At 62.9% G+C, this 109,868-nt stretch carries 115 protein-coding genes and 4 pseudogenes (2 of these 119 cut by a window edge); 66 read left to right on the top strand and 53 right to left on the bottom strand.

The features are described 5' to 3' along the window. Together NKI22_RS15415 and NKI22_RS15410 are read right to left on the bottom strand one after the other, a co-directional pair. Positions 1-691 carry the 5' portion of an arginase family protein gene (locus NKI22_RS15415; RefSeq protein ID WP_352715555.1) on the bottom strand. 392 nt of this gene lie to the left of the window's left edge, so the window shows 691 of its 1,083 coding nt (coding positions 1-691); it begins with the start codon at positions 689-691; the stop codon falls past the left edge of the window. Positions 692-788: 97 nt separating this feature from the next. Then, on the bottom strand, positions 789-1,238 hold the full coding sequence (locus NKI22_RS15410; protein ID WP_023719346.1) for a GatB/YqeY domain-containing protein: 450 nt from the start codon (positions 1,236-1,238) through the stop codon (positions 789-791). Positions 1,239-1,545: 307 nt separating this feature from the next. Between NKI22_RS15410 and carA the strand changes: the two genes are divergently transcribed. Together carA and NKI22_RS15400 are read left to right on the top strand one after the other, a co-directional pair. Continuing rightward, positions 1,546-2,760: a glutamine-hydrolyzing carbamoyl-phosphate synthase small subunit gene (gene carA / locus NKI22_RS15405; protein WP_352815504.1), complete on the top strand. Its 1,215-nt coding sequence runs from the start codon at positions 1,546-1,548 to the stop codon at positions 2,758-2,760. A gap of 346 nt (positions 2,761-3,106) precedes the next feature. Further along, entirely contained in the window at positions 3,107-3,538 is a 432-nt protein-coding gene (locus tag NKI22_RS15400) for a helix-turn-helix domain-containing protein (protein ID WP_352639942.1), read from the top strand. Here the strand turns inward: NKI22_RS15400 and NKI22_RS15395 are convergent. The 3 genes from NKI22_RS15395 to ypfJ form a co-directional block, all read right to left on the bottom strand. Beyond that, positions 3,466-4,413 (bottom strand): alpha/beta fold hydrolase, encoded by a 948-nt coding sequence (locus tag NKI22_RS15395; protein WP_352592395.1) that lies wholly within the window; start codon positions 4,411-4,413, stop codon positions 3,466-3,468. The genes NKI22_RS15400 and NKI22_RS15395 overlap by 73 nt on opposite strands. 305 nt (positions 4,414-4,718) lie before the next feature. Beyond that, on the bottom strand, positions 4,719-5,984 hold the full coding sequence (locus NKI22_RS15390; protein WP_023719350.1) for a TCR/Tet family MFS transporter: 1,266 nt from the start codon (positions 5,982-5,984) through the stop codon (positions 4,719-4,721). 152 nt (positions 5,985-6,136) lie between these two features. Further along, positions 6,137-7,057, bottom strand: coding sequence for a KPN_02809 family neutral zinc metallopeptidase (ypfJ, locus tag NKI22_RS15385; RefSeq protein WP_023719351.1), 921 nt, complete (start codon positions 7,055-7,057; stop codon positions 6,137-6,139). A gap of 205 nt (positions 7,058-7,262) precedes the next feature. On the opposite strand from ypfJ, the gene NKI22_RS15380 reads away from it, so the two are divergent. Next, positions 7,263-9,311 (top strand): hypothetical protein, encoded by a 2,049-nt coding sequence (locus NKI22_RS15380; protein WP_352639943.1) that lies wholly within the window; start codon positions 7,263-7,265, stop codon positions 9,309-9,311. 34 nt (positions 9,312-9,345) lie between these two features. Here NKI22_RS15380 and mntR read toward each other — a convergent pair whose 3' ends face one another. Further along, positions 9,346-9,801 (bottom strand): manganese-binding transcriptional regulator MntR, encoded by a 456-nt coding sequence (mntR, locus tag NKI22_RS15375; RefSeq protein WP_023678308.1) that lies wholly within the window; start codon positions 9,799-9,801, stop codon positions 9,346-9,348. A 236-nt stretch (positions 9,802-10,037) separates the two neighbouring features. Here mntR and NKI22_RS15370 point away from each other — a divergent pair, with 236 nt between their 5' ends. Together NKI22_RS15370 and NKI22_RS15365 are read left to right on the top strand one after the other, a co-directional pair. Further along, a complete protein-coding gene (locus NKI22_RS15370; RefSeq protein ID WP_352639944.1) occupies positions 10,038-11,405 on the top strand; it encodes an Nramp family divalent metal transporter in 1,368 nt (455 codons plus the stop codon). A 148-nt stretch (positions 11,406-11,553) separates the two neighbouring features. Beyond that, on the top strand, positions 11,554-12,207 hold the full coding sequence (locus NKI22_RS15365; protein ID WP_352815502.1) for a dihydrofolate reductase family protein: 654 nt from the start codon (positions 11,554-11,556) through the stop codon (positions 12,205-12,207). Between the two features lie 55 nt (positions 12,208-12,262). Here NKI22_RS15365 and NKI22_RS15360 read toward each other — a convergent pair whose 3' ends face one another. Further along, positions 12,263-13,132, bottom strand: a complete 870-nt coding sequence (locus NKI22_RS15360; RefSeq protein WP_352639945.1) for a LysR family transcriptional regulator — start codon at positions 13,130-13,132, stop codon at positions 12,263-12,265. Positions 13,133-13,224: 92 nt separating this feature from the next. Between NKI22_RS15360 and NKI22_RS15355 the strand changes: the two genes are divergently transcribed. Then, positions 13,225-13,824, top strand: a complete 600-nt coding sequence (locus NKI22_RS15355) for a LysE family translocator (RefSeq protein WP_352639946.1) — start codon at positions 13,225-13,227, stop codon at positions 13,822-13,824. 11 nt (positions 13,825-13,835) lie between these two features. Here the strand turns inward: NKI22_RS15355 and NKI22_RS15350 are convergent, their stop codons facing one another. Beyond that, complete coding sequence (locus tag NKI22_RS15350) at positions 13,836-14,627, bottom strand: SDR family NAD(P)-dependent oxidoreductase (RefSeq protein ID WP_352815501.1); 792 nt, start codon at positions 14,625-14,627, stop codon at positions 13,836-13,838. Positions 14,628-14,823: 196 nt separating this feature from the next. Between NKI22_RS15350 and NKI22_RS15345 the strand changes: the two genes are divergently transcribed. Beyond that, complete coding sequence (locus NKI22_RS15345) at positions 14,824-15,282, top strand: MarR family winged helix-turn-helix transcriptional regulator (protein ID WP_352639948.1); 459 nt, start codon at positions 14,824-14,826, stop codon at positions 15,280-15,282. A 38-nt stretch (positions 15,283-15,320) separates the two neighbouring features. On the opposite strand, the gene NKI22_RS15340 is transcribed toward NKI22_RS15345, so the two are convergent. Beyond that, a complete protein-coding gene (locus NKI22_RS15340; protein WP_352791391.1) occupies positions 15,321-16,499 on the bottom strand; it encodes an MFS transporter in 1,179 nt (392 codons plus the stop codon). A 182-nt stretch (positions 16,500-16,681) separates the two neighbouring features. Here NKI22_RS15340 and NKI22_RS15335 point away from each other — a divergent pair, with 182 nt between their 5' ends. Together NKI22_RS15335 and NKI22_RS15330 are read left to right on the top strand one after the other, a co-directional pair. Continuing rightward, positions 16,682-17,038 (top strand): ArsR/SmtB family transcription factor, encoded by a 357-nt coding sequence (locus tag NKI22_RS15335; protein ID WP_023719360.1) that lies wholly within the window; start codon positions 16,682-16,684, stop codon positions 17,036-17,038. An 88-nt stretch (positions 17,039-17,126) separates the two neighbouring features. Next, the gene (locus NKI22_RS15330; protein WP_352815499.1) at positions 17,127-17,873 is read left to right on the top strand and encodes a metallophosphoesterase family protein; all 747 of its coding nucleotides are present in this window, start codon (positions 17,127-17,129) and stop codon (positions 17,871-17,873) included. Positions 17,874-17,953: 80 nt separating this feature from the next. Here NKI22_RS15330 and NKI22_RS15325 read toward each other — a convergent pair whose 3' ends face one another. Next, a complete protein-coding gene (locus NKI22_RS15325; RefSeq protein ID WP_352850672.1) occupies positions 17,954-20,362 on the bottom strand; it encodes a DNA/RNA non-specific endonuclease in 2,409 nt (802 codons plus the stop codon). Between the two features lie 85 nt (positions 20,363-20,447). Here NKI22_RS15325 and NKI22_RS15320 point away from each other — a divergent pair, with 85 nt between their 5' ends. Together NKI22_RS15320 and carB are read left to right on the top strand one after the other, a co-directional pair. Continuing rightward, a complete protein-coding gene (locus NKI22_RS15320) occupies positions 20,448-21,515 on the top strand; it encodes an SH3 domain-containing protein (RefSeq protein WP_352815495.1) in 1,068 nt (355 codons plus the stop codon). 199 nt (positions 21,516-21,714) lie between these two features. Continuing rightward, the gene (gene carB, locus NKI22_RS15315; protein ID WP_352815493.1) at positions 21,715-25,218 is read left to right on the top strand and encodes a carbamoyl-phosphate synthase large subunit; all 3,504 of its coding nucleotides are present in this window, start codon (positions 21,715-21,717) and stop codon (positions 25,216-25,218) included. 1 nt (position 25,219) lies between these two features. Here the strand turns inward: carB and NKI22_RS15310 are convergent, their stop codons facing one another. The 7 genes and pseudogenes from NKI22_RS15310 to NKI22_RS15285 form a co-directional block, all read right to left on the bottom strand. Beyond that, the gene (locus tag NKI22_RS15310) at positions 25,220-26,176 is read right to left on the bottom strand and encodes a branched-chain amino acid ABC transporter substrate-binding protein (RefSeq protein WP_352937868.1); all 957 of its coding nucleotides are present in this window, start codon (positions 26,174-26,176) and stop codon (positions 25,220-25,222) included. Between the two features lie 194 nt (positions 26,177-26,370). Next, on the bottom strand, positions 26,371-26,502 hold the full coding sequence (locus tag NKI22_RS15305; RefSeq protein ID WP_302897169.1) for a hypothetical protein: 132 nt from the start codon (positions 26,500-26,502) through the stop codon (positions 26,371-26,373). A gap of 139 nt (positions 26,503-26,641) precedes the next feature. Next, positions 26,642-26,881, bottom strand: a pseudogene (locus tag NKI22_RS31455) (Rid family hydrolase); the annotation flags it as partial. Positions 26,882-26,926: 45 nt separating this feature from the next. Continuing rightward, positions 26,927-27,397: a DUF6644 family protein gene (locus NKI22_RS15300; RefSeq protein ID WP_352815491.1), complete on the bottom strand. Its 471-nt coding sequence runs from the start codon at positions 27,395-27,397 to the stop codon at positions 26,927-26,929. Next, the gene (locus NKI22_RS15295) at positions 27,398-27,781 is read right to left on the bottom strand and encodes a DUF6152 family protein (RefSeq protein WP_352815489.1); all 384 of its coding nucleotides are present in this window, start codon (positions 27,779-27,781) and stop codon (positions 27,398-27,400) included. It abuts the gene before it with no gap. A 315-nt stretch (positions 27,782-28,096) separates the two neighbouring features. Then, positions 28,097-28,610: pseudogene (locus tag NKI22_RS15290) on the bottom strand (GNAT family N-acetyltransferase). Next, a complete protein-coding gene (locus tag NKI22_RS15285) occupies positions 28,603-29,379 on the bottom strand; it encodes a transglycosylase SLT domain-containing protein (RefSeq protein WP_352715530.1) in 777 nt (258 codons plus the stop codon). Before NKI22_RS15285 ends, NKI22_RS15290 begins: the two are co-directional and overlap by 8 nt. Positions 29,380-29,587: 208 nt before the next feature. Between NKI22_RS15285 and NKI22_RS15280 the strand changes: the two genes are divergently transcribed. Beyond that, positions 29,588-30,157, top strand: coding sequence for a methylated-DNA--[protein]-cysteine S-methyltransferase (locus NKI22_RS15280; RefSeq protein WP_352639957.1), 570 nt, complete (start codon positions 29,588-29,590; stop codon positions 30,155-30,157). 48 nt (positions 30,158-30,205) lie between these two features. Here the strand turns inward: NKI22_RS15280 and NKI22_RS15275 are convergent, their stop codons facing one another. Then, on the bottom strand, positions 30,206-30,532 hold the full coding sequence (locus NKI22_RS15275) for a hypothetical protein (protein WP_023719370.1): 327 nt from the start codon (positions 30,530-30,532) through the stop codon (positions 30,206-30,208). A 298-nt stretch (positions 30,533-30,830) separates the two neighbouring features. Between NKI22_RS15275 and NKI22_RS15270 the strand changes: the two genes are divergently transcribed. From NKI22_RS15270 to NKI22_RS15260, 3 genes are all read left to right on the top strand, one after another. Then, positions 30,831-31,043 (top strand): cold-shock protein, encoded by a 213-nt coding sequence (locus NKI22_RS15270; protein ID WP_023678332.1) that lies wholly within the window; start codon positions 30,831-30,833, stop codon positions 31,041-31,043. Between the two features lie 277 nt (positions 31,044-31,320). Beyond that, positions 31,321-31,521, top strand: a complete 201-nt coding sequence (locus tag NKI22_RS15265; protein ID WP_352815487.1) for a hypothetical protein — start codon at positions 31,321-31,323, stop codon at positions 31,519-31,521. Continuing rightward, the gene (locus tag NKI22_RS15260; protein ID WP_023719372.1) at positions 31,518-31,772 is read left to right on the top strand and encodes a type II toxin-antitoxin system RelE family toxin; all 255 of its coding nucleotides are present in this window, start codon (positions 31,518-31,520) and stop codon (positions 31,770-31,772) included. The genes NKI22_RS15265 and NKI22_RS15260 overlap by 4 nt, the downstream gene beginning before the upstream one ends. 86 nt (positions 31,773-31,858) lie before the next feature. Here the strand turns inward: NKI22_RS15260 and NKI22_RS15255 are convergent, their stop codons facing one another. From NKI22_RS15255 to NKI22_RS15245, 3 genes are all read right to left on the bottom strand, one after another. Next, positions 31,859-32,467 carry a glutathione S-transferase family protein gene (locus NKI22_RS15255; RefSeq protein WP_023719373.1) on the bottom strand — a complete coding sequence of 203 codons (609 nt, stop codon included), beginning with the start codon at positions 32,465-32,467 and terminating at the stop codon, positions 31,859-31,861. Between the two features lie 288 nt (positions 32,468-32,755). Continuing rightward, positions 32,756-33,610 carry an EAL domain-containing protein gene (locus NKI22_RS15250; RefSeq protein ID WP_023719374.1) on the bottom strand — a complete coding sequence of 285 codons (855 nt, stop codon included), beginning with the start codon at positions 33,608-33,610 and terminating at the stop codon, positions 32,756-32,758. After that, the gene (locus NKI22_RS15245; RefSeq protein ID WP_023719375.1) at positions 33,607-34,500 is read right to left on the bottom strand and encodes an EAL domain-containing protein; all 894 of its coding nucleotides are present in this window, start codon (positions 34,498-34,500) and stop codon (positions 33,607-33,609) included. The genes NKI22_RS15250 and NKI22_RS15245 overlap by 4 nt, the downstream gene beginning before the upstream one ends. Positions 34,501-34,715: 215 nt before the next feature. On the opposite strand from NKI22_RS15245, the gene NKI22_RS15240 reads away from it, so the two are divergent. Further along, positions 34,716-35,918 carry a pyridoxal phosphate-dependent aminotransferase gene (locus NKI22_RS15240; RefSeq protein WP_023719377.1) on the top strand — a complete coding sequence of 401 codons (1,203 nt, stop codon included), beginning with the start codon at positions 34,716-34,718 and terminating at the stop codon, positions 35,916-35,918. Positions 35,919-35,924: 6 nt separating this feature from the next. Here NKI22_RS15240 and NKI22_RS15235 read toward each other — a convergent pair whose 3' ends face one another. Both NKI22_RS15235 and NKI22_RS15230 read right to left on the bottom strand, forming a co-directional pair. Further along, complete coding sequence (locus NKI22_RS15235) at positions 35,925-36,320, bottom strand: (R)-mandelonitrile lyase (protein ID WP_023719378.1); 396 nt, start codon at positions 36,318-36,320, stop codon at positions 35,925-35,927. Positions 36,321-36,364: 44 nt separating this feature from the next. Further along, complete coding sequence (locus NKI22_RS15230; RefSeq protein ID WP_245278596.1) at positions 36,365-36,958, bottom strand: methyltransferase family protein; 594 nt, start codon at positions 36,956-36,958, stop codon at positions 36,365-36,367. A gap of 144 nt (positions 36,959-37,102) precedes the next feature. Here NKI22_RS15230 and NKI22_RS15225 point away from each other — a divergent pair, with 144 nt between their 5' ends. The 3 genes from NKI22_RS15225 to NKI22_RS15215 all read left to right on the top strand — a co-directional run bounded on the left by NKI22_RS15225 (position 37,103) and on the right by NKI22_RS15215 (position 41,583). Next, entirely contained in the window at positions 37,103-37,969 is an 867-nt protein-coding gene (locus NKI22_RS15225; RefSeq protein WP_023719380.1) for an alpha/beta fold hydrolase, read from the top strand. A 165-nt stretch (positions 37,970-38,134) separates the two neighbouring features. Continuing rightward, positions 38,135-40,186, top strand: coding sequence for an elongation factor G (locus NKI22_RS15220; protein ID WP_352639958.1), 2,052 nt, complete (start codon positions 38,135-38,137; stop codon positions 40,184-40,186). A gap of 899 nt (positions 40,187-41,085) precedes the next feature. Then, a complete protein-coding gene (locus NKI22_RS15215; RefSeq protein ID WP_352815484.1) occupies positions 41,086-41,583 on the top strand; it encodes a methyltransferase family protein in 498 nt (165 codons plus the stop codon). A 139-nt stretch (positions 41,584-41,722) separates the two neighbouring features. Here the strand turns inward: NKI22_RS15215 and NKI22_RS15210 are convergent, their stop codons facing one another. Then, positions 41,723-42,619 carry a LysR family transcriptional regulator gene (locus tag NKI22_RS15210; RefSeq protein ID WP_023719100.1) on the bottom strand — a complete coding sequence of 299 codons (897 nt, stop codon included), beginning with the start codon at positions 42,617-42,619 and terminating at the stop codon, positions 41,723-41,725. Between the two features lie 97 nt (positions 42,620-42,716). Then, on the bottom strand, positions 42,717-43,691 hold the full coding sequence (gene trxB, locus NKI22_RS15205; protein WP_023719101.1) for a thioredoxin-disulfide reductase: 975 nt from the start codon (positions 43,689-43,691) through the stop codon (positions 42,717-42,719). 268 nt (positions 43,692-43,959) lie between these two features. On the opposite strand from trxB, the gene NKI22_RS15200 reads away from it, so the two are divergent. Both NKI22_RS15200 and NKI22_RS15195 read left to right on the top strand, forming a co-directional pair. After that, positions 43,960-44,436 carry an Lrp/AsnC family transcriptional regulator gene (locus NKI22_RS15200; protein ID WP_352815480.1) on the top strand — a complete coding sequence of 159 codons (477 nt, stop codon included), beginning with the start codon at positions 43,960-43,962 and terminating at the stop codon, positions 44,434-44,436. Between the two features lie 210 nt (positions 44,437-44,646). Beyond that, positions 44,647-45,543: a DMT family transporter gene (locus NKI22_RS15195; RefSeq protein ID WP_352815537.1), complete on the top strand. Its 897-nt coding sequence runs from the start codon at positions 44,647-44,649 to the stop codon at positions 45,541-45,543. A gap of 517 nt (positions 45,544-46,060) precedes the next feature. On the opposite strand, the gene NKI22_RS15190 is transcribed toward NKI22_RS15195, so the two are convergent. The 3 genes from NKI22_RS15190 to NKI22_RS15180 form a co-directional block, all read right to left on the bottom strand. Then, on the bottom strand, positions 46,061-46,636 hold the full coding sequence (locus NKI22_RS15190) for a D-sedoheptulose-7-phosphate isomerase (RefSeq protein ID WP_352791417.1): 576 nt from the start codon (positions 46,634-46,636) through the stop codon (positions 46,061-46,063). 7 nt (positions 46,637-46,643) lie between these two features. Continuing rightward, a complete protein-coding gene (gene rfaE1, locus NKI22_RS15185; protein WP_352815477.1) occupies positions 46,644-48,122 on the bottom strand; it encodes a D-glycero-beta-D-manno-heptose-7-phosphate kinase in 1,479 nt (492 codons plus the stop codon). Between the two features lie 139 nt (positions 48,123-48,261). Next, positions 48,262-48,894, bottom strand: a complete 633-nt coding sequence (locus tag NKI22_RS15180; RefSeq protein WP_023719109.1) for a LysE family translocator — start codon at positions 48,892-48,894, stop codon at positions 48,262-48,264. 175 nt (positions 48,895-49,069) lie between these two features. On the opposite strand from NKI22_RS15180, the gene rfaD reads away from it, so the two are divergent. The 3 genes from rfaD to waaC are packed head-to-tail and all read left to right on the top strand — an operon-like array spanning position 49,070 to position 51,971. Then, positions 49,070-50,020, top strand: a complete 951-nt coding sequence (gene rfaD / locus NKI22_RS15175) for an ADP-glyceromanno-heptose 6-epimerase (RefSeq protein ID WP_352815476.1) — start codon at positions 49,070-49,072, stop codon at positions 50,018-50,020. Further along, a complete protein-coding gene (waaF, locus tag NKI22_RS15170; RefSeq protein WP_352815474.1) occupies positions 49,993-51,000 on the top strand; it encodes a lipopolysaccharide heptosyltransferase II in 1,008 nt (335 codons plus the stop codon). Before rfaD ends, waaF begins: the two co-directional genes overlap by 28 nt. Beyond that, positions 50,997-51,971, top strand: coding sequence for a lipopolysaccharide heptosyltransferase I (waaC, locus tag NKI22_RS15165; RefSeq protein ID WP_352815473.1), 975 nt, complete (start codon positions 50,997-50,999; stop codon positions 51,969-51,971). Before waaF ends, waaC begins: the two co-directional genes overlap by 4 nt. 138 nt (positions 51,972-52,109) lie before the next feature. On the opposite strand, the gene greA is transcribed toward waaC, so the two are convergent. Both greA and NKI22_RS15155 read right to left on the bottom strand, forming a co-directional pair. Beyond that, the gene (gene greA / locus NKI22_RS15160) at positions 52,110-52,583 is read right to left on the bottom strand and encodes a transcription elongation factor GreA (RefSeq protein WP_023719113.1); all 474 of its coding nucleotides are present in this window, start codon (positions 52,581-52,583) and stop codon (positions 52,110-52,112) included. Between the two features lie 327 nt (positions 52,584-52,910). Beyond that, a complete protein-coding gene (locus NKI22_RS15155; RefSeq protein WP_352958553.1) occupies positions 52,911-53,468 on the bottom strand; it encodes a tetratricopeptide repeat protein in 558 nt (185 codons plus the stop codon). Positions 53,469-53,705: 237 nt separating this feature from the next. Between NKI22_RS15155 and NKI22_RS15150 the strand changes: the two genes are divergently transcribed. The 3 genes from NKI22_RS15150 to NKI22_RS15140 all read left to right on the top strand — a co-directional run bounded on the left by NKI22_RS15150 (position 53,706) and on the right by NKI22_RS15140 (position 56,151). Then, positions 53,706-54,131 (top strand): DUF3775 domain-containing protein, encoded by a 426-nt coding sequence (locus NKI22_RS15150; RefSeq protein ID WP_023719115.1) that lies wholly within the window; start codon positions 53,706-53,708, stop codon positions 54,129-54,131. Between the two features lie 76 nt (positions 54,132-54,207). Continuing rightward, complete coding sequence (locus NKI22_RS15145; protein ID WP_352483137.1) at positions 54,208-55,179, top strand: extensin-like domain-containing protein; 972 nt, start codon at positions 54,208-54,210, stop codon at positions 55,177-55,179. Positions 55,180-55,296: 117 nt separating this feature from the next. Beyond that, entirely contained in the window at positions 55,297-56,151 is an 855-nt protein-coding gene (locus NKI22_RS15140; RefSeq protein WP_352787701.1) for an extensin-like domain-containing protein, read from the top strand. 53 nt (positions 56,152-56,204) lie between these two features. On the opposite strand, the gene NKI22_RS15135 is transcribed toward NKI22_RS15140, so the two are convergent. Further along, the gene (locus NKI22_RS15135) at positions 56,205-56,924 is read right to left on the bottom strand and encodes a gamma-glutamylcyclotransferase (RefSeq protein WP_352815469.1); all 720 of its coding nucleotides are present in this window, start codon (positions 56,922-56,924) and stop codon (positions 56,205-56,207) included. 117 nt (positions 56,925-57,041) lie between these two features. On the opposite strand from NKI22_RS15135, the gene NKI22_RS15130 reads away from it, so the two are divergent. Continuing rightward, positions 57,042-57,749 carry an LssY C-terminal domain-containing protein gene (locus NKI22_RS15130; protein WP_352483134.1) on the top strand — a complete coding sequence of 236 codons (708 nt, stop codon included), beginning with the start codon at positions 57,042-57,044 and terminating at the stop codon, positions 57,747-57,749. A 47-nt stretch (positions 57,750-57,796) separates the two neighbouring features. Here NKI22_RS15130 and NKI22_RS15125 read toward each other — a convergent pair whose 3' ends face one another. Further along, positions 57,797-58,816: a zinc-dependent alcohol dehydrogenase family protein gene (locus NKI22_RS15125; protein ID WP_352850662.1), complete on the bottom strand. Its 1,020-nt coding sequence runs from the start codon at positions 58,814-58,816 to the stop codon at positions 57,797-57,799. 126 nt (positions 58,817-58,942) lie between these two features. Between NKI22_RS15125 and NKI22_RS15120 the strand changes: the two genes are divergently transcribed. Further along, positions 58,943-59,857 carry a LysR family transcriptional regulator gene (locus tag NKI22_RS15120; protein ID WP_352592479.1) on the top strand — a complete coding sequence of 305 codons (915 nt, stop codon included), beginning with the start codon at positions 58,943-58,945 and terminating at the stop codon, positions 59,855-59,857. Positions 59,858-60,047: 190 nt separating this feature from the next. Continuing rightward, complete coding sequence (locus NKI22_RS15115; protein WP_023719122.1) at positions 60,048-61,358, top strand: hemolysin family protein; 1,311 nt, start codon at positions 60,048-60,050, stop codon at positions 61,356-61,358. A gap of 103 nt (positions 61,359-61,461) precedes the next feature. Here the strand turns inward: NKI22_RS15115 and arr are convergent, their stop codons facing one another. Then, entirely contained in the window at positions 61,462-61,869 is a 408-nt protein-coding gene (gene arr / locus NKI22_RS15110) for an NAD(+)--rifampin ADP-ribosyltransferase (protein ID WP_352715516.1), read from the bottom strand. Positions 61,870-62,068: 199 nt separating this feature from the next. Between arr and NKI22_RS15105 the strand changes: the two genes are divergently transcribed. Beyond that, positions 62,069-62,362: a hypothetical protein gene (locus tag NKI22_RS15105; RefSeq protein ID WP_352639965.1), complete on the top strand. Its 294-nt coding sequence runs from the start codon at positions 62,069-62,071 to the stop codon at positions 62,360-62,362. Positions 62,363-62,415: 53 nt separating this feature from the next. On the opposite strand, the gene NKI22_RS15100 is transcribed toward NKI22_RS15105, so the two are convergent. Further along, complete coding sequence (locus NKI22_RS15100) at positions 62,416-62,706, bottom strand: hypothetical protein (protein WP_352639966.1); 291 nt, start codon at positions 62,704-62,706, stop codon at positions 62,416-62,418. Positions 62,707-62,894: 188 nt separating this feature from the next. Between NKI22_RS15100 and NKI22_RS15095 the strand changes: the two genes are divergently transcribed. The 4 genes from NKI22_RS15095 to NKI22_RS15080 are packed head-to-tail and all read left to right on the top strand — an operon-like array spanning position 62,895 to position 64,624. Beyond that, the gene (locus NKI22_RS15095) at positions 62,895-63,737 is read left to right on the top strand and encodes an N-acyl homoserine lactonase family protein (protein WP_352639967.1); all 843 of its coding nucleotides are present in this window, start codon (positions 62,895-62,897) and stop codon (positions 63,735-63,737) included. After that, positions 63,734-64,207, top strand: a complete 474-nt coding sequence (locus NKI22_RS15090) for a MarR family winged helix-turn-helix transcriptional regulator (RefSeq protein WP_023719127.1) — start codon at positions 63,734-63,736, stop codon at positions 64,205-64,207. The genes NKI22_RS15095 and NKI22_RS15090 overlap by 4 nt, the downstream gene beginning before the upstream one ends. Then, a complete protein-coding gene (locus NKI22_RS15085; protein WP_352958550.1) occupies positions 64,176-64,400 on the top strand; it encodes an SRPBCC family protein in 225 nt (74 codons plus the stop codon). Before NKI22_RS15090 ends, NKI22_RS15085 begins: the two co-directional genes overlap by 32 nt. Next, positions 64,364-64,624 carry an SRPBCC family protein gene (locus tag NKI22_RS15080; protein WP_352958547.1) on the top strand — a complete coding sequence of 87 codons (261 nt, stop codon included), beginning with the start codon at positions 64,364-64,366 and terminating at the stop codon, positions 64,622-64,624. The genes NKI22_RS15085 and NKI22_RS15080 overlap by 37 nt, the downstream gene beginning before the upstream one ends. Positions 64,625-64,682: 58 nt before the next feature. On the opposite strand, the gene NKI22_RS15075 is transcribed toward NKI22_RS15080, so the two are convergent. Next, complete coding sequence (locus tag NKI22_RS15075; RefSeq protein ID WP_352715512.1) at positions 64,683-65,093, bottom strand: GFA family protein; 411 nt, start codon at positions 65,091-65,093, stop codon at positions 64,683-64,685. Beyond that, entirely contained in the window at positions 65,086-66,000 is a 915-nt protein-coding gene (locus NKI22_RS15070; protein ID WP_352639969.1) for an NAD(P)-dependent oxidoreductase, read from the bottom strand. Before NKI22_RS15070 ends, NKI22_RS15075 begins: the two co-directional genes overlap by 8 nt. A gap of 142 nt (positions 66,001-66,142) precedes the next feature. On the opposite strand from NKI22_RS15070, the gene NKI22_RS15065 reads away from it, so the two are divergent. The 4 genes and pseudogenes from NKI22_RS15065 (at position 66,143) to NKI22_RS15050 (ending at position 70,394) form a co-directional block, all read left to right on the top strand. Beyond that, on the top strand, positions 66,143-66,481 hold the full coding sequence (locus tag NKI22_RS15065; RefSeq protein ID WP_352958545.1) for a winged helix-turn-helix transcriptional regulator: 339 nt from the start codon (positions 66,143-66,145) through the stop codon (positions 66,479-66,481). 231 nt (positions 66,482-66,712) lie between these two features. Next, positions 66,713-68,758 carry an ABC transporter ATP-binding protein/permease gene (locus NKI22_RS15060; protein WP_352639971.1) on the top strand — a complete coding sequence of 682 codons (2,046 nt, stop codon included), beginning with the start codon at positions 66,713-66,715 and terminating at the stop codon, positions 68,756-68,758. A gap of 266 nt (positions 68,759-69,024) precedes the next feature. Then, a complete protein-coding gene (locus NKI22_RS15055) occupies positions 69,025-69,498 on the top strand; it encodes a VOC family protein (protein ID WP_352639992.1) in 474 nt (157 codons plus the stop codon). A 120-nt stretch (positions 69,499-69,618) separates the two neighbouring features. Next, positions 69,619-70,394 (top strand): annotated as a pseudogene (locus tag NKI22_RS15050) (class I SAM-dependent methyltransferase). A gap of 70 nt (positions 70,395-70,464) precedes the next feature. On the opposite strand, the gene NKI22_RS15045 reads toward NKI22_RS15050, so the two are convergent. Next, positions 70,465-71,349, bottom strand: coding sequence for a transcriptional regulator GcvA (locus NKI22_RS15045; RefSeq protein WP_352639973.1), 885 nt, complete (start codon positions 71,347-71,349; stop codon positions 70,465-70,467). A gap of 192 nt (positions 71,350-71,541) precedes the next feature. Between NKI22_RS15045 and NKI22_RS15040 the strand changes: the two genes are divergently transcribed. From NKI22_RS15040 to NKI22_RS15015, 6 genes and pseudogenes are all read left to right on the top strand, one after another. Continuing rightward, positions 71,542-71,727, top strand: a complete 186-nt coding sequence (locus tag NKI22_RS15040) for a DUF1127 domain-containing protein (protein WP_352483125.1) — start codon at positions 71,542-71,544, stop codon at positions 71,725-71,727. 72 nt (positions 71,728-71,799) lie between these two features. Then, positions 71,800-72,282, top strand: a complete 483-nt coding sequence (locus NKI22_RS15035) for a VOC family protein (protein ID WP_352639974.1) — start codon at positions 71,800-71,802, stop codon at positions 72,280-72,282. A gap of 35 nt (positions 72,283-72,317) precedes the next feature. After that, on the top strand, positions 72,318-73,046 hold the full coding sequence (locus NKI22_RS15030) for an SDR family oxidoreductase (protein ID WP_352639975.1): 729 nt from the start codon (positions 72,318-72,320) through the stop codon (positions 73,044-73,046). 237 nt (positions 73,047-73,283) lie between these two features. Next, positions 73,284-73,718: an FKBP-type peptidyl-prolyl cis-trans isomerase gene (locus tag NKI22_RS15025; protein WP_023719136.1), complete on the top strand. Its 435-nt coding sequence runs from the start codon at positions 73,284-73,286 to the stop codon at positions 73,716-73,718. A 90-nt stretch (positions 73,719-73,808) separates the two neighbouring features. Next, a pseudogene (locus NKI22_RS31450) lies at positions 73,809-73,892 on the top strand (helix-turn-helix domain-containing protein); the annotation flags it as partial. An 83-nt stretch (positions 73,893-73,975) separates the two neighbouring features. Continuing rightward, positions 73,976-74,653, top strand: coding sequence for an HAD family acid phosphatase (locus NKI22_RS15015; protein WP_352815465.1), 678 nt, complete (start codon positions 73,976-73,978; stop codon positions 74,651-74,653). Between the two features lie 48 nt (positions 74,654-74,701). On the opposite strand, the gene NKI22_RS15010 is transcribed toward NKI22_RS15015, so the two are convergent. Further along, the gene (locus NKI22_RS15010) at positions 74,702-75,682 is read right to left on the bottom strand and encodes a quinone oxidoreductase family protein (RefSeq protein ID WP_352815463.1); all 981 of its coding nucleotides are present in this window, start codon (positions 75,680-75,682) and stop codon (positions 74,702-74,704) included. Positions 75,683-75,780: 98 nt separating this feature from the next. Between NKI22_RS15010 and NKI22_RS15005 the strand changes: the two genes are divergently transcribed. Next, positions 75,781-76,173, top strand: a complete 393-nt coding sequence (locus tag NKI22_RS15005) for a winged helix-turn-helix transcriptional regulator (RefSeq protein ID WP_352483120.1) — start codon at positions 75,781-75,783, stop codon at positions 76,171-76,173. 75 nt (positions 76,174-76,248) lie between these two features. Here the strand turns inward: NKI22_RS15005 and NKI22_RS15000 are convergent, their stop codons facing one another. Further along, a complete protein-coding gene (locus NKI22_RS15000) occupies positions 76,249-76,854 on the bottom strand; it encodes an NADPH-dependent FMN reductase (RefSeq protein WP_023719141.1) in 606 nt (201 codons plus the stop codon). 90 nt (positions 76,855-76,944) lie between these two features. On the opposite strand from NKI22_RS15000, the gene NKI22_RS14995 reads away from it, so the two are divergent. Continuing rightward, positions 76,945-77,313, top strand: coding sequence for a winged helix-turn-helix transcriptional regulator (locus NKI22_RS14995; RefSeq protein ID WP_023719142.1), 369 nt, complete (start codon positions 76,945-76,947; stop codon positions 77,311-77,313). Positions 77,314-77,363: 50 nt separating this feature from the next. Here the strand turns inward: NKI22_RS14995 and NKI22_RS14990 are convergent, their stop codons facing one another. The 6 genes from NKI22_RS14990 to NKI22_RS14965 all read right to left on the bottom strand — a co-directional run bounded on the left by NKI22_RS14990 (position 77,364) and on the right by NKI22_RS14965 (position 82,525). Then, positions 77,364-77,729, bottom strand: a complete 366-nt coding sequence (locus NKI22_RS14990; protein WP_352850651.1) for a hypothetical protein — start codon at positions 77,727-77,729, stop codon at positions 77,364-77,366. Between the two features lie 97 nt (positions 77,730-77,826). Beyond that, entirely contained in the window at positions 77,827-78,222 is a 396-nt protein-coding gene (locus tag NKI22_RS14985) for an acyl-CoA thioesterase (RefSeq protein ID WP_023678380.1), read from the bottom strand. 215 nt (positions 78,223-78,437) lie between these two features. Next, positions 78,438-79,406 carry an MBL fold metallo-hydrolase gene (locus NKI22_RS14980; RefSeq protein WP_352815460.1) on the bottom strand — a complete coding sequence of 323 codons (969 nt, stop codon included), beginning with the start codon at positions 79,404-79,406 and terminating at the stop codon, positions 78,438-78,440. Between the two features lie 568 nt (positions 79,407-79,974). Next, positions 79,975-80,427, bottom strand: coding sequence for a nuclear transport factor 2 family protein (locus NKI22_RS14975; protein ID WP_352483117.1), 453 nt, complete (start codon positions 80,425-80,427; stop codon positions 79,975-79,977). A gap of 39 nt (positions 80,428-80,466) precedes the next feature. After that, positions 80,467-81,129, bottom strand: coding sequence for a hypothetical protein (locus tag NKI22_RS14970; protein WP_352815458.1), 663 nt, complete (start codon positions 81,127-81,129; stop codon positions 80,467-80,469). A gap of 109 nt (positions 81,130-81,238) precedes the next feature. Further along, positions 81,239-82,525 (bottom strand): LuxR C-terminal-related transcriptional regulator, encoded by a 1,287-nt coding sequence (locus NKI22_RS14965; protein WP_352815456.1) that lies wholly within the window; start codon positions 82,523-82,525, stop codon positions 81,239-81,241. Here NKI22_RS14965 and NKI22_RS14960 point away from each other — a divergent pair. Then, positions 82,514-82,816: a hypothetical protein gene (locus NKI22_RS14960; protein ID WP_352483115.1), complete on the top strand. Its 303-nt coding sequence runs from the start codon at positions 82,514-82,516 to the stop codon at positions 82,814-82,816. The genes NKI22_RS14965 and NKI22_RS14960 overlap by 12 nt on opposite strands. A gap of 317 nt (positions 82,817-83,133) precedes the next feature. Here the strand turns inward: NKI22_RS14960 and NKI22_RS14955 are convergent, their stop codons facing one another. Further along, entirely contained in the window at positions 83,134-84,069 is a 936-nt protein-coding gene (locus NKI22_RS14955; protein ID WP_352815454.1) for a LysR family transcriptional regulator, read from the bottom strand. Between the two features lie 106 nt (positions 84,070-84,175). Here NKI22_RS14955 and pcaD point away from each other — a divergent pair, with 106 nt between their 5' ends. From pcaD to NKI22_RS14930, 5 genes are all read left to right on the top strand, one after another. After that, complete coding sequence (pcaD, locus tag NKI22_RS14950; protein WP_352815453.1) at positions 84,176-84,967, top strand: 3-oxoadipate enol-lactonase; 792 nt, start codon at positions 84,176-84,178, stop codon at positions 84,965-84,967. Between the two features lie 451 nt (positions 84,968-85,418). After that, the gene (locus NKI22_RS14945) at positions 85,419-85,667 is read left to right on the top strand and encodes a hypothetical protein (RefSeq protein ID WP_352815451.1); all 249 of its coding nucleotides are present in this window, start codon (positions 85,419-85,421) and stop codon (positions 85,665-85,667) included. A 166-nt stretch (positions 85,668-85,833) separates the two neighbouring features. Further along, the gene (locus NKI22_RS14940; protein WP_352815450.1) at positions 85,834-86,391 is read left to right on the top strand and encodes a hypothetical protein; all 558 of its coding nucleotides are present in this window, start codon (positions 85,834-85,836) and stop codon (positions 86,389-86,391) included. A gap of 148 nt (positions 86,392-86,539) precedes the next feature. Then, on the top strand, positions 86,540-88,156 hold the full coding sequence (locus tag NKI22_RS14935) for a GMC family oxidoreductase (RefSeq protein ID WP_352516009.1): 1,617 nt from the start codon (positions 86,540-86,542) through the stop codon (positions 88,154-88,156). Then, positions 88,153-89,364, top strand: coding sequence for a mandelate racemase/muconate lactonizing enzyme family protein (locus NKI22_RS14930; RefSeq protein ID WP_352815449.1), 1,212 nt, complete (start codon positions 88,153-88,155; stop codon positions 89,362-89,364). The genes NKI22_RS14935 and NKI22_RS14930 overlap by 4 nt, the downstream gene beginning before the upstream one ends. Before the next feature lie 105 nt (positions 89,365-89,469). Here NKI22_RS14930 and NKI22_RS14925 read toward each other — a convergent pair whose 3' ends face one another. Next, the gene (locus tag NKI22_RS14925; protein WP_352815448.1) at positions 89,470-90,408 is read right to left on the bottom strand and encodes a diacylglycerol/lipid kinase family protein; all 939 of its coding nucleotides are present in this window, start codon (positions 90,406-90,408) and stop codon (positions 89,470-89,472) included. Between the two features lie 212 nt (positions 90,409-90,620). Here NKI22_RS14925 and NKI22_RS14920 point away from each other — a divergent pair, with 212 nt between their 5' ends. The 5 genes from NKI22_RS14920 to NKI22_RS14900 all read left to right on the top strand — a co-directional run bounded on the left by NKI22_RS14920 (position 90,621) and on the right by NKI22_RS14900 (position 94,830). Beyond that, positions 90,621-91,079, top strand: a complete 459-nt coding sequence (locus NKI22_RS14920; RefSeq protein ID WP_352815446.1) for a carboxymuconolactone decarboxylase family protein — start codon at positions 90,621-90,623, stop codon at positions 91,077-91,079. After that, positions 91,079-91,954 carry a sigma-70 family RNA polymerase sigma factor gene (locus tag NKI22_RS14915; RefSeq protein WP_352815444.1) on the top strand — a complete coding sequence of 292 codons (876 nt, stop codon included), beginning with the start codon at positions 91,079-91,081 and terminating at the stop codon, positions 91,952-91,954. Before NKI22_RS14920 ends, NKI22_RS14915 begins: the two co-directional genes overlap by 1 nt. 628 nt (positions 91,955-92,582) lie before the next feature. Further along, positions 92,583-93,017, top strand: coding sequence for a DUF4383 domain-containing protein (locus tag NKI22_RS14910; RefSeq protein WP_023719157.1), 435 nt, complete (start codon positions 92,583-92,585; stop codon positions 93,015-93,017). A 6-nt stretch (positions 93,018-93,023) separates the two neighbouring features. Continuing rightward, positions 93,024-94,154, top strand: coding sequence for a hypothetical protein (locus NKI22_RS14905; protein WP_352815443.1), 1,131 nt, complete (start codon positions 93,024-93,026; stop codon positions 94,152-94,154). Positions 94,155-94,314: 160 nt separating this feature from the next. Then, positions 94,315-94,830 carry a hypothetical protein gene (locus tag NKI22_RS14900; RefSeq protein ID WP_023719159.1) on the top strand — a complete coding sequence of 172 codons (516 nt, stop codon included), beginning with the start codon at positions 94,315-94,317 and terminating at the stop codon, positions 94,828-94,830. Between the two features lie 8 nt (positions 94,831-94,838). Here the strand turns inward: NKI22_RS14900 and NKI22_RS14895 are convergent, their stop codons facing one another. Further along, positions 94,839-96,461 (bottom strand): FAD-binding oxidoreductase, encoded by a 1,623-nt coding sequence (locus tag NKI22_RS14895; protein WP_352815441.1) that lies wholly within the window; start codon positions 96,459-96,461, stop codon positions 94,839-94,841. 118 nt (positions 96,462-96,579) lie between these two features. Between NKI22_RS14895 and NKI22_RS14890 the strand changes: the two genes are divergently transcribed. Next, entirely contained in the window at positions 96,580-97,074 is a 495-nt protein-coding gene (locus NKI22_RS14890) for a YegJ family protein (RefSeq protein WP_352815439.1), read from the top strand. A gap of 15 nt (positions 97,075-97,089) precedes the next feature. On the opposite strand, the gene NKI22_RS14885 is transcribed toward NKI22_RS14890, so the two are convergent. Then, complete coding sequence (locus tag NKI22_RS14885; RefSeq protein ID WP_352958541.1) at positions 97,090-98,061, bottom strand: hypothetical protein; 972 nt, start codon at positions 98,059-98,061, stop codon at positions 97,090-97,092. A gap of 73 nt (positions 98,062-98,134) precedes the next feature. Then, positions 98,135-99,172 carry a CapA family protein gene (locus NKI22_RS14880; protein WP_352640799.1) on the bottom strand — a complete coding sequence of 346 codons (1,038 nt, stop codon included), beginning with the start codon at positions 99,170-99,172 and terminating at the stop codon, positions 98,135-98,137. 142 nt (positions 99,173-99,314) lie between these two features. On the opposite strand from NKI22_RS14880, the gene NKI22_RS14875 reads away from it, so the two are divergent. From NKI22_RS14875 to NKI22_RS14845, 7 genes are all read left to right on the top strand, one after another. Continuing rightward, positions 99,315-100,568, top strand: coding sequence for a hypothetical protein (locus NKI22_RS14875; RefSeq protein ID WP_352815435.1), 1,254 nt, complete (start codon positions 99,315-99,317; stop codon positions 100,566-100,568). A gap of 113 nt (positions 100,569-100,681) precedes the next feature. Beyond that, positions 100,682-103,852, top strand: coding sequence for an excinuclease ABC subunit UvrB (gene uvrB / locus NKI22_RS14870; protein ID WP_352815433.1), 3,171 nt, complete (start codon positions 100,682-100,684; stop codon positions 103,850-103,852). A 49-nt stretch (positions 103,853-103,901) separates the two neighbouring features. Further along, positions 103,902-104,360 carry a hypothetical protein gene (locus tag NKI22_RS14865; RefSeq protein ID WP_352850639.1) on the top strand — a complete coding sequence of 153 codons (459 nt, stop codon included), beginning with the start codon at positions 103,902-103,904 and terminating at the stop codon, positions 104,358-104,360. Between the two features lie 344 nt (positions 104,361-104,704). Then, complete coding sequence (locus NKI22_RS14860) at positions 104,705-106,234, top strand: ABC-F family ATP-binding cassette domain-containing protein (protein ID WP_352815430.1); 1,530 nt, start codon at positions 104,705-104,707, stop codon at positions 106,232-106,234. A 219-nt stretch (positions 106,235-106,453) separates the two neighbouring features. Continuing rightward, positions 106,454-106,627 carry a hypothetical protein gene (locus NKI22_RS14855; protein ID WP_352815428.1) on the top strand — a complete coding sequence of 58 codons (174 nt, stop codon included), beginning with the start codon at positions 106,454-106,456 and terminating at the stop codon, positions 106,625-106,627. 130 nt (positions 106,628-106,757) lie between these two features. Beyond that, positions 106,758-107,186: a VOC family protein gene (locus NKI22_RS14850; RefSeq protein ID WP_352815427.1), complete on the top strand. Its 429-nt coding sequence runs from the start codon at positions 106,758-106,760 to the stop codon at positions 107,184-107,186. 71 nt (positions 107,187-107,257) lie between these two features. Beyond that, the gene (locus NKI22_RS14845; protein ID WP_023719169.1) at positions 107,258-107,611 is read left to right on the top strand and encodes a DUF1428 domain-containing protein; all 354 of its coding nucleotides are present in this window, start codon (positions 107,258-107,260) and stop codon (positions 107,609-107,611) included. 109 nt (positions 107,612-107,720) lie between these two features. Here NKI22_RS14845 and NKI22_RS14840 read toward each other — a convergent pair whose 3' ends face one another. The 3 genes from NKI22_RS14840 to NKI22_RS14830 all read right to left on the bottom strand — a co-directional run. Beyond that, positions 107,721-109,355, bottom strand: a complete 1,635-nt coding sequence (locus NKI22_RS14840) for a tetratricopeptide repeat-containing sulfotransferase family protein (RefSeq protein ID WP_352815426.1) — start codon at positions 109,353-109,355, stop codon at positions 107,721-107,723. Positions 109,356-109,527: 172 nt separating this feature from the next. Then, a complete protein-coding gene (locus tag NKI22_RS14835; protein ID WP_023719171.1) occupies positions 109,528-109,794 on the bottom strand; it encodes a DUF1488 family protein in 267 nt (88 codons plus the stop codon). 9 nt (positions 109,795-109,803) lie between these two features. Next, positions 109,804-109,868, bottom strand: partial view of a hypothetical protein gene (locus NKI22_RS14830; RefSeq protein WP_023719172.1) — the end only. It continues 118 nt past the right edge of the window; 65 of the gene's 183 nt are visible here — the last part of the coding sequence; its start codon lies off the right edge, out of view; the stop codon is at positions 109,804-109,806.

Below are 109,868 nucleotides of genomic sequence, written 5' to 3'. Positions count from 1 at the left end.
GCACGAGCATCGGGCGGGTCGGGCCGAGCCTCGCGAGCGAAGGCTCGCATCCATGGATATCGAGCAGATGGGCGACGCCGGTCCAGTCCAAGGCGCCGTCGCTCGTGTCAGGTGTGTTGAGATCGGCGTCGAAGTCAATGTAAACGAGTCCGATCCGCGCGCCGGCCGCATTCGCCCCGGCGACCGTCCCCAGTTCCACAGTACAATCGCCACCTAAAACAAGCACGTCTTCCTGCGCTGCGATCGCCGTCGCTACGTGGCTTGCGACTAACTCACAGGCGTCGCGCACGGCTTCCAGGTTCATAGCCTGCGACCGCGAAGGGTCCGGTCGCCATCGGAACGATGCAACATCGCCATGATCCCTGATGGATCTGCCTCGGTTCGTGATCGCTTCCGCGAGCCCATTTCGCCGAAAGGCCGCGGGCGCCTGTTCCTGACCCGGCGAATAGGCGCCGGCACTCGTGGCCGCACCGATAATATTCAACAAACGCGCCGCCAAATCGAAGCTCCATTTTCGCATGATCGTCTCGCAAACGTGTCCGCAGGGAGGAAGGTTCCTCCTCGACTTGAGACGTTGCCGCCCGGCATCGGCACGAGGCCTAACAAGCAAACGGCTCGCCGCATCGATGCCGTCGTGAGACGCCAGACGTCGAACATACAGGTTCATTCGCGCGGCCGTGGCGATGAACATGTCGGTGCGAACTGCCGTCCGCTCCGCCCGCTCCTGGCCTGGCTCCTCGCGATGGTCTCTTCGAGTCTCATGAGCACCGCTAAGGCGGGAAAAATCCCTACTGAAGCAGGCTCTTGACGATGCCGCTCGCCTTGGAGAAATCCATCTGGCCAGCATATTTCTCCTTGAGCGCCGCCATCACCTTGCCCATCTCCTTGACGCCGCTGGCACCTGTCTCGGCGATAGCGGAACGGACGGCGCTTTCCGTCTCGGCCTGGCCCAGTTGCGTCGGCAGGAAGTCGCGGATGATCGCCATCTCGTCGCGCTCCTGCGCGGCAAGTTCCGGCCGCTTGCCGTCATCGAACGCCTTGGCCGATTCCTCGCGCTGCTTCACCATCTTGGCCAGGATCTGCAGGATCTCGTCGTCGCTGGCCGGCTCCTTGCCGGCGCCGCGATTGGCGATGTCGCGATCATGAATGGCCGCCTGGATCAGCCGCAATGTCGGCAGCCGGCGCTTGTCCTGTGCCTTCATCGCGCTCTTCAGGGATTCGGCGATTTTGCCTCGCATGGTGCTTTCTCCTTCGAATGCGGCGGACAATAGCCGTGCCGAAAGCCCAAGGCAAATTCAAGTCTGTCCGGCAAATCCCTGATATTGTTCGACGAAATAAATCCAGGCACGTACGGCGCGGCATCATTGACCGCCTTGGCGCCTTCCCCTATGTACTGTGCCTTGCATGAATTGAATTCTAGTGCACGTCGCCCAAAAGTGCGTAGCGGTTTTGGGGCAACGACATGCAGCGCGCCGAGGCTGTGAGATTGCCGCTTCGCGCTTTTTGTTGCGCCGATTGAGGAGCGCAGCCTTTAGGAGTGCCGCCATGGCAACGATGACCGCCGCATCGACCCCCCCTTGGGCCACCGAGAAGCCGACCGCTCTGCTGGTGCTGGCCGACGGCACCGTCATCGAGGGCCGTGGTCTGGGCGCTTCCGGCTCCGCCGTTGCCGAGGTCTGCTTCAACACCGCGCTGACCGGCTATCAGGAGATCCTCACGGACCCCTCCTATGCCGGCCAGATCGTCACTTTCACCTTTCCGCATATCGGCAATATCGGCACCAATGACGAAGACATCGAGGATCTCAATCCGCTGGCCCGCGCCGGCGCCGTCGGCGCCGTGTTCAAGGCCGATGTCACCAACCCGTCGAATTACCGCGCCGGAACCGGTCTCGACCAGTGGCTGAAGAAGCGCGGCATCGTTGCACTTTCGGGCATCGACACGCGCGCGCTGACCGCGCTGATCCGCGAAAAGGGCATGCCCAATGCCGTTATCGCGCACGCCTCAGACGGTATCTTCGACATCGATGACCTCAAGCGCCGCGCCGCCGCATGGTCGGGGCTTATCGGGCTTGATCTGGCCAAGGGGGTCACCTCCGGCCAATCCTCGGTCTGGCGCGAGACACCCTGGGCCTGGAACGAGGGCTTTGGCGAACAGGCCGACCCGTCGATGCACGTCGTTGCCATCGATTATGGCGTCAAGCGCAACATATTGCGCCTGCTTGCCGGCCTCGGCGCCAGGGTCACCGTGGTGCCGGCCAAGACCGGCGCCGAGGAGATCCTGGCGATGCGGCCCGACGGCATCTTTCTATCCAACGGCCCCGGTGATCCGGAAGCCACCGGCGACTACGCCGTTCCGGTCATCCAGGATCTGTTGAAGACCGATATCCCGCTGTTCGGCATCTGCCTCGGCCACCAGATGCTGGCGCTGGCGCTGGGCGGCAAGACCGCAAAAATGCATCAGGGCCACCACGGCGCTAATCATCCGGTCAAGGACCACACCACCGGCAAGGTCGAGATCGTCTCGATGAACCACGGCTTTGCCGTCGACGCCGACTCATTGCCGAGCGGCGTCGAGGAAACCCATGTCTCGCTATTCGACGGTTCGAATTGCGGCATCGCGCTCACCGGCAAGCCGGTCTTCTCGGTCCAGCATCATCCCGAAGCCTCGCCCGGCCCGCAGGATTCGCACTATCTGTTCCGCCGTTTCGTCAACCTGATCCGCGAAAAGCGTGGCGAGCCGGCACTGGCCGAGCGCTGACCAAGCGGATGCATCAGCTATAATATTTCGGCGGCGCGTGATCTGGACAACTTGCCGCCGGACGTCCGCGAGCAGGTCTCGGAAGGTCCGATTTCTTACGCAGTCGGCGGTCGCGGAGATACCAAGCGTCTTGTCGGCAGGAAAGGTTACAGACTTCGGATCGGTCGCTACCGAGTCATATTTGACGAAGACCGCGCCACGATCCTTGCGGTCTATGTCGGCACACGCGAAACGACAACCTACCGTCGGCCATAGTAGGACAGAACACCATGAACGCCCCGCAAATTATCAAGACCCCAACCGGCGAGGAACTGGTCGTTATCCCAAGGCGGACTACGAGATCCTTTTGCGTGCCGCCGAAGAAGCTCTGGAAGACGCTGCCGATGCGGCGATCTACGACGAGCGTAAGGCTGATCTCCGAGCGGAAAGGGCACTGCCCGCGGACGTGACCATGGACATCTTGCGGGGCTCCAGCCGGCTCAAGGCACTGCGCAACTGGCGGCGGCTGACGCAAGCCGATTTGGCGGCCATGATCGGCGTCAGCCAGGGTTTTCTGTCGGACCTGGGGTCCAATCACCGCAAACTATCGGCGCAGAGAGGTGCAATGCTGGTCAAGGCGCTCGACATTCCAAGTGAATGGATTGAGCACCAGGTGATGCTACACTGGTTTGCGGCTTCTTCTCCCTTGGTTTTAGCTGATCCCGGTCATGGCGCGCCGGCGCCGGCGCGCTTCTCGATCAGCTCGGCAACCGCATCAGGATTGTCGGCCAGTACATAGTGGCTCGCATCGGGGATCTCGGCGCGCTCGACATGGCTCATGCCCTTGGCGCGGTAGCCGGCGAGGAAGGTCGGCAGCAGCGCAACAAAGGGGGACTTCTGGCCGAAGGCGATGACGAGCGGAACGGTGCTCGGCGCCGTCTGGGCGGCGTTCCATTCGGCATCGCTGGGGAAGGCGCGGTAGATCTCGAACGCGGCATGCAGTTGAGGCGCTCGATAGATGCGAAAATAGTATTTGCGTTCCTGCCTGGTGAACTTGCCGAAGTCGAGGAACCAGCCAAGCACGGCGGCCTGCCGACCGGGAACCACCTTTTCGGCGAGGCCGCCGGGCGCCTGGATGAAACCGATATGCCACGTGCCTGATATCGCCTTGTCCCAGCCGTCGATGCCGGGCATCGGAACATCGAGGATCATCGCACCGCGCAGCGTGTCGGGAAAGCGCCTGAGATAGGCATAGGTGACGATGCCGCCAAGGTCGTGACCCACCACATAGGGTTTTTCCAGATGCAGAGCGTCGGCAAGCCCATGGATCTGCGCCGCAAGATTGGCGGCTTCATAGCCGCCCCTGGCAGGCTCCGAGCGGCCTATGCCGGGCAGGTCGACGGCAACGACGGTGAAGCGTTGCGCCAGTCTCGGCATGACGGCCTGGTATTCGTTCCAATCTTCCGGAAATCCATGCACCAGGATAAGGGCTGGTCCGTGCCCGCCACGCAGGTAGTGCATGCTGCTGCCGTTCACCGCGGCTTTGGCCGAGGTGAACCCGGGCGGCACCTGACCTGCCCGTCCAGCAGGCGCCGCATGAGCCGCCACTACAACGAGCACCGCGCAGACAGCCACAGCCATGAGCGCCGCGCGATGAAGTATCCGGTTCAACATGTTGCTCTCCTCTCGTCTTCGATCCAGGCCCCGCGTTTGTTGCTTCTGACGTAAACTAGGGCGGGAGTTCGAATGGTCAGAGTTACAAAATGCGGCGCGAATGCCTCGAGGCCGGACTGCGCGATTACCGGAGTTGCGTTGTTGCCCTCATTCCTATCGCCTTTTTTCAATGAAAACCGGTCAACCGGTCTGTTTAAGTCGCGCAAAGAGAAGAAGGCTCCCGAAGAACCAGTGTGACGGGCATTTCGTTGGCCGGATCTGTCTCCACAGCCCGTCCTTGGTCAGGGCGATGCGGCCGTCATGGCTCATATCTGTGCTCCGTCTTCAGCAACGCCGGACGTGACGTTTCTGAGCGCCGCCGGCTTGGCTACTTTCGTGACGAAGACGATGAGCGCCAGCGTCAGGAAAATCGCGCCGAGCAGGTAGGGTGCGCCGCCGAAGGTCACGGGCGCGTTCGGCCCCGTGAACCAGGAAAAGATCGCCGTATAAAGCAGCGGCGTGATGATCGAGGTGATCGAGAAGATCGACGTCATCGCGCCCTGGAGTTCGCCTTGTGCCGAAGGCGGCACCTTGGCGGCGGCAAGGCTTCTGAGCGGCGGATCGGCCAACGCCTCGAGGCAGCCGACGACGATCACTGCATAGATCATCCAGCCTTGCGACGCGAATGCGTAGCCGAAGGCGCTGAGTGCCGTAAATGCCAGACCGATTACCGCCGTCTTCCACTCACCGAGCTTGGGGATCACGCGCGGCAGGACCGTCGCCATGACGATAGCCCCGCACAGGCCGAAGGCACCGAGCGAGAAGCCGATCTGTTGTTCGCTCCAGCCATAGCGATAACTGGAGACGAACGACCAGACCGCAGGATACATCATGTGCCCCAGCGTCATCAGAAAGAAGACAAGCCCGATCCAGCCGATGCCTTCGTAGTTGCGCATCTGGACGAGCGTGCCGACCGGGTTCGCGCGTTTCCACTCGAAGCGGCGACGATGCTTGCTATCAAGCGTTTCCGGCAACAGAAACAGCGCGATCAAAAAGTTTACGAAGGCAAGCCCGGCAGCGAAATAGAACGGCACGCGCGGCCCGAACGTGCCGAGCAACCCGCCCAGGACCGGCCCGATGACGAAGCCGACGCCGAAAGCAATGCCGAGCAGCCCGAAATTCTTCGCACGATTTTCGTCGGTCGAGATATCGGCAATGAATGCTGATGTCGTGGAATAGCTGGCGCCGGAAATGCCGGCCAGCACCCGGCCGATGAACAGCATCGGATAGGACCAGGCGATAGCGCAGATCAGATTGTCGATGGAAAACGTCAGCACCGAGGCGAGCAGAATCGGCCGCCGTCCGAACCGGTCGCTCAACCCGCCCATCACTGGTGCGAAAATGAACTGCATCGCCGCATAGGCGAAGAACAGCCAGCCGCCCTCGATAGCCGCCTCACTGATGCCGACGCCGGTCAATTCTCTGAGATAGGCCGGCAGCACCGGCATGATGATGCCGAAGCCGATGATGTCGAGCAGCAGGGTGGTGAAAACAAGCGCAAGGCCCCGCCTGGCGGTTTTGGGGTCTATCATGATGGTATCTCCTCGGGCCGCCTGGGGCGAAGGCGAACGCACCTTATAGGCGAACACATCGCTGGGAACAATGAGGGAACGGGCAGGGTGTTTTCATCCTGACATCCCCTGACTGCTATCCAGTCTCTCGGATTCGCGAGAAAACCGTCGGCTCAGATCGGATTGTTGAACGTGTCGCAGTCCGAAAGCTTGCCGTTCTGGAAGCCTCGCGCCAGCCAGGCCTGCCGCTGCTGCGACGTGCCGTGGTTGAAGCTTTCCGGCACGACGTAGCCCTGCATCTTCTTCTGCAGCGTGTCGTCGCCGATCTGCTTTGCGGCGTTCAATGCCTCCGCCATGTCGCCCTGTTCCAAAATGCCCTTCTGGCCGGTGAAATGTGCCCAGATGCCGGCAAAGCAGTCGGCCTGCAGCTCGACCTGCACCGACATGTGGTTGGCGTCGGCCTCGCTCATATTCTGCCGCATCTGGTTGAATTTGGGCAGGATGCCGACGAGGTTCTGCACGTGATGGCCGACCTCATGCGCAATAACATAGGCCTGTGCGAAATCGCCCGAGGCACCGAACTGCTGATCGAGTTGCTGGAAGAAGGTGGTATCGAGATAGACCTTGCGATCGTTGGGACAGTAGAATGGTCCGGCCGCTGACGAGGCCGAACCGCAGGCGGAGCGAATCTGGCCGCTGAACAGGACCAGTTTTGGATCTTGATAGGTCAGGCCCTCGGACTGGAAAATACCAGTCCAGGTATCCTCGGTCTCGGCCAGCACGGTCGACACGAACTGCTTCATCTCGTCGGAGGCCGGCGCACCGGTACCGCCGCCTTGCTCGCCGCTATTGTCGGTGATCTGGCCGCCGCCGCCGGGCTGCAAGCCGCTGTTATCGAGGATCTGACTCGGGTCGAAGCCGAAATACCACCCTGCCAGGAAAATCAATCCTACGATGATGATGCCCGACATGCCGCCGCCGCCGGCGCGACCTCCGATCGGGATGCGAAACTGCCCCGGCCCGCCGCCAAGCCCGCCGCTCTGGCCGCGCTCGTCCTCGACATTGTCACTCTGACGACGGCCCTTCCAGAGCATGGCAACCCCGTGATGCATGTTTGCAATCAACCCGCCGATGTCCTGGCCGGTTCCAACCCAGCAAACAATTATCCCAATGGTTACGCCAAGTCACAGTATTTTTCGCGCTAACAAGCAATGCCGGCTGACGCGGGTCTGCTCTGGCTTAGACGTCGCAAGGTCTGTAGCATCCACCGTGGCTGTGGAAGCGAGGGGGCGCTTGCGGATGATCGGGCGGGTTCTGTTGCTGTTTGCGGCATTGTCTTGCCTAGGCCCCGCGCCGGCCAGCGCCGTCACTCTCGATTCCAGTGTCGCAATCACCGATCCCGAGACCTTGCAGGCGCTCGAGCGCGGCGGGCTATCGATCAGCCGTCTGCTTGGGCCAGCGCTCGGACTGACACGCGACGTCGACAATCGCGGGCTGTTTTCGGTGCGCGCGCTGAGCCCGGTCCGCAACGCCGTCAAACAGCAGATCGTAGACGAACCAAGGAACAGCCCCGACTCCTATGTAGCCGCTCTGGCAAACTCGAAAGACATCACCCAGAAGTTCAATCCGAAATACATCGACGACGACGGTTCGACGCTGGACCTGACCGGCATCGTCAATCGCATGGATCGCGGCTATCTCGGCCACACCGAATGCGGCGAGATCAGGCTGATCTACCGCTTCCACTATTCGGTCGAGGAGAAGCCTGGGCAACGCATCTCGTCGCGCCTGCCGCTGACCCTGAGCCTGGTCTTCAACGCCATACCGGCTTCGGCACAGACTCGCGCCTCGAAGGACCGTCCGCGCTCGGCTAACGGTTCCTGCGCGGACGTGGCGAAGCGCTGGCTTGTCGCCGGGCAGAAGAATCTGGAGCCGGATCAACTGGCGGTCTGGCTGCGCTCGGAAGAAGGCCCGCTTTCCAGCGCGATGTTGAATTCTTCGCAGATCATGCGGCTCGAGCTCAACATGCAGGTCGTGCGCCTATCGGCTTCGAGCCGGCGCGATTTCGGCGGCCACGCCGAGTATCTGTTGAAGGTATTCAAGTGGGACCCAGCCAAAGCCATTTTCCAGGAAGCGAAAATGGAGAACCAGATCGACCGCAAGCTGGTGCTGGCCGACAGGCAAACCTTCGAAAGATGGCTGCTCACCGACCGCAACATCTATGATCTCGACCGTGGCCGCCTGGTGATCGACGAAAAATTCCTCGCGACCACCGCGGTTTCGGTGGCACCCGGCGGTATGAGCCGGTCGCAAAACAATTTGGCTTTTGGGCTGCTCGACGACGATGCTATCGACAAAGCGCTCAAGGACTATGTCGCAAAGGGCAATACGCTTCGCACCGTCAAATCGGTGGCCGGCTTCAATCTGCGCCTCAACGAGATGACCTGCACCGGCTGTCACCAGACGCACGGCATCGCCGGGTTCCATTACACCGGCGCCGACCCGGCCAGCGAACCGCGCCGCAACGCGGTGTTCGTGCCGGGCTCGGCTGTGTTTTTTGCCGACCTGCCGCGCCGCCGCGCCATTGTCGAGTCGTTCGCCGCTGGCAGACACCCGGATTTCAGCCGCGGCTTTGCCGGCCGTCCGGAGGCAAAATACGCCGAAGCGCTGAAAGGCACCGATCTCTACAATGGATGGGGCTCGATCTGCTATCGCGGCACCGACCCAAGTTTCGCAGACTGGACCTGCGACGAAGGCCTGCGTTGCGCCGGGGTCCACGAGAGCGCCATCCATCCGGGCTTTGGTACCTGCGTCAGCGAGGCCGGCACCGCGGTTGGCGATCCGGTGGAGTTCGGCGAGATCAGGATGTCGAAATGGGGCAACGACCAATATTGCCGTCTGTCACCGGCAACCGCGAAGGCCTGCGCCATCGACCCGGCCAGGGATAGAAAACCGCCGATAAAGCTCGCCGGCTATGGCGCGGCGCGCCAGCGTTACGATAATCCCGAGCAGAAGACTGGCGGCTTTCCCGGCGGCATGCTGCGCAAGGCGACCTGCGAAAAGCTGCCCGACGAGGCAAGCTGCGGCCGCCTCGCCAAGACCGGCTTCAACGACTGCATAGGCTCCGGCAAGGACCACAAATTCTGCACCAGGGAATTCACCAAGACCGCTGGCCTGCGCGCTTGCGACAAGGCCCATCCCTGCCGCGAGGACTATATCTGCACCGCCGGTTTTGACGATCTGCCGGAAGCAAAGCCCGGCAAGGGCACTTGCATCCCACCCTATTTCATCTTCCAGTTTCGCGTCGATGGTCACCCGCGCAACTGGGTGCAGGATACGAACGAGTGAGCAGGTCAGTCGCACTGCATATCGCTTCGATCAATCAGCGGGCGGCGATTATTGCCTTGCGAAAGGCTTCGAGCGTCTCGGCGCTGACATGGTGCTCGATGCCTTCGGCGTCGATCCGCGCCGTCTCGGCGCTGACGCCGAGCGAGCGCAGGAAAGCCTCGACCGTCTGGTGGCGAATGCGGCTCTCTTCCGCAACCTTGCGGCCGGCATCGGTCAGGAACACGCCGCGATAGGGTTTCCGAGAGACCAGCCCGTCGGCGCACAGCCGCGTGAGCATTTTTGCCACCGTCGGCTGGGCGACGCCGAGCCGTGCCGCGATGTCGACCTGGCGCGCCTCGTTGCCGTCCTCGATCAGGTCGGCGATGAGCTCGACATAATCCTCGACCAGCGCGCTGCGGCGCGCTTCACGCGTCTGCCGGAAGCCTTCCGAGTGGATTTCTGCGTCAGGCAGCGGCTTTTCGCGAGGAACCGGTCTTTTCTTCAGCGCCAATACGCGCTCCTCCCGGCAGTTTGAATCGGCATTGCAGTCATAACACGGAACCCTATTGGTTCTGGCCGTTTATTTCCATTCGGTGGCCGGCGCAACCGGCGTTCACTGCCGTTCCGGTCGCACCGTCAAGCGGCCATACGAAAAAGCACGAACAATGAAATATAGCATATTGCATAATGTTCAGCCGTGGCATAGATAAGGAGACAACATCGATCGTTCCAGTGGAAAGCCATTTCATGTCGGAAGCCGAAGCCACCTCAGCCCCCCGATCCATGTGGCGATTTGCCCGCCCGGAAGACGACGAGCAGCCCAGCCTTCGCGAAGTCAACGCAACGATCGCGGTGCCGCACTCGGGGATATGGCTTCGCCGGCTGTTCGCCTTCGTGGGGCCGGGCTACATGGTTTCGGTCGGCTACATGGATCCGGGCAATTGGGCGACCGACCTCGCCGGTGGTGCCCAGTTCGGTTACACGCTGCTATTCATCATCATGTTGTCGAACCTGATGGCGATCCTGCTGCAGGCGCTCGCCGCCCGGCTCGGCATCGCCACCGGCCGTGACCTTGCGCAGGCGTGCCGCGCCTATTACCCGCGGCCGGTCAATTTCATGCTGTGGGTCGCTTGCGAACTGGCCATCATCGCCTGCGACCTGGCCGAGGTCATTGGCACGGCGATCGCCTTGCAACTGCTGTTCGGGATTCCGCTGATCGGCGGCGCCATCATCACCGCGCTCGATGCCTTCCTGCTGTTGTTGCTGATGAACAAGGGCTTCCGTTTCCTCGAGGCCTTCATCATAGCGCTTTTGATTATCATCTTCGGCTGCTTCGCCATTCAGATCTTCGCCGCCGCGCCGCCGGTCGGCTCCATCCTGCACGCCATGTTCGTGCCGTCGTCCGAGATCGTCACCAATCCGGCGATGCTTTACATTGCCATCGGCATCATCGGCGCCACGGTGATGCCGCACAATCTCTATCTGCACTCCTCGATCGTGCAGACCCGCGCCTACGAGCGCACCGATCGCGGCAAGCGCGACGCCATCAAATGGGCGACGACCGACTCGACCATCGCGCTGATACTGGCGCTGTTCGTCAATGCTTCCATCCTGATCGTGTCGGCGGTGGCGTTCCACGGCACCGGTCATCATGACGTCGCCGAGATCGGCCAGGCCTTCGAGCTTCTGTCGCCGCTACTCGGCCTCGGCATTGCTTCCATTCTGTTTGCCGTGGCGCTGCTTGCCTCCGGCCTGAACTCGACGGTGACGGCGACGCTGGCCGGCCAGATCGTGATGGAAGGCTTCTTGCGGCTGCGCATCCCGCAATGGGCGCGCCGCCTGCTGACGCGCGGCATCGCCATCATCCCGGTGGTGGTCGTCACCGCCCTCTATGGCGAGAAGGGCACCGGCCAGTTGCTGGTCTTCAGCCAGGTGGTCCTGTCGATGCAGCTTCCCTTCGCGGTCGTCCCGCTGGTGCAATTCGTCTCGGACAAGCGCAAAATGGGCAATTTCGCCATTTCCCGCGCCGTCGCCGTGCTGGCCTGGGTGGTTGCCGCCCTCATCCTGGTGCTCAACTTCAAGCTGCTCTACGATACGGTCGTCGGTTTAGGCTGAGCGTCTGCTCCAAACTGACGCAACGAGGTCGGCAGTCATCCGCCCTTCCAGCCCTGGAAATTTGCCGGCCGCTGTCGGACAAATGTCCGTTCGCTCGTCCTTGGCTCGAAGTCCGGCCATGACGGCACGGATCAGGGAAGGAGCTCCAATGAGGAAGATCATCGCCGCAACATTCGTCAGCCTCGACGGCGTCATGCAAGCGCCCGGCGGCCCGCAAGAGGACCCGGTCGGCGGCTTCAAGTTCGGCGGCTGGACGTTCCACTACTGGGACGATGTGATGGGCGCCGCCATGGGCGAGACGTTTTCAAAACCGTTCGTGCTGCTGCTCGGCCGCAAGACCTACGATATCTTCGCCGCCCACTGGCCTTATCAGAAGAATGACCCGATCGCCGACAGCTTCAACGCCGTCACCAAATATGTGGCGACGCACAGGCCAGATACGCTGTCCTGGCAAAACAGCCAGCCGCTCGGCAGCGACGTCGTGGCGACATTGCGCCGGATGAAGCAGGAGGACGGCCCGGACCTGCTCATTCAGGGATCGAGCGAACTGATCCAGACCTTGCTCGCCAATGACCTGATCGACGAGATCAGCCTGCTGATTTTCCCGCTGGTGCTGGGCAAGGGCAAAAAACTGTTCGGCAGCGGCACCATACCCGCCGCCTTCAAGCTGACCCGTTCGCAGGCATCGACCACCGGCGTCCTCATGGCGAGCTATGAACGCTCCGGCGAGATCAAGACCGGGTCCTTTGCCACGGAGCAGCCGTCCGAAGCCGAGATCAAGCGGCGCAAGAACTGGAAATAGAGGCTGCCGAGGCGATCAAGGACGGCTGAACACTGGCCGTCCTTTTTGCTGTTTTCTAAGCCGCCTCCCGTCGTCGTGCCAACCCATCGCGGAGGTGGCCCGCGAACGCCAGTGCAGCCGGCGCAAGGCCGTGCTTCGGCAAATGCAGATTGATCGAAAAATTCGGCAGCGACGGCAGTTCCGGATCGTTGGCCAAAATATCGAGGTCGGCAGGCACGGTCGACGCCAACCAGGTGGTGACGGCCAAGTCCGAACGCACCGTCGCCGTCGTCGCGTCGATGGTGCCGTTTTCGAATACGGTGCGCCATTCCAGCCCGTGCTCGTTAAGCGCCTCCAGCACCACCGGGCGGAACGCGCAGGTCTCGGCCACCATCGAAACCGGCAACGGGCGCTTGCTGCGAGCCCCGCCGCCTTTGGCGCCGACCCAAACCAGCCGGTCGACAACAAGGCATTCGCCGGTCGACCGACCGATCGGCTCCTCGACCACCGCGAGCTCTATCGTGCCGGCCGCCAAGGCCGCAGCCAACTCCGGCGACGAAGCACAGATCAGCGAAATCTCGACCTGCGGATACGCCTCGGCATAGGCCTTGAGCACCGGCGCAAGCAAGGTGCCGACAAGGTCATACGGCACGCCAAGCCGCACCTGACCGGCAACCGCATCGCCCGCCATCTCCGCCAAGATCTCGTCATTGAGGGAAAGCAGGCGCTTGCCCTTGCCGAGCAGTCGCTCGCCAGAGCGGGTCAACCGCAATCCACGCCGGTCGCGCTCGAACAGGCTGCAGCCAAGAACCTCTTCCAAGCGCTTGATATGTTGGCTGACGGCGCCTTGGGTCACATGCAGCGCGTTGGCCGCTGCCGTCATGCTGGCCTTATCCGCAACGGTGACGAAGGTTCGGATCAAGGCGGTATCGAGATTGCGAGCCATCTGACTATTATGCTTCTTAATAGCAACCATTGCAAACATTGCATTTACTGATGAGCCAAAAGACCTACCGTGCAGGCTTCAAAGGAAGCAGCATGCTTGAAACTGTCCTTCCCCTCGTCCTGTTCGCGCTGGTCTCAACCTCAACGCCCGGCATGGCCACGACCTTGTCGACGGCGTCCGGCGCGCAGTTCGGCTTTCGCCGCTCTATCCCGCTGATGGCCGGAAGTGCGGCCGGCCTGGCCACGGTGGCTGCGGCAGGTGCTGCCGGGCTCGCCGGTCTGCTGGCCGCCGCCCCTTCTTTGCAACTGGCAATGAAAATAGCCGGCACCCTCTATCTGGTATGGCTTGCCCTCAAGATCGGCCGCAGCGGCCCGCCCAATCTGGACGTGGCCATGGCAAAGCCGAACAGCTTTTTGGGTGGCGCCGGCCTGCAATGGATGAACCCAAAGGGCTGGGCCATGGGGCTGGGAGCGGCGGCATCTTTTGCCGCGCTCGCCAACGGGCCGCTGCAGCTCGCCTTGCTGCTCGGCACGGTCTTCGGTCTTGCCGCGGCCCTATCGCTGGCGGCGTGGTGCGTGGCCGGCACGCTGCTCGCCCGGTTGCTGCGAACCGAGCGGCAGTGGCGCATCCTCAACGCCGTGCTTGGCTTGCTGCTGGCCGCCTCGATCATTCCGATGTGGCGGACAGCGTAAGACCAGTTATTTCAGGCAGCGTAGCGTGCCGCCGGCTTGCCGGCCAGCAGGCTACCGAAGAAGCCTTGTCGGACGCCAAGAAAGGCATCCACCCCGGCAACGTCGGCAAGACCCGGTGCCGTGAACGCTTCACCCTTGGCCAGGCCGGCAAGCGCGGCATCGACCAGATCGTCCGCAGTCATGACAATCTCTTGGGGCACATTGGCAATATCGCTTCCGGCGACTTCCCAGAACTCGGTCCGCGTAGCCCCCGGCAGCACGACCTGTATGGCGACCTTGCTATCGGCGACTTCCTGCTGCAGGGCCTCGGTGAAGTTGACGACATAGGCCTTGGTGCCGCTGTAGATGCCGCCGAACGAGGTATCGAAGGCCAGCACCGAGGCGATGTTGACGATGGCGCCGCGGTTGCGCGCCAGCAGCTCCGGCAGGACCGCGCGGGTCAAACGAGTCAAAGCCACGACATTGACCTTGATCATGCGCTCGGCCACATCGGCGTCGGCCGTTGCCACCACCGGCGCGCCGCCAAGGCCGGCATTGTTGACCAGCAGCGTCACGCTGTCGTCGGTTGATATCGCCTGTTCGACCCGTCGCAGATCGCCGTCGTCGGCCAAGTCGGCGCTGATCACGCTGACCTTGATGCCATACGCGTAGCGGAGCCTCTCCGCCAATTCCTCCAGCCGGTCGGCGCGCCGCGCCACCAGCACCAGATCATACCCTTGGCCGGCGAGCCGGTCGGCATAGATCGCGCCGATGCCCGACGAGGCACCGGTGACGACCGCCGTGCCTTTGTTCTGTTCGCTCATTGTCTTGTTCCTTCTGGTTCGATTCCAAATGCCGGTGCCGCGGGGCAACACCCTTGCTTCGACCGGCAGGCTAATTAAAGGCATATGCCACTATCCGTACGTAGGCATATGCCACCATCTTGTCAATCCGCGGAGCAAGGACTATTTCTGGTTCGCATCGAGGGTCCCTTCCGGTCCCCTCATCGGAAATCCGCCAATGTCCCGAACCACCCTGCCCGGCCTGGTGTTTTGCAACAACGCCATGCTGCGCCGCGCGACGCGGAAACTCGGCCAGTTCTATGACGATGTGCTCGCACCCTCGGGCATTAAGGCCACGCAGCAGGGCCTGCTCTATCAAATCCACGTCGGCAATGAACCGACGATGGGTGCGATTGCCGCGGCCCTCGTCATGGATCTGTCGGCCCTCGGTCATACGCTGAAGCCGCTGATCCGGGACGGTTATGTCGAGGCCTTCGCCGACCCTGCCGACCGCCGCATCAGGCGCGTCAGGCTGACGCCGCAGGGCCGGACCAAGCTCGAAGAAGCCCTGAAGCTGTGGCAAGTCGCCCAGCAGCGCTTCGAGGAGATGTTTGGAAAAGAGCAGGCGGCAAGCCTGCGAGTGGCACTGGACGAAATCGCCGCGCTGGATTTTGACGCACCGCCGGCCGCGACTTGAATTGTCGGCGGCCGGCAGCCAAGCTTTGCTAACAAGCCTTATTCGGCCGGCATCGCCACCGGTCGCGCCGCCAGGTAGCCCGCCAGCACCACGCCCAAACCAATGATCGGGAATGCCGCCGCGACCACGCCGAGGTCGGCCGGTGCGCCATAGCGCAGCACCGCGGCGCCGACCACGGCACCCAGTGCGACGCCGAGATAGAGTGCCGAAGCGTTCAGCGACAGCACGATGGGCGCGGCATCGGGCGCCAGCTTGATGATGCGGCTGGCTTGCGCCGGCGGGAATGCCCAGCCGACGATGCCCCACGGCACCATCATGGCCATCAGTGCCGGCCCGGCGATCTCGCGCGGCAGGAATGTCGGGATCAGCGAAAACGTGACCAGCATGGCGGCACTCAGCGCCAGCGACCAGCAGACGGTGCGCGTCGCGCCGAAACGGTCGGCGGCCTGCCCACCGCCGATATTGCCGATGACCGCGCCGACGCCGAAGGCGAGCAGCATTCCAGGTAGCGCGATCGGGCTGAGGCCGCCGCCTTCGATGGCGAGCGGCGCGACAAAGGCAAAGACAGTGAAGGCGCCGATCAGTGCCAGGATCGTCGTCACCAGGATGGGCATGACGCCGGGGCGAAGTGCCGCTGCCAATCGCATCCGGAGCGGCAGCCTGGTGCCGACGATGCCGCGCGGCAGCCGGTACCACAGGATCGCGCCGGCGAGCGCGCCAAGGCCGGCAATGGCAAAGAAGGTGCCGCGCCAGCCGGCAACCGTCGCAACAAGCGCGCCAAGCGGCGCGCCGACCGCCACCGCAACCGTGGTGCCGCCGACGACCACGGCAATGGCGCGGGCGCGGTGATGATCGTCGACAAGCGCAACGGCCGTTCCCTGCGCGGTCGCCGCGAACAGGCCTGACGACAGCGCCATGACGATGCGCGCGATCAACAGCAATTCGAAGGAGGAACTCAGCGCCGCGGCGACGTTGCCCAACACGAAGAACACCAGCGTCCACAGGATGACGCGGCGCCGGTCCCATTCGCCAGTCAGCGTTGCCAGGATCGGCGTGCCGATCGCATAGGCGAGCGCAAACGCCGTGATCAGCGTGCCGGCGAGCGGAACGGAGATGGCCGCATCCTTTGCAATGTCGGGCAAAAGGCTGGAGATGACGAAACCTTCGGTCGAAATCGTGAACGATCCGAGCGCAAGCCAGATGAGGCGCTTATCCATGGCAATTTCCTTAGTTCAAAGGTTATTGAACAATTGGACATAACAGGGCATGATGTCAATGAGCTTGTGCAGACTAATCGAACCCTACTGACAGCCCTGTGTCAGGACAGGCCCGAATACCACCAGAACCGCGAAGGATCAGATGCGTTGAAATCGGCCCCGAATGTGCTTAATTCCTGGTCATGACCTTGCCCCATCCCACCGCCGACCAGATCAGCCTGCCGAACGTGCTTGCCGTGCTCGGCGACCCGACGCGACTGGCCATCGTGCGCTATCTCGCGAGCAAGGAGGGCGTGCCGCTGAATTGCAGCCGGTTCCTCGACCTCTGCTCGAAGACCAATCTGAGCTACCATTTGGCCAAGCTGCGTGAGGCCGGCGTTACCCGCACCGAGGCGGTTGGCACCAGCCGGCTGATCACGCTGCGCCGTGACGATCTCGACCGCCGCTTCCCGGGTCTGCTCGACAGCGTCATTGCCGCGGCCGGCGACGACGCATCGTTGCCGGCGGTCGGCGGCCACGAGATCGAGGTCCGCGCCTGAACGACCCGAAGCTGCATTCCGCTCTCGCCCGCTTCGCGAGGTGAGGAAGATAATTGCCCTCCAGCCATTCCAATTAACGGAGCCTGCCATGCGCATTGCCGTCCTCGCCGACATCCACGGCAATGTCCTGGCGCTCGACGCCGTGCTTGATGATCTGCGGCGACGCGGCGGCGCCGACCTCATTGTCAATCTCGGCGATTGCGTTTCCGGCCCGCTCTGGCCGCGCGAGACCATGGAGCGGCTCGAAGCGCTCGAGCTGCCGACGGTGCGCGGCAACCACGACCGCCGCGTTGCCTACGACACCGGCGACGAGACCATGTGGCCGTCCGACCGCTACGCGCATGAACGGCTGACGGCAGCCCAGCGCGAGGCGCTGTTCGCGCTGCCCGTCACGCTGGAGGTGGCGCCCGGCGTACTCGCCTTCCACGCCCGGCCCGACCACGACGAAAAATACCTGGCTGACGCGATAGTCGACGGCCGACTGGTGCGCGCGCCGCTGACCACCATTGAGCGGCGGCTCGGCGCGATCGATCCCGCCTGCCGCATCATGCTTTGCGGCCACAGCCATCGTAGCGAGCTGGTCCGCATTCCCGGCGGTCCGGTCATTTTCAATCCAGGCAGCATCGGTTGCCCGGCCTATCACGACGATACGCCGCCGGCGCATGTCTCCGAACAAGGCTCGCCGCACGCCCGCTATGGCATCATCGACCTGCATCCCGATCGTTTCGAGGCCATCGCCGTCGACTATGACCACGAGGGGGCGGCGCGTCGGGCCGAGCAGGCTGGACGGCCCGAATGGGCTCACGCGCTGCGCACCGGCTTCATCCCGGGCTGAGCTTGCTCATGCCAGGCTGAACGGATGACCGCCTTCGAGCGGCAGGCAAGCAGCCTCGATGGCCGCGACCGGTCCAATCTTCACTTGTCGGACGCGGATCGCTTCGATCGCCTGGCGGGACGTCGGGTTCTGGCCGCCGAAGTCTTGGCCGCCGAAGTCTTGGGCGATGAAGCCTTTGGCCGTGAGGTCTTGGGCGCCAGTTGCGTTGGGTTGAAAGTCTGTGCAGGAGCCGATTCGGATCCGGCCCGAATGTCGGCGTCGCGCACCTGCTGGCCAAAGTTCAGGCCAGTCAGTTCTTCAATCTCGGCCACTGTCGAAAGGAACTCCGATACCCTGGCAATTTCAAGCGGGTCATCGAACGCCTCGGCACGCTCGCCGAACGCTTCGGGCATCACTTCCAAAACCGGCTTCTGGTCCGCCAGCAGCGCGATGGCGCGCAGGCCAGCTTGATCGGACCACAGCGCGATCTTCCAGAATTTCAGCGGAACATGGCTGTTGAAGCGGTAAGGAGGATCGTCCTCGCGGAACACTGGGCCGGCGAACACCGTGACACGGCCTCGCGTCGTATAGGCGTTGCGCAGCACATAGGTTTCCACCGCGCGCCATCTCAGTTTCCCCTTGGAGCCGGGATGGTCAAGCGAGCTTCCCTGATTGAAGAAGCCGACTTGCGGCGCAGCATTGGGATAGAAAAACGTGTCCCGCTCTGCCGCGACCGCCTCCTGATCCACTCCCCATGCAGGGTCGCCGCGAAGCGTAATATGGCCCTTCTGGAACATTCGAGCTATTCGTTCCTTGGATTTTGGGACGGGAAATCCAGGCACATTCTGGCTCGAATAGAATTCCTGGGTCATCTGCTCGCCAGGGTCGATGCGACGGTCGGGCCGGAAAGCGTCGCTGGCTTCCGCACCGGAAATCGACTCCACTCCCAACTCGACAAGCGACGGGTTGTCGATGACGGTCTTGTCGTCACGATTGACCGCCTTGGTGCGAGATCCATCGATATTGCAGGCGGTGACGAAGGCAAGCCTGCGATCGGCGTTCATCAAGATCGAAAAATGATGATAGCGCAATTCGTGTGGATCCTCGCCCGGTTTGGCAAGAAGGTTCTTGGCCAACCGGTAGGGTGAATTGGCAACCGTCGGCATTGGCAGGACAAAGCCCGGTATGAAGCCGGGTTCATACCCTCCGCGATCGTCGAAATCCTCCGTTTTCCAAGCCGCTGCCTCGGCGATTGCTAACTTTGCGGGTTCGCTTGCCGGGCCTTCGTCGCTTCGTCTCGCATCGCCTCCGTCGCGGTCGATCAAGGGCGCCCGGACATTTATCTCGACGGGAAAAGTCCAGGTGACCGAGCCATCGGCGTTGTGTCTCGTCGCCGGTGGATTGTCATCCGGTTCCGGCCGCTGCACCGGCTTGTCCAGCACATCTTCGCGAATGTCGGCGTTCAGCCGAACTGTCTCGTCCATCATGCGCGGCGTGCCGGCCCAAATCGCCAGAGCTTGCGAAACCGCCGATGCCGAGGAGCCCGGCAGCTTGGACTTTCTAGCGCCCAGATCGTCAACGATGGCGCTGATCCGTATGCCTTCGTTGATCTCGCGCGCAAGCGCATAGCCACCTATGCCCGTCACCTCGTGGAACGGGCCGGCCCAATGGTGCAGGGCAATTGGCTCCCATTCATTGTTGAAAACCGGTGAACCGGACGAACCCTGTTCGGTATCGGCAACATAGTGCAGCACTTGAACCGTTTCGTCGCGGGCCACCAGCCGATTTTCACGCAGCACCAGTTCCTTGAAGCGGCCATCGGGATGCTGAACGATGTTGGCGATTTCGCCAAGCATATGCTTGTCGCGCGCGTCCGACAGCGAGATAAAACCGAACTCCCCCAGTTCCTTTGGGCCGGAACGCCGCTCGCCGACCCCGATCAGCGTATAGTCCAGACCTTCTATGCTATCCGTCACGAAACAGGATTCAGGATCGAACAGGAACGTCGTCGGCGTGCGCACGGCATTTGCACCGTCCTGCTCATAATCGAACTGGACCTGGAAGCGCCGGGAATCCGCCGGCGACGAAATCACATGGTTGTTTGTGAGGAACAGCCTTGGCCCGACCAGAAAACCCGATCCTTGCGGATTGCCGTTGAGAAAGGCAACGCGGCCGACCGCATCGGCAGCACGGCGCCCACGCTCCAGAAATGCGACCCCGATGAAATCGAGCGTTGGGCCGAGAATTGCTTCCGGTCCTGGCTGTTTGGCGGCGGCCTTTCTCTCCCCGGCAGACCTCATGTCGATTGCTGCCGATATCATCTCCGCTTCGGTGCGGCTGAGCGACGCCTTTACCTGCAACCTGTCGAGGCGCCTGGAGAGGGTCTGTTCGGCGCCCAGCGGATTACCGTTGGCGATGTGACCAAGTGAAGCCTCAATTTCGGCGCGCGTTTTCTTGATACGCTGGCGAACTATGTTTTCCACCTGCGCAAATATTTCAAGGTCGACCATATTGCCCTCCTCAACCTTACTTGAGAGAGTGCATATTTACATGAAATGTGCAATATTTTGCCGGCTTTTAGTTCACGAAAGTGGCTTGCTCCGCGATTCAACACGCGGCACCTTACTCATTTTCGGGCTTACGCAGCGCCGCCTCGTCGCCTATAAAAACCGGCTGGCGTGCGATGGCGTTTCCGTGCCTGGCCGCGCCTTCGGCAATGCAACCTACCGCCCATGGCAGATGATTAGGCGCACAATAACACTCCGATCCCCGCTGCTTGCGCTGATTGCCGCTCCGCTGATGTTGGCGGGCCCGCCGGCCAGTGCCCAGGAGCCGGAGCCCATCGTCTCGATTGTGACTGGTCTCGCTCCGGGTGATCTCCTGAACGTGCGCGCCACGGCATCGGCGATGGGCAAGATCGAGGCGCGGCTGCCGATTGGTTCGAGCGTCAAAAATCTCGGCTGCGGCGACGTCAGCGGCCATCGGTGGTGCAAGGTTGAAGACATTGACGACCCCAAGCTGAGCGGATGGGCGCCCGCGCGCTACCTCGACCCTATCAATCCCCAGCAAGTGACACCCCAGGCGGCGGCCAATACGGAGAGCCCTGCCTCTCAACCGCTGCCCGATCTGACAACGCGCCTCGGCGCGACCGCTCCCGAAACGGAGCTGAACTCCGCTGACGCAATCGGCAGGGTGGCGATCGAGGATGCTTACCGCCTGGCCCTGGCCGCTGGAAACCCCTCGACCGGACAGGTTGATGGATCGGCGCCCGCGGCAATGGGTCCCGTCCAAAATTTCGGCGCGGCCAACGCGGCGCCTCCGCCCGACGCACAGACCGTTGCGCGGCTTCAGCCGCCGGGGACACCGGTCCCTGGTGCTGGCAACGCCATCCCTTGCGCGCGCTATCTCGGCCAGCCGATGACCAACTGCAAGGCGGCGGTCGTGCGCACCGGCGACAAGACCGACGTGACCGTGACATGGCCCGATGGCGGCACGCGCATCATCAGCTTCAAGGCCGGCAAGCCGGCCGGCTCAAACGGGCCCGGCGAATTCCGCTTCACCCGCGAGGGCAGCCTGAACATGATCCGCGTCGGCGTTTCCGAACGTTTCGAGATCACGGATGTTTTGGCGTTGGGGGATAGTGGTAAGGGAATAAGGCAGTAGGGCAGTAGGGCAATATGTTTAAAGGGCGCTCGAACCTCTGCCCTACTGCCCTACTGCCCTACCCGCATTTTAGGGGGTTACATCCGGCAAAACTCTTCCCTATAAGGCCCTCCTAGCCTGATACCAGAATCGCGAGCACAACCGGCCGGGTCATCCCGTCCGGCTTTTTGTGCAAGCCGCCCGCCGAACGGACCTCGACATGCCAAGACGCACCGACATCAAGTCGATCCTGATCATCGGGGCCGGCCCCATCGTCATCGGCCAGGCCTGCGAGTTCGACTATTCCGGCACCCAGGCCTGCAAGGCACTGAAGGAAGAGGGCTTTCGCGTCATCCTGGTCAACTCCAATCCGGCCACCATCATGACCGATCCGGAGCTGGCCGATGCCACCTATATCGAGCCGATCACGCCGGAAGTTGTCGCCAAGATCATCGCCAAGGAGCGGCCCGACGCGCTGCTGCCGACCATGGGCGGCCAGACCGCGCTCAACACCGCTTTGTCGCTGCGCCGCATGGGTGTGCTCGATCGCTACAATGTCGAGATGATCGGCGCCGACGCGCACGCCATCGACAAGGCCGAGGACCGCGCGCTGTTTCGCGAGGCGATGAACAAGATCGGCCTGGAAACGCCGAAGTCGATGCTGGCCAACGCCACCGACGTCAAGAACGCCGACCGCAAGACGCATGACGCCGAGCGCGCCGCACTGAAGGCCGAGAAGCCCGAAAATCTTGACGCCGCACTCGACGCGCTGGAAACGCGCTGGAACCTCGGCGAGGGCGACCGCAAGCAGCGCTACATCAGCCACGGCATGGCGATCGCAGCACAAGCGCTCGACCATGTCGGCCTGCCCGCCATCATCCGCCCGTCCTTCACCATGGGCGGCACCGGCGGCGGCATCGCCTACAACCGCGCCGAATTCTACGAGATCGTCCAGTCCGGCCTTGACGCCTCGCCGACCACCGAAGTGCTGATCGAGGAGAGCGTGCTCGGCTGGAAGGAGTATGAGATGGAGGTTGTCCGCGACAAGGCTGACAACTGCATCATCATCTGCTCGATCGAGAACATCGACCCGATGGGCGTCCATACCGGCGATTCGATCACCGTCGCCCCGGCCCTGACGCTGACCGACAAAGAATACCAGATGATGCGCAACGCCTCGATCGCGGTGCTGCGCGAGATCGGCGTCGAGACCGGCGGCTCCAACGTGCAGTTCGCCGTCAACCCGGCCGACGGCCGTCTGGTGGTCATCGAGATGAACCCGCGCGTCTCGCGCTCGTCTGCGCTGGCCTCCAAGGCGACAGGCTTCCCGATCGCCAAGATCGCCGCCAAGCTCGCCGTCGGCTACACGCTGGATGAGCTGGAGAACGACATCACCGGCGGCGCGACGCCGGCCTCGTTCGAGCCGAGCATTGACTATGTCGTCACCAAAATCCCGCGCTTTGCCTTCGAGAAATTCCCCGGCGCCGAGCCGGTGCTGACCACCTCGATGAAGTCGGTCGGCGAGGTCATGGCCATCGGCCGCACTTTCCAGGAATCGCTGCAGAAAGCGCTGCGCGGGCTGGAGACCGGCCTGACCGGTCTGGACGAAATCGAGATCCCCGGCATCGGCCATGGCAGCACGGCCGCCAGCCACGTCGACGACCGCAACGCCATTCGCGCCGCTTTGGGCACGCCGACGCCGGACCGGCTGCGCATGGTGGCGCAAGCGATCCGCATGGGCACCTCGCTGGAAGACGTGCACGCAATGTGCAAGATCGACCCGTGGTTCCTCGAACAGATCGCCGGCATTCTCGATATGGAAGCGCGCATCCGCGAGCACGGCATTCCCGAGGACGCCGCCAATCTGCGCATGTTGAAGGCGATGGGTTTTTCCGATGCCCGCCTCGCGTCCCTGGTCAGGAAAGACGTCGAAGAAATCCAGAAGATTCGCGAAAAACTCGACGTGCATCCGGTTTACAAGCGCATCGACACCTGCGCGGCCGAGTTCGCCTCGCCCACCGCTTACATGTATTCGACCTATGAGACGCCGTTCGCCGGCGCGCTCGCCAATGAGGCGCAGGTCTCGTCGCGCAAAAAGGTCGTCATCCTCGGCGGCGGCCCCAACCGCATCGGCCAGGGCATCGAGTTCGACTATTGCTGCTGCCATGCGGCGTTTGCGCTGCGTGACGCCGGCTTCGAGGCGATCATGATCAACTGCAACCCGGAGACCGTCTCGACCGACTACGACACTTCCGACCGGCTCTATTTCGAGCCGCTGACGCCGGAGGACGTTTTGGAAATCCTGCGCGCCGAGCAGGCGGCCGGCGAACTGGTCGGCGTCATCGTCCAGTTCGGCGGCCAGACGCCGCTGAAGCTCGCCGACGCGCTTGAGAAGGCCGGCATCCCGATCCTCGGCACCTCGCCCGACATGATCGATCTCGCCGAGGACCGCGACCGCTTCCAGAAGCTGCTGCACAAGCTCGGCCTCAGCCAGCCGAAGAACGGCATCGCCTATTCGGTCGAGCAGGCCCGCCTCGTCGCCGGCGAGCTCGGCTTCCCGCTGGTGGTGCGCCCGTCCTACGTGCTCGGCGGCCGCGCCATGCAGATCATCCACGACGAGAGCATGCTGCAATCCTATCTGCTCGACACCGTGCCCGGCCTGGTGCCGGAGGACATCAAGCAGAAATACCCCAACGACAAGACCGGCCAGATCAACACGCTGCTCGGCAAGAACCCGCTTTTGTTCGATACCTATCTCTCAGGCGCCATCGAGGTCGACGTCGATTGCCTCTGCGACGGCAAGGCGACCTACGTCTCCGGCATATTGGAGCACATCGAGGAGGCCGGCATCCATTCCGGTGACAGCGCCTGCTCGCTGCCGGTGCATTCGCTGCCCTCGGAGCTCGTCGACGAGCTGGAGCGCCAGACGGCAGCCCTTGCCCGCGCGCTCAATGTCGGCGGGCTGATGAACGTGCAGTACGCGATCAAGGACGGCACCGTCTATGTGCTGGAGGTCAATCCGCGGGCATCGCGCACCGTGCCCTTCGTCGCCAAGACTATCGGGCGGCCTATCGCGAAGATTGCTGCCCGCATCATGGCCGGCGAAAGCCTGGAAGACGCCTTCGCCCATTACGGCGCCATGCCCGACCCACGCAATCCCGGCCACATCGCGGTCAAGGAAGCGGTATTCCCCTTTGCCCGCTTTCCCGGCGTCGACATATTGCTCGGCCCGGAAATGCGCTCGACCGGCGAGGTCATGGGCCTCGACCGCGACTTCGCACTGGCCTTCGCCAAGAGCCAGCTAGGCGCCGGCGTCGACCTGCCGCGCTCCGGCACGCTGTTCGTCTCGGTGCGCGACGAGGACAAGAAAGGCATCCTGCCGGCGGTCAAGCGGCTCGCCGGCCAGGGCTTCAAGGTGCTCGCCACCTCTGGCACCGCCCGCTTCCTCGCCGAAAACGGCGTCGCCGCCGAGAAAATCAACAAGGTTCTGGAAGGCCGCCCGCACATCGAGGACGCCATCCGCAACCGCCAGGTGCAGATCGTCTTCAACACCACGGACGGCCAGAAGGCGGTATCGGATTCGAAATCGCTGCGCCGCGCAACGCTGATGCAGAAAGTGCCGTACTACACGACGCTGTCGGGTGCAGCTGCGGTGGCGGAGGCGATTGCGGCGCTGCGGGCGGGGAGTTTGGAAGTGCGGCCGCTGCAGGAGTATTTTGCGTAAGCTATGGGGATTGGAAATCCATCATGAGTGTGCCGTCTCCCCGCCTTTTCCAGACGTACATTGTTACGTCACGCTGATTTCGATCTCCCTTCGCGTCGAAGGTCAGGTTCCCCAACACGGTCGGAATTGGCTGGCCGGATTTTATAGAAGCCGCAACAGCCCTTGGCGCCTGACCACCTGCCATTTCGATACCCTTGGCCGCCACTTGGACTGCCGCATAGGACTTCAGCGTGTAGTCTGCCGGCTCGAATCCTTGAGAACGAAAGCGCGCGACAACGTCGGCTGCGGCAGGATTGCTCCGGTCCTCGAGCGAAAATGCTATTAGCACGCCTTCCAATGCGGGGCCCGCTTTCCCGGGCAGATCGTGAACTAGAGCTCCATCTCCGGAGATGAACTGAACCTTCAGCCCAGCTTCCTTGGTTTGGCGAACGAGCGGACCAAAATCGTCGGCAAGCCCCGCGAAGAAGAGAACTTCGATCTTCATCGATTTAAGTTTGCTGATGAGGTCTGCAAAATCGCCTTGGCCGGGTTTGATCTTTTTGGCCAGCTTTTCAGGATGCCCCTTTGCTCGCAGCGCTTTTCTTGCCTTGTTCGCTAAGCCATCACCATAGGGCGTACCATCGCTAACGATGGCAAGATTTTGTGCTGAGAAATGATCGGCCATATACTCGCCGGCAAACATCCCCTGAACATCGTCACGACCGACCGTGCGAATGACATTCCAAAGTTTGAATTCGGTAAGAGCGGGATTTGTCGACGCGGGGCTGACCATCAAAGTGTTGTTCTTGGCATAGATCATCGCGGCAGGGACAGAACTGCCTGAGTTGAAATGGCCGATAACAAAGCGAACCCCCTCTTTTGCCAATCTCTTGGCGAGGGCTATCGCGGTGGCTGGTGTATACTGATCATCGAGCACGGTGAGTACTATCTTGCATCCTCGTACCCCGCCCTTTGGCATTAATGTCGTCTACTGCAAGTTGAGCGCCCCGCCGCATCTCCTCACCGTCGTACGCCCAATCGCCGGTCATAGGACCGACCACTGCCATGGGAATATCGGCGCATTTTGCAGTGGCGGGTTGAGGCAAAGCCATAAAAGCGACGAACATCGCCAGCGGCAGCCTGATCCATAAAAATGTCTGGTACTTTAGTAGGCTAATCCACAACATCGACGACGGCTTCCTTCACGATTTTGTTCTTTGTTCTCTCCAACTTGCTTGCAGCCTTGCGCATCCTAGTTACAGCTTCCTTCGCCTTGTCGCCGTCAATTGTGTCGCGTTTGATCACTTCATTTTCGACAAGCTGAAGCGACGAATTTTTTCGGCAGCTTGTTCATGACTCGCCCTCCCTATCCCCAGATGGATTTGGGGACGACTTTACTTTAAAGACAAGCGGAAATTATCCTGGAAGGGCAGAAGTTGACGCTTCACGCCACCGCCACGCACTCGATCTGGATATCAAACTCCATCGGCCACGAGGCCACCGGCACAAAACTCCGCGCCGGCGAGTTCGTCGAAAAATACTTCGCATAGACGCGGTTGATGGTTTGTAGAAGCCGGAATTGACGGCGTAGATGCGCACCATGACTATGTTTTCCAACGAGGTGCCGGCCGCTTCGAGGCAATGTTTCAGCGCCTTTCAGCCACGCCTCGGTCTGCGTTTCGAGCCACGAACCATCTCGCACGTTGCGAACGCCAGCGCCTCGCTCGCCTCAGTTGAGAAACCCAATAAACCGTCCGGCGAACAACACAGACATCCACAGCACCAGCGAAAGCACCGCCAGCATGGTCGCGACCCCGCCGGCCGGCTCGTCACCGCCTGTTGCGCGGCAGAGGCGCATGAAGGCGAGGAAGTTGGCGCCGGCGAGGAGGATAAGTGTCATCTTGGCGAGGAAGATCGGCGTCGCCGCATACTCGCTCGCCCTGACTGAAAACAGCAGCGATCCCGTGACCAGCGCGCCGCCAAACGCGCCCAATGCGGTGCGGCGCAGCAGCGCCACGAACGCCGGCTGCGGCAGCGAGCGGAAGGCGCCCAGGATCCTGAGGTCCATGAGCCAGACGCTGGTCAGCAGCGCGCCGACCGACATGATGTGCAGCGCATTGACGATTGGGTAGGCGACGAAAGAGGCCTTCAGTCCCCGCACAAGCGCGAGTTGCTCGATGCCGGCGAAAAACCCGTCCATTCAGGCCGGCGGCAAGCGGTCGGGATAGACATCATAGGTCTTGCCGCCGACGATGATGCGGACTGCCTTCATGCGCTTTTCGCTCTCGTCGCGCGAGCGATGGCCGATCGCCGTCACCTCGTCGCTGACCTTGGCAACACCTTCCGTGAAGCCGGCAGCGATCGTGCGGGAGGGCGGAGCCATCTCCACCCGCCAGACCGCGCCCTCGGCGTCGACATCCAGCGTGGCGTGCGGGTTGCCGATATAGATGGCCGTGATCCGGCCCTTGAGTTCGAAAAACCCGTCCTGCGTCCACGACCAGCCATGATGGGCATAGGCTGCGGTGGCGGCGACAAGGATCACCGCCGCGGCCAGCGCGACGCTCCGGTTGAAAGGTGACTGCATCGCTCGTCTCCTCGGTTCCGGCATTAGAGGGTAGGTCAGCGCGCCGCAGCGTCAAATCACATGAGGGCCTTTTGGGCGCTGCGCTCCACAGCCATGGTAACGGCATGGATCCTAGGGTCTGCGCTCCGCGTTCGCTCCGCCCTAGGATGACGAAGCGAGGGGAGGTTTCCAGCCAATCTCCAACGTCCGCGATTGGCCTTATGCACTGTACCTTCGTCATCCTAGGGCGGAGCAGGAGCGAAGCGACGTCGCGGAGACCCTAGGATCCATGCCGTTACCTTCGAGCGTCGGAGCCTCTGCTGAACATCGCCGCACTTACCAAGGCGCTTGCCCCGACCTCTCACCCGCCCAGTCCACCTCGACCATCCCCAGCCGCTCATAAAGCCGCACCGCAGCCGCGTTCTCCACCGTGTTGGTCTTGAGGTCGACATGCGTCGCGCCCCTTGCCTGAAACACCGCGAAGGCGTGCCGCATTAGCGCCCTCGGCAATGCCCTTGCCGCGCGCCTCGGGATGGACGGCAAGATCCTTGACGAAAGCCCGCGTCCAGCAGAGCGCGGCACCCGCCAGCCGGCCCTTGCGATCGATGACCAGGAAACACAAAGCCGGGTCGAATTCCGCGTCGCCCGAAATGCGCGGCCACCATTCGTCGAACGGCCCGTCGGCGCCGTCGTCGAACACCGCGGTCAACAGCGTATGCAAAGCGAGTGCATCGGCGGCTTCGAAGGCGCGCATGAAGAAACCTTCCGGCCAGCGCGGCGCCAGAAGCGTGTCGTCGAGGATCTTGCGCAGTCTTATTTCGTTTGGCGCCGGCGGACGCGGCTCAGGCATCGGGCTGCATGCGGCGGCGCAGGCGGTCGCTGCCGAGTCCGGTTTCGCCCAGCATCCCCTTGCGCTTGGCGTCGTAGTAATAGCCGCTCTGGTAGAGCCGGTCGGCGCGCTTGGGGTTGCCGCCTGAGACTAGCCAGGCGCCACGCAGATATTTCACCGCATATTTCAAATTGGTCTCGGCGTCGAACAGGCCGCTTGCCGGTCCATCATAACCCATGCCGCGCGCCGTCGCGTGCTTGATCTGCATCAGCCCCCAATGGCCGCGATTGTAGGCTTTCGGGTTGAAGGTGCTCTCGCGGTTGACGACGCTGCGCACCAGATCGACCGGTACCTGGTAAAGCGCGGAATATTTCTCGATCAGCCGCTCGATCTCGCTGCGGCCGCCGGCGTTCGACTGGCCCTCTGCCAGGTCGGTCGCGGCCAGAGCGGCCGGGTTCTGCGGCACGGTGTAGGAAACCGGCTGAACGCCGGGCATGGCGGCGGTCTGTTCGGTGACCGGCATGGCGACAGCGGCCGTTGCGATGGCTGGCTGGGCATTGGCGGTCATGACGGCGGGCGCAGAAGCCGCCAGCGGCGTCGGCCCGGCAAAGGCGGCGGCCGGCTCGACCGGCAGCGCTGCCGTCTGGGCGAGGTCGGACGGTTCCGGCAGCACCGAAACCGTGTCGGGCAGCGCCAGCGTGAAGCCGGCATCGGTGTTGGCCGTATTTTCCATGAAGGCGGGCGCCGGGGTCACCGGCGAAGTCGAGGTGCAACCGCTGAGAGCGGCCACGGCCAACACCGCCGCAAGGACGGGAAAGAGGAATTTTGCTGGCAAGCGGCGCTCGGGTCCGGTTCGTCGGGTGTTAAGAAAGTCCTTACACCAGCATCTTTCCCCCTGCAATCCGCGGTAGAAGGTGGTTTTCGGGTGGCGAGCCGGGCCGGGAAATGCGATATTGTTCTGGATTTGTACTTCGCAGGATTCCGGAAAGGAGCACGCCATGAATGCCTCTCATGCTACCGCCGGCCACGCGGTCTTCGAAACCGTGCTCGGCTTCATGGGCATCGCCTGGAGCGAGGCCGGGCTGACCCGGCTCTGCCTGCCGCAGCGCAATCGCGACGCGGTCGAGCGCCGGTTGCTGCGCCATGCCGCCGCCGACCAGGCAGCGAAGCCCGAGCCGCAATGGGTTGCCGAACTGATCGCGTCGATCAAGGCCTATGCCGCCGGCGAGGACGTCGATTTCTCCGGTGTGCCGGTCGATCTCAGCGGCGTCGACGAGTTCCGCCTGGCGATTTATGACGCGGCGCGAAAGCTCGCCTTCGGCGAAACCACCACCTATGGCGAACTGGCCAAACGCGCTGGCCATGCCGGGCTCGCGCGTGAGACGGGCGCGGCGCTCGGCGCCAACCCAGTGCCGCTGGTCATCCCTTGCCATCGCATCCTTGCCGCCGGTGGCAAGATCGGCGGATTTTCCGCGCCCGGCGGCTCGGCCACCAAGGAAAAGATGTTGGCCATGGAAGGCGTGCGGGTTGGCCCGCCGCCGCCCGCGCAGGTGTCGTTCGGGTTTTAGGTATGTCGATATTCAGGTGATGCCGGCACCCTGGGACGTCAACCGCCCCTAATCCGGAAGCAGGCGCCGGCGGAAACGCCGGTCGATCTCCACCCGCTTGCACTTGTAGACGGTGCAGGAATTCGTATCGGCGCTCGGCACCGAGGCCCGCGCCCTGACCTCGCCGATGTCGCAGAATTGCTGGCTCCGCACATAGCGGTCGTAGAGCGCCAGCCCCGGCACGCGCGCCGATCTGTAGCGCAGGATGACCGCACCCTCGCGCGCGATCGTCGCCTGCACCTTGCCGCAGCTCATGCGCGTCGGGTCGTAGCGCGAGACCGCCTGCGCCTCGGCGGCCACCAGCGTCAGGCAAGCGGCAAGTAGAACGATTTTCATGGCCCTCTCCCCAAACCCGGTCGCGCCTGAAGCCGGCGCGATCCTCTCGCGTCAGGCGCGCAACGACGACGCTCTCACGCGATTGGGGCGGCCGTTGGGCAGCGTTGCCGCGGCGCCATTTTCCGCCCCGTCTTGTTTTTTGTGCGGAAGCATACTATATGCGGTCCATTGATATTTCGGCCGATCGATCCGGGCCTCGCGATATTCGCGTTTGCTGACGTTCTATCTCCAAAATCTCGATACAAACCGGCTGGGTTTCGGTCCAGTCAAACTAAAGCAAACGTAAAGGACTATCGAAATGGCAACAGGTACGGTCAAGTGGTTTAATTCCACCAAGGGTTTTGGCTTCATCCAGCCTGACAGCGGCGGCGCGGACGTTTTCGTTCACATCTCCGCAGTCGAGCGCGCTGGACTGTCGACCCTGGTCGAAGGCCAGAAGATCAACTTCGAGATCGAGCAGGACCGCCGCACTGGCAAGTCGTCCGCTGGATCTCTGAGCAAGGCAGCCTGATTTTGCGAATGGTGCGCGCCGGGCGATAGCCCGGGGCGCGCGGCAAGTCACGGATGTACTGGCGGTCGCGCGAGAAGCGCGCCGGAGCGAAAGACCCCGACAAGTCGACGCAGCAGATTGCTGCCGGCCCGGCCAAAACGCTCCCGATCAGGCTACCAAGCATGGGAAGGCGGGATTTTGTCCCGCCTTTTTGCTGTCTGGATTCCGATGAACCACCGCCTTGGTCCTATGGGACCACTTTGTGGTGTTTTTACCCCGGTCATGGTATCATCAACCCATGAGCAAGCTTGAACAGATTGAGAAATCCGTCGCCGAACTAAACCCCGAAGAGCTCAAGGCGTTTGCCGCATGGTTCGAGGCGCTGCAGGCCGACATATGGGACCGTCAGTTCGAAGCCGACGCCAAGGCCGGCAGGCTGGACAGGCTTGCCGAGCAGGCCTTGGCTGATCATCGGGCCGGCCGGACTCGGCCGCTGTGAAGCATTTTGCCACTCCCTCGTTTTGGGAGGCTTACGCAAAACTGCCCTCGTTGATCAAAGCAAAGGCGAACAGACGTTTCGCCAAACTGAATTCTGGGCCGTTCCACCCGTCGTTGCTTTTCAAACAGGTCGGGCGCTGTTGGTCGGCGCGGGTTGATGTCAATTACCGCGCCGTAGCTGTTCGCGACCACGATGACGTGGTCTGGTTCTGGATAGGCACCCATTCCGAATATGATCGCCTGCTGAAATAGCCGCGCGACCATTCACGCCACGGGCCGAAGCCACAAGCGCGACGTCCGGAGCGAGCCGCGAAGCGGCGACAAGCGTGAGCACAGAACTAAGGCAACCACTCCAGCGGCACATGCCCCGGGTCGGCCTCGACCCGTTGCAGCCAGGCGGCGACCGCCGGATAGGCGTCGAGCTGAAAGCCGCCCGTCTCGGTCGTATGCGTATAGGCATAGAGCGCAATGTCGGCGACGCTGAGCGCACTGCCGGCGAAGAAGCTGCTCCCGGCTAGGTGCTTATCCATGACGCCGAGCGCCTTGTTGCCGCGCTCCAGCGTCAGCGCCAGCCGCTCGGGCGTCGCGTCCTTGGCTCTTTCAGGGAAGGTCAGCAGCGCTCTGCGCACGGCGATATAGGGCTCGTGGCTGTATTGCTCGAAGAACAGCCACTGATAGGCCAGCGCGCGTTCGTATCTGTCCGCCGGCAGGAACCGCGTGCCTTCGGCGAGGTAGAGCAGGATGGCATTGGATTCGGCCAGCCGGCGGCCGTCGTCGAGTTCGAGCAGCGGCACCATGGCGTTCGGGTTTTTCGCGACATAGTCGGGTTTGCGCGTGTCGCCGGTGTGCGAGCTGACCTCGACATTGGTGAAAGCGATGCCGAGCTTGGCCATCAACAGGCGCGGCTTGTAGCAATTGCCGCTGTCGATCATTCCATAGAGTATCATCGGTGCTCCCCCTTGCTCGCAACCACCCGTCTCCGGGCTTGATCCAGCCTCTATCGCGGCAGCGGCGGCTTCATCCAGTGATTTGTTTTGGCGTAACCATCAGCGCCGCTGATGCATTTCAGGATATATCGAGATTCAAGTCAGGCCGAGCCGGAGTCGAAGACGGGCGCGAAGCGACCAGACTGGTGGGTTCCGAGAACCGGAGCGGAGCGTACTTTGGGTACGTGAGCACCGGAAGCGCAGGAAACCGCCGTTCGCAGGCCGGCATCACTTGAATCTCGACATATCCTAGCCGAACAAGGGAATGACGTTGCTATCCCTGCCAAGCAGCCCGTCGATCGACAGCGGCTCCTCGTCGAACAGCGTGCCGGCCAGCGCCGGTCGGGCGAGGTAAAAACCCTGCAGCAGGTCGACGCCGCCATCCAGCGCGACGCGCAGATGCGTGGCGTTCTCGATGCCTTCGACCAGCACCTTGGCGCCACGGTCGTGCAGCGTCGAAACCAACGGCCGGAAAAACCGCTCGGCGGCGGCATGGCGGCAGAATTCGGCGAACCAGGTGCCGTCGATCTTGACGATGTCGGGCTGCACCAGCGCGACCCTTTCTTCCGTCGAATGCCCGGTGCCGAAATCGTCGATGGCGATACGGACGCCGTCGCGCCGCATCTCGCGCGCCAGGCTGACAAGCACCTTGTCGCCGGCAGCCTGCTCGGTGATCTCGCAGACCAGCATGCCGGGATGCAGGCCGAAATCCGCCAGATGCCTGGTCATCAGCCTGATTTCGGCCAGCGCCCGTGCGGGGTCATCGTTGATCAGCGGATTGTAGTTGAAGAACAGGTCGAGCCCGTCGACGCCGATGTTGCGGAAGTTGCGCAAATGCAGCACCCGACATATGGTTTCGACAAATAGCCGATCCGCTGCCGGCACGCCTTCGAAGAACATTTGCGGCGCCACCGGCCTGCCGGCACGATGCGGCTCGATCAGTCCCTCGACCGCGACGGCGGCGAGAAATCTGCCGCGCGACGCGAAGACCGGCTGGTAGGCGCTCCTCAGCCGGAATGCGCCGTAGACGCCATATTCGATGCCGACCTCGTCGGCAAAGATCGCCTCTCCGACCTTGCGCCGCATGTCGGCTTGCCCGGTCACGATGCCACCCTGCGGCCAAAGGGCCGCATCGGCCGTCGCGATGGCGGAACCGCCGCAGGCACCTTCTCCGCATCGGCCGACACCGCGGCCGCCTGCCCGCTCGTGTCGAAGACGCGGAAGCTGGTCGGCGCGAGCTCAGGGCGCGCCAGCACGTAGCCCTGCACCATCGAGGCGCCCGACTTTTCGGCAAGCTCGAGCTGCCAGCCCGTCTCGATGCCCTCGAATACCGTACGGATGCCTTGCTCTTCGAAGCTGGTCACCATGGCGGTCAGCAAGGCGAAGCCGGCACCGGATTCCATCAGCGTCATGATCCAGTCGGCATCGAACTTGACGATGTCGGGTCTGAGTTCCTTGATACGATTGATGTCGGATTCGTCGGCGCCGTAATCGTCGACTGCAATGCGCAAACCGTTGCCCCTGAGCGCCTCGACGAAATTGTAGAGCGTTTCCTGCGACGCCGATTTCTGCTCGGTGACCTCGCAGACGACGCGGCGCGGATCGATGTCGGCCTCGTGCAGCACCAGCCGCATGTCGCGCAGCGCCTTGTCGGCGATGCCGCGGTCGGTGAACACCGACGGATCGAAATTGATGAAGATCGAGGCGTCTCGCGGCAGGCAGGCGCCGGCGTTCAGAAGGTGCAGCGTCCGTGTCAGCGCCTCGATATGCAGGCGGTCGACCGCCGGACAGCTGTTGAAGAAACTCATCGGCTGCTGCGGCTCGCCGTCGCGGAACGGCCGGATCAGCCCTTCGAAGGCGACGACGGAAAGCTTGCCCTTGTTGAAGGCGAAGATCGGCTGGAAAGCGCTTTGCAGCGTATAGAGCCCCCAGACACCGCTGGCGGTGCCGTCATCATGGCGGATGATATGGGCAAGCTCGATGCTGCGCGTCACGGTTCCTCGCTGTACGAGACTGGCAGACCGGCCACGGTCCTGCCGTTCAAGCTTTTACCGATCGTTGATGAATTTATTGTTGCCAGCATTGCGCGTTGGCTCATTCGACAATGCCTGCGCTGGGCTTGCGCCGGGGCTTGCGCTTGACCAGATGATGCGACATGAGAGGCGCCGCGGCGCCTTCGCCGCGCCGGTGCTTTCTGGAGATATCTCTCATGGCCTTTCTTGCCGACGCCCTTTCCCGCGTAAAGCCTTCCGCGACCATCGCGGTGACGCAGAAAGCGCGCGAGCTGAAAAACGCCGGCCGGGACGTGATCGGGCTGGGCGCCGGCGAACCGGACTTCGACACCCCCGACAACATCAAGAACGCCGCAATCGAGGCGATCCGCCGCGGCGAGACGAAGTACCCGCCGGTCTCCGGCATCGTGCCGCTGCGCGAAGCAATCGCGAAAAAGTTCAAGCGTGAGAACAATCTCGACTACCGGACGGAGCAGACCATCGTCGGCACCGGCGGCAAGCAGATCCTGTTCAACGCCTTCATGGCGACACTGAACCCCGGCGACGAGGTGATCATCCCGCGGCCCTATTGGGTGAGCTATCCCGAAATGGTAGCGATCTGCGGCGGCACCTCGGCCTTTGTCGAGACCTCGATCGACAACGGCTTCAAGCTGACGGCGGCCGTGCTGGAGAAGGCGATCACGCCGCGCACCAAATGGCTGTTGATGAACTCGCCGTCCAACCCCTCGGGCGCCGCCTATACCGAAGCGGAGCTCAAGAGCCTGGCCGACGTGCTGTTGAAGCACCCGCATGTCTGGGTGCTGACCGACGACATGTACGAGCATCTGACCTATGGCGACTTCGTCTTCAAGACGATCGCCGAGGTCGAGCCTAAGCTTTATGAGCGCACGCTGACCATGAACGGCGTGTCGAAGGCCTATGCCATGACCGGCTGGCGCATCGGCTATGCGGCAGGCCCGGTGCCGCTGATCAAGGCGATGGACATGATCCAGGGCCAGCAGACCTCCGGCGCCTGCACCATCGCCCAATGGGCGGCGGTCGAAGCGCTGAACGGCCCGCAGGATTTCATCCCGAAGAACAAGGCGATCTTCCAGGGCCGGCGCGATCTCGTCGTCTCGATGCTCAACCAGGCGCGCGGCATCACCTGCCCGTCGCCGGAGGGTGCTTTCTACGTCTATCCCTCCTGTGCCCAGCTGATCGGCAAGAAGACCAAGAGCGGCAAGGTGATCGACAGCGACGAAACCTTCTGCTCGGAACTGCTCGAGGCCGAGGGCGTGGCGGTTGTTTTCGGCTCGGCCTTTGGCCTCGGCCCGAACTTCCGCATCTCCTACGCCACATCGGAGACACTGCTCGAAGAGGCCTGCACGCGCATCCAGCGCTTTACTGCCTCGCTGGCCTGAGACGTTTCAGCCGCCATACTGCTCGTCGCTGACCTTCTCCAGCCAGTCGACATGCAAGCCGTCGAGCGCCTCCTGCATGGCGATGTGGGTCATCGCCGATTTGGCCGCGGCGCCGTGCCAGTGCTTTTCGCCGGCCGCAAAGGAGACGACGTCGCCGGCCCTGATCTCCTGGATCGGCCCGCCCCAGCTTTGCGCGAGGCCGGCACCGGACGTGACATAGAGCGTCTGGCCGAGCGGATGCGTGTGCCAGTGGGTGCGGGCGCCGGGCTCGAAGCTGACCAGCGTGGCCCTGAGCCGCGCCGGCGCCTCTTTCTCGATGATCGGCGTCTGCAAAACCCGGCCGGTGAAATATGTCTCCGGCGCAACGATCGTCGGCACGCTGCCGCAGGCAATGATCTTCATCGTCGCAATCCTCGATTTGATTCCTCGGTGTGCGGACTTAGACCCTACCACTTTCGTCCGATGCCGGCTGCATGTCCTGCCCGGCTACGGGCAAGGCGAGGCCAGAACAGGCCGGTGCGCGTGCGGTAGGCGTTGTAGGCATCGGCCAGCCTTGTCCGCGAAAATTTTCGCTCTTCGTCCAAGGCCGCGATCACATAGATCGTAACGATGCCGGCGACCGGCACCACCGCCCACACCGACCAGGTCGCGATGCCCCATCCGATCCAGAAGATGATGTAGGACGTGTAGAACGGATGGCGGACATGGAGATAAGGGCCTTCGGTCACCAGGCTGTCGGGATTGTCCGGATCGAACGCGAAACGCAGCCGCGCCTTGCGTGAGACCGAGATCGCCCACCAGAAAAGCGCCGAGCTTGCCAGTTCGATGGCGAGCCCGACGATCTTCGCTGCAACCGGCTGCCGCTCGATCCACAGCAGTGCAAGAAAGAACAGCGCCGTGCCGACCACGACGGCCGAAATGATCATGGCGCCTTGAGACATGCTCGATGACTGGAAATGCGCGCGCATCGACCAGGCATATTGGCCGAGCGTGGCGATGCTGCTGATCGAGAGGAGAAGGTCGAGTGTGGATTCCATCATCAGGGTCCCGGGGTTAGCTGTGGTGGATTCGCTGCATCATACTCGGCAGAAACCGAGAAATCATTTCTTAACCACCGTTCTAAACAACATGGTGACCTCGGCATGCGATGTTGACCTCGAGACAATCCGAAGGTCCAACCAGCTATGGCCGTTTCCCACCGCACGATCCGCACGCCGCAAGCGGATTTGCGCCTCAGCCAGTCGTCGGGACCAGGCATCCCGCTTGTCCTGATCCACGGCTCGGGCAGTTCGCGCGCCGTATTCGCCCGCCAGTTCGACAGCCCGTTGGCCGCTGCCCATCGATTGATTGCTTTCGACCTGCCCGGCCATGGCGAATCGTCTGACGCCCGCGATCCGGCGACGGACTACACCATCGCCGGCCTTGCCCAGTCGGCGGCTCAGCTCCTCGATGCCTTGGGGATCGGCCGCGCCGTCGTCTTCGGCTGGTCGCTTGGCGGGCACGTGGCAATCGAGCTCGCGAGTTTCCACCGCGCCGTCGGCGGGCTGATGCTAACCGGCGCGCCGCCGGTATCCAAGGGCCCTTTCGGCATGCTGCGCGGCTTCCATGCGCATTGGGACATGCTGCTGGCGTCCAAAAAGACGTATTCCGAACGCGATGCCGAGCGCTTCGAAACGCTCTGCTTCGGCGACACCGCCGACCCGTCCTTCCGCAAAACCATCCTGCGCACCGACGGCCGGCTGCGCGCCGCGGTGACGCGCGGCATGCTCACAGGCAAGGGCGCCGACCAGCGACAGGTGGTCGAGCAAGCCGCATTTCCGGTCGCCATAGTCAATGGCGAGAACGATCCGTTCGTCCGGCTCGGCTATTTTGAGACGCTCGCCTACGGCTCGCTGTGGGAGCATTGCCAAATCGTCCCCGGCGCCGGGCATGCGCCTTTCTGGGAACGTGCGGACCTGTTCAATCCGCTGCTCGCGCGCTTTGCCGAGACGGTGGCAGTGCAGCGCGTGGACGCAACCCCGCTGGCGTCGCGCCTAGCCGGCACCGGCTGAACCCGAACGTCAACTTCAAATCCCTTCAACTTCAAATCCCTTGCCCTCCCGGCCTGCCCGTGGGACGATGCCCTTTGGGTAGGTGGCAAATTGAAAAAAGCCTCGCCCGCGACGGCCGACAGGCCGGCCGCCGCTCACAGGGAAACGCCTGAGTGGAGGTCAGCCATGGGTACTCGCGCCGGAGGACGACGCACGGGACCGAAATGCATTGCCATAGTCGGTCCCTTCGCAAGCGGTAAGACGACACTTCTCGAAGCCATACTCGCCCGTACAGGCGCCATTCCCCGCCAGAATCCCGCTTCGTCGGGAAATACCGTTTCCGATCATTCGCCCGAGGCGCGTGCCCATGCGATGAGCGTCGAGGCGACCTTCGCTACCACCGAATTCATGGGCGAGCCGTTCACCTTCGTCGATTGTCCCGGTTCCATCGAATTCTCCTTCGAAGCCGAGCCGGTGCTGGCCGCCTGCGACGTCGCCGTGGTCGTCGCCGAAGCCGACGAGAAGAAGATTCCTGCCCTGCAGCTGATCATGCGCAAGCTCGATGATCTCGGCGTGCCGCGCATCCTGTTCCTGAACAAGGTCGACAAGGCGATAGCAGGCGTGCGCGACACGCTGAAGATGCTCCAGCCTGCAAGCTCGGTGCCTCTGCTGCTGCGCCAGATCCCGCTGCGCAAGGACGGCGTCGTCATCGGCTCGATCGATCTTGCTCTGGAGCGAGCCTACATCTACCGCGAATATGCCGAGAGCGAGGTCGCGCAGATCCCGAGCGACGACAAGGCGCGCGAGCTCGAGGCGCGCTTTTCCATGCTGGAGACGCTCGCCGACCATGACGACCGGCTGATGGAGCAATTGCTGGACGAGATCGAACCGCCAAAGGATGCCATCTTCGACGATCTTGCCGCCGACCTGCGCGACGGCATAGTGACGCCGGTGCTGATCGGCACCGCCGAGAAGGGCAATGGCGTGCTGCGCCTGTTGAAGACAATCCGTCACGACGCACCCGACATCGAGGCGACGCGCCAGCGTCTCGGCGCGCCCGATGGCAACGCCACCGTGGTCCAGGTGATGAAGACCGTCCACACCGCGCATGGCGGCAAGCTATCGGTGTCGCGCATCCTGTCCGGCCAGGTCGCCGACGCCGCCGAGCTGTTCCTTTCCAATGGCGAAACGGCAAAGGTCTCCGGCATCTACAAGATGCTCGGCAAGGACCAGATCAAGCTGACTTCGGCCAAGGCCGGCGACACGGTCGCGCTCGGCAAGCTCGACGCCGTCAGGACCGGCCAGACGCTGAGCTCGACCAAGGGCGGCATCAAGCCGCTGGTCACGCTGGCGCCGCCGCAACCGGTCTTCGCCTTCGCGCTGCGGCCGAAAGAGCGCAAGGACGAGGTCAAGATGTCGGCGGCCATCCAGCGCCTGGCCGAGGAAGATCCCTCGCTCAACCTGCATCACAACCAGGATTCGGCCGAAACCGTGCTGTCCGGCCATGGCGAGATGCATCTGCGCGTCGTGCGCGAGCGGCTGGAAGGCAAGAACCAGATCCCGGTCGAAGGCCATGTGCCGGCCGTGCCCTACCGCGAGACGATCCGCAAAGCGACGCAGCAGCGGGGCCGCCACAAGAAACAATCGGGTGGCCACGGCCAGTTCGGCGACGTGGTGATCGAGATCAAACCGCTGCCGCGCGGGTCAGGCTTCCAGTTCACCGATACGATCACCGGCGGCGTCGTGCCGAAGACCTACATCCAGTCGGTCGAGACCGGCGTGCGCGATTACCTGAAATCCGGGCCGCTCGGCTTCCCGGTCGTCGATGTTGCCGTCAACCTTTCCGACGGCTCCTACCATGCGGTCGATTCCTCCGATATGGCCTTCCAGATGGCGGCGAAGCTGGCGATGAAGGAAGGCATGGCCGCGTGCTCGCCGGTGCTGCTCGAACCGGTGATGAAGGTCGAGATCGTCACGCCGTCCGACGCGACGTCGAAGATCATCGCACTGATCCCGCAGCGGCGCGGCCAGATCCTCGGCTATGACGCGCGGCCTGATTGGCCCGGATGGGACGTTGTTGAGGCGACCATGCCGCAGGCCGAGATCGGCGACCTCATCATCGAGCTGCGCTCGGCCACTGCGGGTGTCGCCAGCTACCGGGCCGTCTTCGACCACATGGCCGAACTCACCGGCCGGCTGGCCGACGAAGCGCTGAACGCCAACGGCAAGGCCGCCTGAAACAACAGCTTGCGGCCAGAACACAAGGAAACGGCGCCCGGATCATCCGGGCGCCGTTTCGTTGCGGACCGTCTTCGTGGGAGGCGAAACGGCAGGTCCGCCGCATGCTTGCCGCCGGTGCCTGGCGGCGGAGGAAGGTTCGGACGCGGTAGCCGCCTGAGCCCGGGTCGTCCGAGTGATGCCCCCATCCCCCGGACGAGCCACACCGCGTCCTATGCTCTGCTTAATCGATTTGGCGCGCCCGCGGCATGTTACCCGAGGTTACATGTCACTGTTACGCGCCAGTTCCGGCCGATTTTCTGGCGATGTGTTGGTTTCGGGCAACAAAAAAGCCGGATCAATGAAGACCCGGCTGAGTTTGATTGGAAGTGCCTGTTAAGGCTAACCTCCAGAGGGGAACACTCGAGAGCGCTAATGGGAGGAGAACGCGCTCAGGAGATGATCTATATATGTGCTCTTCATGCCCAAGAAACAAGCATCTATTTTGCAACACACACATGCAAAAAGGCGCCGGCTGTGGTCCAATCCGGCCCGAAGCGCAATAGGACCAGTTGAATCGCTGAAATGCAGCCTGCGGCAAGGCAAAAATCGATCTGCAGCCGCGAATCGGCAGCGATTCTTGCTCGGAAAGTCGAAAAACGCAGGATGACGTGGAATCGTGCAGCACGCGTTTGTTTTTTCGGCAGCCAGACCTTGCTGGGTGCATGTCGCCCAAAAGCCCGCCTCGGACTTGACCCGAGGGTGCAGCGGTTTGTGATGCATGAATAAGAACAAGACCTGAGGAGCGTTGCAGGAAACCGTTCAAGGGCGCGCCTTAGAGCATGATCCCGGTCGAACAGGAAGATAGAGCCCATCCCGATTTCATCGGGATGGAACAGGCTCTAGGTAAGGAGACCTCCATGCGGCCCGCTTCGGCGATCGCCGGCAGCGTCATCTTCCTTGCTGTAGCGCCCGGCGTGGTCGCCGGACTGCTGCCTTGGCTGCTGACCGACCGCTATCGCCTGCCCTGGTCGAGACTGCCCGGTTTCGTTCTTGTGGGCTGGCTGCTGGTTATCGCCGGCACAGCCATACTGCTGCACGCCTTTGCCCGTTTTGCCCTGGAGGGCCTGGGTACGCCAGCCCCGGTCGCGCCGACCGAAAGGCTGGTGGTCGGCGGCATCTACCGCCATGTGCGCAACCCGATGTATGTCGCTGTGCTGTCGATCATCCTCGGCCAGGCACTGCTGTTTTCGAGCTGGGCGGTCGCCGCCTATCTAGTCATCGCCGCGGCCGCCATGATCTCCTTCGTGAAACTATATGAGGAACCGACGCTTGCCCGCCGCTACGGCGCCGAATACGAAGCCTACCGCTGCGCCGTGCCCGGTTGGCTGCCCCGCCTGACGCCTTGGCGCGGGTAATTTCTGGACGCCGACAATTAGCGAAACCGGCGATACGGCCCCCTTCTCCCCGTCACTATACGGGGAGAATGACGCTTTCACCGAAGCTTTCGCCAATCGCCGGCGCTGCTCGGAAAAAGTCGACGAGCTGCACTAGAAACTAAAACGACCAGCTGCGCGCCTTGGCGATGATGAAATCGCGGAAGACATGCAGCTTCGCCTGGTTCTTCATCGCGTCGGGATAGGCGAAATAGGTGTCGAAGGACGGCACCTCGGTCTCGGGCAGCAACTGCACCAGCCCGGAATCCTTGCTGACCACGTAATCCGGCAGCATGGCGATGCCGGCGCCGCCCTGCACCGCCCGTTTGATCGACAGGATGTCATTGATCTGCAGCGTCGGTACCCTTTGCCCGCCTTCGAAATCGCCGACCGTTTCCAGCCAGTTCAGTTCCGACAAATGCGCCGGCACCGGCACGCCGAAGGTGACGATGCGATGGGCCTTCAGCTCGGCGATCGAATTCGGCTTGCCGTATTTGTTCACATAGGAGGGCGCCGCGTAGAGATGGAAATGCACGGTGAACAGGCGGCGCTGGATGAGGTCGGGCTGCTGCGGCTGGCGCAGCCGGATGGCGCAATCGGCCTGGCGCATTGTGAGGTCGAGCTCCTCATTGGCGAGGATAAGCTGCAGGCTGACCTCGGGATAGAGCTCGATGAATTCCTGCACGCGCTCGGTCAGCCAGCCGGCGCCGAGGCCGACCGTGGTCGTCACCCTGAGCACGCCGGAGGGCCGGTCCTTGGTCTCGGTCAGCCGCGACTTGATGGTTTCGAGCTTCATCAGCACGTCGTGCGCCGTGCGGAACAGCATCTCGCCCTGTTCGGTCAGAACCAGGCCGCGGGCGTGGCGATTGAACAGCGGCACGCCGACGTCATGCTCGAGCGCGCTGACCTGCCGCGAGATCGCCGATTGCGACAAATGCAGTGTTTCCGCGGCATGGGTGAACGACCCCGCTTCTGCTGCGGCGTGAAACACGCGTAGCTTGTCCCAATCCAACGCCATGATTTCCCCTCGTCCTGTTTTCTGGCGTCCGCCTGTTTTGGCGTCTGAATGAAAAATCAGGCTTTTGCGCGGCTTTTCTCAGCCGCTTATTCAACAATCACTCCGCCGCTTCGCGGTGAACCTCGATCCCCGCCAGATATTTTTCCGCCTCGAGCGCGGCCATGCAGCCAAGCCCGGCCGCCGTCACCGCCTGGCGGTAGATATCGTCGGTCACGTCGCCGGCGGCGAACACGCCCGGCATGTCGGTGCGGGTCGAATCCGGTGCCGTCCACAGATAACCGTTCGGCTTCTGCTTCAGCTTGCCGGCAAACAGCTCGACCGCCGGTGCGTGGCCGATCGCCACAAACACGCCGTCGACCACGAGATGCATCTCCTGCCCGGTCACCACATTGCGCAGCTTCAGCCCTTCGACCGAAGGCGGCATCGGCGCCTTGCCGGGCCGGCCAGTGATCTCGTCGACGACCGTATCCCAGATGACGCGGACATTGTCCTTCTGCAGCAGCCGCTCGCGCAGGATGCGCTCGGCGCGGAAATCGCTGCGCCTGTGGATGACGGTGACGCTCTTGGCCAGGTTGGAGAGATAGAGCGCTTCCTCCACCGCCGAATTGCCGCCGCCGATCACCGCGACATCCTTGCCGCGATAGAAGAAGCCGTCGCAGGTGGCGCAGGCCGAGACGCCAAAGCCCATGAAGGTGTGTTCGCTCGGGATGCCCAGCCACTTCGCCTGCGCGCCGGTGGCGATGATCAGCGCGTCGGCGGTATAGGTCGTACCGGAATCGCCCTTGGCGCGGAACGGCCGCACATTGAGGTCGACCTCGGTGATGATGTCGTTGACGATGTCGGTGCCGACATGCTCGGCCTGCTTGAGCATTTCGCTCATCAGCCATGGGCCCTGGATCGGGTCGGCGAAGCCCGGATAGTTTTCGACATCGGTGGTGATCATCAGTTGCCCGCCCTGCTGCAGGCCGGCGACCAGCATTGGCTTGAGCATGGCGCGGGCGGCATAGATCGCCGCCGTATAGCCGGCAGGGCCGGAGCCGATGATGAGAACAGGCGCGTGCTTGGTGATCATGAAAAGCCTCTGCGGGGGAGCAGCCATGGATTGTGGCATGAACTCTCGTCGATTGTTGCGCGTAATGTAAGTGTTGCCTGCGACGCCAGCAAGGCAAGTTGCCGTTCGTCCCCGGAAAGCTTCCGCACCGGCGACGGCGACAAGCAACCGGTAGCAAGATGATGCGAAAATCCTCGATCCACCGGATGGAATAGACAGCAAAGTCGTTTAACTACAAAGTCGCGAAAGATTCTTTCGCGTCACCACGGAAGCCCGCACGGAAGCCGCCATGCCGATCAAGGCCGATCTCGATGCCATCGACTGGAAGATCCTGCGCGAGCTTCAGCAGGACGGGCGCATGACCAATGTCGAACTGTCGAGCCGGGTCGGCATTTCGGCGCCGCCATGCCTGCGCCGCGTCAGGCGGCTGGAAGAAGCCGGCATCATCCGCGGCTACCGCGCCTTGCTCAACGCGCCGGCGCTCGGCCTCGACGTCGTCGCCTTCTGCCTGATCGGCCTGCATCACCAGGCCGACGCCGAGCTCAAGACCTTCGCCGAGCGCACCCGCGGCTGGCCGATCGTGCGCGATGCCTGGATGGTGTCGGGCGAGTCCGACTTCCTGCTGCATTGCGTGGCGAGCGACCTCGGCACCTTCCAGACCTTTGTCATCGAGGAACTGGCCTCGGCAGCCAATGTCGATACGGTGCGAACCGCGCTGACCATCCGCCGGGTCAAGGATGAAGGGCTAGTGGCGTTCAACGCCTGATCGGGACCGCAGCAACGGAAGCTTTGATATTCGACAATAGGAATTCTAAAACACTTTAGAATATTAATTCCAATATTAATATTCTAATAAATCTGGTCGATTTAGGCAAAACTTCCAATATAATCGCCAGTTTAATTCGTATTATCGTCTGCACTTACACTCCGAAATTAGACAGGCGAAGCGTTGAGCACGACAGCACCGACACGCTCAATGTCGGCAAGCGACTGGGGGCAGTTGCTGCTTCTGGGTTTTCTGTGGGGCGGCACCTTCTTCTTCGCGCGCATCGCGGTAGCCGAGATTCCGCCACTGGCCCTTGTCCTTTATCGGGTGTCGATCGCCGCCTTCGTCCTGCATTTATGGCTGAGGACGCGCGGCATTTCTTTCGCTCCCGCACTGGCGAGGCCCGGCCCCTTCCTGTGCCTGGCTTTGCTCAACAACGTGATTCCGTTCTCCCTGATCTTCACAGGACAAACCGAGATTGGTGCGGGTCTTGCCTCTATCTTCTATGCAACAACACCTCTGTGGACGATCCTCGTTGCAAACCTGCTGACGGCGGATGAGAAATTGTCGGCGACCAAGCTGGCGGGAGTGGGGCTCGGAATCGCCGGAGCCGCCATCATGATCGGCCCCGGGCTGCTGTCCAATCTTGGTGGCCCTGCCTGGGCGAAGCTCGCCGTGATCGGGGCGGCCATCTCATACGGCTTCGGCGTCGTCTACGCCAAGCGATTCAAGAACATGAAGCCATCGGTGGTGGCGACCGGCCAACTCACTGCCTCCACCATAGTCATGTTGCCGATCGTTTTCCTTCTCTACAGTCCGGCGGCGATCGTGACGTCAAGCGTCCCCATATGGGCGGCAGTGGCTGTTCTTGCGGTCTTCACGACGGCGCTGGCATTCATCCTCTATTTCAACCTGATCGCCTCGGCCGGAGCGACAAACGCTTCCCTCGTGACGCTTCTGGTGCCTGCCAGCGCGATCCTGCTTGGCACAGTGTTTCTCGGGGAAAGGCTGGAGCCGTTCGAGTTCGCGGGGATGACATCGATCATTGCAAGCCTGCTCATCATAGATGGCCGGCTTTTTCGCCGCTGGATGACGCAAAAATCCTAAACTTCGCGACATTGGCAGAAGCCAACTAATTGTGCTCTGACCCAAGCGCCTCGGTCGATACGGTGCGAACCGCGCTGACCATCCGCCGGGTCAAGGACAAAGGGCTGGTGGCACTTTCAGCTTGAGAGACCAGGCAAAGCGCCTGCGAAACAAAAACCCGGAAACAAAAAACCCGCCTCGGCGGGCGGGTCGGTGGTGGAAATCATCACCATACCCAAATTAGTAGCATAGCTGCCGGCACAAAGCAAGAACAAAATTGTCTTCAGCGTTGAAGATTGGCGAAAACCGAGGCTACATCCAATCTCCCCCCTCGTGGGGAGATGTCCGGCAGGACAGAGGGGGGCGTGAAGGAACGCCAACCTCGTTCACCTGCGACCAGCCGATAACATGTCTGAGGGCATGATTGAAAATCCATCGACAGGTCGGCGGGACAGCGCCCCCCTCTGCCCTGCCGGGCATCTCCCCCACAAGGGGGGAGATCGGCAGCTTCAGCGCTGGCGCCTAATCGAATACCCAATCACCCCGCGTCGCAGAGGCGCGTTTCGACCATTTCGCAGAGATGGTGGTAGAGGCACAAATGCCCCTGCTGGATGATCGGCGTCGAGGTCGAGGGTACGTTGAGCAGGATGTCGGATAGCGGCTTCAGCTTGCCGCCGGTGTCGCCGGTCAGGCTGATGACCGTCATGCCCATCATGCGCGCCTGCTGGGCGGCGGCGAGAATGCTTGGCGAATTGCCGCTGGTCGAGATGGCGAGCAGCACGGCGCCCGCCGAGCCATGCGCCTCGACCTGGCGCGCAAACACCGTGTCGAAGCCGTAGTCGTTCCCCCAGGCTGTCAGCACCGCCGCATTGGCGGGCAGCGCGATGACGTTGTAGGCCTTGCGCTCCCTGAGGAAGCGGCCGACCAGCTCGCCGGCAATGTGGATGGCATCGCTGGCCGAGCCGCCATTACCGGCGATCAGCAACGCCTTGCCCTGCGAAAGCGCGGCGACGACGGCGCTGACCGCCCGCTCCATCTCGCTGGTCAGGTCGCGCTCGACCATCGCCAAAATCGCGGCCGCCGAGCGGGCCAGGTAATCGTTCAGTTCGGACATGAAATCCTCAGTTCCCGGCGCGCAATCTGCCGATGGTGCCGGTCGTGCTCTTGCCGGCAACGAGATCGACCAGCACGACGCGCCCGCCGGCCTTCTGCACGACATCGGCGCCAACCACCTGATCGACCGTATAGTCGGCGCCCTTGACTAGTATGTCGGGGCTCAGCGCCTCGATCAGCGAAAGCGGCGTATCCTCCTCGAAGAGGACGACGGCGTCGACGGAGGCAAGTGCTGCCAGCACGCAGGCCCGGTCATGCTGGTCGTTGACCGGGCGCCCCGGCCCTTTCAGCCGGCGCACCGAGGCATCGCTGTTGAGGCCGAGCACCAGCCGGTCGCACAGGCTGCGCGCCGCGTGCAACAGACTGACATGGCCGGCATGCAGGATATCGAAACAGCCATTGGTGAAGCCCACGCTCAAGCCCTCGTCCTTCCAGCCCGCCACCAGCCGCGCGGCGGCGGCGGCATCGAGGATGGCATCCTTGTGGGCAACCGGACCATGCGAGCGAAACAGCGCGCCGGTGAGTTCCTCGATCGTCAGCCGCGCCGTGCCGCGCTTGCCGACGACAACGCCGCCGGCGGCGTTGGCGATCGATCCGGCCATGACGCGATCCGCCCCTGCAGCAAGCGCCAGTGCAAACGTCGCGATCACCGTGTCGCCGGCGCCTGAAACGTCGAACACTTCGCGCGCCTGCGTGGCGATATGCCGGGCGTCGTCCGCACCGATGACGCTCATGCCCTTTTCGCTGCGCGTCGCGACGACGAAATCGAAACCGTGCGCCGCAATCAGCTGGCGCGCCGCCGCCTCGATCTCGTCGTCGGCGAACACCGCGCGGCCGACCGCCTCGCCGAGCTCCTTACGGTTGGGCGTGATTGCCGTCGCGCCGGCATAACGCGCATAGTCGCTGCCCTTCGGATCGACCAGCACCGGCTTGCCCGCTTCCCGACAGATCGAGATCAGCTCGCCGGCGACGCCGTCGAGCAGCACGCCCTTGCCATAGTCGGACAGGATGACGATGTCGGCGCGCGCCAGCGCGTCGCGGAAATGCCCGACCATCATCGCCCGCTCGGCATCGCCCAGCGGCTTGATTTCCTCTTCGTCGAAACGCAGCACCTGCTGGTTGAGCGCGCTGAAGCGGCTTTTCGACGACGTCATGCGATCGGCATCCTGCGCCAGCCCGCCGGTGTCGACGCCAAACTCGTCGAGCATGCGCATGAGGTTCTTGCCGGCCTCGTCAGCACCGATCACTGAGACCGGTATGGCGGCGGCGCCGAGCGAAACGATATTGGCGACGACATTGCCGGCGCCACCCATCGCCAGCGTTTCGCCGCGCCCGTGCAGCACGGGGATCGGCGCTTCCGGCGAAATGCGCTCGATTACGCCATTGACGAAACGGTCGAGGATGAAATCGCCGACCACCAGCACGGTGGCGCTGCCGAAGCGCGAGATGGCGCGGTGAAGAGGTTCGGGTGAAGGCAGCTTGATCATGTCAACGCGCGGGAGAGCCGATTTCAGTGACAGGGAAATTCGATTGGCAGGGCCGGCCGTTCATGGCGATGCCGATATACCGCAATTCCAGCCAACGCAACGGCAGGCCTTCGACCGATCGCGGCAGCGCGACGGTGCGTCAGCTTTTCTGCAACGCGACATGCACGCCCAGCCCGACGAGCACCGCACCGCCGGCGCGCCGCATCAGTCGTTGCGCCCGGCTCGAGCGCCGCAGCCTGGCGGTCACCGCGCCGGCCAGCATCACGCAAACAATGTCGGCCGACGAGAACATCAAATTGACGATCGTTCCAAGCACGACGAACTGCAGCCAGACCGGAAACCCTGCCGAGGCATCGATGAATTGCGGCAGGAACGCCATGAAGAAAATCGCCGTCTTGGGATTGAGCACCTCGACGGCAACGCTCTCGAAAAAGGCGCGGCGGGCGGATTTCGGCTGAATTCCCGGCAAAACCGCATCGCCTTGGGCCTTGGCGCGAAACAGCGAAACACCGAGCCAGATCAGATACAGTGCACCGACCAGCTTGACCGCCATGTAAAGCACCGGCACGGCATGGAAAAGCACCGACAGGCCGACAGCGGCGGCGAAGACATGGACATAGCCGCCGAGATGGATGCCGAGCGCCGCCATCAGGCCGGACCAGCGGCCGCGCGCCATGGTTTGCGCGGCGGCATAGAGCATCGCCGGACCGGGGATATAGGCGAAGATCGCCGTGGTGGCGAAAAAGGCGACAAGCAGTTCGGTTGACGGCATTACCTTGCTCCTGTCGCCGGTCGGCCGGCAGGCCGACCGAAACGAGACCTTTGCGACGCCACTATGACGCTCATCCTGCCGCCCGCCACCTGCTTTGTCGACAGCCCGGCCCGGCTCCCCTATAAGGCCAGAATCCCACAAGGGCTACAACCGGCACAAGGTACCAGAGGCTTTCATGATCATCGTCACGGGCGGCGCCGGCATGATCGGTTCCAACATCGTCGCCGCGCTCAACGCCGACGGTTTCAGCGACATCCTCGTCGTCGACGACCTCACCGACGGCCACAAGATCGCCAATCTCACCGATCTCGAGATCGCCGATTATCTCGACAAGGACGATTTCCTGGCGCGGATGGAAGCCGGGGACCTCGGCCGCATCGAGGCCGTCTTCCACCAGGGTGCCTGCTCGACCACCACCGAATGGAACGGCAAGTTCATGATGGAGGTCAACTACACCTATTCGAAGCACTTGCTGCACGCCTGCCTGGCCGTGCGCGTACCCTTCCTCTATGCCTCGTCCGCTTCGGTCTATGGCGGCGGCGCCGAGTTCCGCGAGGATCCGCAATACGAACGCCCGCTCAACGTCTATGCCTATTCGAAAAAGCTGTTCGACGACTATGTCCGCCGCACCGTGTTCGATACCGACCATTCGCCGGTGGCGGGCCTGCGTTATTTCAACGTCTACGGACCGCGCGAGGCGCATAAGGGCGCCATGGCCTCGGTCGCCTTCCATTTGTTCAACCAGGTCGAACGCGGCGAAAACCCCAAGCTGTTCGGCGCCTATGACGGTTTCGGGCCCGGCGAGCAGAGCCGCGATTTCATCCATGTCGGCGATGTCGCCGACGTCAATCTGTGGCTGTGGAAACGCGGCTCGAGCGGCATCTTCAACTGCGGCACCGGCAAGGCCCAGCCGTTCCGCGCCATTGCCGAAACGGTGATCGATACGCTCGGCCAAGGCCAGATCGAATTCATCGAATTTCCCGACCACCTCAAGGGCAGCTACCAGAGCTTTACGCAAGCTGATATGTCCCGCTTGCGCGCAGCCGGTTACAATGGCCAGTTCCGCACAGTGGAAACCGGCGTCAGAGACTATGTCGAATGGCTGAAAGCCCAACGATCCTCGTGATCGGCCCACGCTGGGTGGGCGACATGGTGATGGCGCAGTGCCTGTTCCAGGCGCTGAGGGAGCTTCATCCGAACGCCGCCATCGACGTGCTGGCGCCGGCCTGGGCAGCCCCCCTGGTCAAGCGCATGCCCGAAATACGCCAGCAGATCGATCTGCCGCTGAAATCCGGCGCGTTCGAATTCCGCGTCCGCAGGCGCTTCGGCCGCCTGCTGCGCGGCCGCTACGACATGGCCTATATCCTGCCGGGCAGCTGGAAGTCGGCGCTGATCCCGTTCTTTGCCGGCATTCCGCGCCGCGTCGGCCATCTCAAGGAAATGCGCTATGGGCTGCTGACCGACATCGTGCCCTTGCCCGATCGCCTGAAACGGCGCACCGCGCAGGCCTATTTCGGCCTTGCCCAGGGCGGCGGCTTCCGGGCTCCCAAGCTTGCCGTCGATCAGGATAACCAGGCGGCACTGCTCGGCCGTTTCGGGCTGACGGCGAGGAAATTCGTGGCACTTATGCCCGGCGCCGAATTCGGCCCGGCCAAGCGCTGGCCGAGCGAACACTATGCCGGCCTCGCCCGCGAGATGATGGCGAAGGGGTTTGGCGTGGCGCTGTTCGGATCGAAGAACGACGCCGAGGTGACGGCTGAAATCGCCGCGCTTGCGCCGGGCGCCGTCGATCTCGCCGGCCAGACGCGGCTGGAGGATGCCATCGACCTGATCGCCGCGGCCAGGCTCGCCGTCTCCAACGACAGCGGGCTAATGCATGTCGCCGCCGCGGTCGGCACGCCGGTTGTCGCCGTCTACGGCTCGACCTCGCCGCAGAACACGCCGCCGCTCGCAGAGCGTCGCGAACTGGTCTGGCTCGGCCTGTCCTGTTCGCCGTGCCACAGGAAGACCTGCCCACTCGGTCATCTCAACTGCCTGAAGACGCTGGACGTCGAACGCGTCGTGGTGGCGGCGGAGCGGCTGCTGGAAATGCCGGCCGCCGCATGAAGGTGCTGATCGTCAAGACGTCGTCGATGGGCGACGTCATCCACACCTTTCCCGCGATCGAGGATGCGCGCCGCGCCCGGCCCGGCCTGTCGTTCGACTGGTGCGTGGAAGAGGCCTTTGCCGGCATCGTGGCGCTGCATCCAGCCATCCAAACCATCCACAGCGTGGCGATCCGGCGCTGGCGCAGGAAGCTGCTCGAGCCCGGCACATGGCGGGAAGTGGTCGGCTTGTGCCGCGCCTTGCGCGATTGCCGCTACGACCTCGTTCTCGATGCGCAAGGCTTGTTGAAATCGGCGCTGGTGGCGCGGCTGGCGGCAGGACCGATCGCCGGGTTCGACCGCTCGAGCGCCCGCGAGCCTTCGGCGAGCCTGTTTTATGGCCATCGCTACGCCGTGCCGCGCGACCTGCATGCCATCGAGCGCACGAGACGGCTGTTCGGGCTGGCGCTCGGCTACGAGCCGGATTTTTCCCGGCTTGACTCCGGCATCGTGCCGCCAGCCGGAAGATCGACTTTTGTCGGCGAAAAGACCGCCTTCCTGCTGCACGGCACCAGCCGCGAGGACAAGAAATGGCCGGTCGCGGACTGGATCGAAACCGCCCGGCTTCTCGTGGCACGAGGGATGACGCCGGTCACCACCTGGTCGAACGACCGGGAAAAGGCAGTTGCCGAGGCGATCGCCGGCGCCGTTTCGCAAACCGTGGTGGTTCCCAGGTCGCCGCTTGCCGAGATCGCCGCTGTCATCGGCGGCTCAGCGCTGGTGATCGGCGCCGACACCGGCCTGACCCATCTCGTCAGCGCCTTCGGCCTGCCGACGGTGGCGGTATTCCTCGCCACCGAGCCCGGCCTGACCGGCCCGCGCGGCCCGTTCTCATCGACGCTGCTTGCCAGACCCGGCCGCGGCATCACGCCGGCGGCGGTGATGGCGGAAGCCGAGAGATTGCTGGCGCTTAAATCACAAGGCGCGGCGTAGGACCTTTTCAGAATTCGCTCTGGCGAGTCGAATAGCGTGGGTTTCGAGAACCGGAGCGGAGCGTACTTAAAGTACGCGAGCACCGGAAGCGCAGAAAACCGCGCTAGTCGGCCGCCGGAGTAGAATTATCAAAAGGTCCTAGATAAATTGCACCTGGACGATCTCGTAGCCCCGGGCGCCGCCCGGTGCGTTGACCTCGATGGCGTCGCCGACTTCCTTGCCGATCAGGGCGCGCGCGATCGGCGAGGAGATCGAGATGCGGCCGGACTTCACGTCAGCCTCCTGGTCGCCGACGATCTGGTAGGTCTTTTTCTCCTCGGTATCCTCGTCGACCAGCACCACGGTGGCGCCGAACTTGACCTTGTCGCCGCTGAGCTTGGTGACGTCGATCACCTCGGCCCGCGCGATCAGATCCTCAAGCTCGTTGACCCGGCCCTCATTGAGGCTCTGCGCCTCTTTTGCCGCGTGGTATTCGGCATTTTCGGAGAGGTCGCCATGCGAGCGCGCTTCGGAGATCGCCTCGATGATACGCGGCCGCTCCTGTTGCTGGCGCCAGCGCAGTTCTTCCTTCAATGACGCGAACCCCTCGCCTGTCATCGGGACCTTGTTCATAATGCCTGACCTTTCCTGCCGCCGCCCCCGCAATCGGGAGCGACCTTGTCGATGGTACAAAAAGAAAACGGTCCGGCAGCCTCGGGCTAACGGAACCGTCTCACCACAATTTCGCAAGATATAGCAATCTTCGCGGGTTTTTCACGTCCAAAAAGTCGGTTTTTGAAAAATCATCCACCAATTGCGCGGCTGACCCGACGTCAAGCGGGTTTCCAAGATCGCATCGTGTGTACTGTGATGCCAAATCCCGGTTGTGCCAAACGTGCGCAGCACAGCAAAAACCGGCTGCGATCGCTCACAGCCGGTTATGACGAGCGTTCCGGAGGATCAGCTCCTCATGAAATGATCGATCTGCTCCGACAGCATGCCGTATTCGCGAGATCCCTTGCCCGTGCCCTTCTCGATTTCGCGGAGCTGTTCCTGGGCGCCGGCAAGATCGCCGATCTGCAGGTGCGCCTCGCCGAGATATTCGCGCACCAGCGTGTAATTGGGGTCGATGCGCAGCGCTTCCTCGTAATAGCCGAGGCCGACGGTGATGCGGCCGGAATGGCGGTGCGAATAGCCGAGATAGTTGAGGATGCGCGGGTCCTGCTTGTTGGCGGCGAGGCTGAGCACGGCGATCGCCTCGTCATAGCGTCCATCCATCGCCAGCGCGCGACCGGCATCATAGATGCTGTCGTCGTCCAGCATACCTTGCTTCGGCGAGACACATTTCTTCTGCTTCTTGTCCCAGGCCTCCCCCTTCTTGCACTGGCTCTGGCCGCCGCCGCCATTGCCGCCGCCGCCACCGCCACCTCCCCCGCCTTCACCAGCCGAAAACGCCGGCGCCACAAACAGCGGTAGGGCGGCGATGGCCATGACCTGAATCAGCAGTCGTCTGCGCATTACACTCTCCTTTGAACCTGACAATGCAACACTAACGCCGGGCCGAAGCCGTTTCGTCCCCGGAAAATGCCATTCTATCTCAAAACCGCGATCTCTCCCAGGAAGGCCATCTTATCCCGGGAACAGAGGGCGTCGGAAATCATGGTTCACGATTAACGCCGACGCGCAAGAGAACGTGACGAGCGCTGCAAATCCGCTATCATCGGGCCGACCGAGCACGAAGCAGGGAGACGGCCGGTGCAGCAACGCGTTGAACGAGACTGGGAGCTTTCGATCGGTCCCGACACCGTGCGCCTGTTCATCCTGAAGGCGAAGGCGCTCAGCGCCGCCGTCAACGAAGACTATGCCGACGGCGCCGAGCACGAGGTAGAGCTCGACGGCAACGCGCACGACAACCACCATCACGACGGCCTTGCCGAGGAAAGCTCCGAAAATCTCACCGAGGAGGAACTGCGCGAACTGATCGACGACCTCAATGTCGACGAAGCGGCCGAACTGATTGCGTTGGCCTGGGTCGGCCGCGGCGACTATGACGCGACGGAATGGACGGACGCGCTGACCGCCGCCCGCGAGCGCGCCAACAAGCGCACGGCAAAGTACCTGCTCGGCATGCCGCTGCTGGCGGACTGGCTCGAGGAGGGCCTGGAAGCGATCGGCGCGTGACGGCGCGGTTACCGATTGTGATCGCCGGCCCGCCTCGCCCAAGGCAACTTCCCTGCATTCTGGCCGTTGCGAAGTAATGGCGGCGTTTGGCTTTTTCAGATTGGGTAGATTGCTGCTGGCCGTTACGGCTACGTCGCTGACGGGACCCGCTCTGGCCAAGGCGCCCGAACTGCCGCAAACTGCACCGGTTCCGCAGTTCAACCAGGAAGCCACTCCGCCGTCGCCAGCCGACATCCCGGTCCCCGAACCGCGCCCGGCGGATGCCCCGGAGGCTGAGCCGCCCCAAAACGAGCAGCCGCAAAACGGGCAGCCCCAAAATGGCCAGCCCAAGACCCAGCAGCCGGAGCCGCCGGCGATTGCACCACAGCCTCCTGAAAAGCCGGCGCAGGCTGAGCCGCCGGCAAGCCCACCGGCCGCGCCACCAAACCCGGCCGAGGCAGACAAAAAGACGGAGCAAGAAATCCTTCCAGATCCTCGCTCGGCCGCCATTGCCGGGAAGGAAATGCCGGCCGAAGAATTGGCCTGCCGCAGGCGGCTGAAGTCCATGGGCGTCGATTTCGAGGAGCGCAAGCCCGAGCATGATACGGCGGTCGGTTGCTCGATCCCTTACCCGGTCGTGCTGAAAACGCTCGGCAAATCCATCGCCATCGGTCCCGAAACCGAGCTCAATTGCCAGATGGCGGAAGCGGCCGCCCGCTTTGCTGCTTCGGTCATCCAGCCTGCCGCAAAGGCCGAGTTCGGCACGGATATCAAATCGATCGGCCAGGCCTCCGCCTTCGTCTGCCGGCCGCGCCACGCCGGCGGCAAACTGTCGGAGCACGCCTTCGGCAACGCCCTCGACATCGCCAGCTTCACGCTTTCCGACGGGAAAGAGATCGATGTCGGTCCAACGCCGCCACAGAAGGACGCGGAATTCCTGGATGCAGTGCGCAAGGCCGCCTGCGGGCCGTTCAAGACCGTGCTTGGCCCGGGCAGCGACGCCGATCATTCGCTGCATCTCCACTTCGACCTCGAACCGCGCCGCAATGGCGGCACGTTTTGCCAATGACGCCGGGCGCCGACAGTGGGCGCCGCAATTTGGCCGCAGGCGTGAACGGCGCCGCTGATTTTTCCTTTACTCTTCAGGTTTAGAGTCTGTGCCATCCAGGGACAGGGAACCCCTCCGATGGCCGGGCTATTTCGCGCTGCGCTTGCCGCTGCGCGGCACACAGGACGCGCACGCATGGCCGGCAGGCTTGCCGCCGTGCTTGCCATTGCAGCGGTCTCGGCCTGCAATACCGGCAGCGTGCTGTCGCTGCAGCCGGCCGTCGATGTCGGCAGCCAGACCGCTGCCGTTCCGCCCAATTCCGGCCCACAAGATTCCGGTCCCCAAGATTCCGGCCCGGAATATTCCGGCATGCAGCGCCTCGTCCCGTCCGACCCATATATGACGGCCGCCTATCCGCGCATGGACAACCCGATGTCGCCGGCCGAACAGATGCCGGCTACAGAGATCGATTGCCGCAAGGAACTGAAACGCCTCGGCGTCGTCTACACCGACGTTGCGCCGATCCATGAAGGCCAGTGCGGCATCGACTATCCGGTCAAGGTCTCGGCCATCGGCAGCGTCGAGATGAAGCCGGCCGCGACGCTGACCTGCGACATGGCCGCCACCTTTGCCGGCTGGACCAGGAACGAACTCGTCCCGTCGGCCCGCTGGCGCTATTTTTCAGGCGTCAAGACCATCCACCAGGGCTCGAGCTATTCCTGCCGCAGGATTGCCGGCGAAGGTGTTTTGTCGGAACACGGCAAGGGCAATGCGCTCGACGTGATGAGCATCGAGCTCAACAATGGTGACGACATCGACGTCCGCAAGCCCGGCCTGTTCGCCTTCCGCACACGCGGCTTCCTCAACAATGTGCGCGCCGACGGCTGCCAGTACTTCACCACCGTGCTCGGCCCCGGCTACAATTACGATCACCGCAACCATTTCCATTTCGACATCAAGAACCGCAAGAACGGCTACCGCGCCTGCCGCTGACCGTTCCGGTTTTCAGATGAAATTGGAACAAGCATTTCGCGAGAGCGTCCGGATCAGCTGCGTTGCGTGCCGCCGGTGGAAGCCTTGATGTGCTGCGCGACCAGACCCTGGACGTGCCACAAGTTTTTGTCGCGGATTCCGCTTTCCTCGAGCATGCTGACGGTGCGGAACAGATACTGGGCGGACGAACCCCAATGTCCGGCTGCGCGCGCCAATGTCTGTGCCACCTGATCGAGCGGCAGCCGCCCGGCATAAGCCTTGCCGTCGGGCGCCGCGACGAATGCCAGGGCGCGTAGCGGACCATCGCTGGTCTCGACCCAGATCCAGCGCGGCACGTTGGTAGGCGGGTTGGCGTCGATCTCCCGTCGCATCAGCCGACCGAGTTGCCCGAAATGATCTTCTGCCGGAAGTCTGTAGACAACGCCTTTGCAGCTGCCGCCACGGTCCAAAGCCAGCATCAAGGCCGGAACATCACGGGTTCCCCGCCAGCGGGTCAGCTTCATGCAGAACGAGCGGTGCCACCCTGGCGCCGTGGCCGGGCGCTGCTCGACATAGTCGAATTCGGGATTCCAGATCAGCGAGCCGTAGGCAAAGACCCAGAGCATTTCGGGCCGGTATTTCAGCAGCAGTTGCTCGACAAGACCATCGAACTCCGCGTCGGTGTGCTCTGTCGTCCCGGGCTCGGGGCCGGGGTCGGGCTCGACACGTTCGACCAGCGCGACAAGGTCGGCGGTCAACGCCATGGCAGTGCCGCGCGCCGGTTTGCCCTTCATCACGCCCTCATTCGTGCTAGCCGGTTCTACGCCATTTCATGCTACGATAGACCGGCTGCGCGCCGCTTGCCAAGGATTTCGACGGCCTGACGGGCCTGCCAATTCGAGCGCCAATGCATGAGCCAACGAAGCCTTCGACGACGTGCAACGACCTGGCTGGTGGCATGCTGTGCCGCTTATCTTTCGCTCGCCTATTTCGCCGCGCCTGAGTTCTGGACGTTGCGGGACCGCAATTTTCGCAGCCGGCAATTCGAGATGGTGACGCACACGCCGCAAGGCATTCTGGGCGATCCGATCAATGTCGGCCTTGTCGGCACCAGGAAGGAGCTTGTCCATGCTTTTGCCGTCGCCGGCTGGGATACGGCAGACGCGATCACGCTGAAGACCGCGATCGAGATCGGCGAAAGCGTGCTGTTTAACCGCCCCTATCCCGATGCGCCGGTCAGCCGGCTGCTGTTCGAAGGCCGCGCCCAGGACCTCGCCTTCGAAAAGCCGGTCGGCGACAGCGCCGACCGGCGCCACCACGTCCGTTTCTGGCAGACCGATGCGACCGGCGACGACGGCCGGCCGCTTTGGCTTGGCTCGGCAAGCTTCGACCGCGGCGTCGGCCTCAGCCACGATACCGGCGCGATCACCCATCACATCGGCCCCGACATCGACGCCGAGCGCGACGGGTTGATGCGCGACCTCGCCGCTGCCGGCATGCTGATCTCGACCAGCCAGATACCAGGCGTCGGCGCCACAAAGGCCGGGCGCAACGGCGAAGGCGATCCCTATTTCACCGACGGCAAGGCCATTGTCGGCGTGCTGCTGCAACTGCCGTAGGCGCCATCAGCCTTCCCGTCTGACAGCCATTTTCGTGCCGACGGGGTTCAGGGCACGGCGATCACGATCTTGCCGAACGGTCCCGTCTCCAATCGCTCAAATGCCTGCGGCACCTCGTCGAAGCCAAACACCTTGTCGATCACCGGCTTGATCGCAAGCGTCTCGATCGCCTGGTTCATCCGCTCGAAAGCGCGGCGATGGCCGATCGATATGCCCTGTACGACGATCCGGTTGCGCAGGAACGGAATGATCGGGAAACTAAGCTCCATGCTGCCGAGAAGGCCGATGAGCGACAGCCTGCCGTCGGCGTCCAGCGCATTGAGCGAGCGCCGCGCATTGTCGCCGCCGACCATTTCCAGCACATGCCTGACGCCGGCGCCGTTTGTCAGCTTGCGCGCCGCCTCGTCCCATGCCGGCTGGCTGCGATAATTGATTCCCTTCCAGGCGCCGAGCGCCTTCGCCCGCTCGAGCTTCTCGTCGCAGCTCGAGGTGACGATGGCGCGCAGGCCTAAGGCGGCGGCAAATTGCAGCGCAAACAGCGACACGCCGCCAGTGCCCTGGATGAGAACGGTTTCGCCCGGGATCGGCTTGGCCGCCTCGACCAGCGCGAACCAGGCCGTCAGCGCCGCGATCGGCAGCGTCGATGCCTCGATGTCGCTGAGCGACGGCGGCGCCGCCACGGCGGCATCCTCATGAAACAGCACATGCTCGGACAGCGTGCCGGGCAGTGACGAACCCAGCGTATGCTTGTGCAGCACGGGCGGCGCGTCGCCGTCCGGCCAGTCGGCGATGACCTGGCCGAGCACGCGCTGCCCGATGCCGAAGCGGCTGACTTTGCCGCCGATCGCCACCACCTCGCCAACCGCGTCCGATGTCGGCACGAACGGAAAGCTGAGGTCCGGTATCAGCACGCCATCGACGATCATCCTGTCCTTGTAATTCAGCGATACCGCTGTGACGCGCACCAGCAGGTCATGCCGCCCGGGTTGGGGCAGCTTGCCCTCAGCCGGCTTCAGCCTGGACAGACCGAAACCGTTCATCTGCCAGGATTTGTTTTCGGTGCTCATTTGGTTCGCGCTCCGCGGTTGATGGCTGCGCGGACATTTACGCCGTTTCACTATGGAGAAAAGAGCTTCTATGTGGCATGTTTTGCAACGGATTAATGAGTGAAACTCTACAATAGGAGCGCTTCATTGGAATCGGCCAATCTGCAGGGCATCGTCGCATTCGTTCATACCGTGGAGGCTGGCAGCTTCACCGGCGCCGCTGTCCGGTTGCATGTCACGAAATCGGCGGTCGGCAAGTCGATCGCACAGCTGGAACAGCGGTTGGGCGTTCGCCTGCTCAACCGTACCACCCGTAGCCTCAGCCCAACCAGCGAGGGCCTGAGCTACTATGAAGCCTGCGTCAGGGCGCTGGCCGAGATCGAAGCCGCCCAGTCACTGCTCGCTTCCCGCAAGCAGGTGCCTTCCGGGCGGCTGCGCGTCGACCTGCCTCTGGCTTTCGGCCGGCGATGCGTCGCCCCGGTGCTGTTCGACATTTCCAAAAAATTCCCGGATCTGACGATGGAAATCTCGTTCAACGACCGGCGCGTCGACCTGATCGAGGAAGGCATCGATCTGGCGGTGCGCATGGGCGATCTCGACGACAGCCTTTCGATCGCCGCGCGCCGCATCTATGCCCAGCGTTCGGGCATCGTCGCCGTCCCCGCCTATCTCGACGCCCATGGCAGGCCGCAATCGATCGAGGATCTCGCCAGGCATAGCCTCATCGGCTACGGCCGCGACGGCGCTGTCCATCCCTGGACCGTCAGGCATGCCGACGGCCGTCTCGAAAAATTCGCGCCCAAGGCGCGGCTGGTGCTCGGCCACGGCGAACCGATGCTCGATGCGGTACTGGCCGGCTGCGGCATCGTCTTTCTGCCGACATGGCTGACGGCCGACAGCATCAGGCGCGGTGAGCTCGAAATGGTTCTGTCGGACTGTCTTGTCGAAAATACCGTGGTGCATGCCATCTGGCCGGTAACACGCAACCTCGCGCCAAAGGTGCGCGTCGTCGTCGACACCCTGATCGAGCATTTTTCCGCGCCGCCCTGGGATGCCGCTTGATTGCTCCGCCGGCTAGTTGAAAAGACAAAGGGCCATTGCTTAAGGTTTGCGCTGCCAGGGCGGCGCCGACTTCGACAATTGATAACCTCCAAGACGAATTGGGCATTATCTTTTCTGCCTGAAGCGATTGCCCTGAAAAATCGCAACCGTCCTATTTTCGAAAACCGCGTGGCAATGCTATGGACCCGGCATGCTTTATGCTGAAATTGCCATCGTGGTCGTCCTCATCTGTGTGAACGGCCTTCTGTCGATGTCCGAGCTCGCCATCGTCTCGTCGCGGCCGGCGCGCCTCAAGGCGATGATCGACCGCAACGTCAAGGGCGCTGGCCGGGCTCTGGCGCTCGGCGCCAATCCGGGAAAATTCCTGTCCTCGGTGCAGATCGGCATCACTTTGGTCGGCGTCTTGTCCGGCGCCTTTTCCGGCGCCACGCTTGGCGAGCGGTTGGCCACCTTCCTGGCGTCGGCCGGTATCCGCGAAAGCCTCGCCGACCCGCTCGGCGTCGGCATCGTCGTCGCCCTAATCACCTATGGCTCGCTGATCATCGGCGAACTGGTGCCTAAGCAGATCGCCTTGCGCGACCCCGAACGGGTCGCCGTCAGGGTCGCTCCGGCAATGACCATCCTCGCCAGCTTCTCGGCGCCGCTGGTCTTCCTGCTCGACTTTTCCGGCCGTGCCCTCCTGTGGCTGCTTGGCCAGCGCGGCCAGAGCGAGGAGAAGGTCACCGACGAGGAGATCAAGATGCTGGTCGCCGAGGCCGAGCACCACGGCACCATCGAATCCGACGAACGCCGCATGATCGCGGGCGTCATGCGGCTCGGCGACCGTGCCGTGCGCGCGGTGATGACGCCGCGCACCGAGGTCGACTGGATCAATTTGCAAGCCGACGAGGCCGCCATCAGGAAGCTGCTGATGGATACCCAGCATTCGCGCCTGCCGGCCGGCGACGGCGGCGTCGACGCCATGATTGGTGTCGTCCAGACCCGCGACGTGCTGGCCGCGATGCTGGGCGGCCGCGCCCTGGACCCGCGCCGGCACGTGCGCACCGCCCCGATCGTGCATGACCAGGCCGACGCGCTGGATGTGCTTGCGACGCTGAAGGAATCCGACGTGCCCATGGCGCTGGTGCACGACGAATACGGCCATTTCGAAGGCATCGTCACCCCAGCCGACATACTGGAAGCGATCACCGGCGTCTTCCGCTCGGACCTCGATGCCGGCGACGAGGAAAACGCCGTCAAGCGCGAGGACGGCTCATGGCTGCTCGCCGGCTACATGCAGGCCGACGAGATGGCGGAGGTTCTCCGCATCGACCTGCCCGAGAACCGCGACTACGAAACCGTCGCCGGCTATGTGCTGTCGCATATGCACCATCTGCCGGCGACCGGCGAATGCGTCGACGCGCAAGGCTGGCGCTTCGAGGTCGTCGACCTCGACGGCCGCCGCATCGACAAGCTCATCGCCACCCGACTGCCCGGCGCCCACCGCGAGGTCGTGCGGTAGGAGGCGGTGCGGTCGGGTCCTGATCCATTGCAGACGGCGAGCCGTGTTTCGCGGCGATTGCCACCGACCGTAAGTCAGAGCCAGGCCTGGCAATACTTAGCGATCAATCGATCGCCTCGATGCCTTGCGCCTTCAGCCGTTCGATATGGTCCTTCATCTCTTTCAGCCGCTCGGGGGAGTGGCCCTGCCACTCGGCGACCTCGCCCGTGATCCTGAGCGGCTCGCGGGAGCGATAGGACTGCGTCGGATTGCCGGGAAATTTCTTGTCCGTAAGATTGGGGTCGTCCATGATCGGGCCGGTTGGCTCCACGATATAGACCCTTTCCCGTCCGTCACCAGCGGCCAGCTCGGCACCCCAGATGGCCGCATCCAGAGTGCCGGTCAGATAGACCCAGGCTGCCCGCTTTCTCGCGCCGTAATTGGAGCTGTAGCCGGCTTCTATCAGGTCTCCCGGTTTAAGGTCGACCCGGGTGCCGTGGTAGAATTGGCGTGCGTTGTCGGTGGCTTTCATCGGCTCGCTACCCATCCTCGCTGTCTCAGGCATCATGGTGTCGTGGTGCGCACTATTTCATGCACGTCACCAAATCAAGCATCTGGCCGTGCGGTTATCGGCTCCCGACACCCATTCCGGTTGTCCCGCCCGATGCACGCTATCGGTCGGCTGCCGGTGCAGGTATTATCGGCGCCCCGTACGTTGCTAGGGTGGAAAAATGGATCTGCAAATCTTCAGGGATTCGATTGCAAAACCACAGCCGCCAGCCGGCTTGAGCCCTGCCCTGCAGGCGCTGTGGTGGGAGGCAAAGGGCGATTGGGCTAAGGCGCACGAATGCGCGCAGCAGCGCGACGATACGGCGGGCATGCACGTGCATGCCTATCTCCACCGCAAGGAAGGCGACCAGTCGAATGCCGAATATTGGTATCGCCGCAGCAATGCCGCGCCGTCGACCTCAACGCTTGACGAGGAATGGGAAGAGTTGGCGCGTGCACTTCTAGGGCAAAGCTGACGCCTGCTCGACCCCTCGCAAAATAGCCGGTCCTGCAACCACTCGCCGGGGCTTCAGCTGGCGCCCTGTGGCTTGTCCCTGCCGTTCCATTCCGCAGTGCGCGCCCGCGCCTCTTCGGCGATCAGCTTGAACTCCCGCATCTTCGCAGCCTCGATGGCGAATGCGCTGCTTGGCAGGACGCCGGGGTCCTCCTGACTGTTCTGAAACTGAAAACGGGCCTCCAGCTCGGCCCATATTCGCTCGGGTGCCGTATCCTTGCTGGCAAGCAGTGCGACGACCAGCGCCAAAGTCTCGCGCTGGGCGTTCAGCCGCCCTTCGATCTCTTCATTCGGCAATTCGGACATGCGGGTCGCTTCCAGTTCTGGCTCAACGGCAAAATCGCACCCTTGTTCCGGAATTCAGCGCCTGCGCGGTCGGGCTGAGCGGCAGATGCTCGCGATCGCTGTCGCGCTGATCTTTTCTCCTCCGTTCTATTGACTCCTAAATATATGACGTGTCATACGATGACATATCATCTAATGGAGAGGAAAAAATGAAAGTACATGCCATCCGGACCGGGTCGGTCCGCATCAAGACGGCCCAGATCGAAGGACGCGGCCATGGGCTTGCCAGCATCTTTGCCGACAGGAACTGGTCCGGCTGGTTGCCGACCTTCGCCTGGGCCATCGAGCATGACGAAGGCGTCATTGTTGTCGACACTGGACAGGCGGCGCATCTGCTGAACGGGCACGGACGCTCGCTGCATCCGTTCTTTCGCTGGGAAGTGCACTTTCGTATCGAGCCGGAAGAAGAGATCGGGCCGCAGCTGCGTGGCCTGGGCATCGGGCCGCGCGACGTGAAACGGGTGGTGCTCACGCATCTGCACATGGACCACGATGCGGGCCTGGTGCATTTTCCCCATAGCCAGATACTCGCCGCCCCCAGTGAGATCGACACGGCGTCGGGTTTCATGGGAATGCTCCGCGGCTACCTGCCGCAGCGCTGGCCCGACTGGTTCAACCCCATACGGCTCGAGCTCGACGATGGACCGTTCGGCCAATTTGCGGCGAGCAAGCGCTTGACCAAAGCGGGCGACGTCGTGGCGATCGCAACTCCTGGTCACACTGCCGGTCATCTTTCGGTGCTGGTGGAGGATGGCGACGCAACGCTCTTTCTCGCCGGCGACACCTCATACAACCAGGCACTGATGCTTGCCGGCAAGGTGGACGGCGTGGGACCCGATACCCAACTTGCCGCGACGACCCTGAGGGCCGTCCGGCAGCTCGCCCAGCAGCGGCCGACGATCTATCTGCCGACCCATGATCCGGAGAGCGCCGTGCGGCTGGCGACGCGTCAGCTGGTGACCGCCCCGCTCGAACTGGGAGCGGCGGCATGAAACCGGAAGAGGAGCTGCGATTCCTCATTCTCGGCGCCCAGCGCGAAGGCAACAGGCTGCTTACCGACTTGCTCTCGCCGCTTGGCGTCACCCCTTCCCAGGCTGAAGTCATCAGCTGCCTGAAGGCCGGCGGACCAATGTCGCTCAATGCTGTTGGCAAGCTGCTGGTCTGCGAGACCGGCAGTCCCAGCCGGCTGGTAAGCACGCTGGTCGAGCGGGCGCTCGTCGTCAGGCGGGAAAACTCCGACGATCGCCGGCAGGTGGAGCTCGAACTGACACAGGAGGGGCACCGGCTCGCCGCCGAAATCCGGCAGGTCGAATCCCGGCTTTACGGATGGCTGGGCCAGCGGCTCACGCCGAACGAGGTCACAACCGCCGTCGGGCTGCTGCGAGTTCTGGTCGCCGGAACAGCCGCCGGCAACGCAATCGCCCGGCGCGATGGGCCATCATCCGATCTCCCGAAGGAATAAGTCACAAATGTTCGACATATCAATCGAGATCGACAGGCCTGCCCAGACCGTCTTCCGTCATATCGAGGATATTGAAGCGGCTCCGGCCTGGTACTCGGCTGTGCAGTCCGTAGCCAAGCTCACGGCCGGCCCGGTCGGGCGGGTCCTCGAAACATCGTGGAGGTCACCGAGTTCGAAGTCGATGCACTGCTGACTTTGTCCAGCTTGAGCGGGCCGACGCCATTCACCTACCGCTTTCGGCTGGCGCCGACAGGCCACAGAACGCATCTCCACCTCGAGGGTTCGATTACCGGAAAAGGGCTTCCCGGGCCGATGGCGCTTCTCGCGCCGCTCGCGTCCAGCTTCTTCGAACGCGGCATGCGAATAAATCTTGAGAGCCTGAAGCGAATTGTCGAGACTGCTCGTCCAGCAGAGTGATCCCTGAAGTTCTGTTGCAACTCTGTGCCAGCGTCTGCACGCATCGCCATTTCGCTCCTCAAGCGACCTTGGGCAAGCCTTCCAAACAAAGCAATTTATGTTTCCTGTCAGGCCAGTGGAGCGTTGCCGGGGCCGGAAAATGCGGGTCCTCCAGACAGCCGACCGAGACCGACAGCGCATCCTTCAATCCTTCTGCCCGCATGAAGACGACCGATCCGCAAATGGTGCAGAATGTCTGCTTCAACCATTGTCCCGACGACCCGGTTCTGCGCCAAAATCTGGTCTCCCCTTTCTGTCCGACGAGGGCCGCGTTGGCGTAGATGGCCCGGTACGAAAACGCCGTGCCGGTACATCGCTGACACTCCAGGCAACTGCACGCGTAGACACCCCGCGGCTCTCCGGTGAGGATAAGTTCCACCGCCCGGCATGAGCAGGTCGCGGTTCGTCTCGTCTTACCGCCGCTATGCATTTGCCGTTTTCCTGCTCTGATGCGGTGAGCCGTTCCGAAACAGAGGCGCGAGAGATGCAAAATCATCTTCCATGCGCCCGAGCGAAAGCGCCTGCCGAAAGATCGTATCCATGGCGCGAGGCATACCCGCGTCGAGCCCTCGCTCCTCGCATGCCTCGAGCAGGTGCTGGAAGGCGCTGTAGTGGGCGCCCAATGATGCCAGCGTTGCGTCGTCGCCGGCAAAGCGCCTGGCATTTGTCCTATCGACCAGGTCGAAGAGAGCCGCATCGACCACCGGCTTGAATGCCGAGAGATGGCTCCGGAACATCTCCAGGCTGAGACCTTCGACCTCGGCAATAGCCATCCCCTGCAATGCTCCGAAGAGCCCGCCCCACATCTGGGTGAGCAGTGCGGTATCAAGCGCGGAAGCCTGGCCGGGAATCTCCCCGACAAAGCTGGTACCGCCGCCGAGCGCGAAAAGCAGGGGCTTGTGCGCCTCGTAAACGTCGCGGGAACCCGAATAGAGCAATGCAGTCTCCGGTTTTCCGATGAAATCCGGAGTGGCCATGATTGCTCCGTCCAGATATCCGGCACCATGCGCCTCCACCCAGCGAGCTTCTTCCCGCGCCAGGCGCGGTGAGCCGGAGGTGAGTTGCACGACGGCTTTACCGGCCAATACCGAAGCGACGCCGTCCTGCTTCAGCAAAGCGTCGCTGGCGGCATAGTCGAGAACATTGATGATCACGACATCGGCTGCTCGGAATCCATCCGCCACCGAAGGGGCGACCGTCGCGCCCAAAGCCGCCAACGGGCCACATTTTGCCGCGGTCCGATTCCAGACCCATGTTGGATAGCCGTAGCCGAGCAGCGTTCGAACAATGGACGAGCCCATTCGGCCCGCGCCGAGCACGCAGACATTCGATATCATGATGACTTCTCCGATAGGCGTTGGCCCTCGCGACGAGGGTTCGTTTATGTTTGGCGCGCCCAAGCCGAAGATATAAATTCTCAATGCGCTGAGAAGTACGCACCTTGAGGTAAGCGAGCGCTATCATGACAGGGACTGCCAAATGAGATGCAAGGAACCGGACAGCTGCGGTTTTGCCGCCGCACTGCAGGCCATCGGCGGAAAATGGAAAACCTCGCTGCTGTGGGAACTGCATCTGCGGCCATACCGCTTCGCGGAACTGCGCCGGTTGCTGCCCGGCGTCAGCGAGAAAGTGCTCACGCAACAATTGCGGCAGATGGAAGCCGACGGCCTGATCAGCCGGCGCTCTTACGACGAGGTTCCGCCGCGCGTGAAATACTCGATCACGCCGCTGGGCTTTAGCCTGAACGATGCCGTGACAGTGATGTCGGCGTGGGGAAAGCACCACGAAGCATGGAAATCCCAGCGGAAGGCGGCCTGAGGCAGTCGCTTCGGGAAAAGCGATGTCAGGCCGACCTTGCAGCTAATTTTGCGCGGCGCTTCTCCATGCGATGCGCCTGCCGGCGGAGCTGCGTCGCGGTCACAGGAGCCGATGCAGGAGCGAGGCCGCTACGGCAGCCGGCAATCATGAGCGAAACCCAGGCGCTGTTGGCAGCTGACCATCTCGAGCGGACGCTATGAAACCTTCTGATTTTTAAGCCGTTATCGCCGGATGCCCGAGGCTAGATTCAAGCCGAAATCGGTTGACGTCGCCCAATTGCGCGATGCCGAGAAGTCGCGCCACGAGAAACAATCGACTGTCGAAGCCGCGTCCGAGGTCGTCGGCGAGGCCGCGCCGCCGCCGGATTTCATCGAACCCGATCCGGAGCTGACACCCGAAGAGGCCGAGCAGGCGCGCAAGAGGTACCTGCTGAAGCGTTTCTGGATCAGCGCGCGCGGTTACTGGGGCAGCATTGGCGATAGGCTCGCTTGGCCGTGCACGATCGGGCTGTTGGTCCTGATCGTCACCAATGTCGGCTTCCAGTATGGGATCAATGTCTGGAATCGCGCGATTTTCGACGCCATTGAGCAACGCAACGCCCATACCGTATATCGGCTGAGCGCCGTTTTCGTGCCGCTCGTGCTCGGAAGCACAAGCCTTGTGGTGGCACAAGTCTTCTTTCGTATGACGATACAGCGCCGCTGGCGCTCCTGGCTCACCACCGCAGTCATCGCACGTTGGCTCGCAAGCGGCCGCTACTATCAGCTGAACCTCGTCGGCGGTGACCACAGCAATCCCGAAGCCCGCATCGCCGAGGATTTGCGGATTGCCACAGAATCGCCCGTCGATTTCATTGCCGGTGTCATCGTCGCATTTCTGTCGGCCTCGACCTTCATCGTGGTGCTGTGGACGATCGGCGGCGCCTTGACCCTGCCGATTGCAGGTTCGACCGTCACCATTCCCGGCTTCCTGGTCGTCACCGCGGTAATCTATGCCGCAATCACGTCCACCTCGATGGCGGTCATCGGCCGCCATTTCGTCCACCTCTCCGAGGAAAAAAACCAGGCGGAAGCTGAGTTCCGCTACACGCTGACGCGCGTGCGGGAAAACGGCGAGAGTATCGCATTGCTCGGCGGCGAGGAGGAGGAGCGCAGCGGCATGGACAAGACATTCGCCCATGTGCTCAGGCAGTGGGCGCTCCTTGCAGGCCAGCACATGCGCACAGCGCTGGTGTCGCAGGGGTCGAGCCTGTTTGCGCCGGTCGTGCCGGTTCTGCTTTGCGCTCCAAAGTTTCTCGAAGGCAGCATGACACTTGGACAGGTAATGCAGGCTGCCTCGGCCTTTGCCATCGTGCAGGGCGCGTTCGGATGGCTGGTCGACAACTACCCCCGTCTCGCTGATTGGAATGCCTGTGCACGGCGCATCGCCTCGCTGATGATGTCGCTCGACGGGCTCGAGCGGGCGGAACAGAGCAACACCCTTGGACGCATTAAGCGCGGCGAAACCCAAGGCGATGCGATGCTTGGGCTGAACAATCTCTCCGTGTCGCTCGACGACGGTACCGCCGTGGTCAAGGAAACCGAGGTCGTGATCAAACCAGCCGAGCGGGTGCTCGTTGCCGGCGAATCCGGCTCAGGCAAGAGCACGCTGGTGCGGGCCGTCGCAGGCCTGTGGCCGTGGGGTAGCGGCAGCGTCAACATCCACGCCGACAGACGGTTGTTCATGTTGCCGCAACGGCCTTACATCCCCACCGGGACGCTTCGCCGCGCAGTCGCCTATCCAGGCGCCGCCGACAACTGGACGCTGAAAAAGATCAAGGCGGCTCTCGACAAGGTGGGACTCGATTATCTCAACGCCAAGATCGAAGAGGACGCGCCATGGGACCAGACCTTGTCGGGTGGCGAAAAGCAGCGGCTCGCCTTCGCGCGTCTTCTGCTGCACAGCCCCGATATCATAGTGCTGGATGAAGCAACCTCAGCACTTGATGAGAAGAGCCAGGACAAGATGATGGAGATGATCATTCGCGAATTGCCGAAGGTCACCATCATCAGCGTAGCGCATCGCGCCGAGCTGGAAACCTTTCATAGCCGCAAGATCACGTTGGAGCGTCGCGAGGGCGGCGCAAAGCTTGTCAGCGATATCGATCTCGTCCCGCGCAAGGGCAGACGGAACTTGCTTGTGCGCCTCCTGAGGCACCGGGGCGCCCAACCGAAAGCCAGCACGCCCTTGAGCAAAGCGGCGCTGCCCCAAACAAAGCTGCCCCAGACAAAAAAGTGAAGGCCACCGGTCGGGACCCGGCGGACCGTCGCCCGTTCGAGTCACTGCCCACATCTGGTCTTAAAAGTGCCAGCCGTGATACCTTGATGCCGTGCAGGTGTTGCTGTCGGAACGTCAGATGGCACGAGCGCATTCCATTTTCGTAGTGCAACGCCGAGGCTGGCTGTGCAAAAGCCCGGATTGACTTCAAGGCCCGGGTTGATTTCAAAAGCCCAGGTTGATCAAAAGCCCAGGTTGATTCAAAAGCAAAGGGACCAGCAATGACAATCGCCAAGAACACGATCTGCCTTTGGTATGACAAGGACGCCGAGGCTGCGGCCCGCTTCTATGCCGAGACTTTCCCCGACAGCTTGGTGAAATCCGTCCACCGCGCTCCCAGCGACTACCCGTCCGGCAAGGCGGGCGACGTGCTGACGGTCGAGTTCACGGTCGCCGGCATCCCCTGCCTCGGCCTCAATGGCGGTCCCGCGTTCAAACACAACGAAGCCTTCTCCTTCCAGATCGCCACCGACGATCAGCAGGAGACCGACCGCTACTGGAACGCCATCGTCGGCAAAGGCGGCCAGGAAAGTGCCTGCGGTTGGTGCAAGGACAAATGGGGCATCTCCTGGCAAATCACGCCGCGCGTTCTGACCGAGGCGATGGCTGCCGGCGGCGACGAAGCAAAGCGCGCATTCGAGGCGATGATGGAGATGAAGAAAATCGACGTTGCCGCGATCGAGGCAGCGCGGCGCGGCTGATAGTGCTGGGGTGACCCGAAGCAGAAGTCGGTGCATCACCCGGCTGAGGAGATCATCGACAAGATCAGAGCGGAGCGGCTGGGAATGCCGCCGTGCCCATCATGTCCAGGCAGGCGTGCGATGGTGTTGAACTGCGCCGAGTTTTACGACGCCGAGCTGCGACGGCACAACGAGGTCTTCAGGGCTGCCGTCAAGGCGGGAACGCGTGATCGCGTGCTCGATATCGGATGCGGCTCGGGACAATCTTCTCGCGATGCTGCCCGCGTCGCGGTGGAAGGCAGCGTGCTCGGGGTGGACGTATCGGCCGAGATGCTCGAGTTCGCCCGGAGGCGTAGCGCGGACGAGGGATTGCGAAACGTCGCCTTCGAGCGCGGCAATGCGCAATTGCTGGCGTTTCCGCCTGCCGGCTTCGATCTGTGCATCAGTCGCTTTGGCGTGATGTTCTTTGCCGATCCGGCGGCGGCGTTCGCCAATATCGGCCGGGCGATGCGACCAGGGGCAGGTCTTGTGTGGATGGTATGGCAGGGCCAGGACCGCAACGAGTGGGCGACTGCCATTCAGCGGGCGATTGCGCCGGGGACCGCCATATCGGCAGCCACCACCACCCCGTTTTCGCTCGGTGACCCGTCATCACCGCGGAGGTCTTGCGTGCGTCCGGTTTTGTTTCGGTCGACTTTGCCGAAGTGCATGAACCGGTTTTCTATGGCCTGGACGTCGACGCGGCTTATGACGCTTTGCTTGGCCTGCAACTGGTGAAGCATCCGCTGGCTAGCGCGGATGTGGATGTCGCTGCGGCGCTGCGGCGGTTGCGCGAACTGCTCGACGCGCGCTTGACCGCGGACGGCGTGCTTTTCGACTCGCGTGCCTGGATCATCACCGCAGTTCGGGCGAGCTGATAGTAGCGGTTTTTCGGACATTGATCTGTAGGCGAACTGTCCCCTCGGCTCGGCCTTCCCGTCACCCCATTTACGGCGTGACTTCCGAAAGCAGCCAATCCCGAAAAGCCTTGACTTTGCGCTGACGGATCGCCGCTGGCGGGTAGACGAGATAGAAGCTGGAGGGGGATTTCAGGGCGTGGCCGAAGGGCCGGACAAGTCGCCCGGCGGCAAGGTCGGCTGCAACGAGCATGGTCCGGCCGAGCACCACCCCTTCGCCTTGTGCTGCCGACTCCATGGCAAAGGTGGCAGAGTCGAAGGTAATCCCGCTCTGCGGGTCCACGCCCTCGACCCCGGCGCTTGCGAGCCAGGTCGCCCAGTCGATCGGAAAGCTGTCACGGATCAGCGTGTGATGTTTGAGATCCTGAGGCGTGCGGAGCGGATGTGCACCCTCAAGAAGCTTTGGGCTGCACACTGGAAACACCTCCTCGCCGGTCAAAAACTCTGACGTGAGCCCCGGATAATTTCCGCTGCCATAGCGGACCGCGACATCGATGCCGTCGCCGAGGAAATTCGTCAGCTTCCCGCTCGTCGAAACCCGCACATCGATGTCGCCATGCGCGCGGTGAAAGCGATAGAGGCGTGGCACCAGCCATCTCCCCGCGAAGCCATCGGAGGTACTGACGTTCAGTGTCGAGCTCGAATAGCGGGCCGTTGCTGCAGCGGTGGCGGCGGCCAACTGGTCGAGCACCTCGCGCACCGCCCGCGCATAGGGCTCGCCGACGGCGGTCAGGCTCACCGAACGCGTACCGCGCTCGAACAGCTGCACACCGAGCTGATCCTCAAGGTTCTTGATCGCCCGGCTGATGGCGCCGTGGGTGACATGAAGTTCCTCTGCCGCCTTGGAGAAACTCAACAGGCGCGCCGCCGCCTCGAAGCTCGGCAAGGTGGTGAGGGGAGGCAGCTTCCGGGGCATGATTCGATACCTGCATGTGTGAGCGTTGCTCACATACTGTCGCCGATAAATCGTTTGTCGTCCAGACCGGAAGACGGCATGTTTGCTCACGTAATCAGTCATCCGCCGCCGCTGCAAGAGGCAAGTCTGATGTGACTGATACTCTCGCTGACGAAAGTCGCGGGGCAACCGCCCACATCCACGGAGAGCACCATGAGCGCCAAACGAGTTGAACCCATCGTCGACGTCCTGACCGGCATGGCCGGCCGCATCCTCGCCTCGAGCAGCCGGCGCCGGACCGAGCGGCTGATTGCACGCTTCTCGACCCGCCGGCTCGAAGACCTCGGGTTTGCCCGCGACTGGGACGGCTCGATCTATCGGCAGTCGGACCGCCGCTAGCCTGAACGAAAGTAACGGCGGACAGGTTCTTCGCGAAAGATCGCTGTCGCAAGGAATTAACGGAGAACGGACATGGCCACCATCCATCCATTCCTCTGGTTCAACACCGACGCCAAGGAGGCCCGCGATTTCTATCTCTCGGTCTTCAAGAACGGCAAAGTGCTCGAGACGATCGAATACACCGACTGGGTGTCCGGAACCAACAAGACGGTCCCGCATGCCACCTTCGATTTCGAGCTCGAGGGACTGCACCTTACAGCGCTCAACGCCGGGCCGCAGCCGCCCTTCAACGAGCGGCTCTCGCTCTACATCGAGACCAAGGACCAGGCCGAGACCGACTACTATGAGGCGCTCACCGCCGGCGGCGGCAGGGAACAACCCTGCGGCTGGCTCACTGACAAGTTCGGCGTCTATTGGCAGGTCATCCCGGAAATCCTGCCGCGGCTCAGTGCCGATCCGGATCGCGAAAAGGCCAACCGCGTCCGGCAGGCGATGTATGGGATGCGCAAGATCATCATCGCCGACCTCGAAGCCGCCTACGCCGGCAAGGCTTGACCCTCACCTACATCGCAAACGAATGGAGACCTCCCGTGACATCGCTCGTGGACAGGAAAGTCATCGTCGTCGGAGGCAGCTCCGGCATCGGTCTTGGCGTCGCGGAAGCTGCGCTCAACAGCGGAGCGACGGTCGTGATCGTCAGCCGGTCGCAAGAGAAACTGCAGGCGGCCGAACGGACGCTCAATGCGGGTAATCGCGTGACAAGTTTGGTCGCCGACATGACCGACGAAGCAGACGTCGCTCGCCTGTTCGAAGAGGCCGGTCATTTCGATCACCTCGTATCGACCGCCGGAACACTGCCGCCCGGCGACCCCATCGAGCGCGCCGACATGGAGGCGGTGCAGCGCTTCGTCGACAACAAGCTGATTGGCGCCGTCATGCTCGCCAAGCACGCTGTGCGCACCCTGAGAGCCGGCGGCTCCATGACCTTCACGTCGGGTATCAACAAGGACAAGCCGCCGGTGCCGGGAGGTGCAGTCGTCTCCGCGATTGCCGGCTCATTCAGCTACTTCGCCCGCGCCCTGGCGCTCGAACTGGCCCCGACACGCGTCAATGTCGTGTCTCCCGGATGGGTCGACACACCGATGTGGGACATCGTTGGAGAAGCCAAATCCGGCTTCTTTGCCGACATGGCTGCCCGGTTGCCATCGAGAAAAATTCCGACCGCCGCGGACGTCGCCGCCGCCTACCTCTACCTCATGGAAAGTGACTTCACGACCGGCGAGACAATCCGCATCGATGGCGGCCATAACCTGATCTAGCCGCCATTTGCACGCCGCCTGAATGGGTTGAGGCGGCATGACCGCCAGTCCGGCGCACTGCTGCCGGAGGCGGCGAGCGCCGGCGGCGTCATGCCGGCGTCGCTCAATCGGGGTTTACATCGGCAGCCAGGCACCTAGTTTTAACGTTTCGCGCCGTGCACTTGAGTGCGTGGATGATCGAGGACGGGACCGTGAGCTCTGGCCGGCCCCTCAAAACCTTCCAAAAGGATGACTACCATGACACAGGCCAAGAATGGCGACACCGTGCGCATCAATTACAATGGCCGCCTCGCAGACGGCACCCAATTCGATTCTTCCGGCAACGAACCGCTGCAATTCACGCTGGGTGAAGGACAGGTGATTCCCGGTCTTGAAACCCATGTCGAGGGCATGGAGGTGGGCGCGAAAAGCACCGTGACTGTTCCCGCCGAGGCCGCCTATGGCCCCCACCGCCCCGAAGCGGTCATGACCGTTGACCGCGCCCGCGTACCAGACAACATCAACGTCGATATCGGCACTCGATTGCAGGTCAGAACCCCAGAAGGGCGCCCGATGCCGGTAACAGTCGTCGGCGTGGACGACGCCAGCGTCAAGCTCGACGGCAATCATCCGTTGGCCGGGCGGGATCTGGTGTTCGACGTTGAACTGGTCGAGATCGTTCAGGCGGCGTAGGGCACGGACAAGGCCGTGTTGGCTATGACCTGGGGTGACGCACTTGCGCCGGAGATTTCGGCGGTGCGTCACCTGTCGGAGGAAAAGACCGCGAGCAGCGCGGCGTTCGCGGTCGGTTACGAAAGCGTGTCACAATTCACCCGGGAGCACGGTCATCTGTTCGGTCTCGCTTGACAGCGGACTTCTCGTGGCCGCAAAGTCTCGTGATGCGGGCGATTGGTTGGAATAGAATTGCGCGTGTCGGGGCAATCGTGCTGATGATCGGCACAAATGTTCCTGTGCCGGCACGTTCCGATTCGCTCCTTCTCACAAGCCCGTCCCAGCCAGCCAATGTCGGCGATGCGATGCTGGCGGCTGCCAATTATCATGATTCCGGCGACTATGATCGCGACCTTGCCGCAGTGGCGAAGCAGGCCGGCGACTGGGTCGTCAAGCGCGCGACGGAGGTGCCTCGCCCCGCACTGGTGCTCGACATCGACGAGACCGCTTTGGCCAACTGGGAAGTGATCACACGTGACAATTTCGGCCGCCCGATCAGCGGCGCCTGCGATATCGCAATCGACGGTCCCTGTGGCTGGGCCGCCTGGGACCAGCTTGCGAAGGATCCGGCCATTGACCCGGTGCTGGAGGTCTTCCGGCAGGCGCGAACGGCGAAAGTCGCGGTGTTCTTCATCACCGGACGTCCGGAGGACCAGCGTCAGGCAACCGAACAGAACCTGCAGTCGGCGGGCTATGCCGGCTATGAGCACCTTTACATGGTCCAGCCTGGAGCCAAATATGGTTCCGCCGCAGATTTCAAGGCACCCATAAGAGCCGAACTCGAAAAGGCCGGCTACACGATAATTGCCAATGTCGGCGACCAGCCATCCGACTTGTTCGGGGGGCATGCCGAGAAGCTGTTCCTGTTGCCAAATCCGTTCTATCGGGTTCGCTGACGGCCGGAACGGCACAAGCCCGGATCCCCGGCTCCTTGCCGAGCACTACTAGGGTATCAAGACGACCTTGCCGGTCGCGCCGCGCTCCTCCAGCAGGCGATGCGCCTGACTGGCCTGGTCGAGCGGGAAGCGACCGCCGTTGGTCACTTTAAGCTCACCACTTGCCGCCAGATTGAAGAGCCCCGACAGGTCGTCACGGAGCACGTCTGGAGAGAGCAGCGGCAGCAGTGCAAAACCTCTCAGCGACTGGTTGCGGCCGATCATCGCCTCCATCTCCGGGCCGCCGAGCGCGTATCTGCCAAGTGCGGCAAACACCAGCTCTCCGCGAGGTGCTAGAGCCTCCAGCGCAACCGCGGTCAGCGGGCCGCCGACAATGTCGTAGATTATGTCGACGCCGGCGCCGCCGGCCGCTGCCCGGACGCGCTCTGGCCAGTCCGTTTTGCTGTAGTCGACGGCAACGTCGGCCCCCAGCGACAAAGCAAGATTGAGCTTGGCCTTGCTGCCGGCAGCCGCGATGACATTGCTCGCCCTTGCCCGCTTCGCAAGCTGGACAAGCAACGAACCGACGCCGCCCGCGGCAGCGGCGACCAGCACCGATTTGCCGGCCGGCGGGCTTTGCCGCGACAGATGCAACGCCGTCAGTCCTTGCACCATCAATGCCGTCGAGGCTTCGAACGAGAGCGCATCCGGCAAGGGCACGGCCAGGCTTGCGTCAATCGTCACATAATCGGCATAGCCGCCTAACGGGCGGCCCGAGGCGAACAACGGCGCGGCGACGCGCGTGCCGAGCAAGGAAGCATCCACCCCATGCCCGAGCGCCTCCACGATCCCGGCGGCCTCGACGCCAAGGATCATCGGCAGTTGCGGCGTCACCGCGTAGCGATCTGCGCGCATCAGCACTTCGAAGAAATTCACCCCGGCCGCACGAACGCGGACCAGGACCTCGCCGGCTTGCGGCTCGGGCTTCGGCACCTCAACCATTTCGAGAACGTCAGGGTCGCCGAAACGGTTCAGTTGAATGGCTCTCATCACATGCACCGATCGTTATTGGCATCGGCCGCTGTTTGCCACTATCTGCCTGGCTTCGACCACACACCGATTTGTCCGCCGCTGACCGGGAGGTGACCATGGCCAAGCTGATCAAGAGACTGCCGATGCTGCCGGCCGAGCGCGCGCTGAAAGTGATTTCGGGCCGCTGGAAGGCGATCATCCTCTACCATCTCTTCGACGGGCCGCGGCGGCTGTCGGCGCTGCAAGGATTGATGCCCAATATCACGCAGAAAGTGCTGATCCAGCAGCTTCGCGACATGGAAGAGCACGGCCTCGTTCGCCGCGAGATCTTTGCCGAGATCCCCTCGCGCGTGGAATATTCGGCGACGCGGCTCGGCCTCAGCCTCGAGCCCATCCTGCTGGCACTTTGCCAGTGGGGTCAGCACCACGCCGACGAGTTGAATGAGATGGACCGCCTTGCCGATTGCATCATCAGGCCAAGGCAAGCGCAGGACGCGCATGCCGTCTGAAAAAAACGGGCGGCGCATGCGCCGCCCTGAATCCTTGGGAGAATTAATCCTTGGGAGGATTGTTCGAACCTGCGCTCAGGCCGCCTTGACTTCCTCGGCGACGGCATCGGCCTGACGCGCCGTCTTCAGTACCCTGGCCCACCATGCAATGTCGTTGACGAGCGCGGTTGCCGCCTGGTTGAGGTGCTCGAATTCATCGAGCTTCTTCTCACCTTGCTTGACGGCAAGGAAATCGGCCCAGGCGATGTGGACGGCGGACTTCACCGGCGCCATCTGCAACTCGACCGCATGCAGCCTCAGCTGCTCGACCGCACGCGCGCCACCAACGCTGCCATAGCCGACGAAGCCGGCCGCCTTCTTGTTCCACTCGTTGGCGGCGTAGTCGATGGCGTTCTTCAGCACGGCCGTCGGGCCATGATTGTATTCGGCGGCGGTGAAGATGAAGCCGTCGAATCCGGCGACCTTCTTTTGCCAGCGCTGCGCCACTTCGTTCTGCGACGGCGCCCAGGCGGAGGATGCGACCTCATCGAAGAACGGCAGCGGGAAATCGCGCAGGTCGACGACTTCGACATCGATGTCGGCATGCGACCTGGCGATCTTGGCAATCCATTGGGCCGGGACGTCGGCAAAGCGCGCGGCGCGGGTCGAACCAATGACGATGGCGATTTTGGGTTTTGACATAGAGGGGCTCTCCTTACAGGAATACTGGTATCGTTTAGATACCTGCGCTATATGAGTAACTGGCCGCTCAATGTGCAAGGAGGCACTTTTTTGTTACCAAGGCACCCGCACCGCACCGAGGACTGCCGCGCCATCTCGGAAATCCTGCAGCGCGTCGGCGACAAATGGACCGTGCTCGTCGTCGGCAAGCTCGGCGACGGGCCGCTGCGTTTCAACGAGCTGCGCAGCGCGGTCGGCGGCATTTCACAGAAGATGCTGACCACCACTTTGCGCGGGCTCGAGCGCGACGGCTTCGTCACGCGCACCGTGTTCGCGACCATCCCGCCGCGGGTCGACTACGAATTGACCGACCTTGGCTACGAGCTTCTGGTGCCGGTCGGTGCACTCGGCGAATGGGCGCGCAAGAACACCGAGCGTGTCAAGGTCGCGCGCGAAAAATTCGACGCCATGCACAGCTGATCCCTTGCGCTGCAAGGGTTTGAACCTGTCGGGGATCCTCCGGATGAGCCCTACTGCTGTAATTGCATCTTGCTCTTCGGCAGCTTCTCGATCCGGTTCCATTTCGGGTTGGGACTGACCACCTTGCCGCCAATCGTGCAGGTCGTGGTCGTCTCCTTCCGGCAATTGCTCACCGTCGTACCGCTGGTGTCGCATTTCGTCGCCGAGCAGATCTCGCACTTGGCCGCCTGCCCGTTGATCGTGCGGTTTTCCGACGTACAGGTGGCGCCTGGATCGCCTTTTTTGACCTCGGCAAAAGCGCTTGCGGACGACAGGCAGAGCAAGCCTGCAAAGGCACCCGCCAGGGCAGCGTTCAGCGTGTGTTGACGCATTGTCTTTCCTCCCAAGATCCCGTCTGTCGCGCTGCAGGCGCGCATGCGGGAACCCGCTAGCCAAAGACCACGCCGGATCGCTGCCCGCATCCCCCGCGCGGGAGAGACGGCTGTTTAAATCCGTCTTCTGGAATCAGGCCGGTCAGCCTTCGGCCGGAACCGCCTTCGGCTTGCCTTCGCCGTCCAGCGCCACCATGACGAAGTCGGCATGGGTGACCTTCTCCATCAGGTCGGAGAGATAGCGCTGCGCCCAGGCCTCGACCTTGAGCGTCATCGAGGTGCGGCCGACGCGTTCGACATGCGTATAGATGCATAGCGTGTCGCCGATCTTCATCGGCTTGGCGAAGGACATTTCCTTCACCGCCGCCGTCACCACGCGGCCCTTGGCGCGCTCGGCGGCGCGGATGCCGCAGGCCAGATCCATCTGCGCCATCACCCACCCGCCGAAGATATCGCCCGCCGCATTGGCATCCGAAGGCATGGCCAGCGTCCTGAGCGTCAGATCGCCGATCGGCCGCCCGTCCGCGTAATGCACCATTTGGCCAATCCTCTCGAAGCCGATCGTCCGATCCCGTATCGTCATGGCATGGACAGGTCAACGCCACTGAACAGTGTCGCGGCTTGAAGTTCGGCTATCGGTCGACAGTGTGGAAAAAATGCTGTGCGGAGCTAGACGAGCGCAACCAGCAGGATTGCATTCCATGGCCGAGGTAAGAAAGCTGGCGCGCGCAAGAGCTTATCAATAGGCGTGCTTCACAAAGCGGGCCAGGGCGTCGGGACGTAGGCGTAGGCGTTGCCTTCGCGGATAACATGCCCGATGCCTGGGAAGGGCAGGTGCATACCTGCGACGAGCAGGCCATCCGCTGACACCATGTCAAGCACCTTCTTGCGTGTGGCGATTGCGGCCTCCTGGTCCACGTCGAAGGCGATTGCCCATTCCGGATGCGCAAATTGCAGCGCGGAGGCGTGGATTACGTCGGTGAAGAGCAGCAGGTTGGCGTCACCAGAGCCAATCCGAAGCGCGAGATGCCCCGGCGTGTGTCCAGGCGCAGGCAACGCCCTGATCCCGGGCGCGATCTCGACTTCGCCTTCGATCTTCCGGACCTTGCCATGGTAAGGCACCAGCGATTTGCGCGCTATTTCGAAGTACGGTTTCATCTGGTCGGGCGCCTTGGACCGGATCCCGTCATCGTGCCAGAAAGCGAATTCCGGCGCGGTAACCACGACCTCCGCTGCCGGGAAAGCGGCCTTGCCTCCAATACCGACAAGGCCGTTGGCATGGTCGGGATGGAGGTGGGTGATGATTACCGTGTCGATTTCTTCCGGCCTGACGTCAGCGGCGGCCAGCGCCTCGGGTATATGTCCTAGTATGGGCCCCATCGCCGATGCCGAGCCGGTATCGATCAGCACCCGTTTGTCGCCCTTGGTAACAAGGTAGGCGTTGACCGAGGTCGGGAGTGCTTTTGGCAGGAATGCCTTTGCCAGGAGCGCTTCAGCGGCAGCCGGATCCGCGGAAGGGAAGAGTTCGAGGCCGAGATTGAGGTAGCCGTCGCTCAGCGCTGTGATCTCGAGGTCGCCGAGCATGAACCTGTGGGCGGTCGCAAGCGAAGCCGGAGACGCGGCGATAGGCGCAGCGTTGCTCGCAAAGAGGCTGATCGGGGAAAGTAGTAGGGCGCCGGCACTAAAGGTGCCGAGGCCGAAGGTTCGACGGTCGATATTCATGGTCTTGTCCTTCGAATTGCAGATGAAGCTAGTCCCAGGCTACGTCGTCGCTGGCAGGGCGGATGCCGACCGCTCGGACCACTCTTGCCGGGGGTCGGCGCGGTTTATGGCCAACTCCTTGCGACATCTAATCCGCCTCACAAATAGTGATGGGATGCAGTTCACTGCTGCAGCTTATGCAGCAGTGAACTTAAGCGGGTAAGGCCGCTGGTTTGGCCCTTCGAACGGCCTCGCTGAGCCCAGGCTTCGCCTACTGGACAGGCTTCCGGGGTTCGAGCGCTCGGCGCAACGTCGGCGCCTCTTGCTCGATATGATCCCACAGACGGTTCGAGATCGGCCCGTGCGGCCGGTCGCGGCGCGCCACCGCGAACTCCTCGGTACGGCCTGGCAGATGACGGCCGGACGCTCCACGCGAACGCAAGGAATGGCCGGATTGCTGGACTAGCCGGACGTTGAATGTGGATCAATTCGGGCTGAAAAGAAGCAAAGTTCTGGCTCCATGACGGCGGCAGAGCCGATGGTCCCGCCAGCGCAATTCCTTTCCCTGCCCGTTTCGGACCGACGCTTTTCAGAACGCGAAATCCGCGGACTGAACGACATCGGCTGGGAGCCAGGTTTCATGAACCTGCAAGATCTCGGGCCCGCGGCTGTAGCCGCGATCGCGGACCACCATCGTCGTGACCCGGCCATTGTTCGGTTCATCGGAGTCCTTCGCGTCGCGTTGCCATTCGTGGTAGTTCACGACCGCCAGGTCGGCGCTTTGATGGCTGATCCGGATGTCGCGTATTTTGATACGGAAGGCCGGATTCGATCCGTAGATGCTCTTCATGTAACCTGCGAAGTCTTTTTTCCCGAACGCCCTGCCGCCTGGCATGATGGCGACCAGATCGTCGCTGATCCGGTCGAGCGCGTTCTTCTTGAACGTCGCGTCGTCGCCAGGGCATCGGCCCGCCACCCAGTCGGTGAAGAATTCGTGGATGTCGTGGATCGTCGCCTCGATTTCCTTCGTTTGAAGGGACATTTTTTCCTCCTGTCTCAAGATGATGCTGGATCAGGCGCTTTACGCCGCGGCTTGCCCCGACCGGACGCTACTTGAGGACAGCCCGTACCACGTGAGCCACAGGCACATGAGAAGCGAGGAAATCAGCCAGATCGGACCCCCGATGCCGATCCCGAGCTGCTCACCGAGTGTCCACCCGGTTGCCGAAAGGATACCGAACGCCGAGCCGACGATTGCGGCCCATCGGGGCAGTATCCCGACGTTATCGCGGGCGTCGTAATACGCGACAAGCGCTGTCGCCAAGGCCAGCGCCCAGAATCCGTTACCCATGCCGCCGGAAAACGCCCACCAGGTCATGAAGGCGTTGGTGTCACCCCGGTCGGCCGCGACCGCGACCACCGATGCCTCGGCGACTGCGGTGGAGAACGTGGTCAGGGCGCCGAGAGCCATCACCATCCAGGCGGAACTCAGCATCGGCGAATGCCGGACCCGGGGGTCGAGCGCCAGGTTCAGGAACGAAGCGCCGGCGATCAGGAACAGCGCCGCTGCCGCCGTCCAATGGACCGTAGCCCATCGCCCATGGCCCTCGGCGATATTCTGCATCTGAACAGACAAATCCGCGTCCGGTGGCCCGTGAAAGACGAGCGCAGCCGCCAGCAGCAGCGTTCCGGTGGCGAGCCAGACACCACCCGGCCCGCTCATGCTGTTATTATTCGTTTGCATCGGGAAAACCTCCTGTGGCCTTTGCCACGCCATGAAGTTTAGACCCGCGCCACGGTTACCCGCTTCGGCGTAAATACCCACGCAGCGAGAAATTTTGGCTTGGGTAGGATTACCCAGATACGCCCATGCCGATCAGGCCGTGCTCGACCGCAAAGGCCGTGGCTGCCGCGCGCGTGCGCACGTTCAGCCGCGTCAGGATATCGCTAACGTGACGGTCTACCGTCCGCTGGCTCAGACTGAGCTCGCCGGCAATTTCCGGGTTGGTCAGGCCTGACGCGATCAGGCGCAGAACCTGCGTCTGTCTGGGGGTGAGAGCTTCGCTGCCTGTCGCCGTCATGATAGCCCGCAGCTTGCCGGCAACGGCTTCGTCGGGGCGCGCGCCGAGCTCGCGGAAAAGTCTTATCGCTTCGTCCAGTTCGGTCTGCGCCGCTTCAGTATCGCCGGTTGCGAGACAGGCCCGCGCTGTCAGCACCCGCATCCGGGCAAGATGATAGGGCGCCCGAAGGTCCCAGAGGATCTCCACTGCGCGCCGGATATGGGCCAATGCCTCCGCGGCTCGACCAGCATGGATCAGCACCCGCGCGGTAGCCTCGGCGGCTGCGGCGCGGACTGCATCCGCGGAATATTGGCGCGCGCAGTCGCGCAGTGTTTCGCACAGTTCCCAGGCGTCATCGGTCGAACCGACAGCGAGAGTGATTTCCACCGCAGCCGGCAAGAGGCGGAGTTTGCCCGGCATGTCATCGACCGACTGCAGTGCGCGGCGGATCGCCGAAAGGGCCGGCTGCTCGTGCCCCTGCTGCAATCGCATAAGCGCCAGTCCCGGCTGCGGATCGAACCCGAGCCTGCTCGCTGCGCGATAGGCGGCATCGGCCTCGTCCCATTGGCCGCGGAGGCGAAAGACCTCGCCCTTCTGGTAGAATGCCGGACCGGCGTGGTGCTTCGAGGGCCCCTGCTGAAGGCGGATGCTGGCGACACTGGCCTCGCGGCCGGCCTCGTCCCAGTGGCCGTCGAGGATCAGGATTTCGGCCCGGTGGATCAGGCATCGGCCGGTGAAGGCAACGATGTCGGGCTGTCCCGCGCACCATCCGATCAGCGCCGATGTCCATTCCCTCGCCCGGCTCGTGGCATGAAATTTCTGACAGATGTCGATCACGCTGCAGTAGACCAGCCCGGTAACGATCGGTGAGAGCCGGCCCGAGGTGACCGAAACCATCGCTTCGTCCAGCAGTTCGAAGCCTCGCACATAGTCGCCGCGCACGATCAATATCCGACCCTGAAGGTGGCGCGCGATAGCCAAGAGGTCCGGATCTTCGCAGCGCTGTCCGATCTCCGCGGCACGTGTTGCGTGGGTGAATGCTTCGTCCGGACTGTCGGCGGCGAGGCATTGTTCGACCATTGGGAGCTGAAGGTAACCTTGTTCTGCACATTCCGGCGCATGATCCGCGACCAACCGGTTGGCGCGGGTCAGCCATCCGCTGCCTTGGGCGAATTCGCCGCGAAACATCAGGGTGAGCCCGATCCAGAAGCCGCAACGCGCTGCGGATCGTTCGCGTCCGTTCCGGAGATGCTCTTCGAAAGCCCTCTCGTAGTCCCGAACGAATTCCTCCTCGCGCCCAAGCATGTAGGCGGCTTCCCCGAGGCGCTGGAGCTCGGCGCCGCCAAGTTCACTGCGGCGGTCTCTGTCTGACCGTTCGCGGTGAAGCCTGGACCAATCTCCGCGATTGGCTAGCTCCGCATACGGATCCGATGCAACTGCACCGTCTTCCGGCGACTTGTCGGGTGATCGGTCGGAGGGCGCGGGCATATCCTCAGAATAGCACATATCTTGCTGAGGAGGTGGCGGCAGGTTACCGACATGGCAGAAGTTCGTTTCGGGCTCAATCGAGCCGTTCATCGCGTCCGCCGCCGAGGACCGGGAAGGGTCGCACCCTGCCGTCTGCAAGGTGTTTGTCCAGCGACTGTTGTGTGGCGAAACCGGCTAAAATCCCAGTCGTGTGAAACTTGTCATGGCCGCTTAGGTGTCATTTCGCCCTCTACCGGAACCGCCCCCAACGTCGGCGCCTCTTGCTCGATATGATCCCACAGACGGTTCGAGATCGGCCCGTGCGGCCGGTCGCGGCGGCGCGCCACCACCAATTCCTCGGTGCGGCCTGGCAGATGACGGCCGGCAACGGATTGCAGGCGTCCATCGCGCAGCTCATCCTCGATCAGGAAGCGGGGCATGTGGCCCCACGCGAGGCCCTGCAGGATGATTTCCTTCTTCATCCCCTGATCGGCCACCATGCATTGAGGCGCACCCTCGATCATGAAGTAGTCTTGTTGCGGTGAATGGCGGGCCGTGTCGCGCATGACACATTGGGTGAACGCGTGCATCTGATCCGGCGTGATGGGGTGCTTGATGCGTTCCGGCAGAAAGCCCGAGGCTACTACTGGGACGAAGGGCATCTTGCACAGATCGATCCATTCCACCCGCGGATCGCTCTTGTCGATCCAGTGCAGGATCAAATCGGCTTCGTCATCGAAGAGGCGCTCCCACGGGCCGCCCACCGCCTCGAAGTGCAGATGCAGGCGTGTGCCCGGACACTGGGCGAAGAACCGTCCGAGCATGCCCAGCGCCTGCGGGCGCGGGCACAGGTCGCCGATCACCACATGGATCTCGCTTTCTTCGCCCATTGACAGCTGAGCAGCATGAAGCCGCAAGCCTTCCAGCTCGCGCAGCAGCGATTGTGCCCTGCGATGGAACGACAGCCCTGCCTCGGTAGGGCGCACGCGATAGCCGCTGCGATCCAAAAGAACGAGGTCGAGTTGCCGCTCCAGCTTTGCCACGGCGGCGAACACCGCGGGATGCGAGCGACGCAGCATGGCCGCCGCAGGCTGAAAACCGCCGGAGCGGACCACGGCATCGAAGCATTGCAGGTCGTGCAAGGTGAATTCGGCCATGTCAGTTTCTATTACAGAGATTGTCCCATCTTTGTAATATCATCAAAAGCGTACCGCCGCTAGGCTTTGCCACATTCAACGCTCCGAAAAGGAAGGTATGTTCATCATGAATAAGCTGGATTTCGTGACCGTCGGCGATGGCACGCGCATCGCCTACCGCATCGACGGCGACGCCGGGCAGCCTGTGTTGGTGCTGTCGAATTCCATCGGCACCACGCTGCGGATGTGGGACATGCAGGTCGACGAGTTGTCGAAGCATTTCCGTGTTCTGCGCTATGACTTTCGCGGCCACGGAGGGTCAAGCGTTCCGGCCGGTGCTTATTCGCTCGACCGGCTTGGCCGCGACGTGATCGAGTTGCTCGATGCCCTGAGCATTGAACGCGTACACTTCCTCGGTCTGTCGTTGGGCGGCTTCGTCGGGCAGTGGCTCGGCATCCACGCGCCCGAGCGGATCGAGCGCTTGATCCTGAGCAACACCTCATCCTACCTCGGACCGGCAAAGCAGTTTGACGAGCGGATTGCCGCCGTGCTGCAGGCGCCGGACATGGCGGAAACAGCCGAGATGTTCCTGGGCAACTGGTTCCCTGCGCGTATGCTGGCGGCCAACGGGCCCGTCATCGAAGAATTTCGCGCCATGCTGCTGGCTATCGACCGGCAAGGCTTGGCTGGCTTGTTCGCGGCGGTTCGCGATGCGGACCTTCGCCGAACCATAGCACTGATTTCCAGGCCAACGCTGGTGATAGCCGGCCGGCACGACACCGTCACAGCCGCCAGCCACAGCGAGTTGATCGCGGCGACGGTGCCCGGCGCGGAGTTGGTTGTTCTGCCCGCGGTCCACTTGTCGAACGTCGAGTACCCTGCCGAGTTCATGGAGGCCGTGCTCGGTTTTCTGCGCTGAGATGGAGCACGACAGGGATGCTGAGTAAAACCCCGTTTTCGAACATCACCCGCATGGACCGAAACCTATGATGCACTAACGCGCAGCTCAGGCTAGACTGGGCAACATAGGTAGCGGATGGCGGCTGATATGGAACTTAGCTTTCGCCCATTAACGCTCGATCTATGGCCCGCGCTCGAGGACCTGTTCGATGAGAGCGCCGTCTGCAGTCGCTGTGGTGTATGTACGGGCGGATCGGTCGTTCTTACCGAACGAGGCCCGGCGAGGAAAACAAGGCAGCGTTCCGGCAAGCCGTCCAGCATGGTCCGCCTCCGGGCATCCTGCCTTCGACGGCGATACTGCTGTCGGCTGGTGCCAGGTGACGCCGCGAGATGCCCTGCCCTGGCTCGATCGGCTATGGCAGCTCAAGCTCGTGGACGACAGGCCAGTCTAGTCCCTGTCCTGCCTCTACGTGCGAAAACGATACCGCAGGCGGGGCGTAACATTCCAGCTGATTGCAGAGGCGCTGGAAGTCGCAAGGCGCGCAAATGCGCCGGCACTCGAAGCCTATCCTTTTGACGCCGACGTTTCGCCGAGCGCTTCCGGCAGCGGATACGCCTCCACCTTCGCGCGCGCCGGGTTCAAGGTCGTTGCCCGCAGGACGCCGGCCCGCCCGATCATGCGCTATGATTTCAAGCAGATTGCCGATCATCGCCAGTGATGCTCGGACGGGCTTGCCGACAAAGCACAGGCGAAGGCGTGGCCAACGTCCTGAGTTCAGATGGCGGGGCTTGAAATTCGGCAATGGGTCGACGCGGTCGCAGTGCCATCGCGCAGCCGACGTGATCCCGGTATACAGATGTTTCAACTTTGGTCAGGGGCACAACGTGGATTGGTTCACACGACGAAAGCCGTTCTCAGGCGTTGCGAAGTGGGCTTTCCCATTCAGCATGTTGACCACCATGGCAGAGGAGGAGCTGACGCCCTTTGTCGACGACACTTACCGAACGACGTCCCGGCATCTCATTTCTGATGGAGCGGGCATCTATATTCCTTATCGGTTACATTTTCTGCCAAGCGTGCGAGAGCATCACCTTGGCTTTTCGTTTCCGTCGCATTGCCTGCTGACACGATCGACAGATGGCTTTTTGCGGCAGAAATCAGCCAGGGTGATCCTTTCGCTGAACGAAAGTTGGAGCATCGCCTTCGTCGTTCTGCTGTTGGGCGAATATGTCGTCGAAATCGCCGAAGATATCTACGCGGCAGTACCTGATCTGGACGCATCAGCCTATGCCAGTTTTGTCCGACAGAACCGAAACATAATGCGTACGATGCGCACCAGGGCCACAAGCTATTGGAATGCCTATTATAGGCATGCTTATCCCAACCGAAAATCCTATCCAGCGATTGCTGTCCTCAATCAACTCGATGCGTGGGCAAGTTAGGTCTTCATCAATCTTCTTGGCGCTGAAAGTCGAAATTCAAACGAAGTTGCCAGTCGCTTTTTTCACATCGGATGCCGGAAGACCCGGCGACGCCGCGTCGCGCCGAAGCCTAGGTTAGAGCCGAATTCCGGAGCCAGCCGCAGCCACCATGCAGACCTATGACTTCATCATCGTCGGTTCCGGTTCGGCCGGCTCGGTCCTGGCCGAAAGGTTGTCGGCTTCCGGCCGCTTCTCGGTGCTGGTGCTTGAGGCCGGCGGCAGCGACCTCCGCTTCTACGTCCAGATGCCGCTCGGCTATGGCAAGACCTTCTTCGACCCGGCGGTCAACTGGAACTACAAGGCCGAGCCTGACCCCGGCCTCGCCGGCAATGTCGACCACTGGCCGCGCGGCAAGCTGCTCGGCGGCTCGAGCTCGATCAACGCCATGGTCTGGATCAGGGGCGCGCGCGAGGATTTCGACGCCTGGCGGGATGCCGGCAACCCCGGCTGGGGCTTCGACGACCTGCTGCCCGCTTTCAAGGCGCTGGAGGACAACCAGGCCGGCGCCGACCAATGGCGCGGCGTCGGCGGGCCGCTACATGTCACCGACTGCTCGACCTCCGTCCATCCGCTCACCAAGCGCTATCTCGCCGCCGCCAGCCAGGCCGGCCTGCCGCTCAACCCGGATTTCAACGGCGCCACGCAGGAAGGCGTCGGCGTCTATCAGATCACCACCAGGAACGGCCGCCGCATGTCGGCGGCGCGCGCCTTCCTGCGCCCGGCGATGAAGCGCAAAAATGTCCGCGTCGAGATCAATGCGCTGGCGACAAAAATCCTGTTCGAAGGCAAGCGCGCCGTCGGTGTCGAGTATCTCCAAAATGGAGAGACGAAAACCGCCCGCTCCGGCCGCGAGATCATCCTGTCGGGCGGTTCGGTCAATTCGCCCCAATTGCTGCAGCTTTCAGGCATCGGCCCATCGGCGTTGCTTGGTGCGCTCGGCATTCCCGTCATTTGCGCCAACGAGAATGTCGGAGCAAACCTGCAGGACCATGTCGGCATCAACTACACCTTCAAGGGCAGGCTGCCGACGCTCAACCAGATCCTGCGCCCGTGGTGGGGCAAGCTGCTGGTCGGCATGCAATATATCCTGCTGCGCTCGGGCCCGTTGTCGCTGTCGATGAACAATGCCGGCGGCTTCTTCCGCACAGATCCGGCCGCGGCACGGCCCAACATGCAGCTCTATTTCCAGGCCTTCTCGACCGTCATTCCGAAGAGCGGCGAGCGACCGATCCTGACGCCAGATCCGTGGCCGGGTTTTTCCATCGGCCTGTCCAACTGCCGGCCGTCGAGCCGCGGCGAAATCATGATCCGCTCCGCCAATCCGCGCGATTACCCGAAGATCGTCGCCAACGCGTTTTCGACCGATGCGGACGTCGCCGAAATGCTGGCGGCGGTGAAATTCGTCAGGAAGATCGCCTCGATGCCGGCGATGGCCGAGATCATCGAGGAGGAGGTTTTGCCGGGTCCGTCGATCGCCTCCGATGCAGATCTCATTCAGGATTTCAGGGAGCGCTCGGGCACCGTCTATCACCCGGTCTCGACCTGCCGCATGGGGCCGGACCCGGCGCGCGCCGTCGTCGATCCGCGCCTGAAGGTGCATGGCCTGGAAGCCCTGCGCGTCATCGATGCCTCGATCTTTCCAGACAACATCACCGGCAACACCAACGCTGCCGCGATCATGACCGGATGGAAGGGCGCCGAACTGGTTCTGGAGGATCAAAAATGAAGATCACCGACGTCAAGACCTGGGTTGTCGGCAATCCGCCGCCCGGCATCGGCGGCAAGTATTTCATCTTCGTCAAGCTCACCACCGACGGCGGCGTCGTCGGCTATGGCGAGGCCTACAACGCCACCTTCTCGGCCCATATCACCGCCAAAATGGTCGAGGACATGGCGGAGCGCTATCTCGTCGGCCGCGATCCGCACGACGTCGAAAGCTTCTTCCGCCGCGCCTATTCGTCCGGCTTCACCCAGCGCCCCGACGTGTCCGGCATGGGCTGTTTCTCGGCGCTCGAAATCGCCTGCTGGGACATTATCGGCAAGGAGGCCGGCAAGCCGGTCTACAAGCTGCTCGGCGGCCAGGTTCACGAAACGCTGCGTTCCTATACCTACCTCTACCCGCACACCGGCAGCGTCCATTCGGAGGATGCGCGCGGCAAGAACGTCTACAACGACCCCGATCTGGCCGCCGCCTGCGCGCTCGAATATGTCGAGCAGGGTTTTGATGCGGTCAAGCTCGACCCGGCCGGCCCCTACACCGCCTTTGACGGCCACCAGCCGCGCCTCGTCGACATCGACCTCTCCGCCCGCATGGTCAAGGCGATCCGCGAGGCGGTCGGCACGCGCGCCGATATCCTGTTCGGCACCCACGGCCAGTTCACAGCTTCGGGTGCGCTGCGCCTCGCCCGCGCCATCGAACCCTACGATCCGCTGTGGTTCGAGGAGCCGGTGCCGCCCGACATGCCCGAGGTCATGGCTCAGGTGGCGCGCGGCACGTCTATCCCGATTGCCACCGGCGAGCGGCTGACCACCAAGTTCGAATTTGCCCGCGTCATCGAGAACCGTGCGGCGACCATTCTTCAGCCCGACCTTGGGCGCTCCGGCGGCATTCTCGAAACCAAGAAGATCGCCGCCATGGCCGAGGCCTATCACATCCAGGTCGCGCCGCACTGCTATTGCGGACCGATCGTCGGCGCCGCCAATATCCAGCTCGCGGTGACGCTGCCCAACTTCCTCATTCTGGAATCGCTGAAGCAGTGGGACGGTTTTCACGAGAAGCTGCTCAAGAAGAAAATCGAATGGCAGGACGGCAACGTCATCCCGTCTAAGGAGCCGGGCCTCGGCGTCGAACTCGATGAGGCCGTCTGCGAGGCGCATCCCTGGACCGGCAAGGACCTGCATTTGCAGATGATGCAGACACCGTTGATGCCGTGAGTTGTCCAGCGGGACCTACCAACAATGTCACGCGATTTCAACGTGTTGGACCTAGGATCGGAATCACCGCCGAAACAACTTGAATCAATCCCTCAACGGCTTGATTCAATATCTCAGCGTCAATGCGCCGGGCAGGATCTCGAAGGTCGCCGGTATGCGACCCGGCGATTCGCCGTCTATGTCGATCAGCGCGGCGTTCTTTTGCACATCGCCGAGCGGCTCGACAACCACTTTCTTGCCGCGCAGGATGGTGATCGCCGGATGGTTGCGGTGCCGCCCGCCATAGAGCAGGCGGATGTCCCAGATCAGCTTCAGCTTGCCGGCGGCGCGCAGGATAACGATGTCGAACTCGCCGTCGTTAAGCTCGGCGTCGGGCGCGATCATCATGCCGCCGCCAAAGAATTTTCCGTTTGCCACCGCCACCAGCGCCATGCGCGCCTCGACCGGGGCACCGTCGTCGACAGTGATCGCAACCTCCTGGAAGCGGTAGCGGAGGAACTCCCAGACCGTGCGCCAATAGAACAACGCCTTGGCCGAAACCTTGCCCTTGCGCTTGTCGGCATTGACCGCGCGGTCGGCGGCGCCGGAAAGCCCGAGGCTGGCGATGTTGATGAAATGGCGGCTGGCCAGCGCGCCATGGTCGTCGACATAGCTGATGCACCCGGCATCGACCTTGCGCCCCTTGGCCTCGGCAATCCGCTTCAGTGTCAGGTCGACATTGTCCGACAGGCCGAGCCCGCGGGCGAAGTCGATGCCGGTGCCGCAAGGCAGCAGCCCGAGTTCGGCCGTCCGGCCGCTTTCCCGGAAAGCCTTCAGCAGCCCGTCGGCGACCTCGCTGGCGGTGCCGTCGCCGCCGGCCGCGATCACCAGCTCGAAGCCGATGGCGGCAAGGTCGAGCGCCAGCCGTTCGGCATCGCCCTCGGCCTGCGTTTCACGCAGCTCGAAATCGCCGAAATGTCTTTTCAGCGAAGCCGCAACCTCGGGCCAATGCCGCTTGAGCCTGCCGCCGCCGGCGATCGGATTGAGAACCACCGCGACCTTCAAGCCTGCCTCCCCAAGGCCATCGAACACGCCTTCCACTCATTTGCCGGCATTGAAGCCCGCGCCGGCCCGCGGGGCAAGATCGAATGTCTGACAATGCGATCGAGCATGAAAAGCGATTTCGGCTGAGACTTGGCTGAAAAAGAGTCCGGCCCATGTCACATTCGGCAAATCCAACTCGTCATGTCTCCGGAAACCCTTGAAAGGAGATCACGATGGCACCCAGGCTAAACCCCTTTACCGCCAGCCCCGCGGCAATGCGGCCGTGGATCGAGCTGGGAAAAACAATTCAGACCAGCGGTCTCGAGCCCTTGTTGAGGGAACTTGTCATGACGCGGGCATCACAGATCAACGGATGCGCCTTCTGCATCCACCATCACGTTGAAGATGCCCGCAAGTACGGAGAGACCGAGGACCGGCTCCATCTTCTCAGCGCCTGGCGCGAGTCCGCGCTATATTCCGACCGCGAGCGAGCCGCGCTGGGCTGGACCGAGGCGCTGACGCTGGTGTCGGAGACCCGTGCGCCTGAGGATGCCTACCAGGCGCTGCGCCAGCATTTTACCGAGGACGAGCAGGTGAGGCTCACCTTGCTGATCGCGCAAGTCAACGCCTGGAACCGGATCAGGATCGGCTTTCGTTCCGTCCACGCGGCTGAGGAACGGCAGGCCGCCTGATGGCACCCGCATCGGGCCAGGACGCCGCTGTCGTCTTCGATCCCCTACGTCCGACCCTTGTCCGCGTTGCATATGGAATGCTGGGCTCGATCGCGGACGCGGAGGACGTTCTCCAGGACGCTTTCTTGCGCTGGCTCGATGTCGACCGAAACGCGGTGCGCGAACCGGAAGCTTTTCTGCGCCGGGTCGTCACGCGTTTGTGCCTGGACCGGCTCAAGTCGGTGCGGCGTCGGCGCGAGACCTATGTCGGCCCGTGGCTGCCTGAGCCGGTTATGGAATCGGCTGAGGACGAGACCGATGACGTAACCTTGCCCTTGCTGATGGCGCTGGAGCGCCTGTCGCCGCTGGAGCGCGCTGCCTTCCTGCTTCATGACGTGTTCGGCCTCGACTTCGCCGAGGTCGCGGCCACGATCGGCCGCGAGCCCGCCACCTGTCGCCAGCTCGCCAGCCGGGCGAGAGCCCACGTCCGCGCCGACCGCCCTCGCTATCCCGTGCCGCGGGAACAGGGCCTGGAGATCGCCGAAGCCTTCTTCGCCGCGTCCCGGGACGGCAAGCTGGACAGCCTGCGCGCACTGCTCGCGGCGGACGTCACGCTCTACGCCGATGGTGGCGGCAAGGCACCGGCGCGAAAGGCGCCGGCCATTGGGCTCGATGATGTCATGCGCCAGTACCCGACGTTCGCGTCTGTCTATGCGGTGAGCCGATCTCGCCTGCTGCGCTATGGCTTTATCAACGGCCTGCCGGGGTTCATCACCATCGAGCGAGGCGACATTCTCCAAACGACTGCGCTGGAGATTGAGGATGGCCGCGTCGTCGCCATCTATGTCGTGCGCAACCCCGATAAGCTCAGGCACATGGCTGACACCCTGCATTGACGGCCTGGCAGGCGGGCACCGCCAATCAACTGCCCACGAACCCCTCTGCGAATACGCGCCTTAGTCCCCGATAATCCCGCTATTCACAGGCGCGCGGCAGTTTCGCCAAACGCTTATCCGGCGTACATTAAACCCATCTCAGGCGGCTACCGATCGCCACGCCGAAAGGCAAAGCGGAACGGCGGATTTCCTGAGGCCCGTACGGCCCTGAACGAGAACAGGCTTGCTTGTTGGAGGGATGGAAGCCGAGACCTACGGGGCCGCGGAAAGCGTGCGAACGCCAACGGCGGACCGATGCTGCCATGAAGGACGGCAAAAACCTTCGATGGCGCGCTGGGCAAAGCTCGCAAGAGTGGAGACCGGCGTGGTCCGGAACGGACGCTGCCCTCGGGTGGCGACTGGCAGGACCGTCAAAATCAAGGCCGGCATGGCGCGACATCTTTCGGGAGTTGCCGCCGCGACCGTGTCCTGATCCGACAGGGAGGCGCTGGGAGAAATCCCGGCGCCGACTGTCTTTGTGGCTCCGCCTGACGATTTTGCCGGCGACGCTTCACCCTGCGCCAAAATCAGCTACTATCCATTAGCCGTCGGGGGCCGTTTGAGAAGGCTGACGGCAGGGGGATACTTCATGACGCTCATCCAGAAGCTTGCTGTTGCCTATGCTTTCCTGTTCTTCGGTGTTGTTGCGATCGGCTATGTGCCGGCCTTCAACGATGCCGGCGGCAATCTGTTCGGCCTGTTCTCGCTGCAATGGTATGACGATTTGCTGCACGCCTTCTCCGGCGTCTGGGCGCTGGCCGCCGCCTTCATCTCGCACCGCCAGGCGGTGTTCTATTTCAAGCTGTTCGGATCGGTCTATCTGTTCGACGGCGTGCTCGGCCTGGTCACCGGTTCCGGCTGCCTCGATGGCGGCATTTTCATCAACGGCTTCCGCTCCTTGAACGACATCGAATTCCCCGCCCGCTTCTTCGCCAACCTGCCTCACATCGTCATCGGCGGCTTCGCCGTCTATGTCGGGTTCTGGCTGTCGAAACGCGTGTACGACCATTTCGCCACGGCCTGACCGGCCATGTTCCTGTTCCGCTGGCTGAAGCGCATTATCAAGGCGATCCTCTGGCTCGTCGTCATTGTCGTGTTGATCCCGATCGCCGGGCTGGCCTACGGCTTTCTCACGACGCCGTCGCTGGACACAACACCATTGCCGGGCGTCACTGAGGGTGCCCCGCCGACGGCGCTGGCCGACAAGGTCCGTGCCGAGATCCCCGGCTACCAGCGGCCGGAGGAATCGACCTTTCTGACCTATCCGGAATGGGCCATCGTCTACGCCGCCCGCGAATATGCCGGCTTCGTCGACAAGAACCAGCCGAGCGGTTTTCCCTATCTCTCCTATATCGGCCGCTTCTGGCAGGACTATGCGATGGTGGTCCGCGCCAGCTCCGCCTACAAGTTCAACCTCGACAACCACCAGATGCTGGTGATCATCGGCACCAGCCACACGATCGAGCACGCCATCCAGTGGGCCTATGAAAATACGGTCGGCCGCATTACCGAAGCGACGGCCGGCAAGCGCACCGCCGTCGACATCTACCAGGCCGAGGTGGCGGCGGAGTATGCCGGTTTTCTCGACGAGGTGCCGTGGTACCAGTTTCCCTATGCCGAAAAGCGTGCCGGCCTGTTTGCCGTCCAGCCGGCAGCGGACGACAGCGCCGTCCGCACCAGCGAACGCAAGCTCGCCTTCGGCCTCGCCTACACCATCAAGCAGGGTTACGCCGATCTGATCAAGTCGGCGCTCGCCGCCACCACCGACCCGGCCTTGCTCGACATCCACGTCTGGGCCAAGGGTCCGGTCAGCGAGGTGACCCGCAACGAGCCCGACACCTTGCTGGAGCGCGATCTCGGCGCCGACGGCACGGTCTTCGTCACCAGGCGCTATCAGGCGTTCACCGACATGATCCCGCGCCTGATCGGCAAGGGCGTCTCCTTCGTCGAGATCGGCGGCAATGACGAGATCATGGTCACCGTGCTTTCCAATGACGAGATCAATGTTCCCCAAGGCGCACGCACCTTGTTCAGCTACCCGCTTCCGGCGGAGCCTTCGACGCGCCGCACCGGCCTGACCGTCGCCGTGCGCAAGCTGCACCTCGTGCTGCCGGCGCTGATGACGGCGGGCGCCAGGCTCGAGCACGTCTACGATTACTGAGGCCTTTCGGTCACAGCCAGCCTCGGCAAGACGTGGCGTGATGCTCCGCCACGCTCATTCCACAATCGCGGCCAAATCCCGCCTTGTTCCGCAACGATTGATGACGCCGTAGCACTTTGATCTTGCGCACATGCGCCAAGCAATTCGGAGGGACAAGACCGTGATCAAGACCGCCCTTGTCGCCATGACCATCGTCGGCTGCGACTGCGACGCCAGGCTTTGCGAATATATCGGCGAGACGCCCGCCAAATGGTCGACCATTGCCGAATGCGAAGCGGCGATGAAAAGCCAGATGCTGCACGAGCGCAATTTCGATTATCCGCTGGTCTCGGGCATCTGCCGGACACAGAACTCGTCTTCGTCATCGCAGCTCGCGGCGACCACTTCGGAGCCCGAATTGACGACGGCCAGTACGGCCGCGACAGAGCCGCTGCCAGCAGAACTGAGCCATCGGCCCAGTGCAGCGGTCGGAACGCAGGCGACGGCGACGGAAACAGAAGCCGTCCGGCCGGTCGCCTACGAAGCGGCGGTCGATGGCGGCAGCGCCCTGCTCTACCGCACGAAGACCGGGTACGCCGTGGTCAAGACCGATCTCGGCCGCGCCGCATCGGCAACGATCGGCATCGCCAGGCGCTCGGCGAACTGGCTGGCGGCGAAGCTGCCTGACGGTCTGTAACCGGCACTTCAGGCCGTGCCGATCAGTGCCTTGATGGCGCGGTAAAAAGTCGAGGAAAACAGCTCCCCCGGATCGTATTGCCGCTTCTTCGCCAGGAAGGACGGCAGTTCCGGATAGGAGGCAAGCAGCTCCTTGCCCGTGTAGTGGAGTTGGTAGGGCAGGAAAAAACGCCCGCCATGCTTGATCGTCACGTCGATCAGCGCCCTTGTCAGTGCCCGCATCCTGGCATTGCCGTCGGCGTCGGTCGGCTGATTGATGTAGAGCACCAGCGAATAGGCCGGCTCCGGCGCATAATTCAGCGCCACATCCTCCTTGTGGACGATGCGTACCGACGCGTTGAGCACCGGCAGGCTCTGGTTGCGCAGGATCTCGCGCGCTTCCGCGATGAACGGGTTATAGGCCGCCCGCGGGATGAAATATTCGTGCAGTATGTCGGTCTCGTCGAGCAGGTCGTTGAACAGATAGGGCACTGAATCGTGCATCGGGTTGTTGCGCGTGACCAGGCAGGCCTCGCCCTCGGCCATTGCCGTCGTCCGCGCCACCGTGCAGCTCTCGAATTGCGGCTCCAGCGTCTTTTCGGTGAACCATTTCAGCTCCTGGAACAGGCTGCCCCATTTCGCCAGGTTGATGATCACCCGCTTGAGCCCAACCGAGCCCGGTTCACCGATTGCCGGCTGGTCGGCCGGCGGCTGGTCGGCGACCTTGTCATAGCGATAGACGATCATATCCTCGAGGAAATTGCCCGGCGCAGTCGACAGATGCCCATAAAACAGACCAATCGCCCTGTTTGGCTCCAGCGCCTCGGCGAAGAACGTCGGGAAATCGTCCGATTTGATGATCTCGCGCGAGGTGCGGTAGACGGCGTTGTCGACGATGTCGAGTGTCGCCTCCAGCACCACGCCGAACAGGCCGTAGCCGCCGACGACGTGGCGGAACAGTTCGGTGTTTTCGGCCGGTGAGCAGGTTGTCACCGAACCGTCGGCCAGCATCACCCGCATCGAACGGATCGAGCCGGCGACCGAGCCGGCCTGGTGGTCCATGCCATGCGCGTTGACCGAAAGCGAGCCGCCCACCGAAAAGATGTCGGTCGACTGCATCGCCTTCACCGCAAAGCGCGGGTGCAAAAGATCCTGGATGTCGTGCCAGCGCGCGCCCGGCTGCAAGGTCATCGTCTTCGCCGCCGCATCGACGCTGACCTTGTTGAATTTGCGCATGTCGAGGACCAACGCATTGTCATCGAAAGCGTGGCCGCCCATCGAGTGGCGCACCGCCGCGACCGAGACCTTCAGGCCATTGGTGCGGGCAAAGGCCAGCGCGCTCGCAATGTGGTTTTCCTCGCTGACTTCGATAACGCCGTAGACCGGCGTCATCGACAGGCCGCTGGCATCGTTGATGTCGCCGCCCTTGGCCAGCCATGGCAGCAACGGATCGTAGGCTGGCGCGTTCTCCAGCGGCTTCAGCGCCAGGTCGATGCCGTCAATGTCGGCAATGCGCCCGGAATTCTTCTGCGCCGACGGGCCGCGGGCCAGCCGCGCCACGGTCGTCCCGCCCCAGACCATCGCGCCGCCGACCACCGCCGCACCAAGCAGCAACCGCCGCGACAGGCGAAACCCCTTGCGTTCCTCGATCATAGCCCCACCCCACTGTCCCAGGAATAGCGCCTGATGGAGACAAAAACCAGTTGCCAATCAGACGTTCGGCGAATGATGATCCGGTTTGTCTGGCGGAAATGTCGAAAGCAGTCGCACCATGAAGCTTGCAGCCCGTACCGCGCTTGCCCTGTTGCTCGCGTTTGCTTCGGTATCAGCCGACGCGCAAACCCCTGGTCAGGGCGACGACAAAGTCGTCAGCGTAGCTGGCGACGATCCGGAGATGGCGGCCGCTATCGAGCAGGCGCGTGCCGGTCTCGACGACTTCCTGGCATTGGCCGACGCGCCGCCATCCGGAACGGCCGACTTCCAATTGAAAGTCATGGTCAGGGACCGGGACGCCACGGAACATTTCTGGGTCATTCCCTTCCACCGTACGGCGGCCGGATTTGCGGGAACCTTGGACAACGAGCCGCAGACCGTTCACAACGTCGTGGCAGGCCAGGAGATCGAATTCAGCCGGGACGATATTTCCGACTGGGGCTATATGAAGAACGGACGCCGGGTGGGAAGTTTCACTGTCTGCGTTCTCTTCAAAAAGATGTCAAAGGATGATGCCGACTATTATCGCCAGAACTATGGCTTCGATTGTTGACGGCTGAAATCCAGTTCAACTGGCTTCTACATCCTTCACGCCGATCTTTCGCACCAGCGCCGCTGTCGCCAGGATCGCGCCCATGTCGGCGATCATCGGCGCGACATGCTTGGTGTAGTCGAGGCGCGTGGAGATATCCGGCAGCTCGAAGAAATTCCTTTCCTGCGGCAGCAGCAGAAAGCCGTCGCTGCCGCTGAGCGCAACGCGTGCCGGATCGTTCGGCCGGGTTTCGCCGAGCCATTGTAGCGCCTGCGCCAGCCGGCCGGTCACCAGCGGCTGCGCCGCCTCGATATTGTCGGTGCGGAACTCGTAGGCGGCATCGAGCTCCGGCACGCCGCTGGATAGTTCCTGCATCTTGCTGCCGAAGATGCCGCGGAAGAAGCCGACGACCTTGTTGGTCCGGCGCGCGGCCACCAATGTGCCCGGGAACGGCACGATCGTCTCGAAGGCGACGATGACACCCTTGAACACTGCCGTCGTGCTCTTGCCCGTCCCTTCCCGGAGATCTGCTTCGTAAAGCTCGAACGGAAACCCTTCATAGCGGCCGGAAAAAACATCGTCGAAAGACTGCCGGTTGAACGAGCCAACCGTCTCGCGCGGCAGCCGGTCGAACGAATTCGGCTTGATATTGTGCCGGTACCGCATGTCCTCGATGAAGCCGAAGACGATCGGCAGCAGCATGCTGCGGAACGACTGCTGCAATTTGCCCGCCGGCTTGATCGCCTGGAAATAGAGCAGGATCGCCGCCAGAAAGCCGCCGATATAGAGGAACACATGTGGGGTCGAGAACCACTGCTCGTTCGGGTCGGCAACCCCGTTGAAGAGCCAGGCCACAAGCGCAACCAACACCAGCAGCAGTCCAATGAACATCGGCACCCGCCAGCGCGTCTGGCGATGGGCCGAAGCTCTTTCGGCCTCGTAGACCTCGATGTTCTTCCTGATGCCGGCGATCACCGCTTCGCTCGGCATGAAATCCGCTGTTTCCATCGCCCACCCGCCGCCACAAGCTTGCCCGCGTAGCGCATGATAGCTGGTTTTGTGGACCGCGTCAGCGCAGCCGTCAGCGCGCGGCGAAGATCGCATCAAGGCGGGCCAGAACCCTTTGCCTCGATTTTCCCGCTAGCGCTTCAACCGGGACCAGCCGCTCATGATCGCCGGCGCGCAGCCGCATGAAGGCATGCAGCCGGTAGGCGGCGATGGCCCCGCGCGTGTCGAGATCGTCGCTGATGTCGACGACGAGAATGGCGCCGATACGGCCCGGCCATGGCTGGCGCGCGAAGGCGGTGCCGAAGAAATCGCCGAGCCCATAGGCGACGAGCGTCTTGCCGAGCCGCTCGATCGGCTGCACGACATGGGCATGATGTCCGGCGACCAGGCCGACGCCATGTTCGGCCAGAAGCCGCGCCAGTGCCCGCGTCTTCGCACGTGGAAAATGCCGGAATTCCCAATCCCAATGCGGTACCGCGCAGAGGAGGTCGACACTCTCAACTGTATCGCGTGGCCATTGTCCCGGATCGCTTGCCATCGAGACACGGCCCGCGAACTGGACCGCATCGGCATTGCGCCACAAGGTAAAGGCGGCAAGGCCGATGGTCAGCGCCCCGACGGCAAACCGCTCGACTGGAACCCCAGCACCGACAGTACGGATGCCGAGCCGCGCCAGCGCGGCAACGGTCTCGTCGAAGCCGGCAATGCCCTGGTCGAGCACATGGTTGTTGGCCAGCGACAGCACCAGTCTTTCCGGCGAAATGCCGGCGGCGGCCAGCGCCTCGGCAAGAAACCGCTCGCTCATCGCATGGTGCGTGCCAAGCCTTGTGCCCCAAACAGCGCTCGGCCGTTCCACCACCGGGCTTTCGCAATTGCCGACTACCAGATCGGCCGAGGCGAGCAGCGCCGCGATCGCCGGATCGCATTCCGGCGCGCTGCGATTGGCCACCGCCGAGATGTCGCCGACGAAAGCCAGCCGTACCGTCCGCGCCGGCGCCGGTTCGAGCAGGGTTGCCGCCATCGGAGCGAAGCCGCGAGCTGCGCCGCCGAGCGAAGGCCGGAGGAAACGGGGCAGCCAGGACAGTTTGTAGGAAAGCGGATAATTCGACACGCGACGCCCAATCGTTTGCCCTGTGTAAACCGTCCGCCGGATTGATTGAAGCTTCGACTGTTATCGGTGAACCACAGGGCTACAGGCGCGCGAACCAAATGCGTGTATGATCCACTGCGGAGCGACAAAAGGGGCGATCACGATGAAGCGTTTTTCCAGGCTGATGGCAGGCGCCATCGTTCTTCTCCTGCCGCTGTCCGCGGCCGGAGCCGCGGCTCCCGAACCGGCGGCCCTGTTCGAGGCAAAAACCGTGGCCGAGCGCGACAGCGCGCTAGCCGCGCTGGAAGCCGCCGCGCCCGGCGATCCTGCATCGGCCTATGCCACCGGCGCCGGTGAATTCTTCACCGCGCTGGAGATCCTGGCCGGCGGTCTGCACCGCCACGGTTTCGAAAGCCCGCAATCGTTCATGCTGCCGCTGATGCGGCTGCCGGTGCCGGACAATGCCGATCCCGAGCCGCTGACCTACGAACAATTCCGCGCCATTCTCGTCGCCTTCCGCGACCGGTTGGAGAAATCCGCAGCCACGCTGGGCTCGGTACCCGCCGACGCCGACATCGGCATGGTCATCGACCTGACCCGTCTCGGCATCGACCTCAACGAGGACGGCCAGATCGCGCCGGACGAAAGTGCCGCCGCGGTCATGGCGTCTCTGTCACGCGGCGGCGGTGCGCCAGACGCGGCCGCACCCGCCTTCACGTTCCGCTTCGACCGCGCCGACGGTTATTGGCTGCAGGGCTATGCCGAGTTCCTGATGGCGCAGGCCGACTTCTGGCTGGCGCATGATTTCAGGAACACGTTCGACGGCTCCTTCCACATGCTGTTCCCCCACGCCAAACTGCCACTTCAGGACACGCTCGTGCCGCTGGACGGCGGCATGGGCGGCGGCATCCTGACGTCCGAATGGCGCCTCGCCGACTTCATCTCCCTGGTGCACCTCATCAACTGGCAAGTGGTCGAGCCGGAGCGCCGGCAAGCGGCACGCCGCCATCTCATGGAAATGATCCGGCTGTCGCGCGAGGACTGGAAAGCCATCCGCGCCGAAACCGACAATGACCGTGAATGGCTGCCCGGGCCGCAGCAGAAAGGCCCCAGCCCGCTCACCGGCCTCGACGTCGGCGAGCAGCAGGTGCAGGCCTGGCTCGCCGCCTTGGCCATGGCCGAGGATCTTCTGGAAGGCCGCACCTTGCTGCCGCATTTCCGCATCGCCGACAAAGGCATCAACATGAAGCGCTTCTTCGACGAGCCGAAGCCCTTCGACCTGGTGCTGTCGATCACCGGCCCGGCCATCGCGCCCTATCTCGAACGCGGCAAGATTCTCACCAGCGAGGAGTTCAACCAGATCCAGCGCCAATTCGGCGGCGCCGGGTTTCTGACATTTGCGCTTTGGTTTAATTGAGCGGGAAACTTGGACGGTGCTCCTGACACCCTTCTGTCAGCAGCTGGATTGTGCCTCGCGCCCCTTGGCACTCCGCTCTTTCCATTTTGGCCGATACCTCCCATATTCGGGCCATGGCCAGACTCTCCGACAAGAAAACGCCGCCGCCGGCGAATGACGATCGCGCATCGCCGCCCAAGCGGCGCAGTCCGCTGACCGATTTCCTCGATGCCTCGGAGCCACTGCACGGCTTTGCCGAAGCGCCGCAGGCCGAGCTCACCGGCGCGCCGCTAACCGGCTCGATCGCCGACTGGGCCGAGCAGATCGAGCAGGAAGCCGAGAAGGAAGGGCGCGTTTCCGGCAAAGTCGGCGGCAAATTAGCGAAGTCGGCGAAAAAGATCCCCGAGCGCTCGTCTTCCCCCGGCCGTACGGCACGCGGCACCTCGATGGGCGGCGCGGCTTCGGCGCGGGAGCGCACCGCGGCCGGTCTCAATCCTGTCGCCGGCCTCGATGTCTCACTGGAAGAGGCCGAGACCATGGCTTCGGGCGGCGTCACCGCCACCGTCGCGGCGCTGTCGGCGCTGATCGAATCCGGCAATCCGCTGCACAAGGACGGCGTGCTGTGGACGCCGCACCGCCCTGCCCGGCCGGAAAAATCCGAAGGCGGCATCGCCATCAAGATGGTCTCGGATTTCGAGCCGGCCGGCGACCAGCCGACGGCGATCAAGGATCTGGTCGAGGGTGTCAACAGCAACGACCGCACCCAGGTGCTGCTCGGCGTCACCGGCTCGGGCAAGACCTTCACCATGGCTAAGGTGATCGAGGAGACGCAACGCCCCGCTCTGATCCTGGCGCCCAACAAGACGCTTGCCGCGCAGCTCTATTCCGAGTTCAAGAAATTCTTCCCGGAAAACGCCGTCGAGTATTTTGTCAGCTACTACGACTATTACCAGCCTGAGGCCTATGTGCCCCGGACCGACACCTACATCGAGAAGGAATCCTCGATCAACGAGCAGATCGATCGCATGCGCCACTCGGCGACGCGCTCGCTGCTCGAGCGTGACGACGTCATCATCGTCGCCTCGGTCTCCTGCATCTACGGTATCGGCTCGGTCGAGACCTATACGGCGATGACCTTCCAGATGCAGATCGGCGACCGCCTAGACCAGCGCGCGTTGCTCGCCGACCTCGTCGCCCAGCAATACAAGCGCCAGGACATAAACTTCGTCCGCGGCTCGTTCCGGGTGCGCGGCGACACGATCGAGATCTTCCCGGCTCACCTCGAGGACCGTGCCTGGCGCATCTCGTTGTTCGGCGACGAGATCGAGGCGATCACCGAATTCGATCCGCTGACGGGCCAAAAGACCGGCGAGCTGAAGAGCGTCAAGATCTACGCCAATTCGCACTATGTGACGCCGCGCCCGACCTTGAACCAGGCCATCAAGTCGATCAAGGAAGAACTCAAGCATAGGCTGGTCGAACTCGAACGGGCCGGTCGGTTGCTGGAGGCGCAGCGGCTGGAGCAGCGCACCCGCTTCGACCTGGAGATGCTTGAGGCGACCGGCTCCTGCGCCGGCATCGAGAATTACTCGCGCTATCTGACCGGCCGCCAGCCGGGCGATCCGCCGCCGACCTTGTTCGAATACATCCCCGACAATGCGTTGGTCTTTGTCGACGAAAGCCACGTCACCGTACCGCAGATCGGCGGCATGTATCGCGGCGACTTTCGCCGCAAGGCGACGCTGGCCGAGTACGGGTTCCGCCTGCCGTCCTGCATGGACAACCGGCCGCTGCGCTTCGAGGAGTGGGACGCCATGCGCCCGCTGTCCGTCGCGGTTTCGGCAACGCCCGGCGGCTGGGAGATGGAGCAGTCCGGCGGTGTTTTCGCCGAGCAGGTCATCCGCCCGACCGGCCTGATCGACCCGCCGGTCGAGGTGCGCCCGGCCAAGACGCAGGTCGACGATGTGGTGGGCGAAATCCGCGAGACCACCAAGGCCGGCTACCGCACGCTGGTCACCGTGCTGACCAAACGTATGGCCGAGGACCTGACCGAGTATCTGCATGAGCAAGGCATTCGCGTGCGCTACATGCACTCCGACATCGACACGCTGGAGCGTATCGAGATCCTGCGCGATCTGCGCCTCGGCGCCTTCGACGTGCTGGTCGGTATCAACCTGTTGCGCGAAGGCCTCGACATTCCCGAATGCGGCTTCGTCGCCATTCTCGATGCCGACAAGGAAGGTTTTCTGCGCTCCGAGACATCGCTGATCCAGACCATCGGCCGCGCCGCCAGAAACGTCGACGGCAAGGTCATCCTCTATGCCGACCAGATCACCGGCTCAATGGAGCGGGCGATGGCCGAGACCAACCGCCGTCGCGAAAAGCAGATGGAGTGGAACGCGGCCAACGGCATCACCCCGGAATCGGTCAAGTCGCGCATTTCGGACATCCTGGACTCGGTTTACGAGAAGGACCATGTCCGCGCCGACATCTCGCAGTTCACCGACAGCGCCGGCGCGATGATGGGCAACAATCTGAAAGCCCATCTCGACGCGATGGACAAGCAGATGCGCGACGCCGCCGCCAACCTCGATTTCGAGAAGGCGGCCCGCATCCGCGACGAGATCAAGCGGCTGCGCGAGATGGAACTGTCCATCTCCGACGATCCTTTGGCCAAATATGCCGACATGGAAAGCCCGGTCTCGGGCCGCGAAAAGGGCAAGCACAACAAGGGCGTGGCCAAACATCGTACATCAGAGGAACAGGAGCGTTTCCGCAAGCTCGACGAGGCACGTGCCGCCGAAGAGGCAGCCAAGGCTGCACGGCCCAACCTCTTCCGCAAGCCGGAGCTCGACGAAATGGGCGCCGACGGCGCCGTACCGGTGAAGAAGCCGCTGTTTGCCAAGCCGTCGCTGGACGATATGGGGCCTGGCACCGACATGACGACGCCGTCAGGCGCAGTGTCCCGTTCGCTGTTCAAGAAACAGTCGGCCGAAGAAGCGCACGGCTCCGATTTCGGCATCCCCGGTGACTCGACAAAACCGCTGTTCAAGAAGAATTCGCTCGATGAGATGACCGTGCGGCGCACAGAAAAGCCGATCGAAGGAAAGGTGCCGGCAAAGCCACAGGCAATCTCCCCCCGTGTGGGGGAGATGCCCGGCAGGGCAGAGGGGGGCGCGAAGGATCGCAACGATTCCGACAAGCCCGTTGTCCGCCAGCGCAGTGGTATCGGCTCCTACGAGGATCCCGCCGATACTCGCCGCGAAAAGCGCCGCCCCGGCAAGACGGGTCGGCCGGGACGGTAGGTTCGGCTGGCGACATTAGTGCGTCCGTTCGGCCTGAGACAATGGGATAATGCTGCTTCAAAACAACGCCGCTGAAACACCTTTTGAACTGTCGATCGATACTCGCTTTCCATATGCGGAGGCAGGTTCCGCTTCGGCCATAATCGCGCAAGGGTGGTCGATCTCGCTCAACGCAGCCTTTTGTGTTCTCCACGAGCTATGTCGCCCACCATTCGGCAACACAGTTTTGAAAGAAAGATTGCTTGAGCTTGTCGATGAATGGGCACTGGCATCCGATCATCCGCTGAAAACGCCACTGCTTAGGTGCGCACGAGCTCTCATTCAGGACGAGCCAGTGCCGTGGCGCGAAGCTACTGCCATAATGGAAGAAATTGGGCGTTACTCTGGCCAGCGGGCAGCGCTCGGGATTGCTTACTTTGCCGGCGATGGCTCCACTAAAGAAGGCGATGCTGCCCTGAGCAAGACTGATCGCGACATTCGCCAAATTTGGGCGGCCAACGGCGTCTAGGGAACGCACACCGACCGTTGCTTAAATCAACAGAGTGCAACCAGCCGAACGCACCACTTGCCACCAAGCCCGCCTTTGGTGTAATCGCTCCCGCACACTCAACGTCTTGACTGGAAGGAGGGCTCACGTGTTTACGTTTTTTCGTCACCATCGTCAGCGTGGCCCGATTTCTGCCCTGCGAGCTAGCTTGCAGGGCTGACCAGAGACGGTCCGGGTTTCTTTCCCGCTTCGATTTTCTTGGTCTGCCCTTCGTGGTGCCGCAACGCCGAGCCTGATGGCCAGCCTGCGCACCGTCAAAGTGCATCGAACCGGAATTGTATTCCGGGCAGACCAGAGAAACCCAAATGGCCCTGATCAGCCTCAAATCCCTCGGCGTCACCATGAGTGCGCCGCTTTTCTCCAATCTCGACCTCACCATCGGCACCGGCGACCGGCTCGGCATCGTCGCCGCCAATGGGCGCGGCAAATCCACTTTGCTCAAATGCCTGACCGGCGAAATGGAACCGACTTCCGGCGACATCACCCGCACGCGCGGCCTGCTCGTTGGCTATGTCGAGCAAGTCGTCCCGGCGGCGCTGGCCAGCCGCAGCTTCCGGCAGGCGGTAGCTGATGCCTTGCCGGCCGAACAGGTCGATAGCGAGCAATGGCGTGTCGATGTGGTTCTTGATTCCCTCGACGTGCCGGAACCGATGCGCAAGCGGCCGATGCAGGCGCTGAGCGGCGGCTGGCAAAGGCTGGCGTTGATCGCCCGCGTCTGGGTCACCGATCCCGACGTCCTGCTTCTCGACGAGCCGACCAATCACCTCGACCTCGCCAGGATCAGCCAGCTTGAGACCTGGCTGAACGCGTTGCCGCGCGAGGTGCCTGTCGTCATCGCCAGCCACGACCGCGCGTTTCTCGACGCGACGACCAACCGGACCCTGTTCCTGCGCCCGGAACTGTCGCCGGTGTTTTCGCTGCCCTATTCGCGGGCGCGGCTTGCACTGGATGAGGTCGATGCCTCGACCGAGCGCAAGTTCCAGCGCGACATGAAGGTGGCGCAGCAGTTGCGCCGGCAAGCGGCCAAGCTGAACAATATCGGCATCAATTCCGGCAGCGATCTTTTGACGGTCAAGACCAGGCAACTGAACCAGCGCGCCCAGCGCCTCGAGGAGGTCGCAACACCCGCGCATCGCGAAAAATCGGCGGGCGCCATCAAGCTCGCCAATCGCGGCACGCACGCCAAGGTGTTGATCACGTTGGACGATTTGGCGGTCGAAACACCTGACGGCACGCTGCTGTTCAGGACCGGCAAGCGCCACATCTGCCAAGGCGACCGCATTGTCCTGCTTGGCCGCAACGGCGTCGGCAAGTCACGGCTGATCGGCTTGGTCCGGAACGCCATCGTCGAGCCGCAGACGGCAGCGCAAAACCTGAAGGTGACGCCGTCGACGGTGCTCGGTCATAGCGACCAGGCGCTGTCCGGCATCGACGGCGATGACACGCCGCTGGCGATGCTCTCGCGCAAATTCGACGTCGGCGAGCAGCGCGCCCGCTCGCTGCTGGCGGGCGCCGGCGTCAGCATCGATATGCAGGAGCGTCGGATCGGCGTGCTGTCCGGCGGGCAGAAGGCGCGTCTGATGATGCTGGCGCTCAGGCTCGCCAATCCCAACTTCTATCTGCTCGACGAGCCGACCAACCATCTCGACATCGACGGCCAGGAAGCGCTGGAGGCAGAGCTGCTGGAGCATGAGGCAAGCTGCCTGCTCGCCTCGCACGACCGCTCCTTCATCCGCGCCATCGGCAACCGCTTCTGGCTGATAGAGAAGCGGCGGCTGACCGAGGTCGACGACCCGGAAGGCTTCTTCCGGGAAGTGGCGGAAACGGGCGGTTGAAGGATCGCGGGAAGCCATTCCGAAACGGAGTGGCCGACTGCGCTTTCACACAGATGGCAGGCAGCAGAGCTTCCGGTTGACCTGCCCGTCCGCGCGTCCGCCAGCCGCTTGAGCCCGTCTTGCGCAAAAAAGTTCCGGCGCTCTGTCGGATCATGATCTCATGCCACGTCCTTGGGACGCCGACACGGTGATGCCGGCGCCAATCGAGGAGAAAGCATCATGTCTGTTCTGTCATCCATAGGCCGCGCCGTGACCCGTTACTCGGCGGCTCGTGCCCGTTACCGCAGCGAACGCGCCATCCTGTCATTGCCGATCGAGTTGCGCAAAGACATCGGCTGGCCGGAAATCATCGTCGACGCGCAAAACAGCCCGCGGATTCGCATCGAAGGATGAAGGCGCCGCCGTTGCAGCAAAGCACCATTTCGAACCCGACATCTGAAAAAAGCATTGGCCGTGTAGGATCGTCGCCGTCTCGTTCGTCCTGTGGTTCGCAAGGCCAACCAGACGCAAAGAGGAGAATGACATGAATGACCAGCCGCAGACCCAGCCCGCCGCTAAAGTTCTTGGCGGATTGACGCCCTACCTTCAGCTGGACGGCGCTTTCAAAGCCGCCGAATTTTACCAAAAGGCCTTCGGTGCCGAGCAGGTCTTTGCCTATCCGCCGGACGAACAAGGCCGCACCATGCATATCCATCTCCACATCAACGGCTCGACCTTGATGATTTCCGATTTCTATCCCGAGCACGGAATGGCCGCGGTGAAGCCGCAGGGCTACACCATGCAGCTCCATCTCGGCAGCGACGACATCGACGACTGGTGGAAGCGCGCTGTCGATGCCGGCTGCGAGGTCGTCATGCCGCTACAGGTGATGTTCTGGGGCGACCGCTGGGGCAATATGCGTGATCCGTTGGGCGTCGAATGGGCAATGAACGCGCCGGTGAAAGCGGCTTAGGATCCCCACACAGGTATGTACCGGAAATCACCGCTCAAGAGGGCGGAAAACAATCGCATGGAGGAAATCAGATGTCTTATGTCGATGGTTTCGTACTTGCCGTGCCGAAGGCAAAGCTCGATGCCTACAAGAAGCTGGCGGAAACCGCCGGCGCCGTCTGGAAGGAGCACGGGGCGCTTGCCTATGTCGAATGCGTCGGCGACGACGTGCCCTATGGCGAGATCACCTCGTTCCCGCGCGCCGTGCAGGCCAAGGACGACGAGGTCGTCATCTTCTCGTGGGTCGTCTATGAATCGCGGCAGAGCCGCGACGCGGTGATGGCCAAGGTGATGGCCGACCCACGCATCAAGTCGGACTGGTCGACGATGCCGTTCGACGGCAAGCGCATGATCTTCGGCGGCTTTCAGCCGTTTATGGAGCTTTGATGCATGTCGCGCAGCGGTTTTGCGATAACGACATGCATAAAAACAAGGATCTAAAGCGCGTCGCATGAGGCCGATCGAGCGCGACGCGCTTTTAAGGCCCAGCGGCGCTCTAAGCCAGCCTGTCGAGCAGCGGCTTCAGCCGGTCGCCATAGCGCTTCCACAGATCGACCGAGCCCTGATACATCGGCTGCCGCACTTGCGCGGCGGACGCCGTGCGCACCGGCCGGTCGGTCCGGTGAAACGACAGCACGGCGTCGTCCCATGGCAGGCCGAGATGGGCGATCAGTGCTCGCGACTGGCCTTCCTGGTCGGCGACGAAATCCTCGTAGCGAACGTCGTGCACGACATCAGGCAGCACGGCGTGCCAGTGCGCCATGATGTCGGTGTAGAGATTGTGGAAATCGGCGAGTTCGCCGAGATCGTAGCCGTAGCGGTGGCTGTCGCCGCGGAAGTGCACCTTGTAGATCGACAGGCAGGTCGCCGCCGCATCGCGCGCGCAATGGATGATCTTGGCCTGCGGCAGCATCATGTGGATGAAACCGACCAACAGGAAATTGCCGGGCATCTTATCGGTGACGTGCCGGAACCCGGGATAGCGGGCGTGCAGCATATCGAGATAGGCCTGGCCGGCCTCGGCATAGGCCTTATCGGACATGTCGGCGATGCCCCAGGGAAAGCCGCCCTTCATGCTGAGCGGAAACTGCTTGCCGACCGCCGTCTTCAATATGCCGAGCTCGCCGGCGCCGTAGACCTTCGGATGGCTGGCGATGATCTGCTCGACCAGCGTGGTGCCGGAACGAGGCATGCCTACAATGAAGACCGGCGTGTCGTCGGTAATCCCGCTCGGCCTGTGCTTTTCAAAAAAGGCCTTGTCGAACACCGCCTTCATCGCCTCGAACTCGCCGCGCGTCTTGCCGGCGTCGTAGTCGATGCCCTGGCGGCGGATCGCGTTGCCTTCGGCGAAATAGTCGAAGGCGCGACCATAATCCCTGAGGTCGTCATTGGCCTTGCCGAGGCCGAAGGAAAGCTGCATGCGCGGCAGGCTGCCTTGCGGCGCCTTGGCGTGCTCCGCCTCCATGCGGGCAAGCTCGGCGTCGCGCTCCTTCTGGCGCTTGACCTGGGTGAGCATTAGCCAGGCCCTTGCCATGCCGGGATTCACCGCCAGCGCCTGCCTGAAAAGATCCGCAGCCTCGTCGAGACTGCCCTTTTCCATCAGCCCGACACCCAGGCCATGCAAAAGATCGGCATCCTTCGGCCGGATCGTCAGCGCCTCGCGAAAAACAGCTAATGCCTCATCCAGCCGGCCCGCTTCCTGCAGCGTCTCGGCAAGCCCGACACGGGCGCGGACATGGAACGGGTTGCGACCGATCGTACCGCGATAAATATCCTCGGCGCCTTCGAATTGGCCGAGCTGCTTCAGCGACGAGCCGAGATTGTCGCGCGCCGCCAGTTGGTCCGGCCTGGTTGCCACCACCTTGCGGAAGAGATCGGCTGCGGCCGCGACCCGGCCGAGGTCGCGCAGCACGGTGCCGAGATTGTTGAGGAAATCCGGATTGTTCGGCTGCAGCCGAACCGATTGTTCGATCAGCGCCAGCCCCTCGGCGCTGCGCCCGGTCTGGTGCAGCAGAAGCCCGAGGAAATGCGCGGCGGCCGAGTGGTTAGCCTTTTGCGCCAGCACCTGACGGTAAAGCGCCTCGGCCTCCTGCCGGCGCCCCGCCTGGTGCAGCTGCAGCGCCTGCTGCACGTACTGGTCGAGCCCCAGCGGCGGCTGCCCGCCTGAGCCGTAACGTGCGCCTGCCGGTTGTCTCGGATTTCTGTTGATGGGAAACCTGCCGTGTTGTCCGCCTGCCGCGATCTAGGCCATCGCTGCGGCGCGTGCAAGAGCAGACGACGGGCACTATGGAGCAAACCCCAAACTAGCGGAAGTCGGCCGGCGTCAGCACATACATGTTCCTGCGGCCATGCGAGTAGGCTTCGCGCGCAATATCGTGGATCGACGAACGCTTGGCGTCGAAGGCACTGAGAAATTCGGCCTCGGCTCCGCTTGCGGCCGGGTTTGCCGCCGAAAGTGCCGCAACCTCGACGAAGAACGGGACTTCGAACATGCCGTCATGGCCAACGAAACGAATGCGCTTGGCCGCCGCGTCGTAGGAGCGGCTGGGATTGGGAAAATTGAGTGTCATGGCTGCGCGTCAAATCAGGCGGTTGCTTTCGGCAAGCTGGCGCGCCCGCCGCACCGTGCCGTCGGTATCGGCAA

Origin of the sequence: Mesorhizobium sp. M0778, from assembly GCF_040320105.1 — a bacterium.
GTDB lineage: Bacteria > Pseudomonadota > Alphaproteobacteria > Rhizobiales > Rhizobiaceae > Mesorhizobium.
Note: the sequence above shows the minus strand (reverse complement) of the source record. Positions and strands in the feature narration are given on the sequence as shown.

Bases quoted from the DNA above. Each gene is read 5' to 3' on its own strand.
- NKI22_RS15190 (WP_352791417.1), bottom strand. From the start codon at position 46,636: ATGTCCGAACTGAACGATTACCTGGCCCGCTCGGCGGCCGCGATTTTG.
- NKI22_RS15070 (WP_352639969.1), bottom strand. From the start codon at position 66,000: ATGATATCGAATGTCTGCGTGCTCGGCGCGGGCCGAATGGGCTCGTCC.
- NKI22_RS14875 (WP_352815435.1), top strand. From the start codon at position 99,315: ATGAAGCGTTTTTCCAGGCTGATGGCAGGCGCCATCGTTCTTCTCCTG.
- NKI22_RS15240 (WP_023719377.1), top strand. From the start codon at position 34,716: ATGGCCTTTCTTGCCGACGCCCTTTCCCGCGTAAAGCCTTCCGCGACC.
- NKI22_RS15335 (WP_023719360.1), top strand. From the start codon at position 16,682: ATGACCTTGCCCCATCCCACCGCCGACCAGATCAGCCTGCCGAACGTG.
- pcaD (WP_352815453.1), top strand. From the start codon at position 84,176: ATGAATAAGCTGGATTTCGTGACCGTCGGCGATGGCACGCGCATCGCC.
- waaC (WP_352815473.1), top strand. From the start codon at position 50,997: ATGAAGGTGCTGATCGTCAAGACGTCGTCGATGGGCGACGTCATCCAC.
- NKI22_RS14850 (WP_352815427.1), top strand. From the start codon at position 106,758: ATGAATGACCAGCCGCAGACCCAGCCCGCCGCTAAAGTTCTTGGCGGA.
- NKI22_RS15105 (WP_352639965.1), top strand. From the start codon at position 62,069: ATGGATCTGCAAATCTTCAGGGATTCGATTGCAAAACCACAGCCGCCA.
- NKI22_RS15000 (WP_023719141.1), bottom strand. From the start codon at position 76,854: ATGTCAAAACCCAAAATCGCCATCGTCATTGGTTCGACCCGCGCCGCG.
- NKI22_RS15035 (WP_352639974.1), top strand. From the start codon at position 71,800: ATGGCCACCATCCATCCATTCCTCTGGTTCAACACCGACGCCAAGGAG.
- NKI22_RS14930 (WP_352815449.1), top strand. From the start codon at position 88,153: ATGAAGATCACCGACGTCAAGACCTGGGTTGTCGGCAATCCGCCGCCC.
- rfaE1 (WP_352815477.1), bottom strand. From the start codon at position 48,122: ATGATCAAGCTGCCTTCACCCGAACCTCTTCACCGCGCCATCTCGCGC.
- NKI22_RS15280 (WP_352639957.1), top strand. From the start codon at position 29,588: ATGAATGCCTCTCATGCTACCGCCGGCCACGCGGTCTTCGAAACCGTG.
- NKI22_RS15125 (WP_352850662.1), bottom strand. From the start codon at position 58,816: ATGAGCACCGAAAACAAATCCTGGCAGATGAACGGTTTCGGTCTGTCC.
- NKI22_RS15390 (WP_023719350.1), bottom strand. From the start codon at position 5,984: ATGATAGACCCCAAAACCGCCAGGCGGGGCCTTGCGCTTGTTTTCACC.
- uvrB (WP_352815433.1), top strand. From the start codon at position 100,682: ATGGCCAGACTCTCCGACAAGAAAACGCCGCCGCCGGCGAATGACGAT.
- NKI22_RS14835 (WP_023719171.1), bottom strand. From the start codon at position 109,794: ATGACACTCAATTTTCCCAATCCCAGCCGCTCCTACGACGCGGCGGCC.
- NKI22_RS15065 (WP_352958545.1), top strand. From the start codon at position 66,143: ATGAGATGCAAGGAACCGGACAGCTGCGGTTTTGCCGCCGCACTGCAG.
- waaF (WP_352815474.1), top strand. From the start codon at position 49,993: ATGGCTGAAAGCCCAACGATCCTCGTGATCGGCCCACGCTGGGTGGGC.
- NKI22_RS15330 (WP_352815499.1), top strand. From the start codon at position 17,127: ATGCGCATTGCCGTCCTCGCCGACATCCACGGCAATGTCCTGGCGCTC.
- NKI22_RS15360 (WP_352639945.1), bottom strand. From the start codon at position 13,132: ATGGCTCGCAATCTCGATACCGCCTTGATCCGAACCTTCGTCACCGTT.
- NKI22_RS14935 (WP_352516009.1), top strand. From the start codon at position 86,540: ATGCAGACCTATGACTTCATCATCGTCGGTTCCGGTTCGGCCGGCTCG.
- NKI22_RS15350 (WP_352815501.1), bottom strand. From the start codon at position 14,627: ATGAGCGAACAGAACAAAGGCACGGCGGTCGTCACCGGTGCCTCGTCG.
- NKI22_RS15265 (WP_352815487.1), top strand. From the start codon at position 31,321: ATGAGCAAGCTTGAACAGATTGAGAAATCCGTCGCCGAACTAAACCCC.
- NKI22_RS14970 (WP_352815458.1), bottom strand. From the start codon at position 81,129: ATGCAAACGAATAATAACAGCATGAGCGGGCCGGGTGGTGTCTGGCTC.
- NKI22_RS15215 (WP_352815484.1), top strand. From the start codon at position 41,086: ATGCGGCCCGCTTCGGCGATCGCCGGCAGCGTCATCTTCCTTGCTGTA.
- NKI22_RS15310 (WP_352937868.1), bottom strand. From the start codon at position 26,176: ATGCCAAAGGGCGGGGTACGAGGATGCAAGATAGTACTCACCGTGCTC.
- NKI22_RS15300 (WP_352815491.1), bottom strand. From the start codon at position 27,397: ATGGACGGGTTTTTCGCCGGCATCGAGCAACTCGCGCTTGTGCGGGGA.
- NKI22_RS15295 (WP_352815489.1), bottom strand. From the start codon at position 27,781: ATGCAGTCACCTTTCAACCGGAGCGTCGCGCTGGCCGCGGCGGTGATC.
- NKI22_RS15410 (WP_023719346.1), bottom strand. From the start codon at position 1,238: ATGCGAGGCAAAATCGCCGAATCCCTGAAGAGCGCGATGAAGGCACAG.
- NKI22_RS15115 (WP_023719122.1), top strand. From the start codon at position 60,048: ATGCTTTATGCTGAAATTGCCATCGTGGTCGTCCTCATCTGTGTGAAC.
- NKI22_RS15195 (WP_352815537.1), top strand. From the start codon at position 44,647: ATGTCGGCAAGCGACTGGGGGCAGTTGCTGCTTCTGGGTTTTCTGTGG.
- NKI22_RS15005 (WP_352483120.1), top strand. From the start codon at position 75,781: ATGGCCAAGCTGATCAAGAGACTGCCGATGCTGCCGGCCGAGCGCGCG.
- NKI22_RS15130 (WP_352483134.1), top strand. From the start codon at position 57,042: ATGAGCCAACGAAGCCTTCGACGACGTGCAACGACCTGGCTGGTGGCA.
- NKI22_RS15100 (WP_352639966.1), bottom strand. From the start codon at position 62,706: ATGTCCGAATTGCCGAATGAAGAGATCGAAGGGCGGCTGAACGCCCAG.
- NKI22_RS15345 (WP_352639948.1), top strand. From the start codon at position 14,824: ATGTCCCGAACCACCCTGCCCGGCCTGGTGTTTTGCAACAACGCCATG.
- ypfJ (WP_023719351.1), bottom strand. From the start codon at position 7,057: ATGCTCTGGAAGGGCCGTCGTCAGAGTGACAATGTCGAGGACGAGCGC.
- NKI22_RS15210 (WP_023719100.1), bottom strand. From the start codon at position 42,619: ATGGCGTTGGATTGGGACAAGCTACGCGTGTTTCACGCCGCAGCAGAA.
- NKI22_RS14975 (WP_352483117.1), bottom strand. From the start codon at position 80,427: ATGTCCCTTCAAACGAAGGAAATCGAGGCGACGATCCACGACATCCAC.
- carA (WP_352815504.1), top strand. From the start codon at position 1,546: ATGGCAACGATGACCGCCGCATCGACCCCCCCTTGGGCCACCGAGAAG.
- NKI22_RS15045 (WP_352639973.1), bottom strand. From the start codon at position 71,349: ATGCCCCGGAAGCTGCCTCCCCTCACCACCTTGCCGAGCTTCGAGGCG.
- NKI22_RS15365 (WP_352815502.1), top strand. From the start codon at position 11,554: ATGAGGAAGATCATCGCCGCAACATTCGTCAGCCTCGACGGCGTCATG.
- NKI22_RS14910 (WP_023719157.1), top strand. From the start codon at position 92,583: ATGACGCTCATCCAGAAGCTTGCTGTTGCCTATGCTTTCCTGTTCTTC.
- NKI22_RS14860 (WP_352815430.1), top strand. From the start codon at position 104,705: ATGGCCCTGATCAGCCTCAAATCCCTCGGCGTCACCATGAGTGCGCCG.
- NKI22_RS15200 (WP_352815480.1), top strand. From the start codon at position 43,960: ATGCCGATCAAGGCCGATCTCGATGCCATCGACTGGAAGATCCTGCGC.
- NKI22_RS15230 (WP_245278596.1), bottom strand. From the start codon at position 36,958: ATGATGGAATCCACACTCGACCTTCTCCTCTCGATCAGCAGCATCGCC.
- NKI22_RS14885 (WP_352958541.1), bottom strand. From the start codon at position 98,061: ATGGAAACAGCGGATTTCATGCCGAGCGAAGCGGTGATCGCCGGCATC.
- NKI22_RS15275 (WP_023719370.1), bottom strand. From the start codon at position 30,532: ATGAAAATCGTTCTACTTGCCGCTTGCCTGACGCTGGTGGCCGCCGAG.
- NKI22_RS15090 (WP_023719127.1), top strand. From the start codon at position 63,734: ATGAAACCGGAAGAGGAGCTGCGATTCCTCATTCTCGGCGCCCAGCGC.
- NKI22_RS15145 (WP_352483137.1), top strand. From the start codon at position 54,208: ATGGCGGCGTTTGGCTTTTTCAGATTGGGTAGATTGCTGCTGGCCGTT.
- NKI22_RS15135 (WP_352815469.1), bottom strand. From the start codon at position 56,924: ATGAAGGGCAAACCGGCGCGCGGCACTGCCATGGCGTTGACCGCCGAC.
- NKI22_RS14920 (WP_352815446.1), top strand. From the start codon at position 90,621: ATGGCACCCAGGCTAAACCCCTTTACCGCCAGCCCCGCGGCAATGCGG.
- carB (WP_352815493.1), top strand. From the start codon at position 21,715: ATGCCAAGACGCACCGACATCAAGTCGATCCTGATCATCGGGGCCGGC.
- NKI22_RS15225 (WP_023719380.1), top strand. From the start codon at position 37,103: ATGGCCGTTTCCCACCGCACGATCCGCACGCCGCAAGCGGATTTGCGC.
- NKI22_RS14865 (WP_352850639.1), top strand. From the start codon at position 103,902: ATGCTGCTTCAAAACAACGCCGCTGAAACACCTTTTGAACTGTCGATC.
- NKI22_RS14980 (WP_352815460.1), bottom strand. From the start codon at position 79,406: ATGAATATCGACCGTCGAACCTTCGGCCTCGGCACCTTTAGTGCCGGC.
- NKI22_RS14955 (WP_352815454.1), bottom strand. From the start codon at position 84,069: ATGGCCGAATTCACCTTGCACGACCTGCAATGCTTCGATGCCGTGGTC.
- NKI22_RS15015 (WP_352815465.1), top strand. From the start codon at position 73,976: ATGATCGGCACAAATGTTCCTGTGCCGGCACGTTCCGATTCGCTCCTT.
- NKI22_RS15255 (WP_023719373.1), bottom strand. From the start codon at position 32,467: ATGATACTCTATGGAATGATCGACAGCGGCAATTGCTACAAGCCGCGC.
- NKI22_RS15325 (WP_352850672.1), bottom strand. From the start codon at position 20,362: ATGGTCGACCTTGAAATATTTGCGCAGGTGGAAAACATAGTTCGCCAG.
- NKI22_RS14845 (WP_023719169.1), top strand. From the start codon at position 107,258: ATGTCTTATGTCGATGGTTTCGTACTTGCCGTGCCGAAGGCAAAGCTC.
- NKI22_RS15025 (WP_023719136.1), top strand. From the start codon at position 73,284: ATGACACAGGCCAAGAATGGCGACACCGTGCGCATCAATTACAATGGC.
- NKI22_RS15155 (WP_352958553.1), bottom strand. From the start codon at position 53,468: ATGCGCAGACGACTGCTGATTCAGGTCATGGCCATCGCCGCCCTACCG.
- NKI22_RS15010 (WP_352815463.1), bottom strand. From the start codon at position 75,682: ATGAGAGCCATTCAACTGAACCGTTTCGGCGACCCTGACGTTCTCGAA.
- NKI22_RS14990 (WP_352850651.1), bottom strand. From the start codon at position 77,729: ATGCGCGCCTGCAGCGCGACAGACGGGATCTTGGGAGGAAAGACAATG.
- NKI22_RS14985 (WP_023678380.1), bottom strand. From the start codon at position 78,222: ATGGTGCATTACGCGGACGGGCGGCCGATCGGCGATCTGACGCTCAGG.
- NKI22_RS14895 (WP_352815441.1), bottom strand. From the start codon at position 96,461: ATGATCGAGGAACGCAAGGGGTTTCGCCTGTCGCGGCGGTTGCTGCTT.
- NKI22_RS14965 (WP_352815456.1), bottom strand. From the start codon at position 82,525: ATGGTCGAACAATGCCTCGCCGCCGACAGTCCGGACGAAGCATTCACC.
- NKI22_RS15095 (WP_352639967.1), top strand. From the start codon at position 62,895: ATGAAAGTACATGCCATCCGGACCGGGTCGGTCCGCATCAAGACGGCC.
- NKI22_RS15085 (WP_352958550.1), top strand. From the start codon at position 64,176: ATGGGCCATCATCCGATCTCCCGAAGGAATAAGTCACAAATGTTCGAC.
- NKI22_RS15355 (WP_352639946.1), top strand. From the start codon at position 13,225: ATGCTTGAAACTGTCCTTCCCCTCGTCCTGTTCGCGCTGGTCTCAACC.
- trxB (WP_023719101.1), bottom strand. From the start codon at position 43,691: ATGATCACCAAGCACGCGCCTGTTCTCATCATCGGCTCCGGCCCTGCC.
- NKI22_RS15075 (WP_352715512.1), bottom strand. From the start codon at position 65,093: ATGCATAGCGGCGGTAAGACGAGACGAACCGCGACCTGCTCATGCCGG.
- NKI22_RS15395 (WP_352592395.1), bottom strand. From the start codon at position 4,413: ATGTTGAACCGGATACTTCATCGCGCGGCGCTCATGGCTGTGGCTGTC.
- NKI22_RS15180 (WP_023719109.1), bottom strand. From the start codon at position 48,894: ATGCCGTCAACCGAACTGCTTGTCGCCTTTTTCGCCACCACGGCGATC.
- NKI22_RS14855 (WP_352815428.1), top strand. From the start codon at position 106,454: ATGTCTGTTCTGTCATCCATAGGCCGCGCCGTGACCCGTTACTCGGCG.
- NKI22_RS15380 (WP_352639943.1), top strand. From the start codon at position 7,263: ATGATCGGGCGGGTTCTGTTGCTGTTTGCGGCATTGTCTTGCCTAGGC.
- NKI22_RS15270 (WP_023678332.1), top strand. From the start codon at position 30,831: ATGGCAACAGGTACGGTCAAGTGGTTTAATTCCACCAAGGGTTTTGGC.
- NKI22_RS15060 (WP_352639971.1), top strand. From the start codon at position 66,713: ATGCCCGAGGCTAGATTCAAGCCGAAATCGGTTGACGTCGCCCAATTG.
- NKI22_RS14915 (WP_352815444.1), top strand. From the start codon at position 91,079: ATGGCACCCGCATCGGGCCAGGACGCCGCTGTCGTCTTCGATCCCCTA.
- NKI22_RS14905 (WP_352815443.1), top strand. From the start codon at position 93,024: ATGTTCCTGTTCCGCTGGCTGAAGCGCATTATCAAGGCGATCCTCTGG.
- greA (WP_023719113.1), bottom strand. From the start codon at position 52,583: ATGAACAAGGTCCCGATGACAGGCGAGGGGTTCGCGTCATTGAAGGAA.
- NKI22_RS14890 (WP_352815439.1), top strand. From the start codon at position 96,580: ATGAAGCTTGCAGCCCGTACCGCGCTTGCCCTGTTGCTCGCGTTTGCT.
- arr (WP_352715516.1), bottom strand. From the start codon at position 61,869: ATGAAAGCCACCGACAACGCACGCCAATTCTACCACGGCACCCGGGTC.
- NKI22_RS15040 (WP_352483125.1), top strand. From the start codon at position 71,542: ATGAGCGCCAAACGAGTTGAACCCATCGTCGACGTCCTGACCGGCATG.
- NKI22_RS15140 (WP_352787701.1), top strand. From the start codon at position 55,297: ATGGCCGGGCTATTTCGCGCTGCGCTTGCCGCTGCGCGGCACACAGGA.
- NKI22_RS15235 (WP_023719378.1), bottom strand. From the start codon at position 36,320: ATGAAGATCATTGCCTGCGGCAGCGTGCCGACGATCGTTGCGCCGGAG.
- NKI22_RS15370 (WP_352639944.1), top strand. From the start codon at position 10,038: ATGTCGGAAGCCGAAGCCACCTCAGCCCCCCGATCCATGTGGCGATTT.
- rfaD (WP_352815476.1), top strand. From the start codon at position 49,070: ATGATCATCGTCACGGGCGGCGCCGGCATGATCGGTTCCAACATCGTC.
- NKI22_RS15340 (WP_352791391.1), bottom strand. From the start codon at position 16,499: ATGGATAAGCGCCTCATCTGGCTTGCGCTCGGATCGTTCACGATTTCG.
- NKI22_RS15220 (WP_352639958.1), top strand. From the start codon at position 38,135: ATGGGTACTCGCGCCGGAGGACGACGCACGGGACCGAAATGCATTGCC.